General features: G+C 72.3%; 104 protein-coding genes (2 of these 104 only partly in view). 59 read left to right on the top strand and 45 right to left on the bottom strand.

Annotation, left to right across the window (positions count from 1 at the left end; all coding sequences use genetic code 11):
* The 6 genes from CP970_RS38180 to CP970_RS38160 form a co-directional block, all read left to right on the top strand.
* On the top strand, nt 1-1,473 hold the 3' portion of the coding sequence (locus CP970_RS38180; RefSeq protein ID WP_055554827.1) for a bifunctional phosphatase PAP2/diacylglycerol kinase family protein. It extends 75 nt beyond the left edge of the window; the window shows 1,473 of its 1,548 coding nt (coding positions 76-1,548); its start codon lies beyond the left edge, outside the window; its stop codon occupies nt 1,471-1,473.
* A gap of 141 nt (nt 1,474-1,614) precedes the next feature.
* Entirely contained in the window at nt 1,615-2,286 is a 672-nt protein-coding gene (locus CP970_RS38175) for a GntR family transcriptional regulator (RefSeq protein WP_055549114.1), read from the top strand.
* A 93-nt stretch (nt 2,287-2,379) separates the two neighbouring features.
* Nucleotides 2,380-5,124 (top strand): pyruvate dehydrogenase (acetyl-transferring), homodimeric type, encoded by a 2,745-nt coding sequence (aceE, locus tag CP970_RS38170; RefSeq protein ID WP_055549112.1) that lies wholly within the window; start codon nt 2,380-2,382, stop codon nt 5,122-5,124.
* A gap of 48 nt (nt 5,125-5,172) precedes the next feature.
* Nucleotides 5,173-5,841, top strand: a complete 669-nt coding sequence (locus CP970_RS38165) for a PadR family transcriptional regulator (RefSeq protein WP_079043625.1) — start codon at nt 5,173-5,175, stop codon at nt 5,839-5,841.
* Between the two features lie 77 nt (nt 5,842-5,918).
* Complete coding sequence (locus CP970_RS45620) at nt 5,919-6,044, top strand: hypothetical protein (protein ID WP_263406806.1); 126 nt, start codon at nt 5,919-5,921, stop codon at nt 6,042-6,044.
* Between the two features lie 74 nt (nt 6,045-6,118).
* Nucleotides 6,119-6,802 (top strand): glycerophosphodiester phosphodiesterase, encoded by a 684-nt coding sequence (locus tag CP970_RS38160; protein WP_055549110.1) that lies wholly within the window; start codon nt 6,119-6,121, stop codon nt 6,800-6,802.
* Nucleotides 6,803-6,823: 21 nt separating this feature from the next.
* Here CP970_RS38160 and CP970_RS38155 read toward each other — a convergent pair whose 3' ends face one another.
* Nucleotides 6,824-7,375, bottom strand: a complete 552-nt coding sequence (locus tag CP970_RS38155) for a GNAT family N-acetyltransferase (protein ID WP_055549108.1) — start codon at nt 7,373-7,375, stop codon at nt 6,824-6,826.
* A 69-nt stretch (nt 7,376-7,444) separates the two neighbouring features.
* Between CP970_RS38155 and CP970_RS38150 the strand changes: the two genes are divergently transcribed.
* The 3 genes from CP970_RS38150 to CP970_RS38140 all read left to right on the top strand — a co-directional run bounded on the left by CP970_RS38150 (nt 7,445) and on the right by CP970_RS38140 (nt 10,056).
* Nucleotides 7,445-7,837: a VOC family protein gene (locus tag CP970_RS38150; RefSeq protein ID WP_055549106.1), complete on the top strand. Its 393-nt coding sequence runs from the start codon at nt 7,445-7,447 to the stop codon at nt 7,835-7,837.
* 85 nt (nt 7,838-7,922) lie between these two features.
* Nucleotides 7,923-8,573, top strand: a complete 651-nt coding sequence (locus CP970_RS38145; RefSeq protein WP_055549105.1) for a class I SAM-dependent methyltransferase — start codon at nt 7,923-7,925, stop codon at nt 8,571-8,573.
* A gap of 136 nt (nt 8,574-8,709) precedes the next feature.
* Complete coding sequence (locus CP970_RS38140; RefSeq protein WP_055549102.1) at nt 8,710-10,056, top strand: NAD(P)/FAD-dependent oxidoreductase; 1,347 nt, start codon at nt 8,710-8,712, stop codon at nt 10,054-10,056.
* On the opposite strand, the gene CP970_RS38135 is transcribed toward CP970_RS38140, so the two are convergent.
* The 6 genes from CP970_RS38135 to CP970_RS38110 form a co-directional block, all read right to left on the bottom strand.
* Complete coding sequence (locus tag CP970_RS38135; RefSeq protein WP_055549100.1) at nt 10,048-12,456, bottom strand: penicillin acylase family protein; 2,409 nt, start codon at nt 12,454-12,456, stop codon at nt 10,048-10,050. The two genes, CP970_RS38140 and CP970_RS38135, sit on opposite strands and share 9 nt — an antisense overlap.
* 32 nt (nt 12,457-12,488) lie before the next feature.
* The gene (locus CP970_RS38130; RefSeq protein ID WP_224058944.1) at nt 12,489-13,316 is read right to left on the bottom strand and encodes an SDR family NAD(P)-dependent oxidoreductase; all 828 of its coding nucleotides are present in this window, start codon (nt 13,314-13,316) and stop codon (nt 12,489-12,491) included.
* 35 nt (nt 13,317-13,351) lie between these two features.
* Nucleotides 13,352-14,785, bottom strand: a complete 1,434-nt coding sequence (locus CP970_RS38125; RefSeq protein WP_055550691.1) for an aldehyde dehydrogenase family protein — start codon at nt 14,783-14,785, stop codon at nt 13,352-13,354.
* Entirely contained in the window at nt 14,782-16,038 is a 1,257-nt protein-coding gene (locus tag CP970_RS38120; RefSeq protein WP_055550693.1) for a M20 family metallopeptidase, read from the bottom strand. Before CP970_RS38120 ends, CP970_RS38125 begins: the two co-directional genes overlap by 4 nt.
* A gap of 192 nt (nt 16,039-16,230) precedes the next feature.
* On the bottom strand, nt 16,231-16,767 hold the full coding sequence (locus CP970_RS38115) for a MarR family winged helix-turn-helix transcriptional regulator (protein ID WP_055550695.1): 537 nt from the start codon (nt 16,765-16,767) through the stop codon (nt 16,231-16,233).
* Nucleotides 16,764-18,476 carry an FUSC family protein gene (locus CP970_RS38110; RefSeq protein ID WP_055550697.1) on the bottom strand — a complete coding sequence of 571 codons (1,713 nt, stop codon included), beginning with the start codon at nt 18,474-18,476 and terminating at the stop codon, nt 16,764-16,766. Before CP970_RS38110 ends, CP970_RS38115 begins: the two co-directional genes overlap by 4 nt.
* Nucleotides 18,477-18,692: 216 nt before the next feature.
* On the opposite strand from CP970_RS38110, the gene CP970_RS38105 reads away from it, so the two are divergent.
* A complete protein-coding gene (locus CP970_RS38105) occupies nt 18,693-19,253 on the top strand; it encodes a DUF5134 domain-containing protein (RefSeq protein ID WP_150494512.1) in 561 nt (186 codons plus the stop codon).
* 44 nt (nt 19,254-19,297) lie between these two features.
* On the opposite strand, the gene CP970_RS38100 is transcribed toward CP970_RS38105, so the two are convergent.
* Complete coding sequence (locus tag CP970_RS38100; RefSeq protein ID WP_191095004.1) at nt 19,298-19,939, bottom strand: HAD family hydrolase; 642 nt, start codon at nt 19,937-19,939, stop codon at nt 19,298-19,300.
* 1,049 nt (nt 19,940-20,988) lie between these two features.
* Between CP970_RS38100 and CP970_RS38095 the strand changes: the two genes are divergently transcribed.
* The 3 genes from CP970_RS38095 to CP970_RS38085 all read left to right on the top strand — a co-directional run bounded on the left by CP970_RS38095 (nt 20,989) and on the right by CP970_RS38085 (nt 23,446).
* Complete coding sequence (locus CP970_RS38095) at nt 20,989-21,924, top strand: M56 family metallopeptidase (protein ID WP_150494510.1); 936 nt, start codon at nt 20,989-20,991, stop codon at nt 21,922-21,924.
* A gap of 114 nt (nt 21,925-22,038) precedes the next feature.
* A complete protein-coding gene (locus CP970_RS38090; protein ID WP_150494509.1) occupies nt 22,039-22,743 on the top strand; it encodes a phosphatase PAP2 family protein in 705 nt (234 codons plus the stop codon).
* A gap of 10 nt (nt 22,744-22,753) precedes the next feature.
* Entirely contained in the window at nt 22,754-23,446 is a 693-nt protein-coding gene (locus CP970_RS38085; RefSeq protein WP_055549441.1) for an HAD family hydrolase, read from the top strand.
* A gap of 14 nt (nt 23,447-23,460) precedes the next feature.
* Here CP970_RS38085 and CP970_RS38080 read toward each other — a convergent pair whose 3' ends face one another.
* Nucleotides 23,461-23,925 carry a (4Fe-4S)-binding protein gene (locus CP970_RS38080; RefSeq protein ID WP_079043645.1) on the bottom strand — a complete coding sequence of 155 codons (465 nt, stop codon included), beginning with the start codon at nt 23,923-23,925 and terminating at the stop codon, nt 23,461-23,463.
* Nucleotides 23,926-23,952: 27 nt separating this feature from the next.
* Nucleotides 23,953-24,198 carry a DUF2630 family protein gene (locus tag CP970_RS38075; protein WP_055549443.1) on the bottom strand — a complete coding sequence of 82 codons (246 nt, stop codon included), beginning with the start codon at nt 24,196-24,198 and terminating at the stop codon, nt 23,953-23,955.
* A 251-nt stretch (nt 24,199-24,449) separates the two neighbouring features.
* On the opposite strand from CP970_RS38075, the gene CP970_RS38070 reads away from it, so the two are divergent.
* On the top strand, nt 24,450-25,127 hold the full coding sequence (locus CP970_RS38070; protein ID WP_055549444.1) for a TetR/AcrR family transcriptional regulator: 678 nt from the start codon (nt 24,450-24,452) through the stop codon (nt 25,125-25,127).
* Here CP970_RS38070 and CP970_RS38065 read toward each other — a convergent pair.
* Nucleotides 25,115-26,617, bottom strand: coding sequence for an LVIVD repeat-containing protein (locus tag CP970_RS38065; RefSeq protein ID WP_055549446.1), 1,503 nt, complete (start codon nt 26,615-26,617; stop codon nt 25,115-25,117). The two genes, CP970_RS38070 and CP970_RS38065, sit on opposite strands and share 13 nt — an antisense overlap.
* Nucleotides 26,618-26,803: 186 nt before the next feature.
* Between CP970_RS38065 and CP970_RS38060 the strand changes: the two genes are divergently transcribed.
* Nucleotides 26,804-27,463, top strand: a complete 660-nt coding sequence (locus tag CP970_RS38060; RefSeq protein ID WP_055549448.1) for a DUF305 domain-containing protein — start codon at nt 26,804-26,806, stop codon at nt 27,461-27,463.
* Nucleotides 27,464-27,484: 21 nt separating this feature from the next.
* Here CP970_RS38060 and CP970_RS38055 read toward each other — a convergent pair whose 3' ends face one another.
* Nucleotides 27,485-27,901 carry a DUF6214 family protein gene (locus tag CP970_RS38055; protein WP_398656515.1) on the bottom strand — a complete coding sequence of 139 codons (417 nt, stop codon included), beginning with the start codon at nt 27,899-27,901 and terminating at the stop codon, nt 27,485-27,487.
* Between the two features lie 356 nt (nt 27,902-28,257).
* Here CP970_RS38055 and CP970_RS38050 point away from each other — a divergent pair, with 356 nt between their 5' ends.
* Nucleotides 28,258-29,628 carry an FAD-dependent oxidoreductase gene (locus CP970_RS38050; RefSeq protein ID WP_055549452.1) on the top strand — a complete coding sequence of 457 codons (1,371 nt, stop codon included), beginning with the start codon at nt 28,258-28,260 and terminating at the stop codon, nt 29,626-29,628.
* A 19-nt stretch (nt 29,629-29,647) separates the two neighbouring features.
* On the opposite strand, the gene CP970_RS38045 is transcribed toward CP970_RS38050, so the two are convergent.
* Complete coding sequence (locus CP970_RS38045; RefSeq protein WP_055549454.1) at nt 29,648-30,010, bottom strand: ArsR/SmtB family transcription factor; 363 nt, start codon at nt 30,008-30,010, stop codon at nt 29,648-29,650.
* Between the two features lie 252 nt (nt 30,011-30,262).
* Between CP970_RS38045 and CP970_RS38040 the strand changes: the two genes are divergently transcribed.
* Nucleotides 30,263-31,342, top strand: coding sequence for an NADH:flavin oxidoreductase/NADH oxidase (locus CP970_RS38040; protein ID WP_055549467.1), 1,080 nt, complete (start codon nt 30,263-30,265; stop codon nt 31,340-31,342).
* Nucleotides 31,343-31,383: 41 nt separating this feature from the next.
* Here the strand turns inward: CP970_RS38040 and CP970_RS38035 are convergent, their stop codons facing one another.
* The 4 genes from CP970_RS38035 to CP970_RS38020 all read right to left on the bottom strand — a co-directional run bounded on the left by CP970_RS38035 (nt 31,384) and on the right by CP970_RS38020 (nt 35,485).
* Nucleotides 31,384-31,767 carry a VOC family protein gene (locus CP970_RS38035; RefSeq protein ID WP_055549456.1) on the bottom strand — a complete coding sequence of 128 codons (384 nt, stop codon included), beginning with the start codon at nt 31,765-31,767 and terminating at the stop codon, nt 31,384-31,386.
* 52 nt (nt 31,768-31,819) lie between these two features.
* Nucleotides 31,820-32,647, bottom strand: a complete 828-nt coding sequence (locus tag CP970_RS38030; protein WP_055549458.1) for a transporter substrate-binding domain-containing protein — start codon at nt 32,645-32,647, stop codon at nt 31,820-31,822.
* 79 nt (nt 32,648-32,726) lie between these two features.
* Nucleotides 32,727-34,298 carry a M81 family metallopeptidase gene (locus tag CP970_RS38025; RefSeq protein WP_150494507.1) on the bottom strand — a complete coding sequence of 524 codons (1,572 nt, stop codon included), beginning with the start codon at nt 34,296-34,298 and terminating at the stop codon, nt 32,727-32,729.
* Nucleotides 34,295-35,485 (bottom strand): ROK family transcriptional regulator, encoded by a 1,191-nt coding sequence (locus CP970_RS38020; protein WP_150494505.1) that lies wholly within the window; start codon nt 35,483-35,485, stop codon nt 34,295-34,297. Before CP970_RS38020 ends, CP970_RS38025 begins: the two co-directional genes overlap by 4 nt.
* A 216-nt stretch (nt 35,486-35,701) precedes the next feature.
* On the opposite strand from CP970_RS38020, the gene CP970_RS38015 reads away from it, so the two are divergent.
* The 9 genes from CP970_RS38015 to CP970_RS37975 all read left to right on the top strand — a co-directional run bounded on the left by CP970_RS38015 (nt 35,702) and on the right by CP970_RS37975 (nt 46,302).
* Nucleotides 35,702-37,543, top strand: a complete 1,842-nt coding sequence (locus CP970_RS38015) for a peptide ABC transporter substrate-binding protein (RefSeq protein WP_055543942.1) — start codon at nt 35,702-35,704, stop codon at nt 37,541-37,543.
* On the top strand, nt 37,540-38,499 hold the full coding sequence (locus CP970_RS38010) for an ABC transporter permease (protein ID WP_055543943.1): 960 nt from the start codon (nt 37,540-37,542) through the stop codon (nt 38,497-38,499). The genes CP970_RS38015 and CP970_RS38010 overlap by 4 nt, the downstream gene beginning before the upstream one ends.
* Nucleotides 38,496-39,401 carry an ABC transporter permease gene (locus CP970_RS38005; RefSeq protein WP_206188608.1) on the top strand — a complete coding sequence of 302 codons (906 nt, stop codon included), beginning with the start codon at nt 38,496-38,498 and terminating at the stop codon, nt 39,399-39,401. Before CP970_RS38010 ends, CP970_RS38005 begins: the two co-directional genes overlap by 4 nt.
* 16 nt (nt 39,402-39,417) lie before the next feature.
* Nucleotides 39,418-41,472 (top strand): ABC transporter ATP-binding protein, encoded by a 2,055-nt coding sequence (locus CP970_RS38000; protein WP_450262325.1) that lies wholly within the window; start codon nt 39,418-39,420, stop codon nt 41,470-41,472.
* Nucleotides 41,469-42,407: a homocysteine S-methyltransferase gene (gene mmuM / locus CP970_RS37995; RefSeq protein ID WP_191095003.1), complete on the top strand. Its 939-nt coding sequence runs from the start codon at nt 41,469-41,471 to the stop codon at nt 42,405-42,407. The genes CP970_RS38000 and mmuM overlap by 4 nt, the downstream gene beginning before the upstream one ends.
* 63 nt (nt 42,408-42,470) lie before the next feature.
* The gene (locus CP970_RS37990) at nt 42,471-43,556 is read left to right on the top strand and encodes a WD40/YVTN/BNR-like repeat-containing protein (RefSeq protein ID WP_055543981.1); all 1,086 of its coding nucleotides are present in this window, start codon (nt 42,471-42,473) and stop codon (nt 43,554-43,556) included.
* Nucleotides 43,557-43,589: 33 nt separating this feature from the next.
* Complete coding sequence (locus tag CP970_RS37985) at nt 43,590-44,267, top strand: uracil-DNA glycosylase (RefSeq protein ID WP_055543944.1); 678 nt, start codon at nt 43,590-43,592, stop codon at nt 44,265-44,267.
* Nucleotides 44,264-45,262, top strand: coding sequence for an N-acetylglucosamine kinase (locus CP970_RS37980; RefSeq protein WP_055543945.1), 999 nt, complete (start codon nt 44,264-44,266; stop codon nt 45,260-45,262). The genes CP970_RS37985 and CP970_RS37980 overlap by 4 nt, the downstream gene beginning before the upstream one ends.
* Nucleotides 45,263-45,357: 95 nt before the next feature.
* The gene (locus CP970_RS37975) at nt 45,358-46,302 is read left to right on the top strand and encodes a sirohydrochlorin chelatase (protein WP_055543946.1); all 945 of its coding nucleotides are present in this window, start codon (nt 45,358-45,360) and stop codon (nt 46,300-46,302) included.
* A 75-nt stretch (nt 46,303-46,377) separates the two neighbouring features.
* On the opposite strand, the gene CP970_RS37970 is transcribed toward CP970_RS37975, so the two are convergent.
* Entirely contained in the window at nt 46,378-47,424 is a 1,047-nt protein-coding gene (locus CP970_RS37970; RefSeq protein WP_055543947.1) for a lactonase family protein, read from the bottom strand.
* Between the two features lie 134 nt (nt 47,425-47,558).
* Nucleotides 47,559-49,067 carry an FUSC family protein gene (locus CP970_RS37965; RefSeq protein WP_055543948.1) on the bottom strand — a complete coding sequence of 503 codons (1,509 nt, stop codon included), beginning with the start codon at nt 49,065-49,067 and terminating at the stop codon, nt 47,559-47,561.
* A 511-nt stretch (nt 49,068-49,578) separates the two neighbouring features.
* Here CP970_RS37965 and CP970_RS37960 point away from each other — a divergent pair.
* The 8 genes from CP970_RS37960 (at nt 49,579) to CP970_RS37925 (ending at nt 56,916) form a co-directional block, all read left to right on the top strand.
* Nucleotides 49,579-50,076, top strand: coding sequence for a cupin domain-containing protein (locus CP970_RS37960; protein WP_055543949.1), 498 nt, complete (start codon nt 49,579-49,581; stop codon nt 50,074-50,076).
* Nucleotides 50,077-50,327: 251 nt separating this feature from the next.
* A complete protein-coding gene (locus CP970_RS37955; RefSeq protein ID WP_079043151.1) occupies nt 50,328-51,272 on the top strand; it encodes an ACP S-malonyltransferase in 945 nt (314 codons plus the stop codon).
* Nucleotides 51,269-52,012 (top strand): 3-oxoacyl-ACP reductase FabG, encoded by a 744-nt coding sequence (gene fabG / locus CP970_RS37950; protein ID WP_055543951.1) that lies wholly within the window; start codon nt 51,269-51,271, stop codon nt 52,010-52,012. Before CP970_RS37955 ends, fabG begins: the two co-directional genes overlap by 4 nt.
* 64 nt (nt 52,013-52,076) lie before the next feature.
* Nucleotides 52,077-52,343 (top strand): phosphopantetheine-binding protein, encoded by a 267-nt coding sequence (locus CP970_RS37945; RefSeq protein WP_055543952.1) that lies wholly within the window; start codon nt 52,077-52,079, stop codon nt 52,341-52,343.
* Nucleotides 52,343-53,599 carry a beta-ketoacyl-[acyl-carrier-protein] synthase family protein gene (locus tag CP970_RS37940; RefSeq protein WP_055543953.1) on the top strand — a complete coding sequence of 419 codons (1,257 nt, stop codon included), beginning with the start codon at nt 52,343-52,345 and terminating at the stop codon, nt 53,597-53,599. The genes CP970_RS37945 and CP970_RS37940 overlap by 1 nt, the downstream gene beginning before the upstream one ends.
* Nucleotides 53,596-54,867 carry a beta-ketoacyl-[acyl-carrier-protein] synthase family protein gene (locus CP970_RS37935; protein WP_055543954.1) on the top strand — a complete coding sequence of 424 codons (1,272 nt, stop codon included), beginning with the start codon at nt 53,596-53,598 and terminating at the stop codon, nt 54,865-54,867. The genes CP970_RS37940 and CP970_RS37935 overlap by 4 nt, the downstream gene beginning before the upstream one ends.
* Nucleotides 54,868-54,873: 6 nt before the next feature.
* On the top strand, nt 54,874-55,668 hold the full coding sequence (locus CP970_RS37930) for an SDR family oxidoreductase (RefSeq protein WP_055543955.1): 795 nt from the start codon (nt 54,874-54,876) through the stop codon (nt 55,666-55,668).
* 15 nt (nt 55,669-55,683) lie between these two features.
* A complete protein-coding gene (locus tag CP970_RS37925; protein WP_055543956.1) occupies nt 55,684-56,916 on the top strand; it encodes a thioester reductase domain-containing protein in 1,233 nt (410 codons plus the stop codon).
* Nucleotides 56,917-56,923: 7 nt separating this feature from the next.
* Here CP970_RS37925 and CP970_RS37920 read toward each other — a convergent pair whose 3' ends face one another.
* Nucleotides 56,924-57,667 (bottom strand): trypsin-like serine peptidase, encoded by a 744-nt coding sequence (locus tag CP970_RS37920; RefSeq protein WP_055543957.1) that lies wholly within the window; start codon nt 57,665-57,667, stop codon nt 56,924-56,926.
* Between the two features lie 537 nt (nt 57,668-58,204).
* Here CP970_RS37920 and CP970_RS37915 point away from each other — a divergent pair.
* Together CP970_RS37915 and CP970_RS37910 are read left to right on the top strand one after the other, a co-directional pair.
* Nucleotides 58,205-60,484, top strand: a complete 2,280-nt coding sequence (locus CP970_RS37915) for a glycosyl hydrolase family 18 protein (RefSeq protein WP_055543982.1) — start codon at nt 58,205-58,207, stop codon at nt 60,482-60,484.
* 143 nt (nt 60,485-60,627) lie between these two features.
* Complete coding sequence (locus CP970_RS37910) at nt 60,628-61,161, top strand: GNAT family N-acetyltransferase (protein ID WP_055543958.1); 534 nt, start codon at nt 60,628-60,630, stop codon at nt 61,159-61,161.
* Here the strand turns inward: CP970_RS37910 and CP970_RS37905 are convergent.
* Complete coding sequence (locus tag CP970_RS37905; protein ID WP_055543959.1) at nt 61,142-61,705, bottom strand: response regulator; 564 nt, start codon at nt 61,703-61,705, stop codon at nt 61,142-61,144. The genes CP970_RS37910 and CP970_RS37905 overlap by 20 nt on opposite strands.
* Nucleotides 61,706-61,959: 254 nt before the next feature.
* Between CP970_RS37905 and CP970_RS37900 the strand changes: the two genes are divergently transcribed.
* From CP970_RS37900 to dctA, 4 genes are all read left to right on the top strand, one after another.
* Complete coding sequence (locus CP970_RS37900) at nt 61,960-62,946, top strand: pyridoxal-phosphate dependent enzyme (protein WP_055543960.1); 987 nt, start codon at nt 61,960-61,962, stop codon at nt 62,944-62,946.
* Nucleotides 62,947-62,964: 18 nt separating this feature from the next.
* Nucleotides 62,965-63,864, top strand: coding sequence for a LysR family transcriptional regulator (locus CP970_RS37895; protein WP_055543961.1), 900 nt, complete (start codon nt 62,965-62,967; stop codon nt 63,862-63,864).
* A 132-nt stretch (nt 63,865-63,996) separates the two neighbouring features.
* Complete coding sequence (locus tag CP970_RS37890; protein WP_055543962.1) at nt 63,997-65,052, top strand: tartrate dehydrogenase; 1,056 nt, start codon at nt 63,997-63,999, stop codon at nt 65,050-65,052.
* A gap of 254 nt (nt 65,053-65,306) precedes the next feature.
* The gene (dctA, locus tag CP970_RS37885; RefSeq protein ID WP_150494503.1) at nt 65,307-66,674 is read left to right on the top strand and encodes a C4-dicarboxylate transporter DctA; all 1,368 of its coding nucleotides are present in this window, start codon (nt 65,307-65,309) and stop codon (nt 66,672-66,674) included.
* Here the strand turns inward: dctA and CP970_RS37880 are convergent.
* From CP970_RS37880 to CP970_RS37870, 3 genes are all read right to left on the bottom strand, one after another.
* Entirely contained in the window at nt 66,642-67,784 is a 1,143-nt protein-coding gene (locus CP970_RS37880) for a glycosyltransferase (protein WP_055557028.1), read from the bottom strand. The genes dctA and CP970_RS37880 overlap by 33 nt on opposite strands.
* Nucleotides 67,785-67,941: 157 nt before the next feature.
* A complete protein-coding gene (locus CP970_RS37875; protein ID WP_055557030.1) occupies nt 67,942-68,751 on the bottom strand; it encodes a phosphotransferase in 810 nt (269 codons plus the stop codon).
* Between the two features lie 44 nt (nt 68,752-68,795).
* Entirely contained in the window at nt 68,796-69,647 is an 852-nt protein-coding gene (locus tag CP970_RS37870; protein ID WP_055557032.1) for an NAD(P)H-binding protein, read from the bottom strand.
* A gap of 80 nt (nt 69,648-69,727) precedes the next feature.
* Here CP970_RS37870 and CP970_RS37865 point away from each other — a divergent pair, with 80 nt between their 5' ends.
* Together CP970_RS37865 and CP970_RS37860 are read left to right on the top strand one after the other, a co-directional pair.
* Nucleotides 69,728-70,684: an AraC family transcriptional regulator gene (locus CP970_RS37865; RefSeq protein WP_150494501.1), complete on the top strand. Its 957-nt coding sequence runs from the start codon at nt 69,728-69,730 to the stop codon at nt 70,682-70,684.
* Nucleotides 70,685-70,809: 125 nt separating this feature from the next.
* Complete coding sequence (locus CP970_RS37860) at nt 70,810-72,333, top strand: chitinase (RefSeq protein ID WP_150494499.1); 1,524 nt, start codon at nt 70,810-70,812, stop codon at nt 72,331-72,333.
* A 61-nt stretch (nt 72,334-72,394) separates the two neighbouring features.
* On the opposite strand, the gene CP970_RS37855 is transcribed toward CP970_RS37860, so the two are convergent.
* Together CP970_RS37855 and CP970_RS37850 are read right to left on the bottom strand one after the other, a co-directional pair.
* Nucleotides 72,395-73,333 (bottom strand): GNAT family N-acetyltransferase, encoded by a 939-nt coding sequence (locus CP970_RS37855; protein ID WP_150494497.1) that lies wholly within the window; start codon nt 73,331-73,333, stop codon nt 72,395-72,397.
* 73 nt (nt 73,334-73,406) lie between these two features.
* On the bottom strand, nt 73,407-74,210 hold the full coding sequence (locus CP970_RS37850; RefSeq protein WP_150494495.1) for a DeoR/GlpR family DNA-binding transcription regulator: 804 nt from the start codon (nt 74,208-74,210) through the stop codon (nt 73,407-73,409).
* Between the two features lie 199 nt (nt 74,211-74,409).
* On the opposite strand from CP970_RS37850, the gene CP970_RS37845 reads away from it, so the two are divergent.
* Entirely contained in the window at nt 74,410-75,360 is a 951-nt protein-coding gene (locus CP970_RS37845) for an SIS domain-containing protein (RefSeq protein WP_150494494.1), read from the top strand.
* 8 nt (nt 75,361-75,368) lie between these two features.
* The gene (locus CP970_RS37840) at nt 75,369-76,205 is read left to right on the top strand and encodes a class II fructose-bisphosphate aldolase (protein WP_150494491.1); all 837 of its coding nucleotides are present in this window, start codon (nt 75,369-75,371) and stop codon (nt 76,203-76,205) included.
* A 66-nt stretch (nt 76,206-76,271) separates the two neighbouring features.
* Here the strand turns inward: CP970_RS37840 and CP970_RS37835 are convergent, their stop codons facing one another.
* The 3 genes from CP970_RS37835 to CP970_RS37825 all read right to left on the bottom strand — a co-directional run bounded on the left by CP970_RS37835 (nt 76,272) and on the right by CP970_RS37825 (nt 79,569).
* Nucleotides 76,272-77,177 carry a carbohydrate ABC transporter permease gene (locus tag CP970_RS37835; protein ID WP_150494490.1) on the bottom strand — a complete coding sequence of 302 codons (906 nt, stop codon included), beginning with the start codon at nt 77,175-77,177 and terminating at the stop codon, nt 76,272-76,274.
* Nucleotides 77,174-78,136 (bottom strand): carbohydrate ABC transporter permease, encoded by a 963-nt coding sequence (locus CP970_RS37830; RefSeq protein WP_150494488.1) that lies wholly within the window; start codon nt 78,134-78,136, stop codon nt 77,174-77,176. The genes CP970_RS37835 and CP970_RS37830 overlap by 4 nt, the downstream gene beginning before the upstream one ends.
* Before the next feature lie 128 nt (nt 78,137-78,264).
* Nucleotides 78,265-79,569: an ABC transporter substrate-binding protein gene (locus tag CP970_RS37825; RefSeq protein ID WP_224058942.1), complete on the bottom strand. Its 1,305-nt coding sequence runs from the start codon at nt 79,567-79,569 to the stop codon at nt 78,265-78,267.
* Nucleotides 79,570-79,836: 267 nt separating this feature from the next.
* Between CP970_RS37825 and CP970_RS37820 the strand changes: the two genes are divergently transcribed.
* On the top strand, nt 79,837-80,889 hold the full coding sequence (locus tag CP970_RS37820; protein ID WP_055550465.1) for a LacI family DNA-binding transcriptional regulator: 1,053 nt from the start codon (nt 79,837-79,839) through the stop codon (nt 80,887-80,889).
* A 16-nt stretch (nt 80,890-80,905) separates the two neighbouring features.
* On the opposite strand, the gene CP970_RS37815 is transcribed toward CP970_RS37820, so the two are convergent.
* On the bottom strand, nt 80,906-81,262 hold the full coding sequence (locus CP970_RS37815) for an NUDIX hydrolase (RefSeq protein ID WP_224058941.1): 357 nt from the start codon (nt 81,260-81,262) through the stop codon (nt 80,906-80,908).
* Between the two features lie 166 nt (nt 81,263-81,428).
* Here CP970_RS37815 and CP970_RS37810 point away from each other — a divergent pair, with 166 nt between their 5' ends.
* Nucleotides 81,429-82,391, top strand: coding sequence for a hypothetical protein (locus tag CP970_RS37810; RefSeq protein ID WP_206188665.1), 963 nt, complete (start codon nt 81,429-81,431; stop codon nt 82,389-82,391).
* Between the two features lie 28 nt (nt 82,392-82,419).
* Here CP970_RS37810 and CP970_RS37805 read toward each other — a convergent pair whose 3' ends face one another.
* Nucleotides 82,420-83,073, bottom strand: a complete 654-nt coding sequence (locus CP970_RS37805) for a TetR/AcrR family transcriptional regulator (protein WP_055550469.1) — start codon at nt 83,071-83,073, stop codon at nt 82,420-82,422.
* A gap of 65 nt (nt 83,074-83,138) precedes the next feature.
* Here CP970_RS37805 and CP970_RS37800 point away from each other — a divergent pair, with 65 nt between their 5' ends.
* Nucleotides 83,139-84,731: a serine hydrolase domain-containing protein gene (locus CP970_RS37800; protein WP_079043701.1), complete on the top strand. Its 1,593-nt coding sequence runs from the start codon at nt 83,139-83,141 to the stop codon at nt 84,729-84,731.
* A gap of 48 nt (nt 84,732-84,779) precedes the next feature.
* On the opposite strand, the gene CP970_RS37795 is transcribed toward CP970_RS37800, so the two are convergent.
* Nucleotides 84,780-85,199: an ATP-binding protein gene (locus tag CP970_RS37795; protein ID WP_224058940.1), complete on the bottom strand. Its 420-nt coding sequence runs from the start codon at nt 85,197-85,199 to the stop codon at nt 84,780-84,782.
* Between the two features lie 181 nt (nt 85,200-85,380).
* Between CP970_RS37795 and CP970_RS37790 the strand changes: the two genes are divergently transcribed.
* The 5 genes from CP970_RS37790 to CP970_RS37770 all read left to right on the top strand — a co-directional run bounded on the left by CP970_RS37790 (nt 85,381) and on the right by CP970_RS37770 (nt 90,959).
* Nucleotides 85,381-86,556: an alpha-hydroxy-acid oxidizing protein gene (locus tag CP970_RS37790; protein ID WP_055550473.1), complete on the top strand. Its 1,176-nt coding sequence runs from the start codon at nt 85,381-85,383 to the stop codon at nt 86,554-86,556.
* Between the two features lie 107 nt (nt 86,557-86,663).
* On the top strand, nt 86,664-88,184 hold the full coding sequence (locus CP970_RS37785) for an MFS transporter (RefSeq protein WP_055550475.1): 1,521 nt from the start codon (nt 86,664-86,666) through the stop codon (nt 88,182-88,184).
* A 155-nt stretch (nt 88,185-88,339) separates the two neighbouring features.
* A complete protein-coding gene (locus tag CP970_RS37780) occupies nt 88,340-89,659 on the top strand; it encodes a ricin-type beta-trefoil lectin domain protein (RefSeq protein ID WP_224058939.1) in 1,320 nt (439 codons plus the stop codon).
* A 107-nt stretch (nt 89,660-89,766) separates the two neighbouring features.
* Nucleotides 89,767-90,249 carry an Lrp/AsnC family transcriptional regulator gene (locus CP970_RS37775; RefSeq protein WP_055550479.1) on the top strand — a complete coding sequence of 161 codons (483 nt, stop codon included), beginning with the start codon at nt 89,767-89,769 and terminating at the stop codon, nt 90,247-90,249.
* Between the two features lie 26 nt (nt 90,250-90,275).
* Complete coding sequence (locus tag CP970_RS37770; RefSeq protein ID WP_055550552.1) at nt 90,276-90,959, top strand: HAD family hydrolase; 684 nt, start codon at nt 90,276-90,278, stop codon at nt 90,957-90,959.
* 63 nt (nt 90,960-91,022) lie between these two features.
* Here the strand turns inward: CP970_RS37770 and aspA are convergent, their stop codons facing one another.
* Both aspA and CP970_RS37760 read right to left on the bottom strand, forming a co-directional pair.
* A complete protein-coding gene (gene aspA, locus CP970_RS37765) occupies nt 91,023-92,441 on the bottom strand; it encodes an aspartate ammonia-lyase (protein WP_055550481.1) in 1,419 nt (472 codons plus the stop codon).
* Nucleotides 92,442-92,559: 118 nt separating this feature from the next.
* Nucleotides 92,560-93,600 carry an asparaginase gene (locus CP970_RS37760; protein ID WP_224058938.1) on the bottom strand — a complete coding sequence of 347 codons (1,041 nt, stop codon included), beginning with the start codon at nt 93,598-93,600 and terminating at the stop codon, nt 92,560-92,562.
* Nucleotides 93,601-93,758: 158 nt separating this feature from the next.
* On the opposite strand from CP970_RS37760, the gene CP970_RS37755 reads away from it, so the two are divergent.
* The gene (locus CP970_RS37755) at nt 93,759-94,214 is read left to right on the top strand and encodes an Lrp/AsnC family transcriptional regulator (protein WP_055550485.1); all 456 of its coding nucleotides are present in this window, start codon (nt 93,759-93,761) and stop codon (nt 94,212-94,214) included.
* A 140-nt stretch (nt 94,215-94,354) separates the two neighbouring features.
* On the top strand, nt 94,355-95,416 hold the full coding sequence (locus CP970_RS37750) for a chitinase (RefSeq protein ID WP_055550487.1): 1,062 nt from the start codon (nt 94,355-94,357) through the stop codon (nt 95,414-95,416).
* Nucleotides 95,417-95,476: 60 nt separating this feature from the next.
* Here the strand turns inward: CP970_RS37750 and CP970_RS37745 are convergent, their stop codons facing one another.
* Nucleotides 95,477-97,021 carry an SDR family oxidoreductase gene (locus CP970_RS37745; protein ID WP_055550489.1) on the bottom strand — a complete coding sequence of 515 codons (1,545 nt, stop codon included), beginning with the start codon at nt 97,019-97,021 and terminating at the stop codon, nt 95,477-95,479.
* A gap of 275 nt (nt 97,022-97,296) precedes the next feature.
* On the opposite strand from CP970_RS37745, the gene CP970_RS37740 reads away from it, so the two are divergent.
* Entirely contained in the window at nt 97,297-99,360 is a 2,064-nt protein-coding gene (locus tag CP970_RS37740) for a hypothetical protein (protein WP_055550491.1), read from the top strand.
* A 481-nt stretch (nt 99,361-99,841) separates the two neighbouring features.
* Here CP970_RS37740 and CP970_RS37735 read toward each other — a convergent pair whose 3' ends face one another.
* The 3 genes from CP970_RS37735 to CP970_RS37725 form a co-directional block, all read right to left on the bottom strand.
* Nucleotides 99,842-100,786 (bottom strand): lysophospholipid acyltransferase family protein, encoded by a 945-nt coding sequence (locus CP970_RS37735; RefSeq protein ID WP_063806148.1) that lies wholly within the window; start codon nt 100,784-100,786, stop codon nt 99,842-99,844.
* 59 nt (nt 100,787-100,845) lie between these two features.
* Entirely contained in the window at nt 100,846-101,598 is a 753-nt protein-coding gene (locus CP970_RS37730; RefSeq protein WP_055550493.1) for a GNAT family N-acetyltransferase, read from the bottom strand.
* Nucleotides 101,599-101,798: 200 nt separating this feature from the next.
* Nucleotides 101,799-102,683 (bottom strand): hypothetical protein, encoded by an 885-nt coding sequence (locus CP970_RS37725; protein WP_055550553.1) that lies wholly within the window; start codon nt 102,681-102,683, stop codon nt 101,799-101,801.
* Nucleotides 102,684-102,827: 144 nt separating this feature from the next.
* Between CP970_RS37725 and CP970_RS37720 the strand changes: the two genes are divergently transcribed.
* Nucleotides 102,828-104,021, top strand: a complete 1,194-nt coding sequence (locus CP970_RS37720; protein WP_055550495.1) for a CaiB/BaiF CoA transferase family protein — start codon at nt 102,828-102,830, stop codon at nt 104,019-104,021.
* Entirely contained in the window at nt 104,018-105,184 is a 1,167-nt protein-coding gene (locus CP970_RS37715) for an acyl-CoA dehydrogenase family protein (protein WP_055550497.1), read from the top strand. The genes CP970_RS37720 and CP970_RS37715 overlap by 4 nt, the downstream gene beginning before the upstream one ends.
* Nucleotides 105,185-105,274: 90 nt before the next feature.
* On the opposite strand, the gene CP970_RS37710 is transcribed toward CP970_RS37715, so the two are convergent.
* The 3 genes from CP970_RS37710 to CP970_RS37700 form a co-directional block, all read right to left on the bottom strand.
* Nucleotides 105,275-105,832 carry a YbaK/EbsC family protein gene (locus CP970_RS37710; RefSeq protein WP_055550498.1) on the bottom strand — a complete coding sequence of 186 codons (558 nt, stop codon included), beginning with the start codon at nt 105,830-105,832 and terminating at the stop codon, nt 105,275-105,277.
* A 19-nt stretch (nt 105,833-105,851) separates the two neighbouring features.
* The gene (locus tag CP970_RS37705; protein WP_055550500.1) at nt 105,852-106,436 is read right to left on the bottom strand and encodes a helix-turn-helix domain-containing protein; all 585 of its coding nucleotides are present in this window, start codon (nt 106,434-106,436) and stop codon (nt 105,852-105,854) included.
* Between the two features lie 181 nt (nt 106,437-106,617).
* Entirely contained in the window at nt 106,618-107,355 is a 738-nt protein-coding gene (locus CP970_RS37700; protein ID WP_055550502.1) for an acyltransferase, read from the bottom strand.
* A 142-nt stretch (nt 107,356-107,497) separates the two neighbouring features.
* Here CP970_RS37700 and CP970_RS37695 point away from each other — a divergent pair, with 142 nt between their 5' ends.
* Nucleotides 107,498-108,031 carry a gamma carbonic anhydrase family protein gene (locus CP970_RS37695; protein ID WP_055550504.1) on the top strand — a complete coding sequence of 178 codons (534 nt, stop codon included), beginning with the start codon at nt 107,498-107,500 and terminating at the stop codon, nt 108,029-108,031.
* Between the two features lies 1 nt (nt 108,032).
* On the opposite strand, the gene CP970_RS37690 is transcribed toward CP970_RS37695, so the two are convergent.
* From CP970_RS37690 to CP970_RS37675, 4 genes are all read right to left on the bottom strand, one after another.
* Nucleotides 108,033-108,722, bottom strand: a complete 690-nt coding sequence (locus CP970_RS37690) for a DedA family protein (protein WP_055550507.1) — start codon at nt 108,720-108,722, stop codon at nt 108,033-108,035.
* A gap of 70 nt (nt 108,723-108,792) precedes the next feature.
* On the bottom strand, nt 108,793-110,409 hold the full coding sequence (locus CP970_RS37685) for a carboxylesterase/lipase family protein (RefSeq protein WP_055550509.1): 1,617 nt from the start codon (nt 110,407-110,409) through the stop codon (nt 108,793-108,795).
* Nucleotides 110,406-112,895: a beta-glucosidase family protein gene (locus CP970_RS37680; protein WP_055550511.1), complete on the bottom strand. Its 2,490-nt coding sequence runs from the start codon at nt 112,893-112,895 to the stop codon at nt 110,406-110,408. Before CP970_RS37680 ends, CP970_RS37685 begins: the two co-directional genes overlap by 4 nt.
* Nucleotides 112,896-113,125: 230 nt before the next feature.
* A complete protein-coding gene (locus CP970_RS37675; protein ID WP_191095001.1) occupies nt 113,126-113,584 on the bottom strand; it encodes a DUF4442 domain-containing protein in 459 nt (152 codons plus the stop codon).
* Between the two features lie 82 nt (nt 113,585-113,666).
* Here CP970_RS37675 and CP970_RS37670 point away from each other — a divergent pair, with 82 nt between their 5' ends.
* A protein-coding gene (locus CP970_RS37670; protein ID WP_055550515.1) for a hypothetical protein crosses the window boundary here: on the top strand, nt 113,667-113,875 show its 5' end (the start). 769 nt of this gene lie beyond the right edge of the window; 209 of the gene's 978 nt are visible here — the first part of the coding sequence; its start codon is at nt 113,667-113,669; the stop codon falls past the right edge of the window.

Raw genomic sequence — 113,875 nt, 5'->3', positions numbered from 1 at the left:
CAGGTGCTGCCGCCGCTGAGCGCGGCGGCGAACCACGGGCGCCTGTGGTGCGGCGCCGCGGCGGTGCTCGCCGTGGCGGGCGGTCCCGCGGCCCGGCGTGCCGCGCGGCGCGGTGTCGGCGCGCTCGCGCTGGCTTCGCTGACGACGAACGCCGTGGCCAAGTACGCCGTACGTCGCCGTCGCCCCGTCGTGGACGCGGTTCCCGCGATGCGGCGCCTGGCGAGGGCGCCGTGGACGTCGTCGTTCCCCTCGGGCCACGCGGCCTCCGCCGCGGCGTTCGCCACGGGGGTGGCCCTGGAAGCGCCCCGGTACGGCGCGCTGCTGGCGCCGGTCGCCGCGGCCGTGGCCTTCTCCCGCGTGTACGTGGGGGTCCACTACCCCGGCGACGTGCTCGCGGGGTGCGCGCTCGGCGCGGCCGCCGCCGCGGTCAGCTGCTACTGGTGGCCGCCGCGCCCCTCGCCCGCGCAGATCCGGCGGACCCGCGTGACGGCGCCCGCGCTCGATGACGGCGAAGGCCTGGTCGTGGTCGTCAACTCCGGTTCGGGCAAGGGCGTTCCGGGGCGCCTTCCCGCGCGCGAGCACCTGGAGCTGCTGCTGCCCCGGGCCGAGATCCTGGAGCACGGGCCCGGGGACGACCTCGGCGACGTCCTGGACGAGGCGGTGGCGCGGGCCGCCGACGCGGCCGGTGCCCTCGGCGTCTGCGGCGGCGACGGCACGGTGAACGCCGCGGCGCTGCGGGCCGCGGCCGCCGGGCTGCCCCTCGCGGTGTTCCCCGGTGGCACCTTGAACCACTTCGCCCTGGACGCGGGCACGCCGACCTTCGAGGACACCGCGTACGCGGTCCGGCGCGGCGAGGCCGTCCGCGTCGATCTGGCCCGGGTGCGCGACGGCGGCGGCGCCGAGGTCACCGGGTTCGTCAACACCTTCAGCATCGGCCTCTATCCGGAACTGGTGCGCAAGCGCGAGAAGTTGGAGGGCCGCATCGGCAAGTGGCCCGCGGCGGCCGTGTCGTTCGTGGAGGTGCTGCGCACGGCCGAGCCGCTGCGGATCAGGATCGACGGCCACGACCGCGTCCTGTGGCTGCTCTTCGCGGGCAACGGCCAGTACCTCCCCGACGGCCTCTCGCCCACGCACCGGCCCCGCATGGACGACGGGCTGCTCGACATCCGCACGGTCGACGCGCGGGCGCCGCTGGCCCGCACCCGGGTCGCCCTTTCCGCGCTCGGCGGGGCGCTGCGGCGCTCCCACGTCTTCCAGGCGGAGCGGGTCGAACAGCTCAGGCTCAGCGGCCTCGACCAGGTGGCCGCCCTCGCGTACGACGGCGAGACCGCACCGGCACCGGACACCCTGCTCCTGGACAAACGGCAGGCGGCGCTGACGGTCTACAGTCCGGCCGTGCCGCTCGACGAGATCGCCCAGCGGGCGCGCACCGCGACGCTTGCGGCGAACCGCCGATCGCGCCGCCCGGCCTGACGCCCGTCGCCCCTGACGCCCGTCGCCCCTGACGCCCGCTGCCCTTGGACGCCCGCCGCCCCTGCCGTTCGGCGCCGTGGCCGGGTACGGTGGGAGCCAGCGATGATCGATCATCACTCATTACGGCCCCGGAGAGCGCAGATGACCGCCGACGTACCACCCCGCATCCCCTCCGTACCCGCCCCCGTGGCCCGCGTCCCGCTCAGCGACCAGGTCAGGAACTTCGTCCTCGAAGGGCTGCTCGAAGGGCGCTGGCAGCCCGGCGACCGGATCGTGGAGCGGCGCATCGGCCTGGAGCTCGGCGTCAGCCAGACCCCGATCCGCGAGGCGCTGCGCGACCTGCAGGCCATGCAGCTGGTCGAGTCGATCCCCAACAAGGGCATGCGCGTCAAGGAGCTGACGCCGGGCCAGCTCACCGAGGTCTACCCCGTGCGGGCCGCCCTGGAGAGACTCGCGGCCGAGCTCGCGGTGCACCGGATGGGCGGCGACGTGACCGTGCTCGCGCACCATCTGGGCAGGCTGCGGGAGCTGGCCGAGGCGAACGACGTCGACGGGCAGATCCACCACGGCGTGGCGTTCCACCGCGAGATCGTCCGGGCCGCGGGAAACCAGGTGCTGCTGCGCAACTGGGAGTCCCTCGCCATCGAGTTGTGGACCCGTCTCTCACTGAAGTGGCTGCGCACCGAGCCGCACGAGAACGCCTGCGACCACGAGGCGATCGTCGAGGCGTTCCGGCGGCAGGATCCGTACGTGGGGCGGCTCGTGCAGTTGCACGTCCTGAACTACGCGGCCCCGGCGGCCTCGCCCGCGTAGGGCTCGACCACAAATGATCGATCATCACTCATCTACTGGCAAGTAGGTGTTGACTGCACACACATCGACTCCTAGATTCGCCATACGGAACCGATGTTCCACATCACGGAACTCGCGCGGAACTCGCGTGTACGCGAAAGGGGATCACCCGTGTCCCAGCTCGACCAACTGCCCGACCAGGACCCGACCGAGGTCGCCGAATGGCGCGCGTCCCTGGACGGCGCCGTCCGGTTCGGGGGCGCCGACCGCGCGGCCCACCTGCTGCGCCGCCTCGCCGAGCACGCCCTGCAGACCGGGATCGACCTCCCGCCCCTGCTGGAGACGCCCTACGTCAACACCATCCCCACCGCCGCCGAACCGGACTTCCCCGGTGACGAGGCGATGGAGGCCCGCATCGCCGCGTGGAACCGCTGGAACGCGGCCGCGATGGTGACGCGCGGCAACCAACGCGGCGGGCTCGGCGGCCACATGGCCACCTTCGCCTCGGCCGCCTGGCTCTACGAAGTGGGCTTCCAGCACTTCTTCCGCGGCAAGGAGGCCGACCACTCGGGCGACCAGCTCTACGTCCAGGGCCACGCATCCCCCGGCATCTACGCCCGCGCCTTCCTCGAAGGACGCCTGACCGAGGGCCAGTTGGACCGCTTCCGGCAGGAGGCGGGCGGCGCCGGACTGCCCTCCTACCCGCACCCGAGGCGGCTGCCCTGGCTGTGGGAGTTCCCCACCGTGTCGATGGGCCTCGGCCCGCTCTCCGCCATCTACCAGGCGCGGTTCAACCGCTACCTGGAGCACCGCGGCATCAAGGACACCTCCGCCTCGCACGTCTGGGCGTTCCTCGGCGACGGCGAGATGGACGAGCCTGAGGCGACCGCGGCCCTCGCGCTCGCCTCCCGCGAGAAGCTCGACAACCTCACCTTCGTCATCAACTGCAATCTGCAGCGCCTGGACGGCCCGGTGCGCGGCAACTTCAAGATCGTGCAGGAGCTGGAGCGGCAGTTCCGCGCCGCGGGCTGGAACGTGGTCAAGTCCCTGTGGGGCTCGGCCTGGGACGAGCTGCTCGCCCAGGACACCGACGGGGCACTCGTACGACAGTTGGGGCGGATCCCGGACGGGCAGTTCCAGACGTTCGCCGCCCGCGACGGCGCGTACGTCCGCGAGCACCTCCTCGGCGCGGACCCCGCGCTGCGCCCGCTGGCCGACCGGCTCACCGACGCGCGCCTCGCGGAGATCGTCGGCACCTCGCGCGGCGGCCACGAGCCCCGCAAGGTGTACGCCGCCTACCGCGCCGCGGTGGAACACCGGGGCGCGCCCACGGTCGTCCTGATCCAGACGGTCAAGGGCTGGACGCTCGGCCCCGGCTTCGAGTCGCGCAACGCCAACCACCAGATGAAGAAGCTCTCGGGCAAGGAGTTCCGCGCGATGCGCGACCTGCTCGAACTTCCCATCCCCGACAGCGCGTTGACCGACGACCTGGTGCCGTACGCGCATCCCGGCGAGAACTCCCCCGAGCTGGCCTATCTGCTCGAACGGCGCGCGGCGCTCGGCGGCCCCGCCCCGGCCCGCAAGGTCGTCGCCAAGCCGCTGCCCGCCACCGGATCCGCCGTCGCCGACAAGGCGTTCGCGGCGCTGAAGAAGGGCTCGGGGAGCCAGGAGATCGCCACCACCATGGCGTTCGTCCGGCTGGTCAAGGAGCTGATGCGGGACAAGGAGACCGGCGGGCGCTGGGTGCCCATCGTGCCCGACGAGGCGCGCACGTTCGGCATGGAGTCGCTGTTCCCGTCCGCGGGCATCTACTCGCCGCTCGGCCAGACCTACGACCCCGTCGACCGCGACCAGCTCCTCTACTACAAGGAGGCGCGCGACGGCCAGATCCTCAACGAGGGCATCACGGAGGCCGGTTCGCTGGCCTCGCTGACCGCGGCGGCGACGTCGTACGCGACCCACGCCGAGCCGATGATCCCGTTCTACATCTTCTACTCGATGTTCGGCTGGCAGCGGACGGCCGATCAGTTCTGGGCGCTGGGCGACCAGTTGGGCCGCGGCTTCGTCATCGGGGCCACGGCGGGGCGTACGACGATGACGGGCGAGGGTCTCCAGCACGCCGACGGGCACTCGCATCTGATCGCCTCGACCAATCCGGCCGCCATCAGCTACGACCCGGCGTTCGCCTACGAGGTCGCGGTGATCGTCGAGGACGGCCTGCGCAGGATGTTCGGGCCCGACGCCGAGGACGTCTTCTACTACCTCACCGTCTACAACGAGACGAAGGTCCAGCCGCCGATGCCGCCGGGCGACGACGTCGCGGAGGGCATCCGGCGCGGCCTGTACCGCTACCGGGCGGCCGATGCCGCACCCGCCGACGCCCCGCGCCTGCAGCTCCTGGCCTCCGGCACGGCCATCCACTGGGCTCTTGAGGCACAGCGGCTGCTCACCGAGGACTGGGGCGTCGCGGCCGACGTCTGGTCGGCACCGTCCTGGACCGAACTCCGCCGCGACGCACTGGACTGCGACGCCGCGAACCTCGCCGCCGCCTCCCACGACACGGGCGCGAGCGACCGGGTCCCGTACGTCACCCGGGCCCTCGCGGGCGCCCCCGGGCCCGTGGTCGCGGTGAGCGACTGGATGCGTGCCGTGCCCGACCAGATCAGGCCGTGGGTCGAGCAGGACTGGACCTCGATCGGCACGGACGGCTACGGCCTCTCCGACAGCCGCGAGAACGCCCGCCGCCACTTCGGCGTCGACGCGCCCTCGGTCGTGGTCGCCGCCCTGGCGTCCCTCGCCCGCCGCGGCGAGGTCAAGCCGGAGACGGTGCGGGAGGCCGCCGCACGCTACGGCCTGTAGCCCGCGGCCCCTTGCGTACGGAGCGGGCCGTTCACTTCAATGCGGCGTATGACAGCCCGTCGAACCACACCACCGCGGCATGAAGTCCCTCCGGGCGACGGGCTGCCGCCGACCGCCTGGGCCGTACTCGGTCTGCTCTCCTTCCCCGGGGAGCGGACCGGCTACGAGCTCAAAAAGTGGGCGGACGCCTCCCTCCGCTTCTTCTACTGGTCGCCCGCCATCAGCCAGATCTACGCCGAGCTGCGCCGCCTCGAAGCGCTCGGCCACGCCACCTCGCGCCGCTCGGGACCCGAGGAGCCGCGCGCGAAGCGTTCGTACGCGATCACGGAACAGGGCCGCGCCGCCCTCGCCGCCTGGGCGGGCGGCGCGGGGGACGCGGGCCCGCCGGTCCTCAAGCACCCGCTGCTGCTGCGGGTCTGGCTCGGTCACCTCACGGCCCCCGACCACCTGCGGACCCTCGTCGCCGAGCACATCGCGCAGACGCGGGGCGACCTCGAGGAGGCGCGGGACGCGCTGGCCCGCGCGGAGGGCACCGAGGCCTGGTCCCATGCGCACATCGCGCTGCGCTGGAGCGTGCGGCGCCTGGAGTCGGAGGTCGAGCTCGCGGAGGCGATGCTGGCCGATCTCGACGAGGCGGGCCCACCGGATGGAGGGACCGCCGGTCCGGGCACTGCCGGAGCCGGTCAACCCGTGGAGGACTCGCCCACCCCCGGGTGAAGCGGCTCGCCCCGGTGGTGCCCGCGGCGGTAGGACGGACCGGGTCAGCCGTCCCCGCCCTAGGGAGCAACGCGCCCGTGAGCACCCGCGCCGTTCTTGTCGCCGCCCTGATCGCCGGACTCGTCCTCGGCATCGCGGGAACCAGAACGGACGACTCCACCGACCCCCGTCCGGCAGGTTCCCGCACGGAGGCGGGCCGTTAGGCTGCGACAGCCGCGCGGCTCATCCGTCCTCGCCGTACGGCCGCCGAGCCGCCGTCGACGGAAGCGAGTGGACCTTGAACCTCCTCACCATCGGTCATCGCGGGGTCATGGGCGTCGAGCCCGAGAACACCCTCCGTTCCTTCATCGCCGCGCAAGCCGCGGGCCTGGACCTCATCGAGCTCGACCTGCACCTGAGCAAGGACGGCGCCCTCGTCGTCATGCACGACGCCGACGTGAGCAGGACGACCGACGGCAAGGGGCCCATCGCCGAGAAGACCCTCTCCGAACTGCGGGAACTCGATGCGGGGCGCGGCGAGCGCATCCCCGTCTTCGAAGAGGTGCTCGACGCCGTGCAGGCGCCGTTGCAGGCCGAGATCAAGGACGTCGCGGCCGCGCGCGCCCTCGCCGACGTCATGCACAGCCGCGATCTGGTCTCCCGGGTGGAAGTCATCTCCTTCCACGACGAGGCGATCGCCGAGATCGCCCGACTGGTGCCCGGGGTGCGCACCGCGCTCGTCGCCAGCCGCTACGGCACCGACGTCGTGCAGCGCGCCACCGCCGTCGGCGCCACCACGCTGGTCCTGAACATCCGGCGATTGACCCTCGAGATCGTCGAGCACGCGAGGAAGGCCGACCTGCGGATCATCGGCTGGGTCGTGAACACGCAGGACGACCTGCGTCTGGTGCGCGCGCTGCAGTTGGACGGTGCGACCACCGACTACCCGGAGATCAAGCGGACCGGACGCTTCACCGCGTGAACCGCCCGGTGCCGCCCGCGCTCAGTCGAGTTCCTTGACGAGGAGTTCGAACTCCAGGTCGTCCCGCTGCGGAAGGCCGAAGCGCTCGTTGCCGTACGGGAAGGGCGTCGTCTTTCCCGTACGGCGGTAGCCCCGCCGCACGTACCAGGCGATGAGGTCCTCGCGCGCGGTGAGCACGGTCATGTGCATCGCGCGGGCGCCCCAGGTGGTCCGCGCGACGCGCTCCGCCTCGGTGATGATCGTCTTGCCGAGGCCCGCGCCCTGCAGGGCGGGGCTCACCGCGAACATGCCGAAGTAGGCGTGGTCGCCGCGGTCCTGGAGCTGGCAGCAGGCGGCGATGGCGCCCTCGTGCTCGACGATCATCAGGCGGCTCACCGGCGACTCGATGACCTCGGCGACCTCCTGCGGGTCGGTGCGCTGCCCCTCCAGGATGTCCGCCTCCGTGGTCCATCCCGTGCGGCTGGAGTCCCCTCGGTACGCCGACTCGACGAGCGCGACGAGTGCGTCGACATCGGCGAGGGTGGCATCGCGGAAGGTGAGCTCGGCGGGGTGGGGACGCGGGGCGGTGTCCATGGCGCTGTTCTCCGATCTGGCGCAACGTGCGGCTCCGCCGAGCCTAACGCGCCACTAAGGTGCGGCCGCATGGTGCATGTACTGAGCAGCAGGATCCTTCTCCGTCCCACCGACCCGGAGCGCTCGCGCGCCTTCTACGGCGACGCCCTCGGCCTCGCCGTGTACCGCGAGTTCGGCACGGGCCCCGAACGCGGCACGGTCTACTTCCTCGGCGGCGGCTTCCTGGAGGTCTCGGGCCGCTCCGACACCCCGCCGTCCCCCGCCCTCCAGCTCTGGCTCCAGGTCGCGGACGTGCGGGCGGCGCACGAGGAGCTCACGGAGCGCGGCGTCGAGGTGGTGCGGAAACCGGTGCGGGAGCCGTGGGGCCTGATCGAAATGTGGATCACGGACCCGGACGGCTGCCGGATCGTGCTCGTCGAGGTGCCCGAGGACCATCCGATCCGCTACCGCCCGGGGATCTGACCACGCGGGGGCCGAGCCCGCTACCGCCCGGGGCCCCGCGTGGCAGCATGGGCCCGTCGCCGAGCCGTAGTGGGAGGCAGCCGCCATGTCCGACCTCGACAGCCAGACCCCTTACTGGGACGCCGCCGCACCGACGAAGACGTTCACGCACCCCCTCCACGCCCCGTGGCTCGCGGACGTGCCCCGCGACGCGGCGGTCCTGGACTACGGCTGTGGCTACGGCCGGACCATGGCGGCCCTGGCACAGCTGGGCTTCGGGGACCTCTCCGGTGTGGACACCTCACCCGCGATGCTCTCCCGGGCCCGTGACCTGCACCCCTCGATGCGGTTCGCCGTCCTCGACGCGCCCCCGGCCCTTGACCGACCCGACGCGAGCGTCGACGTGGTCGTCCTCTTCGCGGTCCTCACCTGCGTGCCCCGGGACGCCGCCCAGCACGGGCTGATCGCCGAACTGCGCCGGGTCCTGAGGCCCGGCGGCCTGCTCTGCGTCAGCGACCTGCTCCTCCAGGACGACGCGCGCAACCGCGAGCGGTACGACCGCTTCGCCGAGCGCTACGGCGCCTACGGGGTCTTCGAGACGAGCGACGGCGCGGTCTGCCGCCATCACACCGAGCACCGGCTGCGCTCCCTGCTCGACGGGTTCGACGTGGTCGACGACCGCCGGATTACCGTCTCGACGATGAACGGGCACGAGGCGGCGGGCACGCAGTTCCTGGCCCGCAGGCCCGTCGGGTAGCACGGGCCCCCAGGATGTGAACCACGTCACACCACCAATCCATCCGGAATGCGGGGGTACAAGGCCACAGGTACGGTCCACAGAAGGTCTCCCACAGCCCTGAAGTCGATCTCCCACAGCTCAGGAGAGACATCACATGGCAGCCCCCCGGATCCTCATCGTCGGCGGCGGATTCGCCGGCATGGAGTGCGCCCACAAGCTGGAGAGGAAACTCTCGTCCCACGAGGCGGAGCTGCGGCTCATCAGCCCCATGGACCACCAGCTCTACCTCCCGCTGCTCCCCCACGTGGCCGCCGGGGTGCTCACCCCGCAGTCGGTCGCCGTGCCGCTGCGCCGGATGCTGCGCCGCACGGTGATCGTGCCCGGCGGCGCGGTCGGCGTCGACACCAAGGCCAAGGCCGTGGTCGTCCGCAAGATCAACGGTGAGGAGGTCGTCGAGCGCTACGACTACCTGGTCCTGACCCCCGGCAGCGTCACGCGGCAGTTCGACATCCCCGGGGTCGACCGCCACGCGGTGGGCGTCAAGACGCTCGCCGAGGCCGCCTGGATCCGCGACCACGTCATCTCCCAGCTCGACCTGGCCGCCGCGAGCTCGCACCAGGAGGAGCGGGAGCAGCGGCTGCAGTTCGTCGTGGTGGGCGGCGGGTACGCCGGTACGGAGACGGCCGCGTACCTGCAGCGTCTGACGAGCGCCGCCGTGAAGCGCTACCGGGGCCTCGACCCGTCCCTGATCAAGTGGCATCTCGTGGACGTGGCCCCGAAGTTGATGCCCGAGCTCGGCCCGCGGCTCGGCGACAAGGCGATGGCCATCATGCAGCGCCGGGGCGTGCACGTCTCCCTCGGCGTGTCCGTGGCGAAGGTGACCGAGGACACGGTGACCCTCACCGACGACCGCGTCCTGCCCTGCCGCACCCTGATCTGGACCGCCGGGGTCGCGCCCAGCCCGCTCATCGCGACGCTCGGCGCCGAGACGAACCGCGGACGGCTCGTGGTGCGGCCCGATCTGACGGTCCCCGGGCTCGACGGCGTGTTCGCGCTCGGCGACGCGGCGGCCGTGCCGGACGTCGTCAAGGGCGGCGAAGCGATCTGCCCGCCCACCGCGCAGCACGCGATGCGCCAGGGCTGGGCCGCCGCCAAGAACGTCACCGGGGCGCTGCGCGGCTTCCCGCTCGCCGACTACCGGCACAAGGACCTGGGCCTCGTCGTCGACCTGGGCGGCAGCCAGGCCGTGTCGAAGCCGCTGGGCGTGCAGTTGACCGGCCTGCCCGCCCAAGTGGTGGCGCGCGGCTACCACTTGGGGGCGCTGCGCACCCTGACCGCCCGCTTCCGCACGGCCGCCAACTGGGGGCTCAACGCGGTCGCGGGCGACGACTACGTGCGCACCGGCTTCCAGGCCCAACGCCCGGCCACGCTCAAGGGGTTCGAGATGACGGACGCCTATCTGTCGCCGGAGGAGATCAGCGAGCGGGTGGAGTCAGCGTGAGCCTCCGGGCGGCCTGAGGGTGATGGTGGCCGCCGTGTGCTTCGCCACCTGCCCGCGCGAGTAGAGCAGGGGGAAGGCGGCGTCGGCGGCCCACGCGTCGAAGAGGTCGGCGTAGTGCGCGCTGGCCGGATCGCCGGACTGTCCCGGTGAGTTCATCGCCACCGAGTCGTCCCAGGAGCCGACGTCGACGACGAGTCGGAAGGTGGCGCCGGTCGTCTGGCGAAAGCCGCTGCCGTACGCCGCGGCGCCCACCGTGTCGGCGCTGCCGCCGCGCGGCAGGGGCCCGACGGACGCCCAGTCGGGCACGGGGCGCCCGTCGAGCAGGGCGGCGACGGGGTGTCGCGGGTGCGCGTGGAGCAGCGCGCCCCACGACCAGCCCGCGGGGTCGGGGCCGAGCAGCCCGGAGACCTCGCCGAACGCGGTGGCCAGGGTGGCGCGCAGCAGTGCCGGGTCGGGGTCGGCGGCGAGCAGGTCCAGGTCGATGCGTGGATCGGCGGCGACGTCCTCCACGGGCAGGATCCGCGCGAGGGCACGCGCGGATCCCGCGCGGTCGGACCGTTCTTCGGAGTCGGCCCCTTCGCCGGTGAGCCCGTCGATCCCGTCGATTCCGTCAAGCCCGTCGATTCCGTCGAGCGCCCGGCGCAGCAGCGCGGGCCGCAAGTGGCGCCGGTACCAGACCTCGAAGAGCGCGGCCGCCGCCGAGTCCGCCGTCAGGCGCGCGTCCCAGTCGACGAGCAGATCGAGCGCGGCGGCGACGGGGGCGGCGAGCGGTTCGCCGTCCGTGCCGCGCGCCGCCGCGAGGAACTCCCGCACCCGGCGCGCGGGCAGGCTGAGCTGGTCCGTCTGCAGCCGTACGCAGTCCTCGACCGTCCAGCCCGAGCGCGCGGCCAGCTCCTCGCCGATGCGGTCGCGCCGGGTCGGGGCGTACCAGTCGTAGGTGACCGTCGCGCTGTCGTGCGGATGGTCGGGCGGCAGGTTCATCTCGTTGGCCGTGGCGAACCAGCCGCGCTCGGGGTCACGCACCGACGGCAGCTCGTCGATGTCGAGGAAACCGTCCCATTCGTACCGCCCGTCACCCGGCACCGGCAGCGTGCCGTCCCAGCCCCTGCGCACGGGGACCCGGCCCGCCGGGCGCCAGCCGATGGTGCCGTCGGGGGCGGCGTACACCTGGTTCTCGCCGGGTGCGCCCCAGCGGCGCAGCGCGGCGACGAAGGCGTCGGGGTCGCGGGCCCGCATGTAGTCCACGCTGCCGAGGTAGGGGGCCATGCCGGGGCCGAGCCAGGCGGCGCGGACCGCGAACGCCGCGTCGCGTTCGGGGTGTTCGCGGATCACCGGGCCGTGCCGGGTGAACCACAGCTCGACGGTGACGGGGTCGCCGCCGCGCACCGGGATCTCCTCGGTGACCGGCGTCATCGGCTCCCAGCGCCCCTGGTACCAGTACGCGTGCGGCTCTTCCGGGTCGGTGCGGTAGACGTACAGGTCCTCCTGGTCGATCGGGAAGATGGTCAGGCCGAACGCGAGGTGGCCGTTGTGGCCGATGGAGATGCCGGGCAGCGCGGGCTCGCCCGCCCCGATGACGTCGATGCCGGGCGCCGAGAGGTGCGCGAGGTAGCGCAGCGCGGGCAGGGTGATCGCGCGGTGCGGGTCGTTGGCGAGCAGCGGGCGGCCCGTGGCGGTGCGGGAGGGCGCGATGACCCAGTTGTTGGAGCCGTCCAGGCCCTGCCGGGGTGTGCTGTCCGCGGCCCAGGGCGGGGTGGTCGCCAGGGTGTAGACGCGCAGTACGTCGTCGGGGATGACGGTGAGGTCGAGGCCCTCGGGGACGCGCACCCGGTGCGGGGCGGGGTCGCGGCGTCGGCGCAGCTCCTCCACTTCCGTGCCGTGGTCGCGCAGCGTGAGGGCGCGGGCGACCTCGTCGTGGAGGTTGTACCGCAGTCCGTGGCTGCGGATGCGGGCCACGTCGGAGGGCTCCCAGTAGGCGGGCTCGTACTCCAACAGGCCGAACTCCGGAGGGCTTTGGTCCGGTTCTTCGCGGCAGAGCGCGACGTAGGCGTTGACGCCGTTCACGAACGCGGTCGTGATGCGCTCCGTGTCGTCGCCGTACGCGCGCCACTCCTCCCCCATGTCCCCGCGGTAGAGGAAGAGGCGTGCGGCCCGGTCGTGTTCGACGTACGACTCCCCCAACACCTCGGCGAGCAGGCCGAGTCCGCGTCGCCGCCACAGGTCCAGCTGGAAGAGCCGGTCGCGGGCCGCGTTGAAGCCCTGGGCGAGGAACAGGTCGTCCTGGGACGCGGCGTACAGATGCGGGACGCCCCACGCGTCGATCAGGATCTCCACGGGCTCGGCGAGCCCCGGAACGGAGTACTCCGTGGTCGTCGCCTCGCGGTTCTCCGTGCGGGACATGCTGCTCCTTCTCGGGTCGTACCGGTCAGTCGTCACAGGGGCGGGTCGTAGCGTCCGTCGACCGCCGTCCAGCCGCCGTCGACGCTCAGCACGCTGCCGGTGACGAAGGTCGCCGCGTCGGAGACGAGATAGGCGACGGCTCCGGCGATCTCGTCGGGCCGCGCCCACCGTTTGAGCGCGGACGCCTGGGCGTACGCGTCGAACCAGGCGGGGTCGGCGGCGATCTGGTCGGTCAGCGGGGTCCGCACTACGCCGGGCGCGATCGCGTTGAACCGCACCCCGTGCGGCCCCCACTCGGCGGCCGCGGTCCGCAGGAGCTGGATGAGACCCGCCTTGGCCGCCGCGTAGGCACCCTGCCCCGGCTCGACCTGGAACGCCCGCATCGACGCGAATCCGACGACGCTACCGCGCCCGCGCCCGGCCATGCCGGGGGCGACCGCCTGGATGAGGGTGAGGTAGGACCGCAGGTTGAGCGCGACGACGCGGTCGAATTCGTCGAGGCGGTAATCGGCGATGCGCTTGCGGATGTTGACGCCGACGGTGACGACGAGCCCGTCGAGCGGCTCCCACCCGGCGGCCGCCGCCCGCACGGCGTCGGGATCGAGGACGTCGAGCACCTGCGCGACAGCGCCGCCCCGGCGGCCGGGCTCCTGTGCCCCGACCCCGCCCGCCCCCTGCGTCGCCAGGCGCACCGTCTCCGCCGCCCCCGCCTCGTCCCGGTCGGCGACGACCACATCGGCGCCCTGGGCGACCAGTGCCCGCACGGCCTCGCGCCCGATGCCTCCGGCTCCGCCCACGACCGCGACGCGCCGCCCGTCCAGCCGGAACAGATCCCTGTACGTGGCGTACTCCATGTCCATGGTGCTGCCGCCTCCCTCACTCACGGGCCCGCCGCTCACGGCCGGACGACCGCCATCCGTGTCACCGTCAGTTCCTCGATCGCGAAGCGCGGTCCCTCGCGGCCGCTGCCCGAGTCCTTGACCCCGCCGTACGGCGCGATGTCGCTGCGGTAGCCGGGCACTTCGTTGATCACGACGCCGCCCGCCTCCAGCTCTTCCACGGCGCGGAACGCGGTGTCCAGGGCACGCGTGAACACCGCGGCGTGCAGGCCGTAGCGGCCCGCGTTCACCAGGTCGTACGCGGCGGTCAGATCAGGCACCGCGCGCAGGCAGACGACCGGGCCGAAGATCTCCTCGGCCCAGGCGGGTTCGTCGTCGGGCACCCCGGCGAGCAGCGTCGGCACCACGCAGCGGCCCGCGCGGGTGCCGCCGTGCACCAGGCGGGCACCGGCCGCCCTGGCCCGCGCGATCCAGTCGATGACCCGCTCGGTGGCCGCCTCGTCGATGAGCGCGGAGACCCGTGTCGCCGGGTCCCTCGGGTCGCCCACGGTCACCTCGGGCAGCCGCCGCGCGATCCGCTTCTCCAGTTCGTCGGCGACCGCGTCGACGGCGACGACCCGCTGCACGGCGATGCACGCCTGCCCCGACGCGTAGTAGCCGCCGCGCAGTACGGCGTCGGCCGCCGCGTCCAGATCGGCGTCGGCCGCGACCACGAGCGCGGCGTTGGAGCCCAGTTCCAGGACGGTCCTGCGGGGCGCGGCGGCACGCGCGATGCGGTGGCCGACGGCCGCCGAGCCGGTGAAGGAGACCGCGGCGACGCGCGGGTGGGTGACGAGGGCGCTGCCGACTTCCGCGTCCCCGGTGACCAGTTGGACGGTTCCCGCGGGCACGCCCGCGGCGGCGAGCCGCTCACGCACCAGGTGCACGAGCCGCAGCGTGGCGAGCGGGGTCGCGGGCGCCGGTTTGACGATGACGGGGCAGCCCGCGGCGAGGGCGGGCGCGATCTTGTGGGAGGCCAGCAGGACGGGGTAGTTGAATCCGGCGATGCCGACGACGACGCCGATGGGCCGCCGCGTCCAGAACCCGAAGAGGCCCTCCCCGGACGGCTGGATGTCCAACGGCACGGTCTCACCGTGCAGATGGGCCACCTCGTCGGCCGCCGCCTGCCAGGTGGCCACGGCCCGCCGCATCTCGACGTCGCAGTCCACGCGCGGCTTGCCGGTCTCCAGGACGAGCAGGTCGACCAGGTCGGGCAGCGCGTCCGCGAGGCCGTCCGCGACCTCGACGAGCACCCGGCGCCGGGTGTGGGCGGGCAGCGCTCCGACCCGTTTGCGCAGCGCGTCCGCGTGCTCGACGGCGCGCCGCGCGAGCGCCGCGTCGCCGACCGGGGCGCGCCCGATCTCTGCGCCGTCGTAGGGGAAGGTGACCGCGGCCGTGCCGGGCGCGGGGACCCATCCGTCGCCTACGGGGAGCCCTTCGGGGTACGTCATCGGGCGCCTCCGGCTCCGGTACCGGCTCCGGCTCCGGCTCCGGCTCCGGCTCCGGTGAGGAAGGCGCGGGCGGCCGCCGCGTACACGCGCGTGTACTCAGCGATCTCGCGCACCTCGACGTACTCGTCCTTCTGGTGGGCGATCCACTTGCCGCCGGGACCGTAGACGACGGTGGGGAGCCCCGCGTCGCGGGTGAGGATCGTGCCGTCCGTGGTGCCCGGCACGGCGCCGAACGGCGGGTCCTCGCCGTGCACTTGGCGGTGCGCGTCGACCAGCGCGGTCACCACGGGGTGGTCGTCGGCGATCTCGACGGCGGGCCGGTCGTCGACGACGGTCAGGGCGACGTCCACGCCGACGCCCGCGGCCGCCCGCAGCGCCGATTCCCGCACCCGGTCGATGAGTTCGGCGTGGTCGGTGCCGGGGTGGGTGCGCACGTCGACGCCGACGACGCCGTGCGCGGGGATGACGTTGAGCTGGTCGGGGTCGCCGCCGAGCAGCACGGTCGGGGTGACCGTGACGCGGCCCGCGCGCGGATGCGCGCCGTAGCGCGCCTGGGCCCACTCCTGGACGTCGGCGAGCGCGTCGACGACGCGGGCTCCGGCCACGATGGGGCTCCTGGCCTCCTGCGGCATCGCGCCGTGCGCCATGACGCCGTGCAGGTCGATCCTGAGCCTGATCCCGCCGCGCGCCGAGGTGCACACCTCGTACCCCTCGGGCTCGCACACGATGACGCCGTCGACGGTGCGCGCCAGCGGGGACGCGGCGAACGCCTTCGCGCCGAGCATCAGGCCTTCCTCGTCGCAGAGCACGCCGACGACGACGCGGCCGGGGAAGGGCCCGGCGAGCTGCAGGGCGCGTACGGCGTAGATCATGGCGGCGACGCCGGACTTCATGTCGGCGGAGCCCCGCCCCCACAGCCTGCCGTCCCGGATCTCCGCGCCGTACGGGTCGACGCTCCAGTCGGCCGCGTCGCCCTCGGTGACGACGTCGATGTGCCCCTCGAACATGAGGGTGGGCCCGGCGCCCCCGCCGCCCTCGACCACGGCGACGGTGTTGGGGCGCCCCGGCGCGACCTCCACGACGTCGTACGTCCAGCCGAACGCGTCGAAGAGGCGCTGCACGAGGAGGGCCGCGGGCCGCTCGACCTCGGTGGCTCCCGCCGCGTTCACGGTGCGCAGCCGCACCAGGTCCCGGGTGAAGGCGATCGCGGCGTCGGTGTCTACGGCGGGGAGGGCCGGGGGTGCGGTGGCCATGGAGAACCTCCAAGTCGTCCGGCTGACCGCGCCGTCGACCGTCGGATCCGTTCGGGCCCACCGACCGGTCAGCTGGTCAGACCAGTTGAACTCCCTGACTCTGCCGCCACGTTGAGCCCCCGGTCAACCATCAGATCTTGGTCGCCCCGCACCGAACGAGCCACCGTGGAGGGGCGATGACCGCGGACGTACTCAGATCCTGCGCACTCCGAGACGCCCTTCGAGCTGCCCGAGCAACTCGCCGAGCAGCGAGCTCAGTTGGCCCTGTCCAGCCGTGTCAAGCACGGAGAGCACCACCGTCTCGTACGCGAGTTGCTCGGGAAGCAGCGCGTCGACCAGGTCGCGTCCCGCGTCGGTGAGTCCGACGTGCGCGACGCGGCGGTCGCGGGCGTCGGTCCTGCGGTCGACCAGTGCGCGCTCCTGGAGCTGCTTGAGCCGTTTGGTGACCGCGGCACCGGAGGAGAAGGTCTCGCGGGCCAGCTCACCGGGGGTCAGCTCGTGCCCGGTGCGGCGCAGCGCGCCGAGCAGGTCGAACTCGGCGCGGGTCAGCCCCGCGCGGCGCAGCGGGGCGTCCTCGGCCTGTTGCAGGAGGGCCGCACAGCGGTTGATGCGGCCGATCACCTCCATCGGCCCGGTGTCGATGTCGGGGCGCACCGTGTGCCACTGCCGCACCACCGCGGCCACGGTGTCCCCACCGAGGCCCGCCACCGGACCGTTCTCTTCTGTCATGCTCGTGCGCCCTCCCAGGCGTCCGCGACGCCCGCACGGGGTCGCGTCCCCTGACCGTTCTCACCGCTCCGTCGTCGGACCGTCGCCGCGAGCGTACGGTGTCCGGCGCGCTCGGCGTCGACCACCCGCTGTTCGGGCAGGGCCCGCTGCCACCATTCACCGGCCGCCGCGTCGGCCGCGGCGCGCAGCTCGACGAGGGCCGCGGTGAGGCGGCGGCGCGCGGGTTCGAGTGGTTCCGTGCCCGTGAGCGAGGCCTCGGCCCGCTCCCTGGCGCGCGTCGCCGTGTCGATGGCCCGCTCGATCTGGTCGCCCGCGCGCCGGTTGGTGACGGCGACGGCGGCGAGGATGCCGAGCACCGCGCCCACCAGGGTGTCCACCACGCGGTCGACCATCAGTTCGCCGGGCTGCTGGAACCTCGCGAACTCGGTGACGAGCAGCGCCATCGGCGTCACGCACACCGTGCCCAGCCAGTAGTTGCGGCCCATCAGCGCCTCCGCGCAGAAGGCGAGGGCGAGACAGCTGACGATCAGCTCGGCGTGGCCCAGATGCGCGAACGGCGCGACGGCGGCGAAGGCGAGGACGCCCACGAGGCTGCCGACCACCCGCTGCACACCGCGGTTCCAGGTGAGCGTGACGTTCGCCTGATAGAGGGACGCGGCAGTGACGAGGGCCCAGTAGGGACGCCCGATGCCGAGCGCGAGCGAGGCGTATCCGGCGAGCGCGCAGCCGACCGCGGTGCGCAGCGCGATGGGCAGCAGCGGGGAGCCCGGGGCGAGCCGCCGCCACAGCGGCGTGCGCGGCCCGGCGAGTTCGACGTCGACACCGAGCAGCTCGTCGCGCTCCCCTTGCCGTACGTCACGGGGGCGCGGGACGGCGCCGGTGCCGCGCAGCCCGGCGGCCCAGGCGCGCAGCTCGACGGTGTCCGCGGCGGCGGGCACCGCGAGGGTCTCGTCGGCGCGGACGACGAGGCGTGCCAGGGCGCGCCGGGCAGCACCGGGCGATCCCGCGGCGAGCAGCGACTGCCAGGCGGCGTGCACGGCACCTGCCGCGGCGGCGCGGGCCCGCTCGGTGGCGGGTCCGGTGGCGTCATCGGCGCGCGCGGCGTCGGCGTAGGCGGCCGCGGCGCCAAGGGCGCGGGCGGTGGCCCTGCGCTCGGGTCCGTGCGGACGCACCAGGGCGGGCGCCATGCAGACGAGCCAGGCCACGGCGCCCCCGGCGAGGGTCAGCGCGAGATGCCCGGGGACCTGGCCGATGCGCTGCGGCGCGAAGAGGCTCGCCGAGCTGATGAAGGTGAAGATCAGGTGCCCGGGCGGCCCGATGCGGGTGGCGTCGCAGAGCGTCTTCTGTACGGCGGCGAGCACCGCGCCGACCGCGACGAGGACGACGGCGGCCCCGGTCAGCGACGCGGTGACCAGCGCGACGCCGATGCTCGCGGCCATCCCCAGGACGACCCAGACGAGCGCCCTCGCCCGGGCGGCGTAGGGGAGGTTGTGGGCGTACAGCGCGCAGAACGTTCCGGCCATCGTGTACATCACGAGGTCGAGCCGCCCGATGGCGAGCAGCGTCAGGTTCGGTATCGCGGTGGCGACGGCCACGCTGGAGGCGGGCTTGAACCAGATGTCGGACGGCCTGCCCGGGCGCAGCACACCGGCGAGCGGGAGTCGGCGGACGCGTACGGGGCGGATCGGGGAGGGCGGTGCACTGCTCATACCCAGAACCTTAGCAAGTGTTTTACCTGCGAATCATTTTCGGCGCACGACGCCCCACCGCGCACCACGTCCCCCACCTCGCGCCACTCCCCCGCCTCGCACCGCGACGCCCCTGCCCGCTCCCCTTGTGCTCCCGGTGCACCCCCGTGCGCTCGCGTACGGCCCCGCGGACCCGGGCATCGACCCGACGGACACCGTCGACTGGGGAGGTGCGCGGTGCACGGACCGGTGCAGGCCGGCTGGCTGCTCGTCACGCTGTGCGCGGCGACCGGGGCCTACTGTCTGCTGCGGATGCGCAGCCGGATCGAGGAACAGCGCCGCACCGCGGGCGGCGAGGCGCTCATGGGGTTCGCCATGGCCCTGATGGCGGTGCCCGCCGCGGTCGTGTCACCACCCCGCTGGGTCTGGCTCGCCTACGCGGCGGTGTTCGGCGCCGCGGCCCTGCGGGCCCTGTGGTCCGCCCGCACCGGCCGCCATCATCTGCACCATCTGATCGGCGCGTTCGCCATGGTCTACATGTCCGTCGCGATGACCATGACGCCCATGGCGCACGCGGGCCACGGCAGTTCGGGGGCGCCCGTCCTGACCGGTGTGTTCCTCGTCTACTTCGCCGTGTACGTGCTGCGCTCCGGCACCCGCCTGGCCCCGGCCCGCACCGCCGCCGCCCCGGCGGGCCCGCCCCCCGTGCCGCTCGGCTGGGCCGACCGTCCCGAACTGGCCCTCGCCTGCCGGTTGTCCATGGGGATGGGGATGCTGGCGATGCTGCTGACCCTCTAGGGACGGGGCCCCTCGGTATCCCTGCTCTTCGGCGCCCGGGCTCTTCAGCGCGCGATCAGCGAGGCCAGCGAGGTGAGGCTGTCGATCTGCCAGTCCGCGGCCTCCGCCACGGCCTCGTCGTTCGCCCACAAGTGACCCCAGGGGCCCCTGCGGATGTGTGCCGTGCGCAGTCCTGCCTGGCGCGCGGGGAAGATGTCGTCGGCCGGGTGGTCGCCCACGTAGAGCGTTTCGCGCGGACCCGCCTGGGACACCTCGAGCACGCGCGCGAAGAAGGCGGGGTCCGGCTTGGCCACGCCCCAGTCACCCGATGTGACGACGAGGTCGGCGGGCAGGTCGAGGTCGCGGAGGAGTTCGGCGGCGCGCGAGGTCTGGTTGCCCGCGACGACGACGCGGAGGCCGAGCTTCTGCAGACCGCCCAGGGCCGGACGCACGTCCGGGTAGAGGTCGGTCTCGTCGAGGTGCTCGCCGCGGCCCGCCGCCTCGCGTGCGTGATAGGCCGAGGCGATGTCCATGTCCGGGCTGATCAGGCGCAGGGCGTCGGCGCCGTTCCCGCCGCGCGCGACCACGGCTCCGACGAGCGCGGAGACGGTGTGGCGCGGCACCTGGAGCCAGTCGGCCCAGGAGGCCCAGTGGCGGTCGTCTTTGGTGAGGGTCTCGCCCACGTCGAACACGATGGTCTCGATCATCACAGGGACATTACGGCGTCGGAGGGCCCCGGCGTCCCGCACGACTCGGCCGCACGGGTGAGGAGCCACCGAAGGAGCATCCGAGCTCGCGCAGGTGTTTGAAGCGGGCGCGGTGAGGGAGGTGGGGACGCCCCTCGGCGGAGGGTGGCGCGGGCGCGGGGACGCCCCTCGGCGGAGAGTGGCGCGGGCACGGGGACGCCCCTCGGCGGAGAGTGGCGCGGGCGCGGGGACGCCCCTCGGCAGAGCGTGGCGCGGGCGCGAGAACGCCCCCCGGCGGAGGGTGGCACGGGCGCGAGAACGCCCCCCCGGCGGAGCGTGGCACGGGCGGCGGGCACACCCCGACGGAGAGAGGCGCGGGCTCAGGCACGCCCCTCGGCAGAAAGTGGCGCAGGCGCGAGAACACCCCCCCGGCGGAGCGTGGCACGGGCGGCGGGCACACCCCTCGGCAGAGCGTGGCGCGGGCGCGGGGACGCCCCTCGGCAGAGCGTGGCGCGGGCGCGAGAACGCCCCCCGGCGGAGGGTGGCACGGGCGCGAGAACGCCCCCCCCCGGCGGAGAGAGGCGCGGGCTCAGGCACGCCCCTCGGCAGAAAGTGGCGCAGGCGCGAGAACGCCCCCCGGCGGAGCGTGGCACGGGCGGCGAGCACGCCGCTCGGCAGAGCGTGGCACAGGCGCGAGCACGCCGCTCGGCAGAGCGTGGCACGGGCGGCGAGCACGCCGCTCGGCAGAGCGTGGCACGGGCGGCGAGCACGCCGCTCGGCAGAGCGTGGCACAGGCGCGAGAACGCCGCTCGGCAGAGAGTGGCGCAGGCGCGAGAACGCCGCTCGGCAGAGCGTGGCACGGGCGCGGGAACGTTCCGGCGGCCCTCGCCCGGCCAGCCCTTCCCCGCGCCCCAAACCCGCTCCACACCCGCCCGGCCAGCCCTTCCCCGCACCCCAGACCGGTTCCACACCCGCCCCGTGCCCGCTCCACACCCGTTTCGTCCGTGGCGTCCGTCACTTGCGCGGGCAGCCCATACCCTCGGGCTGCCCGGCCCTCATAGGCTGGCGGCATGATGGTCCCCGTCGCGCTGTTGCTGCTGGGCGCGCTGACCGCCCTCCTCGCCCCGCGGATGCTCGCACGGGCCGACTGGCCGGAGCGCGAACCGGTGGTCGCGCTGTGGGCGTGGCAGTGCGTGGTGGCGGGTGTCCTGCTCTGCTGCGCGCTCTCGATGACCTTGAGCGCCGCCGCCGCGTGGCAGGCGGTGCGCGGCCACGTCTTCGCCCCCGCGCCGCACGCCGTCGTCGAGGCGTACGCGTTGCAGGCTCCGGGACCTTGGGCCGCGGCCACCGCCGTGGTGCTGGCCTGCGGCGGCATCTGGACCGCGGCGATGCTGACCCGCGAGATCGTGCTCGCGCGCAACCGGCGCGCCACGCGACGGGCCGAACTCCTGGAGCGCGCACCGCTGTTGCCCGGCGAGGAGCCCGGCGCCGACCGTCTCGTCGTCCTGGAGGGCGAGCGTCCCGACGCCTGGTGGCTGCCCGGTCAGGCGCCCCAACTGGTCATCACCACCGCCGCGTTGCGCCGCCTCAAGGGCCGCCAGCTGGACGCGGTGCTCGCGCACGAGCAGGGCCACGCGCAGGCCAGGCACGACTGGCTCCTGCACTGCTCCGGCGCGCTCGCCGCGGGATTCCCGCAGGTACGGGTGTTCGCGGCGTTCCGCGATCAGATGCACCGCCTGGTCGAACTGGCCGCGGACGACGTGGCGTCGCGCCGTTTCGGCCGCCTGACGATCGCCCTCGCCCTGGTCGAACTCAACGAGGACCGGGGCGTGTTCGGCCCCTGCCCCACCCCTCAGGCGCACGTCCCGCAGCGCGTGCACCGGCTCCTCACGGCCCGCCCGCGACTCACCGCGGGCCGCAGGCTGCGCCTGACGGCGACCGCGGCCCTGGTGCCCGTGATCCCGCTCCTGGTGACCTTCATCCCGGGCCTGCGGGCCCTGGGCTAGGGCCTGTCCGGCGGATCGGGGCGCGGTCGCGGGGCCTGGCACGCGCACCCCGGTTCCCCGCCACACCCCTCCCCGGCATGGCCCAAGGCCCGCCCCGTCGGCGAGGATCACTTCATGTACCCCGCGCCACTCGACTCCCCCACCCGTCCCCCCGGTCACCGGGCCGCCCTCGTCGCCGCGCTGCTCTGCGTCCCGTCCGTCCTGCTGCTGCTCCTCGTCGAGCTCAAGTGGCGTCCGCTGCTCACCCTCGACGGCGACATCGCCCGTACGACGCACCGCTGGGCGGTCTCCGACCCCGACACCACCCAGACCTTCCGGGTCCTCACCGACTGGGTGTGGGACCCCTGGACGATGCGGGCGCTGTGCGCGGTGGCCTGCGGGTGGCTCGCGCTGCGCGGGGCGTGGTGGCTCGCCCTGTGGCTCGCCGGTACCTGCGCGGTGGGCTCGGCCGTGCAGCAGTCCCTCAAGGCGGCGGTCGACCGGCCGCGCCCGGTGTGGCCCGACCCCGTGGACTCCGCGAACTACGCGGCCTTCCCCTCCGGGCACGCGATGACGGCGGCGGTGGTCTGCGGCCTGCTCCTATGGCTGCTGCGCAGGTACGACGTCCGGCCCGCCGTGTGGCGCGCGGCGCTGGTCCTCGCCGTGGTCTCCGTCGTGGGCGTCGGCCTGACCCGCATCTGGCTCGGGGTGCACTGGCCGTCGGACGTACTGGGCGGCTGGCTGCTCGGCGCCGTGACGGTGGCGCTCGCCGTCGCGACGTACGCGTACTGGCCCGGCAGGCGCGGCGCCGACCTCACGGCCTCGGGCGCGCCCCGCTAGGGTCGCCCGGATGAAGGCTGTGCTGTTCGACTTCTCCGGGACGCTCTTCCGCGTCGAATCGACCGAGACCTGGCTCGCCGCGGTGCTCGACCGCGCCGGACTCACGCTGCCCGAGGGCGAGTTGGGGCGGACGGCCCGGGCGCTGGAGCGTGCGGGGGCGCTGCCGGGCGGGGCGCCGCCGGAGGCGGTGCCAGGTCACCTCGCCGACCTGTGGGCCACCCGCGACCGCGACGCCGCCTCGCACCGCGCCGCGTTCACCGGCCTCGCCCGCGAGGTGCCGCTGCCCGACCCCGGCCTGTACGACGCGCTGTACGAGCGCCACATGACGCCCGCGGCCTGGCGGCCGTACGACGACGCGGCGGACGTGCTCGCGGGCCTGCGGGAGCGGGGCGTGCCCGTCGCGGTGGTCAGCAACATCGGGTGGGATCCGCGGCCCGTCTTCCGCGCGCACGGCCTCGACCCGTACGTCGACGCGTACGTCCTCTCGTACGCGCACGGCATCCAGAAGCCGGACCCGCGCCTGTTCGCGCTGGCCTGCGAGGCGCTCGGCGCCGATCCGCGGGAGACCCTGATGGTCGGCGACGACCGGCGGGCCGACGGCGGCGCGGCGGACCTCGGCTGCGCGGTGCACTTCGTCGACCACCTGCCGACGGACCAACGCCCCGACGCCCTGCGCCCGGTTCTCGGCCTCGCGGGCCGCTGAGTCCCTGGACCCCGTCAGGCCCCGCACGGTCCCGCGTGGTCGCAGTACGGCTCGTTGCCGCTGCGGCCGCAGCCGCACAGCGTCACCCGGGTCTCGTGCGTCGGCGGCCCGTCCCCGGTGCGGATCCGCAGGTCGCCCCGCAGCACGATCCGGCCGTCGGCCAGGCGCTCCACCGCCGTCTCGGCGGGCGGCGTCTCCCTGGTCCCGTCGTCCCGTGCGTACCGCAGCGCGCCGGACGGGCAGCGCCTGACGACCTCGGCGACCTCGTCGGCGGGCGCCGCGTCGGGCGTGATCCAGGGGCGGCGACCGGTGTCGAAGACCTGCGGCAGGCCGCGCACGCACTCCGCGGCGTGGATGCAGCGTGCCGCGTCGAAGGTGACGGTGAGGGCGTCGCCCCGGTACGGCTTGCCCCGCCCGGCTGCCACGGCGGGCTTCCCGGTCGCGGCGGGCTGCTCAGTCACGGCGGGCTGCTCGGTCATGGCGCGCTCCTCAGGACGGCCGCGCGCTCATGACTGGTACCCCTCGACCTCCGCGACGGGCCGCACCGCCGCCTCGTCGGGGTCCTCGCCGAACTCGCTCTTCGCGCGCCGCTGACGCAGGAGGTCCCAGCACTGGTCGAGCTCGCGCTCCAGGGCGCCGAGCCGCTCGTGTTCCGTGGGGACGTCGATCTCTCCCGCGGCGAGGGAGTCGCGGAGCTTCTTCTCGTCCTCGACCATCGCCGTGATCCGGCTCAGGATCTGCTCCTGGTCCATGTCGGTAACCCTCCTCGGCCCCCCGACCCACTCTAAGGAGACCGCGCCGGATCGGCGAGGAGAGAGGGCACGGCGGCCACAGCGGCACCGCGCGTAGAACAGCCACAGAACGACCCGTGGGCAGGCAACACTCCCCCGCGGTGCTGCCTGCCCCCGGGCCGGTCCAACCCGCGCGGGAACCCGGTGAAGAGTCTCCGCGGCGGGTCGTCTGAGTATATTGGCTCAGGGCCAGTCAACGTAGGAGTTACAGAATGTCCCCCCGTAGCCCATCGGTCAATGAAGAGTTGCGCAGGCGTTCCAGGGAGCGGCTGCTGCAGGCCACGGTGGAGCTCGTGAGCGAGCGGGGTTACGAGGCCACGAAGCTCGGCGACATCGCCGACCGGGCCGGTGCGGCCAGGGGCCTGGTGTCGTACTACTTCCCCGGCAAGCGCCAGCTCCTGCAGTCGGCCGTGCACCGTCTGATGCACCTCACCCTGGCGGCGGCCCTGGAGCGGGAGCCGCACACGGACGACGGGCGGGAACGGCTGGCCCGGGCCGTCGACGCGATCCTGGGACTCGCCGTGGACCGGCCGCGCCTCATGCGCACCCACATGGCCGGGATCCTCCAGGCCGAGGGCTTCGTGCAGTGCCCGGAACAGCAGCGCCTGGCCGAACTGCTGCGCGACACCGTCGAGCGCTACGGCTCCGACGACGTCGACCAGGAGTACCCGCTGCTGCGTGCGCTCCTGATGGGCGCGGTGTTCGCCCTGCTCATGCCCGGCGCGCCGATGCCCCTCCAGGCGCTGCGCGCCGAGCTCTTCCAGCGCTACGGCCTCGACTGGGAGCTGGGCGTCCCGCCGGGCGTGGCACCGCCCGGCGGGACGCATCCACGGCAGCCGCCCCGGTTCGTGGCCGGGGCGCCCCGCGCGAGCGGGACTCAGTCGAAGTAGTCCGGCTGCGTCTGGACGTTGAGCTCGTCGAGCCTGACCCGCTGGCCGGGGTCGGTCCGCTTGTCGTTGATCTTCAGGACATCGAGGCCCTTGGCGATGTCATTGGAGTAGATGCGGCCGTTGTAGTAGTACGCCGACCACGAACCCGCGGTCGTGATCTTGTCGGTGGTGAGCGGACCGCGCTCGAAGTAGCCGATCTCCTTGGGCTTGTTCGAGTTGGTGAAGTCCCAGACGGAGACGCCGCCCTGGTACCACGCCTGGACCATCAGGTCCTTGCCCTTGACCGGGATCAGCGAGCCGTTGTGGGCCACGCAGTTCTCGGTGTCGGCCTGGTGACGCGGGATCTTGAAGTAGCTCTTGAAGACCAGCTTGCGCTTGTCCCCCTTGCCCTTGATGTCATAGATGCCGTTGGCACCGCGCTCGGGGCCCGTGGCCTCGTTGCAGGTGGCGCCCGAGCCGCCGCCCAGCTCGTCGGTGAAGACGACCTTGTCGGCCTTCTGGTTGAAGGTCGCCGAGTGCCAGAACGCGAAGTTCTCGTTGTCCTGGACCTGGTCGATCACCCTCGGGTTCTCCGGGTCCTTGATGGAGAAGAGGATCCCGTCGCCCATGCACGCGCCCGCCGCCAGGTCCTCCGACGGCAGCACCGTGATGTCGTGGCAGCCGGTGGTCTTGGAGACGCCCGGGTTGGTGGGCCCGCCCGGGTTGCCGCCGCCGTCGGGTCCCTCACCGGGGAAGAGCACGGGGAAGTTCACCACCGCGGCCTTCTGCGGGGCCTTGCGCGGCACCTTGATGACGGAGATCCCGTCGTGCGGCGGCTGGCAGTCGGGGAACGTCGCGTTCGGGGAGTACGAGGAGACGTAGATGTAGACGTTCCGCTTCTTGGGCACCAGCGTGTGCGTGTGGGAGCCGCAGGCGGTCTCGACGGCGGAGACGTACTTGGGGTTCGCCTTGTCGCTGATGTCGAAGACCTTCATGCCCTCCCAGGAGGACTTCTCCGTCGCGGGCTGCGTGGTGCTGTTGCAGGAGTTGTCGCTGCGCGAGGAGTCGGTGGACAGGAACAGCAGGTTCCCCGAGACCGAGACGTCGTTCTGCGATCCCGGGCACAGGACCTGTGAAACGGTTCTCGGTGCCTTCGGGTTGCTGATGTCGTAGATGCGGAAGCCGTCGTAGTTGCCCGCGAAGGCGTACTTCCCTTGGAAGGCGATGTCGGTGTTGAGACCGGGCAGCGCGTCCTTGGGGATGTTGGCCAGATGCTCGATGTTGGCCGAGTGGACGACCTCGTCGGGCGCGGGTATCTCACCGCGCTCGATGGCCTTCCTGGCCTCCGCGGCCTCGCTCTTGGACACGCTCTTCGGAGCGGCGGGCGAGTCGCCGGGGTCGGGCGTCGCCCCCGCGGGCGCCGCGGTGAGCAGCGCGGCGAGCAGTCCGGCCGCCGCCGCGCCGATGCCCAGGCGTCTGCGCCGGGTTCGGGATGTGTTCAACAGGGTCACTGCGTCCTCCCTTGTCGCCGTTCGCACTCGAACGGTTCACGGACACCCGCAGTATCGTGCTCATCATGCACAGATCAACAGATGGCAACGTACTCGTCACGAGACTTTCCGATCACCAACGCTCACCAACGTGCTAATACGGACTCCAACTCGCCTCAACTCCCCCGCGTGCCACAGGAGGTTGCCGTGCCCTACCGTCGCTCGCCCGCCGTCACCGCGCTCGTGACGATCGCCGTTCTCGCCCTCGGGGCCTGTGACTCCGAGGGGAGCGGCGGGTCGGGACCGAAGTCCGGGAGCGCGGCGGCACCCGGCCCCTCGGTGATCGCGCCGGGCAAGCCGGGTGAGAAGGCGGCCACCATGTCGGCGGAGGAGGCGGCCAAGCGGCGGACCGACGACGACGCCCCCAACTCGGCCGACTTCACCTATACGCAGATGATGATCGTGCACCACGGCCAGGCGCTCACCATGACCGAACTCGCCCCGAAGCGGGCCGAATCGGCGAAGGTGAAGCGGCTCGCGTCCCGCATCAGCGCGGCGCAGAAGCCGGAGATCGGCGCGATGGAGCGCTGGCTCAAGAGCCACGGCGGGCCGCGCGAGCATGCCGCTCACGACCACGGCACGATGCCGGGCATGGCCACCGACGCCCAGTTGAAGCAGTTGCGCGCCGCCAAGGGCAAGGCGTTCGACGAACTCTTCCTGAAGCTGATGATCACGCATCACAACGGCGCGATCACGATGGCCACGGATCTCCTCGCGGACGGCAACAACATCCAGGTCGAGGAGATGGCGAACGACGTGGTGGCGCAGCAGACGAGCGAGATCGGCAGGATGCAGGACATGGAGTGAGGGCCCCCGACGGGGGCGCCCTCAGCGGCGGTTGTGGCGCGGCGGCAGGAAGCCCGCGTCCCTGGAGGCGGCGATGAGCTTGAGCGACTTGCGGCGGCTGCGGCCCGTCGCGCACATCACCGCGAGCACCGGGTCGCGCCCCTCGCGCTGTGCCGCGCGGTACTCCTCGGCGACGGTGCGCCGCCCCTCGGCGCCGCGGGGCCAGGACGGGCGGGCACGGCGGCTCGGCGCGGGCGGTTCCTGCGGGTGGTTCGCGATGTCCTCGACCAAGGGGTCGATCACCTCGACAGGCGCGGCGGGTGCGGCCGGTGCGGCGGCTTCGGCAGGCGCCGCGAAGTCGTCGAGGGAGATCGGCGGCCTCGCGTACGGGTCCGGGGCGGGCATCCGGCCGTCCGCCACCACCGCGAGCACATCGACGGAAGCCCCGTCACCGAACATCAACCGCACCTGGAACCAGGGTGGCGGGAAGCCGTCGCCGTATCCACCGCCGCCCCACCCGGCCGTGCCGTCCGGTCGATAGTGTTCAGAAACGTCAATAGATGAGCTATTCAGCACAGAAGCATGCTATCTACGCGATCGCATTTGATCAGGAACGGCACGCACGCGGCACGCGCACGGACGCAGGGCGGGGCATACGGACGTAGGGCGGGGCATACAGACGTAGGGCGGGGCACCCCCTCTGACAGCTCTGACAGCGGACCCCCGAGGCCCCGCCCGTCGCGCCTCTCCCCCTGGCGGGACCGGGGTGCGATCCTGAGACCGTCCCGAGGTCACCTCGCGGAGGGAGCACCACCGTGCTGCAGGTCGCCGTCGTCGGTTCGGGCCCCAGCGGGGTGTACGCCGCGCAGACCCTCGTCCAGCGGGACGGGGCGCCCGAGGTGCGGGTCGATGTGCTCGACCGGCTGCCCTGCCCCTACGGCCTGGTCAGATACGGCGTCGCACCGGACCACGAGAAGATCAAGTCCCTGCAGAACAACCTGCGCACGGTCCTCGAACACGAACGCGTGCGCTTCGTCGGCGGCGTCGAGGTCGGCCCCGGCGCCCTGCCGCCTGACCGGCTGCTCGACCTCTACCACGCGGTGGTCTACTGCGTGGGCGCCGCCGCCGACCGCAGGCTCGGGGTGCCGGGCGAGGACCTGCCCGGCAGCCACTCCGCCACCGAGTTCGTCTCCTGGTACAGCGCGCATCCCGACGTACTGACGGACGGCTTCCAGCAGGACGGTTTCGTACGGGGGGTTGAGTCCGCCGTCGTCATCGGGGTGGGCAACGTGGCGGTGGACGTCGCCCGGATACTGGCGCGCGGTGCCGCCGAGCTGCTCCCCACCGACATGCCGGACGCGGCGCTCGGCGTGCTCGCGGACAGCCGGGTCCGCGAGGTCCACATGGTGGGCAGGCGCGGCCCCTCCCAGGCCCGGTTCACCACCAAGGAGCTGCGGGAGCTCGGCTCGCTTCCGGACACCGAAATCGTGGTGGATCCGGCCGAGTTGGCGCTCGACCCGGCGTACGCCGACCCCTCGGGCCTGCCTGCGGCGGCCCGGCGCAACGTCGAGGTGATGCGCGGCTGGGCCCTGAACCCGACGCCGGGGCGCGCCCGGCGGATCCGGCTGCGCTTCTTCCTGCGCCCGGTGGCGCTCCGCGCGGGAGCCGACGGGCGGGTGGCCTCGGTGCGCTGCGAACGCACGCTGCCCGACGGCAAGGGCGGAGTGACGGGGACCGGGCGGTTCGAGGACGTCGACGCCCAGTTGGTGCTGCGTTCGGTCGGCTACCGCGGGGTGCCGCTCGACGGGCTGCCGTTCGATCCGGCCCTCGGCACCGTGCCGCACGCGGCGGGCCGTGTGCTGCGCGACGGCGTCCCCTCACCCGGTGAGTACGTGGCGGGGTGGATCAAACGCGGCCCGACCGGCGTCATCGGCACCAACCGGCCGTGCGCCAAGGAGACGGTCCTCTCCCTGCTCGCCGATGCCCCCGAGCTCGCGCGCAGGACGGTGCCCGACGACCCGCTGGCGGCGCTCAGGGCCGCAGGGCTGCGCCCCGTCGAGTGGGCGGGATGGCTGGCCATCGAACGCGCGGAGGCGGAGCTGGGCCGCTCGCTCGGGCGCGGCGTGGTGAAGATCCCGGACTGGGCCGGGCTGCGCGCGGCGGCGGCACGGGAAGCGTCCGGATAGCGGTCCGTCCCGGCAGGGCTCAGCCTCCGGCGCCGTGCCGGTCCGCGTCCCTGGCGGCCGCGGCGAGAACGCTGTCGAGAAGTCCGGGAAAGAGCGAGTCCAGGGTGTCGCGGCGCAGCACGCTCAGCTTGGCCGTGCCGCGGTATATCTGCCGGATCACACCGCTCTCGCGCAGCACCCGGAAGTGGTGGGTGCTGGTCGACTTGGTGACGGGCAGGTCGAAATAGGAACAGGAGAGCTCCGCGCCCTCCTCCTTGGCCAGATCTCGCACCACCCGCATGCGCATGGGGTCGGCGAGCGCGTGCAGCACCCCCTCGAGGCGGATGTCCTTGGCTGCGGGATGGATGAGCGTTCTGCTGCTGGTGGTGGCGGCGATGGTCATGGCGGCTCCTCGTCGTGCGCCCGATGTTCCCGAGCGCTCCCGTCCGTACATCCGTGCTGATGCAGTCCCGTGCTGGCGTACATCGAACAGCACTGGACGGCGTCAGCCACCAGGTTTCCGACACGCGGCGCGTTCGACATGTCCGGCAGGCCCCTTCCAGCCATTGTACGAGATCCATCGTAGTTTGACATGCGCCGTACTACGATGGTTATCGTACGAGCAGCACATCAGCCGTGACGAATGGAGTCCGCCGTGAGCGCGCTGTTCGAGCCGTACACCCTGCGATCGCTGACCATCCCCAACCGGGTCTGGATGCCCCCGATGTGCCAGTACTCGGCGCTGCCCGAGGGGCCGGAGGCCGGCGCCCCGCGGGACTGGCACCTCGCGCACTACGGGGCCCGCGCCACCGGCGGCACGGGCCTGATCATCGTCGAGGCCACCGCGGTCAGCCCCGAGGGCCGCATCAGCCCGTACGACCTGGGGATCTGGAACGACACGCAGGTCGAGGCGTTCCGCCGGATCACGGACCTCCTCAAGAGCCAGGGCACGGTTGCGGGCGTGCAGATCGCCCACGCGGGTCGCAAGGCGTCGACCGAGCGGCCCTGGAAGGGCGGTGCCCCGATAGGCCCCGAGGCGCACGGCTGGGAGACCCTCGCCCCGAGCCCGGTCGCCTTCGACGAGCGCCACCCGGTGCCGACGGAGCTGACCGTCGCGCGGATCCGGGAGATCGTGGCGCAGTTCGCGGACGCCGCGCGGCGCTCGCTGGCCGCCGGGTTCGAGGTCGCCGAGATCCACGGCGCGCACGGCTATCTGATCGGCGAGTTCCTCTCCCCGCACAGCAACAGGCGCACCGACGACTACGGCGGCTCGTACGAGAACCGCACCCGCTTCGCCCTCGAAGTGGTCGACGCCGTGCGGGCGGTGTGGCCCGAGGACAAGCCGCTGTTCTTCCGCGTCTCCGCCACCGACTGGCTGACGGAGGGCGGCTGGACGCCGGACGACACCGTCCGCTTCGCCACCGACCTCAAGGAGCACGGCGTCGACCTGCTCGACGTCTCCACCGGGGGCAACGCGGCGGGCGTGCGCATCCCCGTCGGTCCTGGCTACCAAGTCCCCTTCGCCGCGCGGGTGAAGGCCGAGACGGAGCTGCCGGTCGCGGCCGTCGGGCTGATCACCGAGGTGGAACAGGCCGAGAAGATCCTCGCCAACGGCGAGGCCGACGCGGTGCTCCTGGGCCGTGAACTGCTGCGCGACCCTTCGTGGGCACGGCGCGCGGCGCGCGAACTCGGCGCCGAGGTACGGGTGCCCGAGCAGTATCTGCGCTCCGTCTGAGCCTCGCGACGACCGATCGCCCGCTCACGTTCGCGGCATGGTCACTCCGGGATCGCCGCGAGCGTGAAGGAGTGGCCCGCCGGGTCGGAGTAGGTCCGGGTGTCGCGGGGGCCGTTGTTGTCCTTCGTGTCGACGGGGCGCGCGCCGAGGCCCACCACCTCGCGCTCCGCCTCGTCCATGTCGTCACGGGCCACCATGATGCGCAGATGGGCCTGCTGCGAGTCCTCGGGCCGGGGCCAGCTGGGCGGGATGTAGTCGCGCTCCCTGTGCACGGCCAGGCAGACGCCGTCCGGGTGGGTGACCTCCACGTAGTCGGGGTCCTTGCTCAGCCGGACCTCCGCGCCGAGCACCCCGGCGTAGAACTCGGCGAGCCGCTCGGGCTCCGAACAGTCGAGGACGAGCAGGGTGCGCTTGTGGACCGTCATGCCGCGCCGGGTCCCCGCGAACCGCCGCCCCAAACGGCCTCCGCGGCCCGGCTCACTTCATCCACTCGTCCTCGTACCGCGCGTACGTCCCGTCGTGCGTGGCGAGGTGCACGAACTGATCGACGTACTCCTTGAACTCGTCGTCCCCGCGCGGCGTCGCGTACGCCTTCTCCGAGAAGGTGAAGGGCTTCTCCGGGTGGAGCGAGCACAGTTCGGGGTGGATCTTCGACTGGTAGAGCGTCTCGCTGGCGTCCGTCATCATCACGTCGGCGCGGCCTTCGATGATCTCCTTGAAGATCGTGGTGTTCTCCGGGTGGAGCTTGATGGTCGCCTGCTTGATGTTCGCCCGGGCGAACTGCTCGTTCGTACCACCGGGGTTGACGACGACGGTCGTGCCGACCTTGTCGATGTCCGTGAGCGCGCCCTCCCCGAACTTCTCCTTGTCGGCGCAGCGCACGATCGGCGTCTTGCCGTCCTCGCGCGTGGGCTCGCTGAAGTACACCTGGCGGGCGCGCGGCAGCGTGATCGAGACGCCGCCGACACCGATGTCGCAGCGGCCCGCCGCGACGTCCTTGGTGAGGTTCGCCCAGGTGGTGGCCACGAACTTCGGCTTGGCTTCGAGGCTCTTGGCGAGGTCGTGCGCCATGGTGATGTCGACGCCGCTGTAGGTGCCCTTGTCGGGGTCGAGCTTGGTGAACGGCGCGTAGTCGCCGGTCGTGCAGACCTTCAGGACGCCCCTCTTCGGGACCGCGTCGAGGAGCGTCCCGTGGTGCCGGTCAGGACGGCTGTCCGGCCGCCGGGCCGCGTCGGGCGACGCGGGCGCGGCGGCGGTGAAGGACAGGAGACAGACCAGGGCGGACAGGGTGGCGGCACGCTTCACGGGGGGGGGGCTCCTCTGCGCGGTGGGCGGCTCGAAGGGATCACCCTTCCAGACCCGTTCGCGCCGGTGAACCCCCTTCTCACCTGGCGAGCGGCGGCAGTTGGACGGGCGTCAGGTCCGGCGCCGAGTCCGCGTACGCGTCCTCGTCGAACGGGTACAGCGGCCGCTCGACGCGGTGGTGTCCCAGGCGCGGCAAGTCCTGGTCGACGCCGCCGGGCGTGAGGGCGAGCAGCCAGTCGGCGGCCATGTCGTAGAGTTCCGGCTCCAGGTAGCCGATCTTCACGACCACCAGGTCGTACGTACGGGGATCGATGCCGAGGCCGCCGTCCTTGGGGCCCATGAAGTCGGCGAGGGTGTGGAACGGCTTGCGGCGCTCGACGAGGACGACCGTGAGGCCGCCGCTGCGCACGGCCGCCATGTCGACACCACGGTCGTACGCGCCGCCCTCCGCACGGTCCTTCTGCTCGGTGGCGCGCTGCAACGCCACGACGGTGCCGGTCAGTTCGTAAGGGCCGCCGTGGTTCGCGTCGACCTTGCCGCCGACGCTCAGGGTGACCTCGGCGCCCACGCCCGCCTCGAAGCAGCGGGCGACGGCGACCGGATCGGTGATGCCGGGGTGGACGGCGGTGACCCGGCCCGTGCGGACGGCGTCGTTCTCCAGGAGCGTACCGAGCATGTACGCCAGGTCGCCCGCGCCGCCCGCGGTCGGGTTGTCGCCCGAGTCGCTGATCAGGAAGGGGCGCTTGTCGGACGCGACGGCCTGCTCGACGCACTCCCGCGCGCCGCCCGTGGGACCGACGAAGACGAAGTCGCGGCGCGCCTCCCAGTAGCGCAGGGCGAGCTTCTCGGCCTCGGCCGCGGCGAGTTCGGCGTTCTCGCCGGTGACGACGATCGCGGCCTTGCAGCGCGGCTCGTCGGCCCAGGCGTAGCCGACCCACATCGCGGCGTCGAGGATCCCGGGCAGCCGTTCGACGTCGGCGAGCGAGGCGTAGAGGGACTTGGCGGGCTCCAGGCGGGTGCTGGTCTTCTCGCCGGGGAGCAGGACGGGGACCTGTACCCAGGCGCGGTGCGGCCTGGTGCCGTCCAGGAGGCAGCGCACGAGGTTGCGGGCGGCGCGCTCGCGGGTCTCCCAGGCGTCCTCGTGCGGGGCGAGGCGGTGGGCGGTGAGCAGGTCGACGGGTTCGGCGAAGCGGCGCGAGACGTTGCCGTGCAGGTCCATCGCGGCGGAGATCATGGGGCGGCCCGTGCCGTCCGGCGTGCCCACGAAGTCGAGGGCGGCGCGCACCGCTTCGGTGAGGTCGGCCTCGGCGTCGGTCAGGCCGATGACGCTCATCGCGCCGTGGATGTCGTAGACGAGGCCGTCGAGAGGTCCCGCTTCCCGTATGCGCGTGACGAGTTCGTTCTTGAGGGTGAGGTACGACCGCGCTTCCACCGGACCGCCGGGCAGCGAGGTCGCGTGCAGCAGGGGCACCCACTCCACGGTCCGCGCGAGGTCGGCATCGGCCCGTGTCCATGTGTAGCGGTCGAGGAGGTCCTGACCGCGGGTCTGCCGGAAGTCGTCGGTGGTGGAGCGGTGCGGACAGAACGTGGACGACTCGATGCCGATGCCGCCGATGCCGATGCGCAGGCGGCGGTTCGCGGAGGGGGTCATGCGGGGGCGCTCTCTTCCTGGGGTGCGGGGGCTGCCGGGGAGGTGGGGAGGTGGTGGCTCAGCGCGGTGAGGCCCGCGCCGAGCAGGCCCGCGTCGACACCGGTCACGGTGGTGGTGATCTCCAGGTCGGCGGTGGCGAGCGGCAGGCAGCGCTCGTAGAGGACGCCGCGCACGGCGGCGACCAGCGGCTCGGCGGTGGCGAGGACCCCGCCGAGGGCCACGGCCTGCGGGTTGAAGAAGTTGACGACCACGGAAAGGACGGTGCCGATGTGCCGTCCCGCCGTGCGCACCAGGGTGGTGGCCTGCGGGTCGCCGTCCGCGACGAGGCGCAGCAGATCCGTGGTGTCGGCCACCTCGACGCCCTGTCCGGCCAGTTCACGGATCAGCGCGGCGCCGCTGGCGACGGTCTCCAGGCAGCCGATGTTGCCGCAGCTGCACGGCCGGTCACCGGCGGCGTCCACGCGTACGTGGCTGATGTCGCCCGCGCTGCCGTTGGCGCCGTCGTGCGGACGGCCCGCGGAGATGACGCCGCTGCCGATGCCGCGGCCCGCCTTGACGACGACGAGGTGGTCGAGTTCGGGGCGTGCGACACGGTGTTCGCCGACGGCCATCATCGTGGCGTCGTTGTCGACGGTGACGGGGATGCCGAGCCGCTCGGCGAGGACGTCGCGGAGCGGGTAGCGGTGCCAGCCCGGCATGCGGGACGGGCTCAGGACGCGCCCTGTGCCCGGCTGGACGGGGCCGGGGAAGGCGACGCCGAACGCGCGTACCGTGCGCCCCTCGGCGCGCTGGCGGGCCACGAGCGCGTCGGCCTGGCCGCAGAGCCAGTCGACGGCGGACTCGGGTCCCGCGGTGATGTCGTGCGGCAGGTCGACGGCGTCCGTGACGGTGCCACCGGGGTCGACCACGCCGAGCCGCGCGTGATGGCTGCCGAGGTCGGCGGCGAGGGCGACGCCGCCGTGCGCGGCCACCCGAAGCAGGCGTGGCCTGCGGCCGCCGCGCGAGGCGCCCTCGCCGGACTCGGTGAGCAGCCCGGCGTCGACCAGCTCCTGGACCCGCAGGGAGACCGTCGAGGGGGCGAGGCCCAGCTCGCGCACGAGATCGGCCCGGGAGGTGGCCGCCCCCGAGGAGACCAGGTGCACGATGTGCTGCGCCGAACCTGGCTCGCCGAGTGGTGTTCCGGCCATACCGCCCCCATTTACTTCGAAGCTTCCGTTGCTTTAGTTCGAGAACGATACGAACTCTAGGTTCGGTCGAAGCAAGTTGGCTACCCCCATCGGATTTCCCGTCTCTTCTCGAACGAAGCTATTGACTTGTTTTTCACCTGCGGCCTAGCGTTCGGGCGCCGCCCCGTCGTTCTCCGGCACGGGGCCGCCCACGCAATCCCTTGGAGGCCCATCGCCATGCGCTCATTCAGGTCCACGGCGGCAGCCCTGCTCGTCCTCGCGACGGCGCTGACGGGCTGCACCCGCGAGGGCGGCCGCGTCGACATGGGCCCCACCGGCGGCACCCCGGTCGAGGGCGGCACCGCGACGATGGCGCTGCCACCGGCCTCGACGCCCAACTGGATCTTCCCGATCGGCGCGCCCGGCTACGGCGGCTCGTACAACTACGGGATCCAGTCGCTGCTCTTCCTGCCCGTCTACAGCCCCGTGCAGGACAGGTCGAAGGGCGGGCTGACCACGCACGACACCAGCACGCTCGGTCTCGAACCGAAGTACAGCGACGGCAACAAGACGGTGACCGTGCCGCTGCGCGAGGGCGTGAAGTGGTCCGACGGGAAACCCGTCACCGCCCGCGACCTGGAGTTCTGGTTCCACCTGGTCAAGGCCAACAAGGCGGACTGGGGCAACTACTCGGTCGGCACGATGCCCGACAACGTCAAGCGGTTCGAGACGGTCGACGACCACACCGTGCGGCTGCACCTGACCCGCGCGTACAACCCCGACTGGTTCACCGCCAACCAGCTGACCCTGCTGCGGGCGCTGCCCCAGCACGCCTGGGGCGCGAAGACCGACGGGGGCGAGATCGGCGACTGGGACCGCACCCCGGCGGGCGCCAAGGCCGTCTTCGCGCGGCTCACCCAGCATGCGAAGAGCCTTGGTTCGTACGGCAGCGACCCGCTCTGGAAGACCGTCAACGGGCCCTGGAAGCTGGCCGGATGGCGCGACAGCGGCCAGGTCACCCTGGTGCCGAACGAGAAGTTCACCGGCCCGAAGGCGGAGCGCCCGCACCTCGACAAGGTCGTCTTCAAGCCGTTCACGACGGCCGACTCCGAGTACAACGTGCTGCGTTCGGGCGGTGTCGACTACGGCTACATCCCGCCGTCGGTGATGGCGCAGAAGGAGAAGTTCGAGGAGAAGGGGTACCGCGTCGATCCGTGGGAGGGCTGGGCGGCGACGTACATCGTCTACAACTTCAACTCCACCCACGCGGGCCCCCTGATGCGCCAGCTCTACATCCGCAGGGCCATGCAGCACCTCGTCGACCAGAAGGCGATGAGCGACGTCATCTGGCAGGGCAGCGCGACGCCGACGCTCGGTCCGGTGCCGATCACGCCGAAGAGCCAGTACCTCTCCAAGGCGATGGAGCGGAACCGGTACCCCTTCGACGTGGCGAAGGCCAAGCGGCTGCTCGCCGGGCACGGCTGGCGCACCGACGACGGCACGGCACGCTGCGTACGGCCGGGCACGGGCGACGACCAGTGCGGCGCGGGCATCGAGCGGGACGATCCGCTCGAACTCACCCTGCTCTCCCAGTCGGGTTCGACCGAGACGACGAACATGATGCAGGAGCTGAAGTCGTCGCTCTCCAAGGCCGGGATCCAACTGACCGTCCGCCAGCAGCCGTTGAACTCCGTACTCGGCAACTCCGTGCCGTGCAAGGCCAAGGAGCCCGGCTGCGACTGGGACATGTCCTTCTTCGGCACCGCGGGCAGCTGGTACTACCCGCTCAACCCCAGCGGCGAGCAGCTCTTCTCCACCGGGGCGTCGGCCAACTTCGGCAACTACAGCGACAAGAAGGCCGACCGCATCATCCGGGGCGTGCAGTACTCCCCCGACATGAAGTCGGTGCACGAGTACGGCGAGTACCTCGCCGATCAGCTGCCCGTGATGTGGATGCCCAACCCGGCGTACCAGGTCTCCGTGATCCGCAACGACCTGCGCGGCATCGGTCAGAACCCGACGATCACCTTCGCGCCCCAGTACTGGTACTACGTCAAGAAGAAGGGAGCCGAGAAGTGACCGGCTTCACCGGCTTTCTGGTCAAGCGTTTCCTCCAGGCGATCGTCGTCCTCTTCCTGGTGTCGGTCATCGTCTTCGTGCTCCTGCACCTGCTGCCGGGCGGCCCCGCGCGCGCCATCCTCGGCCCCAAGGGCACACCGCAGCAGATCGAGCACTTCAACCACCAACAGGGGTACGACCGTTCGCTGCCCATGCAGTACGCGATGTATCTGAAGCGGCTGCTCACGGGCGACCTCGGCGAGTCCTTCAAACTCAACTCGCCGGTCTTCGAACTGCTCAAGCAGCGCCTGCCCAAGACGCTGCTCCTGACCGTCCTTTCCACCGCGCTCGCCGTGCTCATCGCCGTCCCGCTGGGCCTGGTGCAGGCCGTGCGGCGCGGCAAGGCGTCGGACTACGCCCTCACCGGGCTCGCCTTCCTGCTGTACGCGACGCCTGTGTTCTTCCTCGGCCTCATCATGATCATCCTGTTCGCGCAGGTGCTGCCCGTCTTCCCGGCGGAGGCCCCGCAGGGCGAGACGATCGGTGAACTCCTGCGCGACGCGAGCGGGTTGGTGCTCCCCGTGGTCACCATGGCGTTCGGCATCATCGCGATGTTCAGCCGCTACATGCGCTCCGCCGTGCTCGACAACCTCACCGAGGAATACGTCCGCACGGCGATGGCGAAGGGCCAGTCGAGCCGCCGGATCATGGTCAGGCACGTCCTGCGCAACGCGCTGATCCCGCTCGCCACCCTGCTCGGCCTCTATCTGCCGACCCTGTTCAGCGGCGCCCTCGTCGTCGAGTCGATGTTCAACTACCCCGGCATGGGGCTGCTGTTCTGGAACGCGGCACAGGGGTCCGACTTCCCCGTACTGCTCGGCGTGACGCTCGTCGTCGGTGTCGCCACCGTCGTCGGCTCGCTGCTCACCGACATCCTGTACGCCGTCCTCGACCCCCGGATACGGAGCGTGGCATGAGTACCACGGTCGCCCCCGACATCGCTCCCGGCCAGGAAGAAGCGGCGCAGGCCACCCCTTCCCTCGCCCGCCGCACGCTCCAGGTCTTCACCGGCAACAAGCTCGCCCTGACGGGCGTGATCGTGCTGGCCCTGCTGCTGGCGTTCAGCTACCTCGGGCCGCTCCTGTACGACACCGAGCAGATCCACACCGACCTCTCGCAGGCGAACCTGCCGCCGGGCAGCTCGGGCCATCTCCTGGGCACCACCGACCTCGGCTACGACATGATCGGCCGCCTGATGGTCGCCGGGCAGACCTCGCTCGAAATCGGTCTTGCCGCAGGCCTGTTGGCCACCCTCTTCGGCACCGTGTACGGCGCGGTCGCCGGATACTTCGGCGGCTGGGTCGATGCCACGATGATGCGGGTCACCGACGCGGCACTCGCCATTCCCGCGATGTTCCTGCTCGTCGTGGTCGCCGCGATCATCACGCCGAGCAAGGGCGTCCTGATCGTCATTATCGCCTCGGTGGCCTGGCTCTCCCCCGCCCGTCTGGTGCGCGGCGAGGCCCTCTCGCTGCGCAACCGCGAGTACGTCCAGGCCATGCGGATGATGGGCGGCGGCGGCGCGCGGGCCGTCTTCAAGCACATCGTGCCGAACGCGATCGGCACGGTCATCGTCAACTGCACGTTCCAGATCGCCGACGCGATCCTCTACGTCAGCTACCTCGCCTTCCTCGGGCTCAGCATCCCGCCGCCGTCCGCCGACTGGGGCTCGATGCTGTCGGCCGGGATCACCTACACCCAGAACGGCTACTGGTGGCTGATCTTCCCGCCGGGCATCGCGATCGTCCTGGTCGTCGCCGCGTTCAACTTCATCGGTGACGGGCTGCGGGACGCCTTCGAAGTACGGCTGCGGAAGTAAAGGGAGCCCCAGAGAAATGACCGTGATGACCGAGCCCCTGCTCACGATCGACGACCTGCGCGTCGACATCGCCTCGCGCGAACGCACCGTCCACGCCCTCGACGGCGTCAGCCTTCAACTGGCCCCCGGCGAGGCCCTCGGCATCGTCGGGGAGTCCGGCTGCGGCAAGACCATGACGGCGCTCAGCGTCCTCGGCCTGCTGCCGCCGGGCGGCGAAGTCACCGGCGGCCGGGTCCTCTTCGACGGTCAGGACCTGGCCGTCGCCCCGGCGCCCGTCCTCCAGGACGTCCGCGGCAACACCATCGGCATGGTCTTCCAGGACCCGCTGACCTCGCTCAACCCGACGATGACGATCGGCGCGCAGGTGGCGGAGCCGCTGCTCCTGCACCGCGCGGGCATCACGAAGAAGGAGGCCTGGGCGCGCGCCCAGGAGATGCTGCGCCTGGTCGGCATGCCGCAGCCCGCCGAGCGCATGAAGGCCTATCCGCACCAGTTGTCCGGCGGCATGCGCCAGCGCGTGGCCATCGCCATGGCCCTGGTCTGCGAGCCGAAGCTGCTGATAGCGGACGAGCCGACCACGGCGCTCGACGTGACGACGCAGCACCAGATCCTGGAGCTCGTGGACGATCTGCGCGAGCGCCTCGGCATGGCGATGATCCTGGTCACGCACGACCTCGGGGTGATCGCCAACCGGGTGGACCGGGTCGCGGTGATGTACGCGGGCAAGGTCGCCGAACAGTCCGACGTGCACGACCTGTTCGCGCGCCCCCGACACCGCTACACCGAGGCGCTGTTCGCGGCGCTGCCCGAGCGTGCGGCAGGGCGCGGCACGGAACTGCACACCATTCCCGGCCTGCCGCCGAACCTCTCGGTGCGCCCCACCGGATGCCGCTTCGCGCCGCGCTGCACCTTCGCCACGGACACCTGCCGCACCGAGGAGCCGCCGCTCGCGGACGACGAAGTGCGGGGCGCGGGGCACCGGTTCGCCTGCTTCCACCCGGTGCCGGACGAGGTCACGTCGGAGGACGAGGTGGTGGCCCCCGCACAGGTGCCCGCACCCGCCTCCCCCGGTGACGTACTCCTCGAACTCGACGCACTGGTCAAGGAGTTCCCGCTCAAGGGCAGCGCTTTCTCGCGCAGCCGGGGCACGGTCAGCGCGGTCGGCGGGGTGTCCCTGGAGATCCGCAGGGGCGAGACGTTCGGCATGGTCGGCGAGTCCGGCTGCGGCAAGACCACGCTGGGGCGCGTCGTCGCGGGCCTGGAGGAGCCGACCGGCGGCGCCGTGCGCTTCGAGGGGCGCGACCCCGCGGACCTGTCGCGCTCCGAGCGCCGCGCGCACCGGCGCCGCGTCCAGCTGATGTTCCAGGACTCCACGGCCGCGATGGATCCGCGCATGCGGGTCGGCGAGATCCTGCGCGAACCGCTCGTCATCCAGGGCGTCGGCAACCGCGCCGAGCAGGAGAAGCTGGTCGGTGAACTCCTCGACGCCGTCGGCCTGCCGCGCGGCGCCGTGCACCGCTACCCGCACGAGTTCTCCGGCGGCCAGCGCCAACGCCTCGGCCTGGCACGGGCGTTGACGCTGTCCCCCGATCTGGTGGTGGCCGACGAGCCGGTCTCGGCACTCGACGTGTCCGTGCAGGCGCAGATCCTCAACCTGATGCGCGACCTGCAGCGCGAGCGCGGCCTGACCTATCTGTTCATCTCGCACGACCTGGCGGTGGTGCGCCATCTGGCGGACACCGTCGGCGTGATGTACCTGGGCAAGCTGGTCGAGTCGGGTCCCGCCGAGCAGGTGTACGCCCGGCCGCTGCATCCCTACACGCGGGGGCTGCTCGACACGGTGAACCTGCCCGACCCCGAGGCCGCGTCCGGCACGGAACGCACTCCCCTGGAGGGCGAGACGCCGTCCGCCGCCAGGCCCCCTTCGGGCTGCCGTTTCCGCACCCGCTGCCCCGTCGCCCAGGACGTGTGCGCCACGGCCGAGCCGCCGGTCAGCACCCCGCACGGCGCGGGACACCAGGTCGCCTGCCACTTCCCGCTGGCCGCGCCTCGGCTAGCGTCGGCGGTGTGAAAGTCGGCAAGGTGACACTCGCGGACGCCCTCGCGCGCCGCCCCGTCGTGCTCGACGGCGGCCTCTCCAACCAGCTGGAGGCCGCCGGGCACGACCTGAGCGACGCCCTGTGGTCCGCGCGGCTGCTCGCCGACGCGCCGGACGCCGTCGAGGCGGCGCACCGCGCGTACTACGCGGCGGGCGCCGATGTCGCGATCACCGCGAGCTATCAGGCGACGTACGAGGGGTTCGCGCGCCGCGGCATCGACGCGGCGCGCACCACGGAACTGCTGCGCCTGAGCGTGGAGTTGGCGCGCCGTGCCGGTGCCGGTGCCGGGCGGGACGTCTGGGTGGCCGCGTCGGCGGGGCCCTACGGCGCGATGCTCGCGGACGGCTCCGAGTACCGGGGGCGGTACGGCCTCGGGGTGGACGCGCTCGAACGCTTCCACCGGCCACGTCTGGAGACCCTCGCCGGGGCGGCGCCCGACGTCCTCGCCCTGGAGACGGTCCCCGACACCGACGAGGCGCGGGCGCTGCTGCGGGCGGTGCGGGGGCTCGGGGTGCCCGCCTGGCTGTCGTACAGCATCGCGGGCGGGTTCACGCGCGCGGGCCAGCCGCTCACGGAGGCCTTCGCGCTCGCCGCCGACGCCGACGAGGTCATCGCCGTCGGGGTGAACTGCTGCGATCCGCGGGACGCGGACACGGCGGTGGCGCTCGCCGCGCGGATCACCGGCAAGCCCGTGGTCGTCTACCCCAACAGCGGGGAGCGCTGGGACGCGGCGGCCCGCGCCTGGCGGGGTCCCGCGAGCTTCACGGCGGGCCGGGCCGCGGGGTGGCGGGCGGCGGGCGCGCGGCTGATCGGCGGCTGCTGCCGGGTGGGGCCCGCGACGATCTCGCAGCTGGCAGTGGAGCTGGGACACGGCTCTGACCTGCGCGGACACCGCCTCCACGGGTGACTGTCAGTGCCGGGGTGCAGACTGGCCGGTACCTGAGACAACGACGTCCCGGAGGTGGTCGGCATGTCCGACGTCATCCTGACCGTAGGTACCCGCAAAGGCCTCTTCATCGGCCGCAGGCGCGGTGGCGCCTGGGAGTTCGACGACAGCCCCTACTTCAACGCGCAAGCGGTCTACTCCGTGGCGATCGACACCCGCGGCCCCACCCCGCGCCTGCTCGTCGGCGGCGACAGCGCGCACTGGGGCCCGTCGGTCTTCCACTCCGACGACCTCGGCGCGACCTGGACCGAGCCGTCCAAGCCCGCGGTGAAGTTCCCCAAGGACACCGGGGCCTCGCTGGAGCGTGTCTGGCAGCTGCACCCCGCGGCCGCCGAGCCGGACGTGGTGTACGCGGGCACGGAACCGGCCGCGCTGTACCGCTCGGAGGACCGTGGTGAGAGTTTTACCCTCGTACGACCGCTCTGGGAGCATCCCACCCGCTCCAAATGGGTGCCAGGAGGCGGCGGAGAGGGGCTGCACACGGTGCTCACGGACGCCCGCGACGCCCGCGCGGTGACGGTCGCGGTGTCCACCGCGGGGGTGTTCCGCACCGCGGACGGCGGCGAGAGCTGGACCCCCGCGAACCACGGCGTCTCCGCGGTGTTCCTGCCGGAGACCGACCCCGAGTTCGGCCAGTGCGTGCACAAGGTCGCACGGGACGCGGCCGACCCCGACCGGCTGTACCTGCAGAACCACTGGGGCGTGTACCGGAGCGACGACGCGGGCGCCAACTGGACCGACATCGGGAAGGGACTGCCCTCCGACTTCGGCTTCGCGGCGGTCGCCCACCCGCACCGCGGCGGCACGGCGTACGTCTTCCCGATCACCGCGGACAGCGACCGGGTGCCCGCCGACCACCGGTGCCGGGTCTACCGCACGGCCGACGCGGGCACGACCTGGGAGCCGCTGAGCGCGGGCCTGCCCCAGGAGGACCACTACGGCACCGTGCTGCGCGACGCCATGTGCAGCGACGACAGCGATCCCGCGGGCATCTACTTCGGCAATCGCAACGGCGAGGTGTACGCGTCGGCGGACGACGGCGACAGCTGGCGGCAACTGGCCTCGCACCTGCCGGACGTACTGTGCGTGCGGGCGGCGGCCATCGGTTGATCGGCGGGGCCGTTACGGCAGTAGGGTGACGCCGTGGCACCACGACCCTTGCATGAAATCGTCGAACCCGGCTGGGCCAAGGCCCTGGAACCGGTGGCCGAACGGATCGCCGCGATGGGCGACTTCCTGCGCGCGGAGATCGCGGCGGGACGCACCTATCTCCCGGCGGGACCGAACGTCCTGCGCGCCTTCCAGCAACCCTTCGACGACGTCCGCGTCCTGATCGTCGGCCAGGACCCCTATCCCACGCCCGGTCACGCGGTGGGGCTGTCGTTCTCGGTCGCACCCGAAGTGCGGCCGCTGCCCGGCAGCCTCATCAACATCTACCGCGAGATGAACACCGACCTGGGCCTGCCCCAGCCGTCGAACGGCGACCTCACGCCCTGGACCCAGCAGGGCGTGCTGCTGCTCAACAGGGCGCTGACCACGGCCCCGCGCAAGCCCGCCGCGCACCGCGGCAAGGGCTGGGAGGAGGTCACCGAGCAGGCGATCCGGGCGCTCGCCGCGCGCGGCAAGCCGCTGGTGTCCATCCTGTGGGGCCGCGACGCGCGCAATCTGCGGCCGCTGCTGGGACCGTTGCCGTCCGTCGAGTCCTCGCACCCCTCGCCGATGTCGGCGGACCGCGGCTTCTTCGGCTCGCGCCCCTTCAGCCGGGCCAACGATCTGCTGGTCCAGCAGGGCGCGCAGCCGGTGGACTGGCGCGTGCCGTGAGGCCGTCCGGAGAGGTGGCGGCCGACGCCCTGGTCCTGGGTGTCGACTCGGGTGGCTCCGGGCTGCGGTCCGCGCTCGGCATGCCGGACGGGGCGCACGGCCCCGCCCCGGTGCGCTCGGCGGAGCCAGTGCGCACGGGCGAGCGGGGCATCGACGCCGGACACTTCATGGCGCAACTCCTGCCGATGGCACGGGAGTTGCTCGCGCAGGCGGGCGGCGGCCGGATCGCGGCCGTCGCGATCGGCGCGACAGGGCTCGCGAGCCTGGGCGACGACCTGCGCGCCCGGCTGCCGTCCGCGCTCGAACAGGCTCTGGGCGTACGCCGCGTGGCGCTCGCCGCGGACGCCGTGACCGCGTACGCGGGAGCGCTCGGCGACCGCCCCGGCGCGGTCGTCGCCGCGGGCACGGGCCTGATCGCGATCGGCACGGATCTGACCGCCTGGCACCGCGCCGACGGCTGGGGACATCTGCTCGGGGACTGCGGCGGCGGCGCCTGGATCGGCCGCGCGGGCCTGGAGGCGGTGCTGCGGGCGCACGACGGCAGGGACGGCGGCTCGAAGGCGCTGCTCGTGCGCGCCGAGGACCTGTTCGGTCCGGTGGCCGGGCTGCCCGGACAGCTCTATCCCCGCTCCGACCGGCCCGCCGTCCTCGCCTCTTTCGCGCCGCACGTGGCCGCCTGCGCGGCCGACGACCCGGTGGCCGAGGGAATCCTGCGGGACGCCGCGCGGCACATCGCGCAGTCCGCGGCCGCCGTCTGCCCACCGGGCGACGCCTGCGAAGTGGCCCTGACGGGCGGCCTGTTCCAGCTGGGCGAGCCGCTCACCGGGCCGCTGCGCGAGGAGTTGACGGAGCGGCTGCCGCGAGCCGTCCAGGTCCGGGCGGCGGGCGACCCGCTGGACGGCGCGTTGCGCATAGCCGCCGATATCGGCGCGGACCGGCTGCGGTTTCCGCGCGATCCGCGCATGCTCACCGTCCACGGTGACGACGACAGTTGACCTCTACGTAATTCATCAGACAAAAACGGACTTATACCGCCCACCTGCACCCTCCCCGAACAGCGAGGACCCGCAAACCAGTAGCATGCGGCCGCATGAGCTCCCCCACTGGGCCCGCATCAGGCCTGCCCGTACGAATGCCGCGCCCCCGTCAGCCGGGCCGGCACCGCCGTCCGGAGCCCGTCGCGGCTCCTGAGGGCGCGCCCGCACTCGTCCTCGCCGTGCCGGGCGCCCCCAGCACCACCACGCGCAGCCTCGCCGAGGAAGTCGTGAGCATCGCCCGCTCCGAGCTGCCCGGCCTCGACGCCCGCATCGGTTACGTCGACGGTGAGGAGGACGCCACCGTCACGTCCTTCCCCGAGTTCCCCTCGCTCACGTCCGTGCTCGCGCACGCGGCCGCCGAGCGCGCCGCCCGCGTCGAGCAGGCACGCGCCGCGGGCGCCGAGGTGGCCGAGCCCGAAGGACCCGTCGCCGTCGTCGTGCCGCTGCTCGCGGGCCCCGACAGCGCGTTGATGCGCCGCATCCGGCAGGCCGTCATGGACAGCCGTGTCGCCGCCGAGCTGACCGACGTCCTCGGCCCGCACCCGCTGCTCGCCGAGGCGCTGCACGTGCGCCTCTCGGAGGCCGGTCTGGCCCGCGCCGACCGCGCCCGCCTGTTCACGGTGGCGACCGCCGCCGACGGCATCGTGCTCGCCACCGTGGGCGGCGACGAGGCCGTGCAGGCCGCCGGGATCACCGGCATGCTGCTCGCCGCCCGCCTCGCGGTGCCGGTGATGGCCGCCGCGCTCGACGAGGAGGGTGCCATCGCGGCGACCGCCGAGCAGCTGCGCGGCTCAGGATCGGCCCAGCTGGCGCTCGCCCCGTACCTGATCGGCCCCGAGCTGGACTCCGCTCTGCTCGACGCCGCGGCGAAGGAGGCGGGCTGCTCCGTCGCCGACCCGCTCGGCCCCTATCCGGCGATCGGCAAGCTGGCGCTCGCCAAGTACACGACGACGCTCGGCATCACCCCGCAGCAGCCTTCGGGCGCGCCGGTGCACTGAGCTGCCGCGCGTAGCGGGTACGAGGACGGGCCCGCCCCGATGTGGGGGCGGGCCCGTCGTCGTACCCGCTACGGCTCAGCCGAAGACCACGCAGGAGGCGGCGGGCGCCGCGACGGAGCCGGTCCTGACCGGCAGGCCGGTCGCCTGGTCGACCGCGAACCAGGTGACGTCGCCGGAGCGCTCGTTGGCCGCGTAGAGGAACCGGCCCGAGGGGTCGACGGCCAGGTCACGCGGCCAGTGGCCGCCGCACGCCACGGTCGCCGTGAGCCGCGGCGCACCGCCCGGACCGTCGAGCGCGAACACGGAGATGACGTCCGCGCCGCGCGTGGCGGTCCACAGGAAGCGCCCGTCGGGGGCGACGACGATCGCCGAGGGGAAGGCGTCGCCGTCCGGGACCTCCGTGAGGACGGCGGCCTCGCCGAGCGGCTCGACCGTGCCTGCGTCGGCGTTCCAGGCGCAGACGGTGACGGTCGGCGTGAGTTCGTTCAGGACGTACGCGCGGTCGCCGTCCGGGTGGAAGGCGAGGTGCCGCGGTCCCGACCCGGGGCGCAGCGCGACCTCGCGGTGCAGGGTGAGTTCCCCCTTCTCCGCGTCGAGCGCGCAGACCCGCACCGAGTCGGTGCCGAGGTCGACGCTGAGCGCCCAGCGGCCGCTCGGGTCCACGCGCACCTGGTGGGCGTGCGGCGCCCGCTGGCGCTGGGGGTGCGGTCCCGAGCCGGTGTGCACCAGGACGCTGGACGGGGCGGCGCCGAGGGTTCCGTCGGCGCGCAGGGGGACGGCGGCGACGCTGCCCGAGCCGTAGTTGGCGGCGAGCAGGTGGCCCGCGTACAGCGTGAGGTGGGTGGGCGCCGAGCCGACGGGGACGGGCGCTCCGGTGAGTCGCGGCTCCGACCCGTCGAGCCGGTAGGCGGCGACCGCGCCGTCGGCGGTCTCACTGACCGCGTACAAGGTGTCCCCCGCCGCCGAGAGCACGAGGTACGACGGGTCGGCGACCTCGTCCGTGCTGCTCAGGACGGTCAGCGCGCCGGTGTCCGCGTCGCGGGCCGCGGTGGTGACGCCGCGCCCTCCGGCCGCGGTGAAGGATCCGATGTACGCGTGTGCGGCGTGCCTGCCGACGGCCACTGCTGTCCCCTCTCGCCCTGAGCGGCACGTCCGTGGCGCCACTCGTGCGGCCGACGCTAGCAGCCGGTCTAGACCAAGTCGGCGCCGGTGGCGGGGCCCTGTGCGTGGCGGGCGGGGTCAGCCGGACGGCAAAGCTACCGGGCACCGCCCAGATACGCCGCTTCCTCCGGTTTCGTGTGCCCGGCCATCGCTTCCAGCGCCCGCTCCAGGCCGTTCAGGTGCGCGAGGGCCGGGTGGCCCACGGCATGCGGGACCGCTGCCTGGGGCTCGCGTGCCTGCCGGGCGCCACGCGGAGTCGTCAGCGCTTCCACCGCCGCCTCCACCCGCCAGCAGGCGGCCGCGAGCCTGGCGTCGTGCGAGGCGTCCGGGTCCGCCGCGATCTCGGCGAGGGAACGCACTTCCCGCGCGCAGTCGTCGAGAAGCGCGAGCACCCCGTGGGCCCGCGCCTTGCGCTCCCGGCCCCGGTGCAGCGGATGCACCAGCGGTGAGACCGCGAGGCGCACCCGGGCGAGCAGCGACTCCAGTTCGGCGACGTGGGGCTCGGGGTCCGCACCCGGAGTCCCGGCGAGGCGGGCGGCGGCCTCGGTCGTGCAGGCGTGCACGCACCGCAGCGCACGGCGGATCCACTCGTCGGTGACCGCATGTGTGGTGACCGGCAGGACGAGCAGGACCGCGAGCCCCGCGCCGAGCGCGCCGACCGCGGTCTCCGCGACGCGCAGCCCAAGGAGCGACGCGTCCAGGACGCCGAGCAGCCCGTACAGCATGGAGGCCATCGCGGTCACGAAGAACATCATCCAGCTGTACGAGACGGCCGCGGTGTAGAAGATCCCGAAGACGCTCACCGCCACGACCAGGGCGGTCGGCACCGCCGCTCCCTGCACGGGAAGCGCGACGGCGAACCCCACCACGATGCCGAGGACCGTGCCGAGGACCCGGCGGAAGCCCCGCACCAGCGTCTCGCCGCGCGACACGGTGTTCACGAACACCCACCACGTGGCGCCCACCGCCCAGTACCACCGCTGGTCGGAGAGCACCTGCCCCACCCCGAGCGCGAACGCCGCCCCCGCCGCGGCCTGCACGGCCTGCCGCGTGGTCACCCGGCCGAGACCGCGTCCCTGCGGCAGTGCGGGCGCGGCGGCCACGGGGCGGCCGCGCTCGTAGCACCACAGGCCGAACCGCACGGTCGACGAGACGCAGAGCGAGAGCAGTACGGCCACGGCCAGCTCGGGCAGCTGGTCGGGCACGGTGTGCAGGAACTGGGCGGCGAAGTACGTCATGAAGGCGAACACACCGAGGGAATGACCACGGGGACCCCAGCGCCGCGCGTAGACCCCGGCGCCGACCACGGCGAGGAACGTCAGGTCCCTGGCCAAGGGGTAGTCGTGCAGCGCCGCGGCCACGGCGAGGACGGGAAGACCGACCACCGGCAGCAGCGCGGTCGTCACCGCCTGGCCGCGCACGGTCGGGTCGAGCACGGTGAAGAGGGCGAGCAGCGCCGCGAGTCCTCCGACGATGGCCGCGCTGAGGGAGTGCCCCACCAGGCCGCACACAGCCACGGCCGACGAAATGCCGACGACTGCCCGGGCACCGCTGCGCAGCCGCAGCCGCCCCGGATCCGGAGCCACGAACACCCTCTTCAGCACTGCTTCCCGCCCCTCTCGGCAACCCGGACACAAAGAAGGCGCCACGGAGTCCGGGGCGCCATCGACAGACCCATCAGACCATCAAGAAGCCACGCGGCTCAAGCCAGGCACTCATGGGTGGGCCAATGGCACAGCGAAACCGCCCCGCACGACGCCAGAGGCGGACCAACTGATCACGCGTCCGGTGCGAACTGTGGCCCCGTCCCCTCCCCCCTTAAAGCAGGGGACGGAGCCACCACGCCCAAATGGTCTGGACCATTGGCGTGGACGTCGGTGACGCTATCGCCCCACCGGATCCACGTCAAGAGCAAGTAAAGGCGAATGGGCTCGATGGCCTTCGATTCATTTACGCGACAGCAGTTCATCCGTGGATTCAAGAAGGGTGCGGCGCAGAATTGACCCATGATTCGTACCCGAAAATGCACCCCGTGTGAGGTCTATCGGCGCCATAGAGTTGTTCTCACAAGGCGCCGGGAAAACCCGAAGCCGCAGCTCAGAGGCAGGAAACAACATGAACGCGCAGACCGCACCGCAGGCCGTCCTCACCCGCGCCGCCACCGCCGAGACCACTGCGGACCCCAGCAGCGTGATGACCCTGCTGGCCGACTACGGCACCGACGGCAGCGCGCTCACCAGCTACCGCTCGACCTTCGCCAAGGGCGCGGTCGGCGCCCCGGCCCACTTCCACACCAAGGCGTCCGAGCTGTTCTTCGTGGTGGACGGCGCGCTCCAGGTGCTGGTCGGCGAGGAGGTGAAGGTCCTGGAGAAGGGCGACTTCCTGCTGGTGCCGCCGCACACCCCGCACGCCTTCGCCGCGGCCCCCGACCGGGAGGCCGACGTGCTGTTCGTCTTCAGCCCGGGCATGCCCCGCTTCGACTACCTGCGTCTGCTGGGCCGCGTCATGCGCGGCGAGGCGAGCTTCGAGGAGATCAAGAACTCCTCCGAGCAGTACGACAACCACTACGTGAACAGCCCCGCCTGGCAGGCCGCGCTCGACGCAGCCAAGTAACCCCCGCGGCGGCGCTCGCCACGCGTGACTCCCCTGCGCCCCCGCGCACTACGTAGATCGTCACCTGCCTCACGCCCCGGCGGTTCACGCCTCCCGGAGACCACGGGCCGGTCAGAGCATGTGAAGGGGCAGGAGCCTTCCGCCCCGAACCGATCGAGCCACCCGGTCCACGGGCCCGCCATCGCCGCCCCGCCATCGCCGCGCCGCCGCCCGCCCCTTGACCGTCGAGGCCACGTGAGGACTGCATTGATATGCCCATGACATCGTGGAAATCTCCAGCGGTGGTGTTCCCCGGCCAGGGTTCCCAGGGCCCCGCCATGGGAGAAGCCTGGCGGGGCCGTCCGGGCTGGTCGATCGTCGGGGAGGCCGAAGAGATCCTGCGTCGCGCGCTGGAGCCGATGCTCCTCGACCCCGACGCGGCTCCGGCATCGACCACGGACGCCCAGCTGTCCGTCGTGCTCTGCTCGGTGCTTTCCTGGGAGGCGCTGTCCACCACTCTCTGCGGCGAAGGGGGCCCTCGGCCCCTGCTCGCGGGCCACTCACTGGGATTCGTCTCCGCCCTGCACGCGGCCGGTGTGCTCACCGTCCGCGAGACGATCGAGGTCGTGGCGCTGCGCGCCCGCGTCACCGAGGCCGCCTGCGACGGCACGGGCGGCATGACCGCGCTGCTGCTCGGCGCGGAGGGCGCGCACAAGGCGTGTGCGGACATCTCCGGTTGCTGGGTCGCCAACGACAACGCACCGTCGCAGACGGTCATCGCGGGGACGTACGCGGGGCTGCGTGCCGCCGAGAGCGCGGCCGGTGAGCTGGGGGCGGGCGACATCATTCCGCTCGACGTCGCCGGGCCCTTCCACACTCCGCTGATGTGTCAGGCCTCCAGGGAGTTCCTGGCGGGGCTGCGCGACATCCCCTTCACCCGGTCCCGAGCGGCCGTCGTGCACAACGGCCGCACCCACCGGGCCGGTGACACCGGCCCCAACACCTGGCGCGAGCTCGTCGCCGCCGACCTCATCACCCCGGTGCGCTGGTGCGACACCCAGCACGCGCTGGCCCGGGCCGGGGCCGACGCGATCATCGAGGCGGGGCACGGGCGCACGCTCACCGGCCTGGCCAAACGCACCCTGGGGCGGATGCCGCTGTTCAACGCCGCCTCGTTCGAGGCGTGTGAGGCCATCGCGGCACTTCTCCCCTCATGACGAGCCGACGCTCCCCCGGCAGGGTCGCGCTGGTCACCGGCGGCTCGCGGGGCATCGGCGCCGACGTCGCCACCGCGCTGGCCGGTGCGGGCCACCAGGTGGCCATCGCCTACGTCAGGAACCAGGCCGCCGCCGACCAGGTGGCCGCCGCGACCGGCTGCCTGGCGCTGCGCGCCGACATCACCGAACCCACCGGCGTCGAGGCCCTGTTCGGCGACGTCCGCGCCCACTTCGGATCGGACGTGCAGATCCTGGTGAACTGCGCGGGCCTGCTCGCCGACGCGCTGGTCGGCGAGATGACGGCGGACCAGTGGCGGGACGTGCTCGACGTGAACCTCACCGCTCCCTTCCTGTGCGGTTCACGCGCCGCCGCGGGCATGGCCGCCGCCCGGTGGGGCCGGATCGTCAACATCGGATCCGCCGCGGGCGTCCTCGGGTCGATGGGGCAGGCCAACTACGCGGCGGCCAAAGCGGGGTTGATCGGTCTGACCCGGTCACTGGCCCGGGAGCTGGCCCCGACCACGACGTGCAACCTGGTCATGCCGGGCCCGGTCGACACCGGGATGATCGCCCACCTGAGCGGCAAACGCCGTCGCCAACTGGCCGACATGATCCCGTGCAAGAGGTTCGGGACGGTCGCCGAAGTGGCCGCCGCGGTCGCCTTCCTCTGTTCGGAGGAGGCCGCCTTCATCACCGGCGCCGTGCTGCCCGTGGACGGAGGCATGTCGATGGGCCATTGATACGGGCCCATATCTGACGACCTATCACATCAGCAAGGAGCACGAGCGGAAAAGGAGTACGAGCATGAGCAGTGCGGTGCCCAACCCCAACACCCCGATCGCCATCGCCGTCACCGAAGTGCTGTCACGGGTCCTCTCGGTTCCCGAGGACGAAGTGACGCCGGACGCACGGCTCGTCGACGAGCTGGACGCGGATTCCCTCGATCTGTCCGAGATCGCGGCCGGACTCGCCGGACGCGGATTCCTCGTGGACAAGGCCGATCTGAAGTCCCGGGCCGTCACGGTGGCGGACCTCATCGGCCTCGTGAACTCGCCGCCCGGGCCCGCCTGATGGACAGGTATCCGTACCGGAGGTCGGTGGCGGTGACGGGCATGGCCGCGACCACCCCGGCCGGTGCGGGGACCGACCAGCTGTGGGATGCCCTGATCGCCGCCCAGGGGACCCTGGCCAGCACCCTCGGGCCCACCGATACCGACGGGGCGGTCACCGAATTCGCCTGTCGGCTGCCCGGCGACGGCGACCGGTCCTGGCGACGCCTCGGCAAACTGGGACGGCGGCTCGACCCCGTGACCCGGCTCGGATTGCGGACGGCCCTCGACGCGTTGGCCGACGCCGCCCTGGACGACGTCCCCGCCAGGACCGCCGCCCCCGGCGATTCCCACAGGTACGCGGTCGTCGCGGGCACCGCGTTCGGCGCCTCCACCACGCTGGAGTCGCCCGAGAGGGGCACCTTCTTCGTACCGATGGCCATGCACAACGCCCTGCCCGCCGCCATCAGCCTGGCCGCGGGCCTCACCGGCCCCTCGACGGCGGTCAGCGCCGCGTGCGCCACCGGCGCCGTCGCCATCGGTGAAGGGACACGCCTCATCCATGACGGTCTCGCGGACGTCGTCGTCGCGGGCGGCGCCGAGCTGCTCACCGAGAGGTCTCTGACCGGAATCCGGGCCAGCGGGGCCCTGTCGGAGCGCCACCGCCAATTCCGCTCCGCCTCCCGGCCGTTCGACGTCGACCGGGACGGGACCGTCGCGTCGGAGGGCGCGGCGTTCGTGGTCCTGGAGCATCCTGCCCACGCGGCTCGCCGCGGCGCCCGGGAGTACGGCCGCATCAGCGGATACGGCGTCACCTGCGACGCCCACCACCTGACCAGTCCCCGCCCCGGCGGTGAGGGAGCGGCGCGCTGCATGCGGTCCGCTCTGGCCGACGCGGGGATCGACGCGACGGACGTGGCGCACGTCAACGCCCACGCCACCTCGACGCGCGTCGGCGACGCGGCGGAGGCCCGGGCGATCGCGGCGGTCTTCGGCCCCCGCACCGTCCCGGTCACCGCCAACAAAGGGGTGACCGGCCACATGATCGCCGCCTCGGGCGCGGCCGAGGCGATCGTCACCCTGCTCACCCTCGCCCATGCGGTGGCCCCTCCCACCGCGAACACCGCCGAGGTCGAAAGCGATCTCGAAATCGACCTGGTGACAGGACCGCCCCGGCCGCTCGGGGCCGGGGCGCTGCTGTCCAACTCCTTCGGATTCGGCGGGCACAACGCCGCGTTGGTCTTCGTCCCCTCGCCCGGCGCGGCGGAGCGGCCATGACGCGCGCCCGGCAGCTCCTCGACTCCCGCGGCCGTCGAAGGGTCGCCATCACCGGGATCGGTGTCACCACCCCGGCGGGCTGTGACCTGGCCGAGTTCACCGCCACCGTCCTGGCGGGCAGGGCGACGGCCGGGCCCATCACGCGGTTCGACCCGGCGGGTCTGCCCACCCGGTTCGCCTGTGAGGTCAGCGGCTTCCGCCCGGACCGGTATCTGTCCGGCAAGGAGCGTCGCCGCGCCGACCGGTTCGCCCAGTACGCCCTGTGCGCCGCCCTGGACGCCCTGGCCGATGCCGGGACACCGGCCCGCGATCCCGTACGGAGCGGCATCGCCTGCGGTTCCTCCTTCGGCGGAGCGGACTCCTACACCCGGCAGGCGCTCGCCTGCCGCGACCGGGGCCCCGGTGAGGTGAGCCCGCTGACCACCACGCTGCTGATCCCCAACTCCGCCGCCGCGTTCATCGGCATGAAGCTGGGCTGGCACGGGCCATCGGCCACCGTGTCCACCGCGTGCGCCTCCGGGATCGACGCGATCAGTACCGGCGTCGGCCTCGTCCGCGACGGCCGGTGCGATCTCGTGCTCGCCGGGGCCACCGACTCCGCGGGACTCACCCGGCTGATGATGGCCGCCTTCTGCCAGTCCGACGCGCTCTCGACCCGCAACGACGACGTCGCCACCGCATCGCGCCCCTTCTCCGTCGGCCGCGACGGCTACGTCATGGGCGAGGGTTCGGCGTTCCTGGCCCTGGAGCCCTTCGACCACGCGCTGGCCAGAGGCGCCCGCGTCTACGCCGAGATCGCCGGGAGCGCGCAGAGCACGGACAGTTACCACCTCACCGCGCCGAACCCCACCGGCAAGTGGGTCACCGCCTGCATGAACAACGCGCTGGACGATGCGGCGCTCACCCCCGCCGACATCGGATCGGTCAACGCCCACGGCCCGTCCACCCCGCTCGGTGACGCGATGGAGACCCGCGCGCTGCTCGCCGCCTTCGACGGTGCTCCCCCGCCCGTGACCAGTTCCAAGGGGGTGTTCGGACACCTGATGGGGGCCTCCGGTGCCGCCGAGGTGGCCGTGGCCGCGCTCACCACCCACCTCGGCCTCGTCCCGCCGACCGCGGGGCACGCCGAACTCGCCGCCGACTGCCAGGGGCTTGACGTGGTCAGCGGTGAGCCGCGGGAGACCGGCGCCCGGCCGGTGCTGTCCAACTCCTTCGGCCTCGGCGGCCAGAACTCCTGCATCATCCTCAGCCCACCCGAAGGGACGTGACGCGCCATGACCGGACGCTTCGTGGACAAGGTCGTGCTGGTCACCGGCGGCGGCCGGGGCATCGGCAGGCACATCACCCAGGCGTTCGCCCGCGAGGGCGCGTACGTCGTCGTCAACTGCTTCCGCGACCCCGACACGGCGCGGCAGACCGTGCAGGACGTGCTCGACAGCGGCGGCCTGGCACGGCTCCTGCCCGGCAACGTCGCCGATCGGGGCGCCGTCACCGCGCTGTTCGACGACGTGGCCGAGCGGCACGGCCGTCTGCACGTCCTGGTCAACAACGCCGCCGCGGGCCGGTTCAACGCCCCGGACGCCGTCCGCGAACGCGACTGGCTCCGCGCGCTGTCCACCAACGCGGCCGGGGCGCTGTGGTGTGCGCAGGCGGCCCGGCCCCTGCTGGAGCGCGCACCGCACGCGGCGATCGTGAACGTGTCCTCCTCCGGCGCGGGCTGCGCCCTGCCCGGATACACCGGGACCGGCGCCTCCAAAGCCGCCCTCGAAGCGCTCACCCGCTATCTGGCCGTCGAGTACGGGCCTGCCGGGATCCGGGTCAACACCGCCTCCGGCGGGCTGATCGAGGGGGACGCCAGGGCCGGAATGCCGGGCAACGACCGCCTTGAGACCGCGGCCAGGGCGGGCACGCCGCTGCGCAGGCTCGGTACTCCCGAGGAGTTCGCGCAGGTGGTGCTGTTCCTCGCGTCGCCCGCCGCGAGCTGGATCACCGGCCAGCTCATCCACGCCGACGGCGGCCTGTCCATCACCCACCCCGCGTACGCCTCGATGCTGAACGAGCGAGCATGAGGGGAATCACCCGCCATGACCAGGAGCGCCAGCACCCCCACCACCCCCACCACCTCCACCACTCTTGCCGTCCCGGAGTCCGACCTCCGGCTGCCCGCCGACATCAGCCCGAGCCCCACGGCGGCGTCTTCGCCACCGGCGGACGTCCTGCTGACCGGCGCGACCGGCTACCTGGGCGGCTACCTGCTGCGCGCACTGCGGGCCGCCACGACAGGGACCATCCGGTGCCTGGTCCGCGCCGATGACGACCGGGCCGCCGCCGTACGGCTCGCCGCCCGACGCGCGGAGGTGGGGGCCGGGACGGGAGCCGAGGTGGGCGCCGACCCCGGCCGCGTCGCCGCGATCGCGGGTGACTTCACCCAGCCGCGCTTCGGACTCGCCCCCGACCGCTACCAGGAACTCGCCCAGTCCATCGGCGCCGTCTACCACTGCGGTGCGTCCGTGAACATGAACGATCCCTATGAACTGGCGCGGATCCCCAACGTGCGAGGAACCGTCGAAGTCCTGCGGTTCGCGGCGTACGGTCAGCTCAAGGCCGTGCACCACGTCTCGACCATGGCGGTCTTCATCTCCGCACGCGCCTGCGCGGTCGACGCGGTCCACGACGACAGCGAGCCGTCGCTGGGCTTCTCGGGCACGTTCGGATATCCGGCCTCCAAGTACGTGGCCGAACAGCTGGTGCGCCAGGCCGCCGCCCGCGGACTCCCGGCCGCCGTCTACCGCCCGCCGTTCGTCCTCGGCGACAGCGCCACCGGCAGGTCCGGCGACGGCGAACCGCTCAGCACCCTCATGAAGGTGTGCGTCCAGCTCCGCGCCGCCCCCGCGACGCTTCCCTCGGTGCCGGTCTGCGCCGTCGACCACGCCGGTCGCGTGATCACGGCGCTGGCCCCCGACGCGCCCCGGCGCGACCGGCCGCGGGTGTTCAACCTCCACGACCCCACCCCGTTCCCGCTCAACGACGCGGTGCGTGCCCTGCGCCGGGGCGGACACGACATCGCCGTCCTGCCGGTCGACGAATGGCTCGCGCTCCTCAGGGCCAACCGGCGTACGCGGCCCGCCCGCTCCCTCTACGCGATGTTCGAGATGCTTCCCTACCTGGTGGTGGCCACGCCCGCGCACCGGCTTCCGGACCTCGCTCCGTCCCGTGTCACCGCGATGCTGGCCGAGCGGGGCATCACGGCACCGCCGGTGGACGAGTCCTTCCTGGACAGGCTCACCGGGCGGCTGTTCGCCGCCGAGGGGAGCTGAGCGCGGGTCAGCCGTGCGCCGCCTTGGCGTAGAGGGCGGCCGCCTCCATGTCGAGGATCACGCTGTACGACACGTCGGGGGTGTCGCCGCCGTCGTGGTAGCCACCGAGGACACCGATCAGATGGCCGTCGGCGGTGACCCACGGGCTGCCGCTGGTGCCGCTGCTGAAGCCGGGGCAGCCGATGCGCTGCTGGCCCGCTCGGAAGCGGTTCGCGGTGCTGGTGCAGCTGCGCGGGGCGTCCTCGTCGGCGGGGTAGCCGGTGACCGTGACGCGGTGCTCGGTGCCCGCCGTGGTGTCCAGGGTGTTGGCCCCGGTCACGTCCTCGACGTGCCGTCCCTTCCGGGTTTCGAGGACGGCGAAGGCGAGGTCGTGGTCCTCGTCCCCGCCGTGGGTCCAGTGGTCCTCGGCGTAGACGCGCTCGATCGTCCACAGGCCGTAGGGGGCCTTGCCGTCGTGGTAGCCGGGGGCGAAGGTGATGCCCTTGCCGTCGCTGAGGCAGTGGCCCGCGGTGACGATGAGGTCGCGGCCCTTGCTGTGCACCACGGACGCGGTGCAGAAGTGGTGCCCTGCCAGGCCGCCCTCGAAGAGGGCGCCGACCCGCGCCGCCTCCGCGGGCGGCCCGGACCGCACGGTCGGCGTGACGGCATGGGGCAGCTCGTTCCTGTCCGCGAGCGCGAGACACGAGAACAGGGCGCCCATGGCAAGCAGTGCCCGCAGGTGCCTGCGGCCCAGCCGTACGCGCATCGCCATCCTTCGCTCCCCTCGCTCGGTTGCCGGGAAGCATGCCCGAGTAATCTGAGGATTCTCTGTGACGCCGCACACAAATGATCCCGACGGGCGATGAATACCCGCAGGCCAGCGCGTGAACGGCCGAAGATCGCCGCCCCGGACCCACGGGCGACCCCTCCGCGCCGCCTCATCGGACACCACCGGAACACGGGCCGCGGCGCGCCCATCTCACGGTCACCGCAGGCGAGTTGGGGCCGCCATCGCCCTGACGCCGAGTCAAAGCGAAGCAAAATCTTCTCGAATTGGTCCAGTCCTTTACGAGGACGGAAGCCCGGCCGGGGGTTCGGCGCCGCGAATTGGTACGGTCCAGCGCTCTCCCGCCCTCGTTGACATGCCCACGGTGGGTGGTTCTCTAAGAGGTCTGTACCGCAGGAAGCGCGTCCGATCCCTGTCTCATCGGACCGTTCCCCGGCTTCGGGGGGCCCGGCACGGACGGACGCCTCACCTCCCCCAAGGAGAGCCGTGTCCCCACTCAGATCCACCGCCAGACCCCGCGCGGTGTTAGCCGCGCCCCGACGCATCGTCGCCGTTCTCGCCGTGCTCGCCCTGGCGCTTGCCGGACTCACCTCACTCGCGGCCCCCGCCATCGCGGCCGCCAAACTCACCGCCACCTTCAGCAGCGAGGGCAGCGGCTCGTCCTGGACCGGCAAGTTCGTCGTGAAGAACAGCGGCGACACCGCCGTCGACACCTGGTCCCTGGAGTTCGACCTGCCCGAAGGCGTCACCATCAGCGACCACACCCACGGCACCGCCGAGGTCAAGGGCAGGCACGTGGTCGTGACGCCCGCGTACTACAACGCCCGCGTCCCCGCGGGCCGTGACACCGAGCCCTACAGCTACACCTTCCGCGGCAGCGGCCAGCTCAAGCCCCCCACCGGCTGCCTCATCAACGGCGACAAGTGCGACGGCACCGCGGCCGTGCCCCCGAAGGCCCCCACCGGGCTCAGCGTCGCCGACGCCACCGCCCGCACGGTCAGCCTGAAGTGGGCGGCGGCCGCGCAGGGCGACTTCCCCGTCGCCTCGTACGAGGTGCTGCGCGGCACCACCGTCGTGGCGGCCAGCGCCACCACCCAGGCCACGGTGCGCGGCCTGGAACCGGCGACCGCCTACCAGTTCAGCGTCCGGGCCAAGGACTCGCGCGGCAACACCGGGGAGGCCAGTGCCCCCGTCAGCGCGACCACCGTGGACCCGGCGACGGACACCGTGCCGCCCACCGCGCCCCGCAACCTCCGCTCCAGCGACGTCACTTCGAGCACCGTGAAGCTCGCCTGGGACGCGGCCACCGACAACCAGCGCGTCGCCGCGTACGACGTCTACCGCGGCACGACCCTCGTGGAGAGCCTGCCGGCCGACACCCTCACCAGCACCGTGACCGGACTCGCCCCCGCGACGGACTACTCCTTCACCGTCAAGGCGCGGGACGCCGCCGACAACGCGTCGCCCGCGAGCAACGCCCTCTCCGTCACCACCAAGGACCCCGTCGGCCAGGACGGCTACGCCAAGGTCGGCTACTTCGTGCAGTGGGGCATCTACGGCCGCCAGTACTTCGTGCGGGACCTGGAGACGTCCGGCGCCGCGGCCAAGCTCGACGTCATCAACTACGCCTTCGCCAACATCGACCCCAAGAACCTCACCTGCCTCAACGGCGTCACCAAGGGCACCACGCAGAACCCCCAGGACCCCAACCAGGGCGACGGGGCCGGGGACGCCGAGGCCGACTACGGCCGGGCCTTCCCCGCCGGGCAGTCCGTGGACGGCGTCGCCGACGACGGCTGGGGCAAGCTGCGCGGCAACTTCAACCAGCTGAAGAAGCTCAAGGCCAAGCACCCGAACCTCAAGGTCGTCGTCTCGCTCGGTGGCTGGACGTACTCCAAGTACTTCTCCGACGTCGCCAAGACGGACGACTCGCGGAAGAAGTTCGTCAAGTCCTGCATCGACATGTACATCAAGGGCAATCTGCCCGCGTACAACGGAGCGGGCGGTGACGGCGTCGCCGCCGGGATCTTCGACGGCTTCGACCTGGACTGGGAGTGGCCCGGATCACCGGACGGCCACCCCGGCAACCACTGGAGCACGGACGACAAGGCCAACAACACCGCGCTGATCGCCGAGTTCCGCAAGCAGCTCGACGCGCTCGGCGGCAGCCACCGGCTGCTCACCGCCTTCACCCCGGCCGACGCCAAGAAGATCAACGACGGCTGGGACATCAAGGAGGTCTTCAAGCACCTGGACTTCGGCAACGTCCAGGGCTACGACTTCCACGGCGCGGGCAGCGACAACTCCTGGGAACCGAACCGCACCGGCCACCAGGCCAACCTGTACAAGGACGCACAGAGCCCGTACCCCACCGACTTCAGCATCGACGACGCGGTGAAGGTGTACACGGATCAGGGCATCAAGCCGCGCAAGCTGACCATCGGCTTCCCGTTCTACGGGCGCGGCTGGCAGCAGGTCGCCGAGGGCGGCGCGCACGGCGAGTGGCAGAGCGCCAACGGCGCCGCGCCCGGCCAGTTCCAGGAGGAGGCGGGCACCCGCGGCTACGACAACCTCGTCGCCGCCTTCCCGAACCTGACCGTCTACCACGACGAGCAGTCCATCTCGACGTACGGCTACACCGGGGCGAACGGCCAGTGGTGGTCCTTCGACGACGCCTGGTCCATCGAGAAGAAGACCCAGTACATCAAGTCCAAGGGTCTGCTCGGCGGCATGATCTGGGAGATGTCGGGAGACACCTCGAACAACGTCCTGTTCAACGCCCTGGATCGCGGTCTGAGGTAACCACCGCGGCGCTCGCCGCCCGCCCGGCGCGGACGGCACACGGGTCGGGGCCGCCTCGAGGTCCTCCTCCGAGGCGGCCCCTCCGCGGGCGCGGCGGCCTGCCGATTACCACCACCGCGCCCGGCCCCGGCAGGATGAGGGCCATGACCGAGATCCGCACCCCCCGCCTCCTCCTGCGCCGCTGGCGCGACGACGACCTCGCGCCCATGACGGACATCAACGCGGACCCCCAGGTCATGCGCTGGAGCGAAGAGGGCCCCAGCCACGACCCGGACACCACGGCCGAGGCCATCGAGCGCTGGGAGGAGGAGTGGGACGACGAGGGCTTCGGCCTCTTCGCCGTCGAGCTCCTCGCCTCCGGCGAGCTCGCCGGTTTCACCGGCCTCTCCATTCCGGAGTTCCTCCCCGAAGCGCTGCCCGACGCGGCGATCAGCTGGCGGCTCGGCGCCCAGTTCTGGGGCCAGGGCTACGCCTCCGAGGCCGCGCAGGCCACCCTTGAATTCGCCCTCCAGGACCGCGGCCTCGACCGCGTCATCAGCATCGACCGCCCCGGGAACCACGCCTCCGCCAACGTCATCCGCAAACTCGGCATGACCCTGGAACGCGAGACGGCCCACCCGGTCTCCGGCCACCCCCTGCACGTGTACGCCATCGACCTCACCGAGTACGAGGCGTAGCCCCACGGTGCTCGGCGGGGCGATGCGTCGCGGAAGGCTGCTCGGGAACGCGCGGAGGCGGCGGGTCCGGCTCCGCGCGGTCCGAGGAGCCGTGGTCGCGGGGCGGTATGACGGAGCCGTTGGCGCGTAAGGCGTCCAGTTCCCGCTGGAGGGCGCACGTCCGGACGTACGACTCGTAGAGGTAGCGCACCTTCGTGCGCAGCGTCCACGGGTCGACGGGTTTCAGGATCACGTCGGCCACCCCGAACATGAAGGCCGCGGCGGCCAGCTCGCGGCTCATGCCGAAGCCGGTGAGCAGCAGGATCGGAATGTGCTGGGTCTGCTCCAGGCGGCGCATGTAGCGCACCACGTCGAGACCGCCGGAGCCGGGCATGCGCACATCGAGCAGGACCAGGCCGATGTCGCCCCGGAGTATCTGTTTGAGCGCGTCGTCGCCGTTGGTGACACAGATCAGTTCGTAGTGCAGAGGTTCCAGCGCACTTTCGAGCGCGAACAGGGTGTCCGCGTGATCATCGACGATGAGGATCTTCGCATCCGGCGCCATGAGTTGAGCCCCCTCACTCCACCAACCAGACTATGCCAAAGGCGAGTTGACGAGTGTTCCCGTGCGTCATGCGCCGTGCCGAAACCGAACGCTCCGTTCCGGGGCCGCGCCGCAACCGCTCACTACACCGACCTCGCCCGAGGCAGTTCTGAACCGACTACCGTGATCAAGCACGATCAAACGCGCAACAATCACATCACGTCGGCATCCCCACCGCACCCCCGTCGCAGCCCCGCCGCACCCCGTGAGGACTCATCATGGCCGCAGCGCTCCCCGTCACCTTCGACGACGTACGGCAGGCCGCCGCGCGCCTCGACGGCATCGCCCATCGCACCCCCGTGCTCACGTCGCGGACCCTGAACGCCCTGGTCGGCGCCGAAGTTTTCATCAAGTGCGAGAACTTCCAGCGCGTCGGAGCCTTCAAGTTCCGCGGCGCCTACAACGCCGCCGCCCAGCTGCCCGCCGAGCGCCTCGCCAAGGGCGTCGCCGCGTACTCCTCGGGCAACCACGCCCAGGCCACCGCCCTGGCCGCCCGCGAACTCGGCACCACCGCGGTCATCCTCATGCCCGAGGACGCCCCGCTGTCCAAGCGGGAGGCCACCGCGGGCTACGGCGCGGAGATCGTCACCTACGACCGCTACACCGAGGAGCGCACCGCCCTCGGCGAGGCGCTCGCCGCCGACCGCGGCCTCGCGCTCATCCCGCCCTACGACCACCCGCACGTCATCGCGGGTCAGGGCACCGCGGCGCTCGAACTCGTCGAGGAGACGGGACCGCTCGACGCCCTCGTCGTGCCCGTCGGAGGCGGCGGTCTCATCGCCGGATCCGCCACCGCCGTCAAGGAACTCCACCCCGCCACCGCGGTCATCGGCGTCGAACCCGAGGCGGGCGACGACACCAAGCGCTCCCTGGCGAGCGGTGAACGCGTCACCATCCCCGTGCCCCGGACCATCGCCGACGGCCAGGCGCTGCCCACGCCCGGCGAGATCACCTTCGCCGTCAACCGGCGTCTGGTCGACGGGGTTTCGCTCGTCGGCGACGCGGAGATCATCGCCGCCATGCGGTTCGCCTTCGAACGCCTGAAGATCGTTCTGGAGCCCAGCGGGGCCACCGCCCTCGCCGCGCTGATGGCCGGGCGCGTCGAAGCGCCGTCGCGCGGGGCCGCGCCCCGCAGGATCGGCGTGATCGCCTCCGGCGGGAACATCAACACGCAGCGGTTCACGGAACTCCTCGCCGGCTGACGCGAGGGGCACGTACGGATGGACATCAGGCACCTGGAGTACTTCCTCGCGATCGTGGATCACGGAGGGTTCAACCGCGCCGCCACGGCCCTGTACGTCTCCCAGCCGTCCCTGTCACAGGCCGTCCGGGCGCTGGAGAGGGACCTGGGCACGGACCTCTTCCACCGCATCGGGCGGCGCGCGATCCTCACCGAGGCCGGGCACGCGCTGATCGGCCCGGCCCGCGAGGCCGTGCGGAGCCTGCGGACCGCCCGCTCCAGCGTCGAGGCCGTGCACGAGCTGCGCACGGGGCGGCTCGACGTGGCCTGCATGCCGTCCCAGGCGGTCGAGCCGCTCACCACCCTGATCCGGGCCTTCAGCGAGCGGCATCCGGGCGTGTCCGTGGCCATCAGGGCGGCCTTCACCTCCCGTGAGGTGATCGACATGGTGCGCACCGGCGCCGCCGAGCTGGGACTCCTCGCGTCGGCGGGTCCGGTCTCCGAGAAGGAGGTCGCGCGCTACGACCTCGGCCGTCAGCGGTTCGTCCTACTGGTCCCGCCCGACAGCCCGCTGTCCGGCCGCACGACGGTGAACAGCGAGGAACTCGCGGGCCGGCGGCTGATCGTCGGGCAGCTCGGCACCGGCATGCGCGCCTACGTCGACGCGCTGCGCGAGCAGGGCGTCGCCTTCACGGTCGCCGCCGAGACCGAGCACCGGGTCGCCCTGCTGCCGCTGGTGCTCGGCGGGGTCGGCGTCGCCGTCGTCACCGAATCCTGGCGGGACATCGCCCGGCAGGCGGGCGCGCACGTCCTGGACATCGAACCGGCGACCACGCTGGACATCGCGCTGGTGAGCAGGCACGGCAGCGTGTCGCCCGCGGCCACGGCGTTCGTGCGGATCGCCGCGGGCACGGGCGCGGACGGCAGCGCGACGGACTGAACGAACGCAAGCGCGACGGACTGAACGGACGGCCGCGCGACGGACTGATCGGAGAGCTAATAACCCCTGCCTATAAGGCAAATCCGGTTTCCGTCTTGGACGCCCCACCAGGCGCGTTGTTGCAATCGACGCATGACGAACCACCGCATTGCCCTGATCCCCGGCGACGGCATCGGCGCCGAGGTGCTGCCGCCCGCCCGGCGGGTCCTCGACGTCCTCGGCCGACGCCACGGCTTCGGCCTCACCTACACGTCGTACGACTGGTCGTGCGAGCGCTATCTGCGGGACGGCGCGATGATGCCGGACGACGGACTCGACCTGCTCCGCGACAAGGACGCCATCCTGCTCGGCGCGGTCGGCTACCCCGGGGTTCCCGACCACGTCTCGCTGTGGGGGCTCCTGATCCCGATCCGGCGCGCCTTTCGCCAGTACGTGAACCTGCGCCCCATCCGCGTCTTCGACGGCGTCGAGAGCCCGGTGCGCGGCGCCCGCCCCGAAGTGGTCGACTTCGTGGTGGTCCGGGAGAACGTCGAGGGCGAGTACAGCGAGGTCGGCGGCCGGATGAACAGGGGCTTCGCGGACGAAATGGCCGTGCAGGAGGCCGTGTTCACGCGCGCGGGCGTCACCCGCGTCCTCGACCACGCCTTCGAGCTCGCCACCCGCCGCGGCGGCCGTCTCACCTCGGCCACGAAGTCGAACGGCATCGTGCACACCATGCCGTTCTGGGACGAGCTGGTCGCCGAACGCGCCGCTCGCTTCCCGCGGGTCAGCTGGGAACAGGAGCACATCGACGCGCTCGCCGCGAAGTTCGTCCTGGCGCCGGGGAGCTTCGACGTGGTCGTCGCCTCCAACCTCTTCGGCGACATCCTCAGCGACCTGGCCGCGGCCGTCGCCGGGTCCATCGGCATCGCCCCTGCCGCCAACCTCAACCCGGAGCGCGACTTCCCCTCCATGTTCGAGCCGGTACACGGCTCCGCCCCCGACATCGCGGGCAAGGGCATCGCCAATCCGCTGGGGGCGATCTGGTCGGCGGCCATGATGCTCGACCACCTGGGCCACCCCGACGCCGCCGAGGACATCACCGACGCGATCGCCGCGCTGCTGGCCGGGACGGCGGTGCGCACCCGGGATCTCGGCGGCACCGCCACCACCGCGGAGTTCACCGAGAAGCTCATCGAACTGCTTTAGGGCCTGTCCGGCGGATCAGGGCGCGCTCGGGTGGCATCTGCATGCCGGTGGGCACGAGCGGGGTCTGGTGCGTGCAGCTGCAAGGCGGAGGAGGGCGGCAACGCAGTGGGGCCTCCCCTGCTCGAGCGGAGCCGAGAGCTTGGGGGAGCGCGTGCCAGACCCCGCGACAGCGCCCTGATCCGCCGGACAGGCCCTAAGCCGCTCGCTCCCCTCCAGGCCACCTGCTCCCGCCCGCTTCGACGAGGAGATACGCCATGGCCCCACCCGATGTCCCAACCTCCACCCCCTCCCCACCCGATACCGGCAAGCGGCCCTGGTACCGGCAGCTGTACTTCTGGGTTCTGACCGCCATCGTCACCGGCGTCCTGACCGGCTGGCTGTGGCCCTCGGTCGGCACCGGCCTCGAACCCGTCGGCACCACCTTCGTCGCCGCCATCAAGATGCTGATCACCCCGATCGTCTTCCTGACCGTCGTGGGCGGCATCGGCAGTGTCGACAGCCTCGGTCGCGTGGGCCGAGTGGGGCTCAAGTCCCTGCTCTACTTCCAGGCGGGCACGCTGGCCGCGCTGCTCGTCGGTCTCGTCGCCGTCAACGTCTTCCAGCCGGGCGCGGGCGTCCACGCCCACCCCGGCGACCTCCAACTCCAGGGCGACGCGCGCGAATACGTCAAGAGCGGCGAGGACCAGGGCTGGTGGCACTTCCTGACCGACCTGGTGCCCGACAGCGCGGTCGGCGCCTTCGCCGAGGGCAACATCCTCCAGGTCATCTTCTTCTCGGTGCTCTTCGGCGTCGCGCTCAAAGCCGTCGGTCCGGTGGGCGAGCCGATCGTCGACGGCGTCCACCGCCTCAGCGCCGTCGTCTTCAAGATCCTGCACTACGTCATGCTGGCCGCGCCCGTGGGCGCCTTCGGGGCCATGGCGTTCACCATCGGCAACTACGGCATCTCGACCCTCACCAGCCTCGGCCGACTCATCGGCCTCTTCTACGGCACGTCCGCCTTCTTCGTCATCGTCGTGCTCGGCGCCGTCACCGCCGCCCTGCGGATCAACATCTTCCGGCTGCTGCGCTATCTGCGCGAGGAGTTCGTCCTGGTCCTGGGCACCTCCTCGTCCGAGAGCGCCCTGCCGCGCCTGATGACGAAGCTCGAAGGACTCGGCATACGGCGTGACATCGTCGGCCTCACCGTCCCGACCGGCTACTCCTTCAACCTCGACGGCAGCTCCATCTACCTCTCCCTGGCCGCGGTCTACATCGCCCAGGCCACGGACACGCCGCTCGGCATCGGGCAGCAGCTCGGACTGCTCGCCGTCATGATCCTCACGTCCAAGGGCTCAGGCGGGATCACCGGCGCGGGCTTCATCGCCCTGGCCGCGACCCTCTCCACCGTCGGCACGGTGCCCGCGGCGGGCATCATGCTCATCTTCGGCATCGACAAGTTCATGTCCGAGTGCCGCGCGCTGACCAACCTCGCGGGCAACAGCGTGGCCACGCTCGTCGTCGCCCGCTGGGAGAAGGCCCTGGACATCGCGTACGTCAACGGGGTCCTGCACACCGGAAAGCCGCGGCCGCGGGCGGAACAGAAGCGGGAGTCACCACCCGTTCCGGAGCTCCGCGACGTCTAGCGGCGGCAGCCGGGACAGCTCGGCCGCCGCCGCGCGCACCGCGGCGGAGCGGGCGGAGTCGTCGAGGACGGCCGTGACGGCCCCGGCGATCTCCTCGCGCGTGGCCGTGCGGTGCAGCGCACGGCCGAGACCGAGACGCGCGAACGCGGCGGTGTTGGCGGGCTGGTCGGCGAGGAGGCCAAGGCCGAGGACGGGCGTCGCGCCCTGCACCGCGTCGAGCAGGGACGCCCGGCCGCCGTGCGTCACGAACACGTCGGCATGGCGCAGGAGCGCGTGCTGCGGGACGTGGCGTACGACACGGATGCGGAGGTCCGGGCTCCGCAGCTCGTCGGCGAGGCCGCCCGCGGAGACGATCGCGTCGCAGCCGACCGCGGCGAGCGCGGCCATGATCTCCCGGTACAGGTCCCCCACGACGGTGCGGAGCCCCGGCATCGCGGTGGTCAGCGTGCCGAGACTGGCGTAGACGAGGGGCCGGGCGGAGGACGGAGGGAGCCACGGGTCAGGACGCTCGGGCGCGACGGTGCGCCGGACCGCCCGCGCGGCGGGCGGCGGGTCCGCGTAGAACCACGGGAGCGGTGCGGGCGTGAGCAGCGCGGGCAGTACGGGAGCGTCGTCCTGCCCGTACCGCTTGTGGAGGAGGGTCAGCGCGGGCGCGACGTCGGTGTCCCAGAGGTCGAGGAGCACCGGGCCTAGCCCGTTGTCCGCCGCGACCACGGGCAGGCCGAGGACCTTCGCCGCGAGGTGCGCGCCGAGATCGCTGCATTCGGCGATCACCAGATCGGGGCGCGCCCGCGTCCACGCGGTGATCAAATCACGGGCCTTCGCCTCGGCCCGCTCCGGCCAGAGGCGACCGAAGACGTACCGGTTGAACGACGCGTTCCCCGCCAACGTCCAGATCTCACTCGCTCTTCGCTGTACGGCCGGATCGCAGGTCCAGTCCGTCCCCGCCCGGTGGAACTCCACGCCCCGCCGCCGGGCTTCGCGGCGGAACATCAGCGGGGCGTGCAGCGCGACGTCGTGGCCCTGTTCGAGGGCGGGGCCGATGACGAAGTCGAGTGCGGAGACGTGCGAGGGGATCGGCTCAGCGGTGATCGCTATCCGTAAGGTCACGGGGGCTCCCAGAGGTTCGTGGACACCTCGACCGTGCGGGCTGATCCGGCACGGGTGCCACGAAATCCGGGCAATTCGGCATGCGGGAACGCGGAAACGGGCTCTGGCCAGGAGAGATCCACGTCGCCTGGGACGCGGGAACGGGACGCGCCCCGCGCTAGTCGGACCTACCCCCGGCAGCCGGATGCCAGAACGAGGCGGGCAGCAGCGCGACCTCTCGTGCGGCCTGTTCCAGTTCGGCGGCGACCGGCTCCAGTGCCGTGTAGACGGGGTCGCCGTCGGCGGCCATGCGGCGGATGACCTCCGCGTTGGTCCTGGCCCGCGCGGCGACCACCGTCCCGAACGCGGTGCGGTCCCCTGCGTACCCGTACCCGTACCCGTACGCGTCGAGCAGCAGACGCAGCCGCCGGGAGCGCTCGTCGAAGGCGGTGAAGCCGGTCCGTTCGGCGAACGAGCGCGCGTGCAGGGGCACCCAGGTCAGCGCCATGAACGCCAGGTCGAACTCGCGGGAAGAGGGACCCGCGGTGTCCCAGTCGAAGAAGCCCGCGAGCCGCCCGTCGCGCCAGACCGCGTTCCACGGGGCGGCGTCGTGGTGACCGATGATCAGGCCGGGCCGCCACGTCTGCCCGGCGAGCCACCGCGCGTCCGGCGGCGGCACGAAGTCGAGGGTCGCGTCGTGCAGCCGCCGGGCCCACCGGCCCACGGCGACGAGCGCGGCGTCCGAGTAGACCCAGGCGGGCCAGGGCAGTTCCTCGCCGGCCGTCTCGCCGTCGAGGTACGTGAGCAGCTCACGCCCCTGGTCGTCCACGCCGATGACCCGCGGCGCGCCCTCGACCCCGGCCGCCTCCAGGTGCCGCAGCACCGCGTGCACCGTGGGCGTCCACGGCTGTACGGGCCGGTGCACCGCGCCTCCGCGGCGCACCGCCCCCACCGTCCTGCCGCCGGGCAACCGCTGCTCGTCCTCCATGGCACGGTTCTAGCGCAGCGGGGCCGCTCGCGCAGCCGCATTTCCTACGGCAGGTCGCGCCACGCCCCGGCGGCCGCCGCCTCCTCGACGAACCGGGCGAAGGGGCGGGCCGGGCGGCCGAGGGCGGCCCGCACTCCGTCGGACAAGTGGCTGTCCATGCCACGGCGGATGGGGCCGACCGCGTCGGCGTACTCCTCGGCATCCGCCTCGGGCCAGCCTTCGGCGATCAGTTCGGCCACGAAGTCCCCGTGGGCGAGCGGGACATAGCGCACCGTGCGGCCTGTGGCCTCGGTGATGAGGGCGGCCGCCTCACCGATGGTCAGCGCGCCGGGCCCGGACAACTCGTAGGTCTCACCGACGTGTTGGTCCTCGGTGAGCGCCGCGACCGCGACCGCCGCGATGTCCTCGGCGTCCACGAAGGCGGCCGCGCCGTCACCCGCGGGGAGTCTCAGTTCGCCCGCGAGCACGGCGTCGCGGAAGAAGCCCTCGCTGAAGTTCTGCGCGAACCACGCGGGCCGCAGGATCGTCCACTCCAGGCCACAGGTGCGCACGGCGTCCTCGCCGTCGATGTGCGTCCGGCCCGCGGCGCTGTCCTCGCTCGCGTATCCGGGCACGTCGGCGCCGCGGCCGGAGAGCAGCACGACCCGCTCGACGCCGAGCTCCTTCGCGTACTGGAGGAACGGCCGGGTCAGGAGTTCGCCGTCGTACGGCACGAGGAGGACCTTGCGCACGCCGTCCAGGGCGGCGCGCCAGGTGGTCCGGTCCTGCCAGTCGAACCGGGGCTCACCGGAGCGCGAAGCGACGCGTACCGGGACGCCCATGAGGCCGAGTCGGGCCGCGGCGCGGCCGCCGACCTTGCCCGTACCGCCGGTGATGAGAATCGGGTGTTCAGTCATGCCTCGACCCAAGCCCGCCGCACGGGACGAAGCGATGGCTCAGGCGCCCAAGCCGATGTCCGTACGTCTACCGTGGCGGGGTGGACACGTTGGCGCAGCTCCTCGACGGGGTCCGGGCGCGCGGGGCCGTCTTCACCCGGACCGTCATCAGCCCGGGCTGGTCCCTGCGCTTCGCGAGCGGCGCCCACCTCACTCTGGTCGTCGCGCCGCACGACCGGATCTGGATCTCGGCCACCGGCCGCGAGCCGATTGAGGTCGGCCCCGGCGACATCGCGGTACTGCGCGGCCCCGCCCCGTACACCGTCGCCGAAGATCCCGCGTCGCCGCCGCGGCGCGTCATCACGGGCGCGGACTACTGTGCCCGCACGGCGAGGGCCGCCGCGGCGGGCGGGCCCGCCCCGGAGCCCCGTACGTGCGGTGTCGCGGAGACGGGCTCGGCGCTCCTGATCAGCGGCGCCTACGAGGGCCCGAGCGGGATCAGTGATCGTCTTCTCGACGCGCTGCCGGATGTGGTCGTGGTGCCGCGCGGCGAGAGCGACCGGACGCTCCTCACGCTGGTCGAGGAGGAGGTGCGGCACGACAAGCCGGGCCAACAGGCCGTCCTGGACCGGCTGTTGGACCTGCTGCTCGTCGCCACGCTGCGCGCGTGGTTCGACCGGCCCCGAAGTCATGCCCCCGCCTGGTATCGCGCGACAGACGATTCCGTGGTCGCCGGAGCGCTCCGGCTCCTGCACGACGACCCGGCCCACCCGTGGACCGTCGCGGCGCTCGCCACCAAGGTGGGCGTGTCCAGGTCGGGCCTGGCGCGCCGGTTCGCCCGCGACGTCGGCGAACCTCCCATGACGTACCTGGCCACATGGCGTGTCGCACTGGCCGCCGACCTCCTCCGCGACACGGACGCCACGGTGGGCGCCATCGCCCGCGAGGTCGGCTACTCCACCACCTTCGCCCTCAGCGTCGCCTTCAAGCGCCGCCGGGGCATCACCCCCACCCAGCACCGCGCCGCCCTGGCGCACACCCCCGCGACACGGCCCTGACCGCCGAATTGGTCTAGTCCTTGTTTGGTTCATACCATTGACATGCCTATGACCACAGGGCTACTCCATAGGGCAACGCCAGTGCGTCACACCACAGTTGACGCCTCCTCACCTCTTGGATGGCCATGAGACGTATGCGTTCCCTCCGTGCCGCTCTCACCGCGGCGGCCACCGCAGTGGCCGCTCTGGGCCTGACCGCGATCTCGGGCACCCCCGCCCAGGCCGCGACCCCGCTCCCCGCCCGTGTCTTCGCCCCCTACTTCGAGTCCTGGACGGGCGAGAGCCCCGCCACGCTCAGCGCCCAGTCGGGCGCCAAGCACCTGACGATGGCGTTCCTCCAGACGGCGACCAAGGGCTCCTGCACCGCGTACTGGAACGGCGACACCTCCCTGCCCGTCGCCCAGCAGTCCTTCGGGGCCGACATCAAGACGATCCAGGGGCGCGGCGGCGACGTCATCCCCTCCTTCGGCGGCTACACGGCGGACACCACAGGAACCGAGATCGCCGACAGCTGCAGCGACGTCGACCAGATCGCCGCCGTCTACGAGAAGGTCATCACGACCTACGACATCCCGCGGCTCGACATGGACATCGAGGTCGACGCGCTGGACAACAGCGCGGGCGTCGACCGGCGCAACAAGGCGATCAAGAAGGTCCAGGACTGGGCCGCGGCGAACGGCCGCAAGCTGGAGATCTCCTACACCCTGCCGACGACGACCACGGGCCTGGCGCCCAGCGGTCTCGCCGTGCTCAAGAACGCCGTCACCAACGGCGCGCGCGTCGACGTCGTCAACCTCATGACGTTCGACTACTACGACAACGCCGCCCATGACATGGCGCAGGACACCAAGACCGCCGCCCAGGGCCTTTACGACCAGCTCGCCAAGCTCTACCCGGGCAAGAGCCCGGCGCAGCTCTGGGGCATGATCGGCGTCACCGAGATGCCCGGCGTCGACGACTTCGGCCCGGCCGAGACCTTCACGCTCGCCAACGCCAGGCAGGTGTACGACTGGGCGGTCGCCAAGGGGATCAACATGATCTCCATGTGGGCGCTCCAGCGTGACAACGGAGGCTGCCCCGGCGGCGGCGCCAGGGACAACTGCTCCGGCATCGAGCAGAACACCTGGGACTTCACCCACGTCTTCGCGCCCTTCACCAGCGGCGGCACCGTGCCCAGCGACGACTTCTCGCTCGCGGCGACCCCGGCCTCCGCGACCGTCAAGGCCGGCGCTTCCGCCACCAGCACGGTGAAGACCTCGGTGACCGCGGGCAGCGCCCAGACCGTGAAGCTGACGGCGAGCGGCGCGCCTTCCGGCGTCACCGCCTCGCTCAGCCCCGCATCGGTGACCGCGGGCGGGAGCTCGACGCTCACGCTCGCCACGACGGCGGCGGCCGTCAACGGCACGTACGAGATCACCGTCAGCGGCGCGAGCCCGTCGGCCGCGCACTCGGCGACGTTCTCCCTGACCATCACCGGCGGCAGCGGCAACCAGTGCACGGCCGCGCCCTGGTCCACCGGCACGGTCTACACCGGCGGCCAGCAGGTCTCCCACAAGGGCCACACATGGAAGGCCAAGTGGTGGACGACCGGCGAGGAGCCGGGCACCACCGGCGAGTGGGGTGTGTGGCAGGACCTCGGGGCCTGCTGACCCCCGCACCGCACCATGCCGCACCACTCCGTGCCGGGACCGTCGACGGTCCCGGCACGGTTCACGCCCGGCGGATCAACTCCCAGGTGTCCACCGCGTAGTCCACGCCCATTCCGTGCCGCTCGTACAGCCCGAGCGCGCCGCTGCTGTTGTCCGTGTCGACGCCGAGGCCGATCCGGTCGCGGCCGCGCGCCGCGTAGTGCCCGAAGGCGTGGCGCAGCAGATGGCCGCCGAGTCCCCTGCGGCGGGCCTTGCCCAGGACGGCGATGTTGCTGATCCACGCCATCGAGGGCCGGTCGTCGTGGGTGCGCAGGACCGCGGCGTCGCCGATGCCCTCGACGTGCGCGACCCAGCTGAGGGACCAGTCGGTCCCGCCGCCGTCGATGTCGTCGAGCCACTGCTCGTACGTACGCGGCTGGAAGTCGAAGTGGCCGGTCATGGACTCCTGGAGCAGCGCGTGGGCGATGCGGCGGTCCTCTTCGGCCAGGCAGGGGCGCAGGGTGACGCCGGGCGGCGCGTCCGGCAGCGGGTCAGCATCGGTGGTGAGCGCGCGGTCCAGCACGTGATAGCGGCGCACGGTGCGCCAGCCGCGCTCGCGCAGCGCGTCCAGGTCGATGGTGGGGGTGGTGTTCAGGTGCAGGTGCACCACGGCACGCCGGGCCCCGTTGGCCGCCGCGCGCCGCGCCGCCTGGGCCTCCATGAGGTCGAACAGGTGCAGGGCGCCCGGGAGTTCGCCGGGCAGCACGTAGTGGTCGACGTCGATGCGCTCGCCGCCCGACTCGTCCCACAGCAAGGCGTATCCGACGAGGCGCTCGCCGTCGAAGAGCAGCCAGGAGTTCCGCTCCAGGTCCGCTTCGGGGTGCTTCAAGTCCGAGCGCACCTCGGACAGTTCGGTGTCGGCGCGGCCTATCTCCAGGAGGTCGACCTCGTTGAGCAGGGCGCAGATCGCCGCCGCGTCGTCGAGCGTCGCCGGGCGCACGGTTCGGTCGGGCGGAGTCATGGGCCCACTCTCCGCCGCCGCGCACTCGGCGCGCAACGGACTTTTCTCGCACCCCGGGAGCGGCCGGGGCCGCTCAGACCGCGATCACCTTGACCCCCGCGTCGGCCAGCGCCGCCGAGGTCTCGGCGGGGACGTTGACGTCGGTCACCAGGATGTCGACCCGCTCCAGGCCGCAGATCCTGGCGAAGGCGCGCCTGCCGAGCTTGCTGGAGTCGGTCGCCACGATGACGCGGTTCGCCCGCTCGGCCAGGCGCCTGCTCACCCCGGCCTCGTCCTCGTGGTGGGCCATGACGCCGAGCTGCGCGTCCACGCCGTCCACCCCGAGGACGGCGGCGTCGAGCACGACTTCGTTGAGTACGCCGCTGGTCAGCGGCCCGACCAGCTCGTACGTCGTGGGGCGTGCCACACCGCCGGTGGACACGGTCTTGATCTGCGGGCGGACGGCGAGCTCCGCCGCGATGTTCAGGGCGTTGGTCACGACGGTGAGCGCGGGTGCCGCCGCGGCCGCCTCGCCGTCCTCGCGGGGGCCGCCGCCGAACCGCAGCGCGAGGACCCGGGCGACCTCGGTGGTCGTCGTGCCACCGTTCAGGCCCACCACCTCGCGGTCCCCGACCAGATCGGCGACGGCGGCTGCGATGCGCTGCTTCTCGGGGGCGCGCCGGGACGACTTGTAGCGCAGGGGCAGTTCGTAGGAGACGCCGTGGGCGATCGCGCCGCCGCGCGTGCGGACCAGCATCTGCTGTTCGGCCAGCTCGTCCAGGTCCCTGCGGATGGTGGCGCTGGAGACCTCCAGCGTGCCCGCGGCCTCCTCCACGTCGAGGCGGCCCTCGGCGGCCAGCAGTTCGAGGAGCGCGTTCCAGCGCTCGCGTTTGGACATCGTCGGGTTTCTCCTTGCCTCCGGCCGCGCCCCTTCGGGCACTCACTGATCGTAATCGGCCAGCACCACGTGCACGCTGGATGCTCGATTCTGCACTTTTGATCTCTGTTACAAGCACATCTTGACATCTTGAGTGTTCGTACGACAGCGTTCTCGGCGCATGAAAGGCCCCATCCGACCCGTATCGAGGAGCTCAGCCATGTCCGCCCCTGACGCCTGCCGCACCACGCTGGAGATCGACTCCCAACCGGAGACCTGGCGCCGGGCCGCCGAATCGGTCGGCGGGTTCGCCGCCGCGCTGCCCCGGCGCGGCGAGCGCGTGGCCGTCGTCGGCTGCGGCACCTCCTGGTTCATGGCCCTCGCCTACGCCCAGCTGCGCGAGAGCGGCGGGCACGGCGAGACGGACGCCTTCGCCGCCTCCGAGTTCTCCACCGGGCGTACGTACGACCGCATCCTCGCGATCACCAGGTCGGGGACCACCACGGAGGTGCTCGACCTGCTCGCCGCGGTGAAGGGCACCGTGCCCACGGCGGCGATCACCGCGGACCCCAAGACCGCGGTCATGGAACTCGCGGACGCGGTGGCCGTCCTGGACTTCGCCGACGAGGAGTCTGTGGTCCAGACGCGCTTCGCCACCACCGTCCTCGCGCTGCTCCGCGCCCACCTGGAGGCGGAGGGCGCGCTGCCTGACGGCGTGCTTCCGATGGACCGGGCGATCGCGGACGCCGAGCGAGCCGTCGCCGCGCCGCTGGCCCCCGAGGTGTGCGCCGCCGAGCAGTTCACCTTCCTCGGCACCGGCTGGACCTACGGGCTCGCCCTGGAGGCCGGGCTCAAGATGCGCGAGGCCGCGGGCGCCTGGACCGAGTCGTACCCGGCGATGGAGTACCGGCACGGCCCGATCAGCATCACCGGACCCGGCCGGGTGGCCTGGCTGTTCGGCGCGGCGCCGCAGGGCCTCGCCGACGACGTCGAACGGGTCGGCGGCACCTTCGTCACGGCGTCCGGTGCCGCCGCCGACGCCCTGGACCCGCTGGCCGACCTGATCCTCGCCCAGCGCCTCGCCGTGGTGATCGCACAGGGCCGCGGCTACGACCCGGACCGCCCCCGCAACCTCACCCGGTCCGTGATCCTCGACCACGGCCAGGGCTGAGGGCAGCGATGACCCTGACCCCCACCGGCGACATCACCGGCGCCGCCCACGCGCGGCGGTCCGGCGTCGGCGCCTTCAACGTCGTACAGCTCGAACACGCCGAGGCGATCGTGGCGGGCGCGGAGCGCGCCGAGCTGCCCGTCGTCCTCCAGATCAGCGAGAACACCGCCCGCTACCACGGCGGGCTCGCGCCCGTCGGGCTCGCCTCGCTCGCGCTCGCCCGTGCCGCGCGCGTGCCCGTGGCCGTCCACCTCGATCACGCCGAGTCGGCCGAACTGGTCCGCGAGGCGGTCGAACTCGGCTTCACCTCGGTGATGTTCGACGCCTCCAAGCTGCCGTACGAGGAGAACGTGGCGGCCACCCGGGCGATCACCGAGTACTGCCACCGCTCCGGCGTCTGGGTGGAGGCCGAGCTCGGTGAGGTCGGCGGCAAGGACGGGGCGCACGCCCCCGGGGTGCGCACGGACCCCGCCGAGGCCCGCGCGTTCACCGGGGCCACCGGCGTGGACGCGCTCGCCGTCGCCGTGGGCAGCTCGCACGCCATGCTCACCCGGGACGCCGTGCTCGACTTCGTGCTCATCGAGCGGCTGCGGGCCGCGGTCGGCGTGCCGCTGGTGCTGCACGGCTCGTCGGGCGTCGGCGACACCGACCTGGCGAAGGCGGTCGCGGCCGGGATGACGAAGGTGAACATATCCACGCACCTCAACAAGCTCTTCACCCGGACGGTGCGCGAGCGCCTTGCCGCTGCTCCTGAGGTGGCGGACCCGCGCAAGTACCTGGGCCCGGCGCGGGCCGCCGTGGAGTCCGAGGTGGCGCGGCTCATCGGCGTACTGCACCGGGACTGAGCCCTACCGCACAGGAGTTGGCGCCGACCGTCGTGACGGTCGGCGCCAACTTCTTTATCGCAGTACCTACTTGACCGCTCCCGCGGTCATCCCCGCCCGCCAGAAACGCTGCAGCGCGACGAAGGCGATGATCAGCGGGATCACGGAGATCAGCGAACCGATGACCACGAGCGGCGCGGGGACGGCGACGCCGTGGCTGGCGTTCCAGCCGACCAGGCCGACGGTGACCGGCTGGAGCTCGTCGTCGCCGAGCACCATGGCGGGCAGCAGGTAGTTGTTCCAGATGTCGACGAACTGGAAGAGGAAGATCGTCACCAGCGCGGGCAGCATCATCGGCACGCCGATGGTCCGGAAGATCCTGAACTCCCCCGCCCCGTCGAGCCTGCCCGCCTCGATCACCTCGTCCGGCACCGACTGGGCAGCGAAGATGCGCGCCAGATAGACGCCGAAGGGGCTGACGACGCTGGGGAGCAGCACGGCGAGCGGATTGTTGATCAGGCCGACCCCGGAGAACATCAGGTACAGCGGGAGCGTGAAGAGGATCTTCGGTACGAGGACGGCGGCGAGCACCGTGCCGAACAGCAGTCCCTTGCCCCGGAATTCGTACTTCGCCAGGAGGTAGCCCGCCATCGCGGAGAGCAGGGTGCCCACCAGCGCGCCGACACCGCAGTACAGCACGCTGTTGAGCATCCAGCGCCAGAAGATGCCGTCGTTCTGCGCGGTCAGCCTGCTGAGGTTGTCGAAGAGCCCGAACCCGTCGAACCAGAGGCCGCTCCCGCTGAACTGCCGACCGAAGGGCTTGGTGACCGAGACCAGGAGCCACCACAGCGGGAAGAGGAAGTAGGCGGTGGAGATCAGCAGGACGGCCAGGACGACGCCGCGGCTCGTGGCGGTCGTGTCGCGCTTGGCCCCCGCCTTCGTCCCGCCCTTCGCCCCTGCCGTGGAGCTCGCTCGCGTCACGGCGGCACTCATGCGTTCTCACTCCGGTTGGTCAGCTTGAAGAAGACGAAGGACAGCACGCCGACGGCGACGGCGAGGATCACCGACTGGGCCGCGGCGTAGTGGTAGTTGCCCGCCGCGACCGCGGCCTGCGCGGACATGATCGGCGTGAACGTCGAGGAGATGGAGCCGCTGGAGATGGGCTGGAGCACCGTCGGCTCGTTGAACAGCTGCGCGGAGCCGATGATGGAGAACACCGCGGTGAGCACCAGTGAGCTGCGGACGGCGGGGATCTTGATGTGCCAGGCGATCCGCAGGGCGGAGGCGCCGTCCATCCGCGCGGCCTCCAGGACCTCGCCGGGGATCGTCTGCAGCGCGCTGTAGATGATGATCATGTTGTAGCCGGTCCAGCTCCACGTGACGATGTTCGCCACGGACCACAGGACCGAGCCGCTGGAGAAGAACGGGATCTGGATGCCGAGCGGTTCGAGCAGGTGGTTGATGGGGCTGGAGTCGGCGGAGTACATGAACGACCACACGAGCGCCGCGCTGACGCCGGGGATCGCGTAGGGCAGGAAGGCGCCGAGGCGGAACAGGCCCTTGCCGCGCGCGGACTTGGCGTCGATGAGCAGCGCGAGCCCGAGGGCGACGCCCAGCATCAGGGGCACCTGGACGACGGCGAAGAGCCCGACCCTGCCCAGCCCGGCGAGGAAGTCGTGGTCCCCGAAGGCTTGCGCGAAGTTGTGCAGCGGGTCGAACTCCTTGGTGGGCGCGGTGAGTCCGAGTCCGGAGCGCTTGACGACGTAGAAGCTGCTCACCGTCGCGTACACGATGGGCGCGATGTACATCGCCAGGAAGAGGACCACGAAGGGGCCGCCGAAGAGCAGCAGCGTGCGCCTGCTGAGCGCCGTCTGCCGCCGTCCGCGCCGCGCGGGCCCGGGGTTCTGACGCGGTGGCGCGGCGGGCTCCGCCGCGCTGAGTGTTGTCGTCACGAGCTCACTTCCGGTTCGACGCCTGACAGAGGGGCGGCCGGTCCTCAGGACCGGCCGCCTCGGGTGGCCGCGGGGTGCGGCCGCCGCGGGGTGCGCGGGCGGCCGCCGGGGCGTGTGGCGGACAGGCCCTAGTCGGCCACCGTCAGGCCCTGGTTCTTGAGTTCACTCACCGTCTTGTCCTGGGTGCCGCGCAGGGCGTCCGCGATGGTTCCCTTGCCTGCCCATGCCTTGCTCAGCGCGTCGTCCAGGTCGGCGGACGTCTTGGTCATGACGGGGCCCCAGGTCCAGTCGGAGCTGACCTTCGGCGCCGCGGCCGCGAAGACGTCGTAGATCTTCTGGCCGCCGAAGTAGGGGTCTCCTGCCTTGAGTTGGGGCAGGTCGAGCAGGGCGGGGGCGGCCGGGTAGAGCGACGCCTTGTCGACCAGGCCGCCGTAGGCCTCGCGGTCGGTGCTCAGCCAGTGGGCGAAGGTCCAGGCGGCCTCGGTGGACTCGCAGCCCTTGAGTACGGCGGTGGCAGAACCGCCCGCGTTGCCGACGGGGGTGTCGCCCGCGGCCCACTGCGGCATGGGCGCCACGGCCCAGTCGCCCGAGCCGTCCTTCGCCCCGCCCTTGATGACTCCGGCCTGCCAGACGGCGCCGACGACGGTGGCGATGTTACCGCTGCCAAGACCGCTGTACCACGCCTGGTCGTACATGGGCGCCTTGCTGATCAGGCCGTCGTCGGCGAGGCCCTGCCAGTAGTCGGCGACCTTCTTGCCCGCGGCCGACGCGAGGTCGACCTGCCAGGCGTCGCCCTTGATCCCGAACCAGCTGGCGCCCGCCTGCCAGGACAGGCCCGCGTAGTCGTAGTTCAGATAGGGCGAGGAGATGTAGCGCTTGGGGTCGGACGCGTGGATCTTCTTGGCCTGCTTCGCGTACTCGGCCCAGGTCTTCGGGGGCTTCAGGTCAAGATCGTCGTAGACCTTCTTGTTGTAGAAGAGGGCCATCGGGCCTGTGTCGACGGGGGCTCCGTAGACGGCGCCGCCCAGCGAGACCGAGTTCCAGGCCGCCTTCTGGAAGTCGCCCTTGTCCCCTTCGGCGTACTTGGCGACGTCCTGGAGGGCGCCTTGCGCGGCGAAGCTCGGCAGCGTCTCGTAGCCGACCTGGGCCAGGCAGGGCGCGTTGTCGGCCTGCACCGCGTTGAGCATCTTCTGGTAGCCGCCCTTGGCGCCGGGCTGCACTTCCTGGTACTCGACCTTGATGTCGGGGTGCGACTTGTTGAACGCCTTGACCGCGTCCGCGTACCCCGGCGACCAGCCCCAGAACTTCATGGTGGCGGATCCGCCACCGCCACCGCCCGCCGAGTCCGAGTCGGACGACGAACATCCGCTGAGCACCAACGTCAGTGCGAGCGCTCCGACGACTCCCGCCGTACGCAGACGCGTCTTCTGCACGGCCCCTCCTTGTGTACATGGGCAGGGATCAGACCCGGACACCAAGGGCGGGGCCTGCTGTGAGATCGGTGCGCCGCGAGCCGCACGAGGCCTCATTCTCAGCACCGATGGCCGGAACTATGGCAGAGAATGTTATCGATGCCAATACCTTCCTCAGATGCCTCTCTCGACCCACTGAGACGGGCATGGGGCCGGTATCATCCGCCGCACGGACCGGTGGAACGGACCGGTCGAGCGGGCCGGAGAGAAAGGACCGAGAGAGGGCGCATGCGGACAGCGAACGGTGAAGAGGACAACGGACGGCCGCCCGGCATGGCCGATGTGGCCCGGGTCGCGGGCGTCTCCGCGCAGACGGTCTCGCGCGCCCTCTCCGACCATCCCAACGTCCGCGAGGAGACCCGCGCCAAGGTGCTCGCCGCCGTGGAACGGCTCGGCTACCGCAAGAACAGCGCGGCCCGGATCCTGTCGTCGGGCCGCAGCAGGACGATCGGCGTGGTCACCCTGCAGACGACGTTCTACTCCCGGCTGACCTTCACCTTCGGCGTGGAGAGCGCCGCGTACGAGGCGGGCTACTCGGTCTCCACCGCGTCCACGGCCTCACTCGACACCTCCGCCGTCGAGGCGGCCCTGTCCCGGCTCGCCGATCAGCGCGTCGAGGGCATCATCCTCGCCATCCCGCTCATCCATGTGAGCCCCCGCATCGAGCAGTTGACGGACTCCCTGCCCACGGTGACCGTCGACGGTTCGCGCACGGCGGCCTCCGAGGTCGTCGCGGTGGACCAGGTGCGGGCCGCCGAGCTGGCGACCCGCCACCTCCTCGACCTCGGGCACGAGACCGTCTGGCACGTCTCGGGCCCCGGCGAGTGGCTCGACGCGGCGAGCAGGATGCGGGGCTGGCGGCAGACCCTGGAGGCCGAGGGCCGGATGGTCCCGCCCGTGCTCGAAGGCGACTGGTCCCCCTCGTCCGGTTACCGCAACGGCCTGCTGCTGGGCCGGATCCCCGAGGTGACCGCGGTGTTCGCCGCGAGCGACGAGATGGCGTTCGGCGTGATCCGCGCCCTGCACGAACTGGGCCGCCGCGTGCCCCAGGACATCTCCGTGGTGGGCGTCGACGACATCGAACTCGCCGAGTACTGCTCCCCGTCGCTGACGACCGTGGCACAGCCCTTCACCGAGATGGGCGCGCTGGCCTTCGGCCATCTGCTGCGGCTCATCGACAACCCGCGGGCCGAGCCCGAACCCGCCTCCGTCCAGCCGGAGTTGATCGTACGCACGAGCACGGCGGCGGTCACGGGGGTGGCGGATCCGGGCCCGGGCTAGCCGCCTGTCCGCCCCGCTACCGCCCGCCGATCATCCCCAACGCGTCGGCCGCGGCGGGCGAGAGCATCGGCTCCGCCAGCTCCGCGAGCGGCAGCCAGGCCACCTCGGCGGTCGAGTCATCGGTTCTGGTGACCTCGACCGGTCCCGGCGCCAGCTCGACGAGGTAGAAGAGAGCCACCAAGTGCCAGCGCACGCCGAGCCGGTGGGCGGTGTACGTGCGGGCGTCCACGAGGCGGGCGTCGAGGACCTCGGCACCGGTCTCCTCGTACAGCTCCCGCGCCAGCGTCTCCCGCGGCTGCTCCCCCGCGTCGACGCCACCGCCCGGCAGGTGCCACAGCCCGGGCTCACTCCTTCGAGCCGTACCGACGCACACGAATGTTATGGGTACATGACAGCTAGGCGTGGGGCGCGGGAGGTCATACGTTGCTTGGCGGGCGACGGACGACGCGGCTCACCTGCCCCTTGACGGGCGAGCGAACGCGCAGCTCCCGCCCGTCGCTCACCGCACCGCCACGCGATCGCTTCGAGAAGGGGTTCTCGTGAGCCGTAGACTCTCCGCCCGCCTGCTGACCGCATGCCTCGTCCTGGCCCTCGGGGCGGGCACCGCGGTCGCCGCGGGACCCGCACAAGGCGCCCCCTCCGGGGTCACCGGACAGAGCCGCATCCCCGATCCCTACTGCTACGACGAGCCGTCCCGCCCGGACGCCGATCTGAGCGACCTCAAGGCGGGCTTCACCTCCTCGAACTGGATGCGGACCCTCCAGGCCATGTACAAGCGGCGCTGGCCCAGCGGGGAGGCGCTGGCGATCGCCCAGGCCAACGACAGGTACTGGGACCAGTTCGTGGACAAGCGGAGCTTCGACGGGTTCGCCGAGTCGATGATGGTGGCGATCCACGAGGAGACCCACATGTGGGACCTCGACCCGTCCCGCACGGACTGGGACGTCCACATCGCCGCCTGGATCAACGGCGGCCAGCAGGCGCTCGCGGTGCCGCTGCACGGCGGCTTCCCCCGCAAGGAGATCCTGCCGCTGATCAAGGACGGGCTCAGCTCCTCCATGGACGACATCTATCTGCGGGACAGCCAACAGGGGTCGTACCGCCTCCAGGGAGTGCTGGCCGAGCAGAACGCCGGGCTGACCGGACTGCCCTCGGTCACCGTCCTCCAGGAGTACATCAAGGGAGTCGGCGCCAGTAACGCCCGCGACATCGCCGCCACCAACCTGCGGTACCTGCTGCTCTATCTGCGCGTCGCCAAGGACAAGCACCCCGCCTACTGGTCCCAGATCAAGGCCGAGCCCAAGCTGCGCGACCTGGTGCTCACCCAATTCCTGCGTACGGCCTACTGGTTGGAGAAGTCCGCGCCCTACACCGGCAAGCTGGGCAGCAAGGACGCCGACAAGATCACCGCGACCAACTACGCCCCGGAGAACATCGCCGTCCTGGAGGAGTTCACCGGCCGGAAGGTCCGCCTGGACACGCAGAAGCACTGCACCGCCTGAGCACCTCAGCCCGGGGCCGTTCCCCTCGCTACCCTGCGGGCCGCTCCCCCGGCTCCCGGTGGCGCAGCTCGCACTGCCCGGTGAAGACGCCCGCCAGGTGATCGCCGAGCGCGGCGAGCGCCGCGTCCGGCGTCAGCCCTTCGGGGTCGGCGTGGAGATGGGCCGCGAGCCCCTCCACGTACGCGGCGATGCGGGCCGCCGCGACGTGCTCGTCGACCTCGGGGGCGACCTCGCCGCACTCCTTGGCGTTGATGAGCGCCTGGGCGATCAGGGCACGGGTGCGGCGGAGCGCGGCGACCTTCAGTTCGCCCAGGCGCGGGTCGTCGGCCGCGCGGCCCGTGAAGGCGAGCGCGATGCGCCATTCCCTGCGGCGCTCCGCGTCCAGCGGCATGCTCTCGGCGAGCGCGTCGACGACGATGTGCTCGATCCGCGTCCCCACCTCCTCGGCCCGGCCGACGAGCGCGGTCACCCGCTGTTCGAAGCGCTGCAGCGCGTGGCCGTACGCGAACAGCAGCATCTCGTCCTTGCTGCGGAAGTAGTGCTGGACGAGACCGACCGAAATCCCGGCCTCCGCCGCGGTCTTGGCCACCGTCACGGCGTTGAGGCCGTCGGTGGTGATGATCCGTTCCACCGCGGCGGCGACTTGCTGGCGGCGCTCCTGGTGATCGGATGTGCGAGGCATGACTCAACCATACAGACGTACGGTAACGTCAAAACCGTACGAGAATATGGTTATGAGGAGACGTCATGGGAAGCAGACGGCACACCTGGGTCCGGCGCCTGGGCGCGGCGTGGTTAGCGGCGGCGGCCGTGGTGGGGACGGCCGCGTCATCAGCCGCCGCATCCGCCCCCACGCCGACCAAAAGCACAGCGGGACCAACTCCGGCCGAACTCAAGCGCGTTGACGCCCACGCCGAGAAGCAGCGCGAGCGGCTGCGCCTTCCCGGCATGGCGCTCGCGGTCGTCAAGGACGACGAGGTCGTGCACCGACGAACCTGGGGCAAGGACGGCGACGGGAAGCCGATCACCCGTCAGACCCCGTTCCTGGTGGGCTCGTTGTCCAAGCCGATCACGTCGACCGCGGTCATGCGCCTGGCCGAGGCCGGGTCCCTGCGCCTGGACGCGCCGGTGCGCCGCTATCTGCCGTGGTTCCGTCCTTCGGGCCCCTCGGCCGACCGCATCACGCTCCGCAACCTGCTCAACCAGACCAGCGGTCTCTCGGAGCGGGACGGCATCGCGCATGCCGACCGGTTCGACAACGCCCCCGGCGGAGTCGAGCGGACGGCCCGCGGCCTCGCCGGCGCCCGCACGGGCGCGCCGCCCGGCGAGCGCCACGAGTACAGCAACGCCAACTACATGCTCCTCGGCGCCGTCGTGGAGAAGGTCACCGGGCAGCCCTTCGGCGACTACCTCAGGAAGTCGGTGCTCAGGCCCTTCGGCATGGACGGCACCCTCGTCGACGAGCGCGACGCCGAACGGCGTGAACTCGCCCCGGGCCACCGTTACTTCTTCGGCCACCCGAAGCGCTTCGACCCGCCGTACGACGCCTCGGGGGTGCCGTACGGCTATGTCGGCGCCGACATCGACGACCTGAGCCGGTTCGCCGTCGCGCATCTCGGCCACGGGGACGCGGCCGCGCGCGCCGTGGTCTCACCGGCCGGTCTGCGGGAGCTGCACAAGGGCACCGTTCCCGCGGGCACCTCCCACCGCTACGGCCTCGGCTGGCGCGACGACTCCTTCGAGGGCGAGCGCGTCGTGTGGCACGGCGGTGCGACGCCCGGGTACCACGGCACCGTCGTCCTCGCCCCCGAGCGCGGGCTCGCGGTGGTCGTCCAGGACAACGCCTACAGCCCGCAGCGCGACGAGCTCCTCAACGCCACCGCGCTGGGCGCGATGCGCATCCTGCTCGGCGGCCGTCCCGCCGCCGCCTCCACCGACCCGATGCTCGACGCCATGCTGACCACGGTGACCGTCACGGCCGCCGTGCTCGCGTTGGCGCTGCTCTGGTCGCTGTTCAGGATCTTCCGTCCGTCGCGCGGGCGGCCGCGCGGCAGGCGCCGGATCGTCGTCGGCGCGGCCGTCTCGGTCACGGGGCTGCTCGTCCTGGCCGTCACGGCCGTCTACGTACTGCCGCGGCAGGTGACGGTGGACCTCTCCGAGATCCTGCTGTTCGTCCCCGACACGGGGTGGCTGCTCGTCGCGATCGGCGTGCTGGCCACGGCGCTCGCGGTGACACGCGGCGGCCTCGCCGTGCGGGCCTGCCTGGCCGCGCCGCCGCTCGCGCGCACGGATCCCGATGCCGTACGGGACCGTCGGCAAGAAGCCCGCGCGGGCGTCTGACGGCCCCGGACCGGCGCCCGCCCCCTCGCCCGGGGACGGGCGCCGGCCTCACCCCGCCAGAATCGCTCGAACCGTCTTGCCGCCGCGGGGCGCGCCCACCACTTCGAGGCGCTGGGCGAGCTGGCGCACCATGGCGAGGCCGCGGCCGCTCTCCCTGACGAAGTTGGGGCGACGGACCTTGGGGTGGACGGGGCTCGCGTCGTACACCTCGACGGTCACCCGGTCACCGGCCACCTCGACGCGCAGGCGGCAGCCGCCGCGGGCGTGCTGGACGGCGTTGGCGACGAGCTCGGACACGATGAGCGTGACGTCGTCCATCCGCTCGGCGGTCACCTCGCACCTGCGCCGATGGGACCTGGCGAGGAACGCCGAGGTCAACTTACGTGCCCGCCTTGCCGATGCGGCTTCTTGCGGCAGCGCGTACTCCACACATGCGGTAAGCCGATGGGCGCGCCCGTGCGCACGCATGACAGCTCACATCCCCTCCCTGGAAAACCGGCGAACATGCGGGCTCGTGCTCCGCCGCCGGGGCCGCGGCATGTCTTGCGCGGCCGTTCCTGCCCCACGGTGATTCCCCCGTCGGGTGATCGCCAACCGGACGGATCGCGTACGTGTACGGGCTCACCGTTCCCTGGCAGCATGCGGGTCCATGACACCGACACCGCGTCCGTACAAGGACTACCAGGACGAGATCTACCTCGACGGACTGCGCGGGGTCGTCCCCCCGTACCCCATGACGTACGCAGAACTGGAGGCCCGCGCCCAGGCCGCGCTGCCGCCCTCGGTGGTGTCGTACGTGGCGGGCGGCGCCGGGGACGAGCGGACGCAGGACGCCAACGTCACCGCGTTCGAGCGCTGGGGCCTGATGCCGCGCATGTTCGTGGGCGCGGACCGGCGCGACCTCTCCGTCGACCTGTTCGGTCTGACGCTGCCCTCTCCCCTGTTCATGGCGCCCATCGGTGTCCTCGGCATCTGCGCGCAGGACGGGCACGGCGATCTCGCGACCGCGCGCGCCGCCGCGCGGACCGGGGTGCCGATGATCGCCTCGACGCTGTCCGCCGATCCCCTGGAGGAGGTCGCGGCCGAGTTCGGCGAGACGCCCGGCTTCTTCCAGCTGTACACGCCGACCGACCGGGAGCTCGCCGAGAGCCTGGTGCGGCGCGCGGAGAAGTCCGGGTTCAAGGCGATCGTCGTCACCATGGACACCTGGATCACCGGGTGGCGGCCGCGCGACCTGAGCACCGCCAACTTCCCCCAGCTGCGCGGACACTGCCTGGCCAACTACTTCAGCGACCCGGTCTTCCGCGCCCAGCTCCCGGCCGGCCCCGAGCAGGATCCGCAGTCCGCGATCCTGAAGTGGGTCCAGCTCTTCGGCAACCCGCTCACCTGGGACGACCTGCCGTGGCTGCGCTCACTCACCTCGCTGCCGCTGGTCGTGAAGGGCCTGTGCCACCCCGAGGACGTGCGCCGCGCCAGGGACGGCGGGGTGGACGGCGTCTACTGCCCCAACCACGGAGGGCGCCAGGCCAACGGCGGTCTTCCCGCACTCGACGTACTGCCCGACGTCGTGGCGGCCGCCGAAGGGCTGCCCGTCCTGTTCGACTCGGGTGTGCGCAGCGGCGCGGACGTCGTCAAGGCCGTCGCGCTCGGCGCCACCGCCGTCGGCGTGGGCCGCCCGTACGCGTACGGACTCGGCATCGGCGGGGCCGACGGCGTCACCCACGTCCTGCGCTCGCTGCTCGCCGAGGCCGACCTGCTCATGGCCGTCGACGGGTACCCGTCCCTCGCGGACCTCACGCCGGACGCGCTGCGGCGGGTGCTCTGACGCGATCCCCTCCCCCGCTTCCCCGCGTTGAGGCGGTCTACCCGAGTAGACACTTACGAGTTTCATGTGAGACATTAGCGTCTCATTCGAACTTGGAGTGTTACACCATGACCCCGCAGCGTGATCCACGGCGCTGGGCCGTCCTCGCGATCCTGTCCGGCAGCCTGCTGCTGATCGCCATGGACACCACGATCCTGAACGTCGCCTTCCCCTCCCTCGTCGCCGATCTGCGACCCAGCTCCGTGCAGCAGCTGTGGATCATCGACATCTACGCCCTCGTGCTCTCCGGACTGCTCGTCACCGCGGGCGCCCTCGGTGACCGGTGGGGCCGCAAGCGGCTGCTCCTGATCGGCTTCGGGGTCTTCGCCTTCGCCTCCCTGCTCGCCGTCTTCGCGACGGCCGCCTGGCAGGTCATCGCCGCCCGCGCGCTGCTCGGCGCCGGTGGCGCGGCGATCATGCCCGCCACCCTGTCGATCCTGCGGAAGGTCTTCACCGACGCCCGCGAGCGCGCCTTCGCGTACGCCGTGTGGTCGGCGGTCTTCGGTGGCGGCATGGCGCTCGGCCCGGTCGTCGGCGGCATCCTGGTCCAGCACAACGGCTGGCACTCCGCGTTCCTGATCAACATCCCGGTCGCGCTTGTGATCATCGGGCTCGGTCTGTGGATCCTGCCCGAGTCCCACCAGCCCCGCGAGGGCCGCTGGGACTGGTGGGGCGTCGGTCAGTCCGTGGTCGGCATGCTCGCCCTCGCGGGCGGCATCAAGCAGCTCGGCAAGGGCGGCCCCGCCGACCCGATGGCCTGGGCGCTGCTCGTCGTGGCCGCGGTGACGCTCACCGTCTTCGTCCGCCGTCAGCTGCGCCTGGCGCACCCGCTGCTCCAGGTCCGTCTGTTCGCCTCGCGGCCGTTCGCCATCGCCGCCGCCTCGATCTTCCTCGGCATGATCGCGCTGGGGTCCGCGCTGTTCCTGATCACTCAGTGGTTCCAGTACGGACAGGGCTACACCCCGCTGGAGGCGGGCATCAGGCTGCTGCCCGCGCCCCTCGGCCTGGTCATCACCTCGCTGATCACGCCCGCGCTGATGCACCGCCTGCCGATCCGCCACGTGATGGCCGGCGGTCTGCTCCTGATGACGGCGGGGCTCGCCCTGCCGTGGCTGCTCCAGCTGTCGGGTCCGCTCGGCTACGGCGAGGTGGCCGTCGCGCTCGCCGTGCTCGGCTTCGGTGTCGGCATCGCGACGACCGCCGCATCGGTGACGCTGATGGCGGCCACCCCGGCACAGGACGTCAGCGGCGCGGCGGCCGTCGAGGAGACCTGCTACGAACTCGGCGCCGCCATGGGCGTGGCCATCCTCGGCTCCGTCGCCACCGCGCTGTACCGCGTGAACCTGCCCGACATGGGCCTCGCGGCCGACACCGCGGCGGCCGTGAGCGACTCGGTCGGCGAGGCCGCGCGGGTGGCGGGCGAGCTCACAGGCCCTGCGGGCACCGCCCTGCTCGCCCGGGCCGGGGACGCGTTCACCTCCGGGATGACGCCGACGTTCCTGATGGCGGCCGCGCTGCCGCTGGCGGCCGCGGCGCTGACCTGGGCGAGGATTCCGAAGAACCTCCGCCCGACGGAGAACGCCCACTGACGGTCGGAGGAGAACGCCCACTGACGGCGTTCGACAACGGCACCGCCAACTGGCAACATCCGCCCCGCACTTCACGCCTATCATCTGTTCGACCCCGGGTCCCCAGTGGCGGCCCGGGGTCGGCACGTGTTCCACAGCGAGAGGACAACGGGGAATTGAGCTCCACACGTAAGCGCGGCACCCGCAAACGCCGGATAGCCATGGCCGCGATGGGTGCCGCGGCGGCCGTCGTGGCGGGCCTGCAGCTGTCGCCCAGCGCGTTCGGCACCAATGACAAGGAGCCGCAGGACACGCGCCCCGCCGCCGGGCCCGCCAACCCCGCGGCACGCCACATGGAGACCGCGGACTTCGGCGTCTCCAGTGCGGACGGGACGGCCTTCGAGGACGGCGTGCTGTCCCTGAAGTCGGCCCCGGCCCGGCGTTCGGCCGCCGCGGCGGCGGAGGCCCCGCACGGCGAGGGCTGGAAGTCGGGCGGCGGGTCCAAGTACCTCGCCTCCGGCTACACGATCAAGTTCTACGACAAGAAGGCCGTGGACTGGCTCGCGCCCTACGTGAAGAGGTCGGCGGCCGAACTCCAGCGCGTCACGAACCTGCCGGTCACCGTCGACACGAATCCGGTCGGCTGGGACTACGTGCGGCCCAAGGGCGAGATCGTCATCGGTGTCCTGCACCACCCGTGCGTGCCGCCCGCCGACGGGGGCTCCACCGGCTGGAAGGTCGTCCGCGACGGCTCCGGCACCAAGAACCTGAGCTGCGGCTTCTACTCCTCGTCCGTCGCCGACACCGTGACCAGCGGGCACGCCTACATCGACGACGAGTTCTTCACCGCGGACGGCAAGGCGAAGCCCTCCTGGGGCGAGCCCTACCTGCGCAACCACGTCAGCCACGAGCTCGGGCACACGATGGGCCTCGCGCACGCCAACCGCAGTGCGGCGCGCGGGGACTGCGTCAAGGGCACCGACTCCGGCCAGAACCCGGTGATGTGCACGCCCACCACCGCCTACCAGGACAAGCGCGCGGGCACCTACGTCCAGCAGTACGACGTCCAGGGCCTGCGCCACCTGGCCCGTGGCGGCGGCGCCGAACTGTCCCCGCAGGGCAAGGTGACCGGCATCGGCGCCAAGTGCCTCGACATCAAGGGCGGCAAGGCCGCCAACGGCACACAGGTCCAGCTGTACACGTGCAACAAGGGCCCCGGGCAGTCGTGGATCCTGGGCAAGGACGGCACGTTCCGGGCGCTCGGCAAGTGCCTGGACAACTACCGCAACGCCGCCACCAACGGCAACAAGATCAGCCTCTACGACTGCAACGGCGGGGCGTCGCAGCGCTGGTCGGTGAACACGAAGGGCCAGATCGTGCACGTCGCGTCCGGCAAGGTCCTCGACGTGGCGGGCGGCTCCACCGCCAACAGCACGAAGGTCCAGCTGTACACGGCGAACGCGAACAAGCGGCAGGTCTGGGTGACCCCGAAGTAGTCACCTGACACACCCAGGGGGCGGGGCCGCTCGCCAGCGCGGGCCATCGGCTCCAGCGGCTACAGTCACCTGCGATCAGCCCCGCCCACCTGGGAGAACCACCGACCATGGCCGTCGACGAACTGGACACCCGCATCCTGCGGCTGCTCCTCGAACAGCCCCGCACCAGCCTGCGCGAGTACGCGCGGCTGCTCGGCATCGCCCGCGGCACCCTCCAGGCCAGGCTCGACCGGCTGGAGCGGGACGGCGTGATCACCGGCACGGGCCCGTCCCTCTCCCCCGCGGCGCTCGGACACCCGGTCATCGCCTTCGTACACATCGAGGTCACCCAGGGGCACCTGGACGAGGTGGGCGACGCGCTCGCCGCCGTGCCCGAGATCATCGAGGCGTACTCGATCACGGGCGACGGCGATCTGCTGACCCGGGTCGCCGCGCGGGACAACGGCCACCTGGAGGACGTAATCCAGCAGCTGATCCAGCTGCCCGGCGTGGTGCGCACCCGGACCGAGATGGCGCTGCGCGAGCGCGTGCCGCACCGGCTCCTCCCGCTCGTCGAGTCGATCGGCAGGTCCGCCGCGGCACGCCCGTGATCTGCGCCTTTGGCATGCTTGACACCATGAGCACTTCCAGCGGCACCTCGGTCATCTTCGATCTCGACGGCACCCTCGTGGACAGCGAGCCCAACTACTACGAAGCGTCACGGGACCTGCTCGCCCAGTACACCGGACGCGCGTTCACCTGGGCCGACAACGAGCAGTACGTCGGCATCAGCTCGCACGAGACGCTCGCGCTCTGGAAGAAGGAGTACGGCATCGAGGTGCCGGTGACCGAACTGCTCGCCGACCTCGACCGCCGCTACCTCGCCCTGGCCCGCGCCGGTACCCACGTCTACCCGGAGATGCGCAAGCTCGTGGAACAGCTGCACGACGCGGGCGTGCCGATGGCCGTGGCGTCGGGTTCCTCGCGCGCGGCCATCGAGGCCATCCTGTCCGGCACGGGCCTGGACGCCCAGCTGACGACGCTCGTCTCCGCCGAGGAGGTCCCGCGCGGCAAGCCCGCGCCCGACGTGTTCCTCGCCGCGGCCGAACTGCTCGGCGCGTCCCCGGCCGACTGCGTGGTCTTCGAGGACGCGGCGCCGGGCGCGGCGGCGGCGCACGCGGCGGGCATGCGGTGCGTGGCGATCCCTTACGTCGCCGCCCACGCGGACGACCCGGCGTTCACGGAGTCGGAACTCCTGTTCCGGGGCGGGCATCAGGAGTTCACGGCCCGGGCGGCGCTGGAGACACTGGCACTCGGCTGAGCAGGGGGGCGCCCCTTCAGGGGCGCGGGGAACTGCGCGCTCAACCCCACACAGCCCGCGGCCTCAGAACCGACCCGTGCCTGCCACCCGCTCAGGAGTGAGCAACTCCGCCAGCCGCTCGGGAGGCAACAACCCCTTCTCCAGAACCAGTTCCGCGACGCCCCTACCCGTGGCAAGAGCCTCCCGAGCGATCTCCGTGGCAGCCGTGTACCCGATGTGCGGATTGAGCGCGGTCACCAGACCGATGGAGGTCTCCACGGACGCCCGCAGCACCTCCGTGTTGGCGGTGATGCCCGAGACGCACCGCTCCGCGAGCGTCAGGCACGCGGCCCGCAGCGAGGTGATGCTCTTGGCGAGCGAGTGCAGGATGACCGGCTCAAAGGCGTTCAGCTGGAGCTGTCCGGCCTCCGCGGCCATGGTGATGGTCACGTCGTTGCCGATCACCTCGAAGGCGACCTGGTTGACGACCTCGGGAATGACCGGGTTGACCTTGCCGGGCATGATGCTCGAACCCGCCTGCACCGGCGGCAGGTTGATCTCGTTGAGCCCGGCGCGCGGCCCCGAGGAGAGCAGCCGCAGGTCGTTGCAGCTCTTGGAGAGCTTGACGGCGATGCGCTTGAGGACGCCGGAGAGCTGCACGAACGCGCCGCAGTCCTGGGTGGCCTCCACCAGGTTCGGGGCGGTCACCAGCGGCAGCCCGGTGATGGCGGCGAGGTGCCTGCGGGCGGTCTCGGCGTATCCGGCGGGGGCGTTGAGGCCGGTGCCGATGGCGGTGGCGCCGAGGTTGATCTCGTGGATCAGCTCCACCGCCTCCGCCAGGCGGCTGCGGTCCTCGTCCAGCATCACGGCGTACGCGGAGAACTCCTGGCCCAGCGTCATGGGCACCGCGTCCTGGAGCTGCGTACGGCCCATCTTCAGGACGTCGCGGAACTCCAGGGCCTTGGCGGCGAACGCGTCCTGCGCGACGGCCATGGCGCGGAGCAGTCCGTGCGCCGCGGCGATCGTCGCGATCTTCACGGCCGTCGGGTAGACGTCGTTGGTGGACTGGCTGAGGTTGACGTCCTCGTTGGGGTGCAGGTGCTGGTGGTCGCCCTTGGCGTGGCCGAGCAGTTCGAGGGCGCGGTTGGCCACGACCTCGTTGGCGTTCATGTTCGTGGAGGTGCCCGCGCCGCCCTGGATGACGTCGACCACGAACTGGTCGTGCAGCCGCCCCTGCCGGATCTCCCCGCAGGCGGCGGCGATCGCGTCGGCCTTGGCCTTGGGGAGCAGGCCGAGCTCCTCGTTGGCACGGGCCGCGGCCTCCTTGACGGCGGCGAGCGCCTCGATCAGGTGCGGGTACACGGAGATCGGGATGCCCGTGATGGGGAAGTTCTCCGTGGCGCGCAGGGAGTGGATGCCCCAGTAGGCGTCGGCGGGGACGTCACGGTCCCCGAGGAGGTCGTGTTCGCGGCGGTGGGCGCTGGTCGGCGCGGCGGCAGTCATGGGGGTCTTCGAGGTCTTTCTCTTGCTGCGTGCGAATGCTGCGTACGAGCTCTTGCTGCATGCGAGCTCTCGCTGCGTGCGAAGAAACGTTTGTGCGCGGTGGTCCCGGCGGCGTGGCCTAGGCCGCCCGCCCCTCCGCGGTGACGCCGCCCGCGGCGGTGCCGAGGACACGGCGCAGCTCCTTGGCGCGCGCCTCCTGTCCGCTTTCGCCGAGCAGGACGGCGAGGAGCGCGGAGCGGGCCTGGCCCGCGCGCAGGGTTCCGGTGAGGATCGCTCCGGCGGCCGAGAGGTCGACCGCCCCGCCGTGCGTGTAGATCTCGGTGACGGGGCCCGCGGCGACGCGGGTGGTGAGGGCGACGAGAACGCCCCGGTCGATGGCGGCGGCGACCGCCGCGACGAACTCGGGCGTCGCGTTGCCCGCGCCCGTGGCGACCAGGACGATGCCCTGGGCCCCCGCCTCGACTGCGGCCTCCAGGAACAGCGGGTCGGCGTCGACGTGGTGCATGACCATGTCGATGCGCGGCAGGGATCCGCTGTTGACCACGGCGGGCAGCGGCATCGGCTCGGGGCGCACCGGGCGGTGCAGTACGGAGACCTTGCCGAAGCCGACGTTGGCGACGCGCGGCCCGGACGGGTCGGCGAAGGCGTCGGCCGCCACGGTCTGCGTCTTCACGGTGCCGCGGGCGGCGTGCACCTTGCCGTCGAAGACGACAAGGACGCCGAGGCCGCGCACGGTGGCGGCGGTGAGCAGCGCGTCGTACAGATTGCCGGGCCCGTCGCCGTTCTCGGCGCCGAGCGGCTTCTGGGCCCCGGTGAAGACCACCGGGCGGGGGTCGTGGTGGTGCAGGTCGAGCAGGAAGGCGGACTCTTCCAGGGTGTCCGTGCCGTGGGTGACGACGATGCCGTCGACGCCGGGGTCGGCGAGCACCTCGTGCACCGTGTGCAGCAGGGTGAGCTGCTGCGCGGAGGTGAGGCGCGGGCTGTTCACGTTGAAGAGGTCGATGACCTCGGAGGTGATGCCGCCGGGTATCGAGGCCGTGGCGAGCACCTCGCGGCCCGGGGCGTCGGCCGCGAAGCCGGTGCCCTGCCACCTGCTGGCTATCGTCCCGCCGGTGCTGATGACGACGATCCGGCGTGCCTGCGCGTCCACTGCTGCCACGGCTTCCACCTCTGCGTACCTCCCATAAGTGTATGAATCCCGAGAATCACCGGCCCCCGTGGTAGCGGTCGGGCCCCGCGCAAGGATAGTTCGAACACTGCGCAATGTGCTTGCCAACATCGGCCGCTCGCGCAACACAATAGGTGGATAATTGCGCTGTGGACGATATCGATCGCAGTATCTTGCGCGAGCTTCAGAACGACGGCCGACTGACCAATCAGGAACTCGCCCAACGAGTGGGGCTGAGCGCTTCGCCCTGTATGCGCAGAGTGCGACAGCTGGAGCAGGACGGCGTGATCCAGGGGTATCGCGCGGTCCTCGACCCGGACGCGGTGGGCCGCGGCTTCGAGGTGCTGGTCTCCATCGAGGTGCGCAGGGACCGCGAGACGGTCGAGGCGTTCGAGGCGGCGCTGCAGGACGTGCCGGACGTCATCGAGGCGTACCGCCTGTTCGGCAGCCCCGGCTGTCTGATCCGCATCGCGGTCGCCGACCTCACCGCGTACGAACGCCTCTGGATCGAGCGGCTCACCGCGCTGCCCGGGGTCACGGAGGTCAACTCGCAGATCATCATGAAGCGCATCAAGCACTCCCGCGGCCTGCCCGTCGACGACTGAGCCCCGGGCCCGCCCCCCGGAATCAGGCGCTCCTTCTTTGGTACAGACCTATTGACGCTTGGTCTGTACCTGCCTACCGTGACGCATCGCACCACGCACGTCTCCAGGTCTCCCCCCTCTCCGCACCCGAGGAGCACAGCGTGATCGGTCGGACGTTACGCCTGCTGGGATCCGCCCTGGCACTGGCCTGTGCCGCACAACTCCCGGCCGCCGCGGCGGCCCCCGAGGCCCCCCGGGCCGACACCTGCGAGGTGAAGTCGAAGCCCGCGGGCAAGGTGCTCCAGGGGTACTGGGAGAACTGGGACGGCGCGTCGAACGGCGTGCACCCGCCGTTCGGCTGGACCCCCATCAACGACAGCCGCATCAAGCAGCACGGCTACAACGTCATCAACGCCGCCTTCCCCGTCATCCGCTCCGACGGCACCGTCCTGTGGGAGGACGGCATGGACGCGACGGTGAAGGTCTCGACGCCCGCCGAGATGTGCCAGGCCAAGGCGGACGGCGCCACCATCCTGATGTCCATCGGCGGCGCGGCGGCCGGGATCGACCTCAACTCCCCCGCCGTCGCCGACCGGTTCGTCGAGACGATCGTGCCGATCCTGAAGAAGTACAACTTCGACGGCATCGACATCGACATCGAGACCGGCCTCGTGGGCAGCGGCAACATCAACCAGCTCTCGTCGTCCCAGTCCAACCTCATCCGCATCATCGACGGCGTGCTGGCGAAGATGCCCCCGAACTTCGGCCTGACCATGGCCCCGGAGACGGCCTACGTCACCGGCGGCAGCGTCGTGTACGGCTCGATCTGGGGCGCGTACCTGCCCATCGTCAAGAAGTACGCCGACAACGGCCGCCTGTGGTGGCTCAACATGCAGTACTACAACGGCAGCATGTACGGCTGCTCCGGCGACTCCTACTCCGCGGGCACCGTCCAGGGCTTCACCAAGCAGACCGACTGCCTCAACAAGGGCCTGGTCATCCAGGGCACCACGATCAAGGTGCCGTACGACAAGCAGGTCCCGGGACTGCCCGCCCAACCGGGCGCGGGCGGCGGCTACATGGCGCCGAACCTGGTCTCCCAGGCGTGGAACACCTACGGCGGCGCCCTCAAGGGCCTGATGACCTGGTCCATCAACTGGGACGGGTCCAAGGGCTGGACGTTCGGGGACAACGCCTCGCGGCTCTTCCGGCCGACCGCCTAGCCGTCCCGGTAACTGGAGGCTCGACCGCCTAGCCGCCCGGACACCCGAAAGCTCCACCGCCTAGCCGTCCGCGGGACGGCCCGTCGCCTCGGCCGCACGGCCGATGTTGCGGGCCATCCCGCCGAACACGACGGCGTGGAAGGGCGATACGCCCCACCAGTAGGCCTGCCCGAGCAGGCCGTGCGGATGGAAGAGCGCCCGCTGCCGGTACCGGGCCCCGCCCTTCCCGTCCTCCTCCACCCGGAGTTCGAGCCACGCGAGGCCGGGCAGCCGCATCTCCGCGCGCAGCCGCAGGAGCCGTCCCCGCTCGATCTCCTCCACCCGCCAGAAGTCCAACGAGTCGCCCACGCGCAGCCGTTGGGCGTCACGGCGGCCGCGGCGCAGCCCGACGCCGCCCACCAGCCGGTCCAGCCAGCCGCGCACGGCCCAGGCCAGCGGGAAGGAGTACCAGCCGTGTTCGCCGCCGATGCTCTCGACCACCCGCCACAGTTGCTCGGGCGAGGCGTCGACGCGCTGCTCGCGGCAGTCGGTGTAGAGGCTGCCGCCCGCCCAGTCCGGGTCGGTGGGCAGCGGATCGCTGGGCGCGCCGGGCACCGCCGCCGATGACCAGCGCGTGACGACCTCGGCCTGCTGGATCCGCCGCAGCGCGAGCGACACCGCCTGGTCGAAGCCGATCGGCGTGCCCGGCGGATCGGGCACGTGACGGGCGATGTCGTGCTCCTCGCAGACCACCTCGTGGCTCAGCGACTGTGCCAGCGGTCTGGCGATGGACCGCGGCACGGGAGTGATCAGACCGATCCAGTGGCTGGAGAGTCCTGGCGTCAGGATCGGCACCGGCACGATCAGGCGGCGCGGAAGACCGGCGACGGCGGCGTACCCGCGCATCATGTCGCGGTACGTGAGGACGTCGGGCCCGCCGATGTCGAACGCGCGGTTCACGTCGTCGGGCATCCGCGCGCTGCCCACCAGATAGCGCAGCACGTCCCGCACGGCGATGGGCTGGATCCGGGTCCGCACCCAGCTCGGGGTGACCATCACGGGCAGCCGTTCGGTGAGGTAGCGCAGGATCTCGAACGACGCGGAGCCGGAGCCGATGATGACGGCGGCCCGCAGCACCGTGGCGGGCACCGGGGAGTCCAGGAAGATCTCGCCGACCTCGGCGCGCGAGCGCAGGTGCGGCGACAGGTCGCGGGCCGGGACGCCTGCCGGTGTCAGACCGCCCAGATAGACGATGCGCCGCACGCCCGCGGCGCGGGCCCGCGCCGCGAAGATCCTGGCGGCCTCGCGGTCCGTGCGCTCGAAGCCGCGTCCGGTGCCGAGGGCGTGTACGAGGTAGTAGGCCACGTCGATGTCCCGCAGGGCCGCGCCGACGGACTCGGCGTCGGTGACATCGCCCCGCACCGTCTCCACCCGGCTCGACCAGGGCTGGTCGCGCAGCTTGTCGGGGGAGCGCGCGAGGCAGCGCACCTGGTGTCCCGCGGCGAGCAGCTCGGGCACCAGGCGGCCGCCGATGTAGCCGGTCGCGCCCGTCACCAGACAGCGCAGGGGCGGTGCGGAACCGCCGTCGCCGCCGCCGTCCGCGGTGTCTTGGCCGTCGTCGCTCATCGGTGGTGCCTCCAGCCGTCGTGATCCGGCGACCCGCCGTGCCGCGGGGTTTCGCCCCGCGACAGGTGCCGCGCCATCGGTCCTGCGAACACCGTCTCCCCGCGACGGCCTTTCCGCTCAGCGGGGCGGTGTCGCCCGACGGTCGTGAACCCCTTGCCCACCAGCGCGCGGGCGCCACCGGAACGAATGGCTGTGACCATCCCAAGATTCACTCGTTTGACCGACCAAGTGCATGACAGAGACACGGCGTCACCCACTTGGAAGGCCACCGTCCCATGCCCACCCGCTCCGGTAATGATGCGGCCGAAACCGGCCGCATAGCACTCGACCGAGCCGAGACCGCTCTGCTCGAGCATTACACCGATCTGGTACGTCTCGCGTACCTCACCCTGTCGCCCTCGCTCTCCCGGCACCGCCGGGTCCTCGCCGCACACTCCGCGGTCCAGCGGGCGATGCCGGGGATACGGCCTCCTCGCCGGGACGCCCACGTGCCGGGACAGCGCCGCGGCGACCGCACGGACCGCTCCGAGCGGGACTGGGCCCGCGCCCAGGTGCTGCGTACGGCGCTCCGGTACGACCGGTGCCCGACCGGCTGGCCCGGCGTCCTGCCGCCGCCGCGCGCACTGCTCCCCGCACTGCCCTTCGTCTGGGGACTCCAGCTGTTTCCCCGGTCCGGCGGCGCCGACGAACTGGCCCTGGCACAGGCCCTGTCCGGGGCACCCGCACCGGCCCGCGCCGCGTTCGTGCTGTGCCGGGTGGACCACCTCTCCGAGGAGAGCACCGCGGAGCTCCTCGCCGCGGCGGGGGTCGAGAAGCCCGCGGTCGCGCTGCGCGGCGCCCGGCAGCTGGAGACCTCCGCGGGCGCGCTCGCCGAGGCGCTCCTCAGGTCCAGGGAGTTCGACGCCTGCTCGGTGCAGACCCGGCCGACCGATCTGCTGCGGCGCAGGCGGCGCAGGCTCCTCGCGTGCACCGCCGCGGGGGCCGCCGCCATCACGCTCGCCACCGTGGCCGTCGTCGGGCCCAGGGCCGTCGGCCCTTCGTCGGCGCCGACCGGCAGCTCGTCCCGGGCGCTCGCCACGGGCGCCCTCGACCCCGCGAGGCTCGTCCGGACGCCCCGCGACGAATGGGCCGACACCGCCCGGGTCGACTTCACGGCCTGGCCCGCGCGCGGCGACCGGACCGACGACCGCGACCTGCTGGCCCGGGCCCTCGGCAGCTGGGCGGGCCCCGCGCCGGGCACCCGCACGGCGGCCACATCCACGACACCGACGCAGCCGCCGTCGAGCCCGCCGCAACTGCTGTACGCGGGAGACGTCGATGACCGCACCGTGGTCCTCTTCGGCGACGGGGACCGCATCGCCCGCTACACGGAGCCCTCGCCGGCGTCGTCGGACGACGTGTCGGACCAGGCTTTCGTGGTCCACGCCTCGACCAGGGACACCTCGGGATCCACCCCGACCTGGGACGTGGCGCGCACGGACGACGCCGATGTGACGACGGCCGCCGCCGTCGCCGTCACCCGTGGCGGCGGCAAGGTCCGCTACCTCACGGCGCCGTGGATCGCCGAGGCCGAGACGCGTGACCTGCTGCGCCCCGACACCCCCGCCAAGACCCTGCCGGTCCGCCCCGACGGGGTCACGGCGCCGGTCGCCGGCGCGGACGTGAAGAGCTGTGCCAGCAGGCCGGTCCTGCAGCTGAGGTCGTCCTCGCGCATCGTCGAGAAGCACAGTTTCCTGCTGACCGACCTCGGCGGCCTCTCGCCCGTCCACCTCACGCACACCCCGCTGCCCGGCGGCGGCACGCCACCGGCGCGCCAGCCCCGTGAGGCCACGAGCTCCACCGCCCTGCTCGCCTGGGCCCACTCGGCATGCGCCCTGGACGGGCTGCGCGGCGCCGGGGTGCGCTCGGTGAACGCGTGGGACTTCGCCCAGCAGGAGTTGCCGGAGAACGGCGGCCGCGCGGTGTGGACCTGCGCGCGGGCCACCACGTGGCGCGGCCCCGGTTCCGTGCAGGTCCAGCTCCGCACCCCCGGCGGACCGCCGTCCGCGCCCGCCCGGGTGGTGGCGCACCAGGGGTCCACCGCCGCCTGCGGCCGCTTCGGGCAGCACGTGGTCGCCGCGGCCCACTGGAAGTCGGGGGCGGGACACTGGTACACGCTGGCGGCGGGCAGCCGCGCCGTCACCGACGTCACCCTGTCCGGCACGGTCAAGGACAAGCACGCCGGACGAACCCTCGCGGTGCGCGCCCCACATGACGCACGCCTGCGGGTCGGCGCGCGCCTGGACAACGGAGAGACCCTCGTCGGCCTCGGCGAGCAGGGCGGCACCCGTGACGACTGAGCTCCGTACGCCCAAGGCGGCCACTCCCCGCGTGAGCGCGGATGTTCGGGACCTTGGCCCCTGGTCCATCGGCCCTCCCCCTGCCTACGTTGGGGGCAATTCCGCCACGTTCGGCGCCGAGCCGAACCGGCGCGGGGACAGAGCGGGACCAGAGCCGAGGAAGAAGGGAGGCGGGAAATCATGGACCACAGTCCGAGTCCGAGTCCGATGGCGTTTCCGATGTCGAGTCCGATCCCGGTTCCCGGTGGGAGCCGCACCGCGCGCTCGTGCGCGGATCTGCGCCGCCCCGCTCTCCGCCCTTCTCCTCGCGGTACGCACTGACACCCCTGGCCCCCGTGCCACAACCGGTGCCGCCGCCCCGCCCGTTGGGAGGCCGCCATGGCTCTCGTGCCCGCCGGACCGACGATCCGGCTCACCGTCGACGGAACGTCCGCCGTCTCTCTGCCCGCGCCGCGCCCCCTCACGGACCGCGCGCTCGGCATCACCTACTGACCACTGCCCCACTCCCCTTCCCGGAGGTGACCCCATGACGTACCTCGTCTTCGCCCACCGGCCCGCCGTCCGCTTCGCCCGTCAACTGGCCTTCGTATGGCGGCGGTTGGCCGACGCGCCACTGGGCAACACGGTCTGCGCCACGCGCGCGCCCGCCCCGCTCCCGTGCGTCCGCCCGGTGCACCGCCACCGGCCGCGGTGCAGGAACCGCCGCTGACCTGGTGGCCCGCTGGGCCGCGGCGGCGAGGGCCCGCCGGTCGGTGCCGCCGAGCAGGGCGTGCGCCGTGATCCGCACCGTCAGATCGCGGGCGCCCGCCACCCGGCGCAGCGACGCGGTGAAGTCCTCGTCGCCGAGGAAGGCCGCCGCGGTGCTCGGCACGCCGCCCTGGCGGTACTCGACGGTCACCGGACGCACCGGCGCACCCGCGTCGGCCGCCGCCTGGAACGCCGCGCGCCGGAACCGGCCGCCCGCCGCGGAGCACCACGTCGTCGCCTGCGGGAAGACGAGGACGGAGGTGCCATCCCGCAGCAGTTCCGCCAACGCGGCCACGGTGTACGGGAGTTCGCGCGGCCTTCCGTCCCGGTCGATGAACCGCGTGCCCGCACGCCGGGCCAGGGTGCCGATGAGCGGCCACTGGCCCACCTCGCGCTTGGCGAGCACGGTAGCCGGTTCCACGGCGAGCAGCGCGACGACGTCGAGCCAGGAAATGTGGTTCGCCGCGATCAGCGTGCCGGTCCCCTTGCCCCTGCCCGCGCCGTCCGGAGCGGACAGCGGTTCCCGGCCCGCGAGGAGCCGCACCCCGAGCGCGTCGAGCACGGCACGCGCTTCGGAGCGCAGCACGCGCGGCTCCGCGAGCCGGTCGCCGCGCGCCGCCGCCCGGGTCAGGGCGTAGGTCAACGCGGCGTACCTGCGCAGCAGTTCAGGCGGTGACACCCGAGGTTCCGGCGGCCCGGCACAGCTCGCCGGGCAGCCGGGCTCGACCGTCCACGGGTTCACAGGACCGTCTCCCCGAGGAAGAAGCGGCGGTGGCGGTCGCTGAGCCGTTCCATGTCGAGCAGGACGAAGAAGTCCGCGACGTCGAAGTCGGGGTCGTGGGCGGGCGCGCCGCACATCCACGCGCCGAGGCGGAGGTAGCCGCGCAGGAGCGGCGGCAGATCGGCGTAGGAGGGGCGGTCGGGCGCGGCGGCGGCCGGGGTCCAGGGCCGTCGCGGGTGGACCCGGAGTTCCGGCGGCGAGGCGTGCTTGGTGGTGCCGATGAGCCAGGCGGCGGACGCCGAGCGGCCGCCGTCCGCGAGCGGCACGGAGGCACAGCCCGCCAGGTGGCGGTAGCCGGACAGCAGGACGTAGCGGGCCAGCGCCGACCACATGAGGTTGATGACGGCGCCCGAGCGGTGGTCCGGGTGGACGCAGGACCGGCCCGCCTCGACGGTGGAGGAACGCAGGGCGTTCAGCGCCCGCATGTCGAACTCGCTCTCGGAGTAGGAGCGTTCGGACCGGCCCGGGGGAAAGAGCCGGTAGGTGCCGACGACCTCGCCGGTCGAGGTGTCGGTGACGATCAGATGGTCGGCGAGGTCGTCCCAGGCGTCGATCTCGTGACCGGACAGGGGGGTGTCGAAGGTCGCGCCCATCTCCTCGCCGAAGACCCGGTGGCGCAGCCGCTGGGCCGCCCGGATCTGTTCGGTGGTGTCCGCGAGGGAGGTGACGTACGAGCTGGTGGCCGTCGAAACGAGCGATGTCGAGGACATGACAGTTCCGTTCTCGGTTCGTGGGGAGTCTCCGGGTGCGGACGCGGGGTCCGGCGCCGCGGCGGCGCAGCACTCTCCGCACGGTGGCGGCACCGGCTGAACTGCGCGCTTCCGGCGCGCGTCGGCCGTACGTCCGGTGCACGTCGGGTCCCCGACGGACGCGCTGCCGCGCCACCGGCCCCGGCCTAGGCCTCAAGGCCTCAAGCAAATGTCACCCGTGCGCTCGCGTGCCGCTCCTCGCGGCGGCTCGCGACCCGCAGCTCCGCGCCGCCGGGGCCCTCCTCGCCCACCGCCACCAGTTGCTCCCCCACGAACAGCGGTGCGCGCAGACGGTACGACAGCGCCCGCACCGTCCGCCCCGGAGCGTTCTCACGAACCATTTCGAGCATGAGCAGGACGAGCAGCGGGCCGTGCGCCACGAGTCCGGGATAGCCCTCGACGTCCTTGCAGTACGGAGTGTCGTAGTGAATGCGGTGCGCGTTGGCGGTCAGGGCGCTGAACCGGAAGAGCAGCGAAGGGGTGGGCCGCAGGCGCAGCTCCCAGGACTCCTTCGCGGGCGGGGCGTCCGCCGTGTCGAGCGCGAAGCGGGTGCGGCGGCGCGCGTCCTCGCCGCTGCGGTAGACGACGTCCTGCTCCTCGACGACGCGGACCACGCCCTCCTGGCTGATCTCGTGCCGGACGGTCACGAACAGCATCTCGCCGGTGCGGCCGTGCTTGACCTCGGTCCCGACGACGCCGCTCGTGCGGTGGGCCGCGGCGCCGAGCAGGAGCGGCGCGGTGAACTCGGCCCTGCCGCCCGCGATCATCCGCCGCCGGTCGGGGACGGGCGGCAGGAAGGGGCCTTCGGCCGGATGCCCGTCCGCGCCGAGCCGCCGCTGCTCCGGCCAGTCGAGGAAGTACGGCCAGTGCCACAGGGGCGGCAGCGGTTCACCGGGGCCCGGGGCCGTGTCCTGCCGGTCGAGGACGGCGCCGAGGGCGGCGGCGGGCGCGGCGGGCAGCGGGTCCGTGGCGGTGACCGGGGCCGGGTTCCACTCGGCCACGTACGACGCGAGTCCCTTGGGACACCCGGGCGGCGTGTGCTCCATCGTCACCATCGTCACCTCTTGTGCCGGACAAATCCGGCTCCAGCGTCTGCCGCGGCGCGGAGCCCGTCAACCCCGGGCACCGAACGGCCCGGCGGGCAAGGGAGGCATTGACGCTCCCCGATTTGGCCGTACAAACTCGGCGGCATGCCCCACCCACTCCCCCTCGCAGGCATCACCGTCGTCAGCCTGGAGCAGGCCGTCGCGGCCCCCTTCGCCACCCGGCAGCTCGCCGACCTCGGCGCCCGCGTCATCAAGGTGGAGCGTCCCGGGGGCGACTTCGCGCGGCGGTACGACACCACGGTGCACGGCCAGGCCAGCTATTTCGTCTGGCTCAACCGCTCCAAGGAATCGCTCACCCTCGACCTCAAGTCGGAGCGCGGCAGGGAGGTCCTCGAGGAACTCCTCACGGGCGCGGACGTGTTCGTGCAGAACCTCGCGCCCGGCGCCGCCGACCGGCTCGGCCTGGGCCACGAGGCGCTGCGGGCCCGCCATCCGTCCCTGATCCCCTGCACCGTCAGCGGCTACGGCACGGACGGACCGTGGGCCGACCGCAAGGCGTACGACCTGCTCGTGCAGTGCCAGACGGGTCTCCTCCAGCTCACCGGAACCCCCGAGGAAGCGGTGCGCGCGGGGATCTCGGTGGCCGACATCGCGGGCGGGATGTACGCGTACACCGGCATCCTGTCGGCCCTGTTCACCCGGGCGACGACCGGGCGCGCGACGACCGTCGAGGTCTCGCTCTTCGACGCGCTCGCCGAGTGGGTGAGCCAGCCCGCCTACTACACGCGGTACGGCGGCACCCAGCCACCGCGCGTGGGGGCCCGGCACGCGACGGTCGCTCCGTACGGCCCGTTCACCGCGGCGGACGGCAACGACGTGCTGCTCTCCGTGCAGAACGAACGCGAATGGGCCTCCCTGTGCGCGGAGTTCATCGGAAGGCCCGAGCTGACGGACGACCCGAGGTTCGCCACGGGCGCCGACCGGGTGGCGCACCGCGACGAGCTCGACGCGATCATCTCCGCACGCTGCGCCGGACTCGGCAGCGACGAGATGATGCAGCTGCTCGACCGCGCCAACATCGCCAACGCGAGCGTCAATTCGGTCCACGAGTTCCTCGACCACCCCGTCCTGACCGAGCGCGGACGCTGGCAGGACATCCAGGTGCCCGGCACGGACGCGCCGGTGCAGGCGCTGCTGCCGCCCGCCGTACTCGGCGGAGTGACCCCGCGCATGGACCCGGTGCCCGCCGCGGGCGAGCACACCGAGGCGATCCTGCGCGAGCTGGGCCGTGACCCGGACGACATCGCACGGCTGCGCGCGGAAGGAGTCTGCCGGTGAGCGCCCTGGACACGCTGTCCGCCGACGAGCGCCTGGTCGTGACGACCGTACGTGACTTCGTGGACGAGCAAGTCAGGCCGGTCGTCAGGGAGTTGGAGCACGCCGACACCTACCCCGAAGCGCTCATCGAGGGCATGAAGGAGCTCGGCGTCTTCGGGCTCGCCGTCCCCGAGGAGTTCGGCGGCACCCCCGTCTCCACCTCCTGCTACGTCCTGGTCACCGAGGAGCTGGCGCGCGGCTGGATGAGCCTGGCGGGCGCGATGGGCGGCCACACGGTCGTCGCGAAGCTCCTCGTGCACTACGGAACCGAGGCCCAGCGGAGCCACTGGCTGCCCCGCATGGCCACCGGCCAGGTGCGCGCGACCATGGCGCTGACCGAGCCGGAGGGCGGCTCCGACCTCCAGGCGCTGCGCACGGTGGCGCGCCGCGACGGGGACGCGTACGTCGTCGACGGGTCGAAGACGTGGATCACCAACTCCCGACGCTCACAGCTGATCGCGCTGCTCTGCAAGACCGATCAGGACGCCGAGCCCCGGCACCGCGGCATCTCCGTGCTGCTCGCCGAGCACGGCCCTGGCCTCACCGTCTCGCGCGATCTGCCGAAGCTCGGCTACAAGGGCGTGGAGAGCTGCGAGCTGTCCTTCGACGGCCTGCGCGTACCGGCCGACGCGCTCCTCGGCGGCGTCGAGGGCCGGGGGTTCGGGCAGATGATGAAGGGCCTCGAGACGGGTCGCCTCCAGGTCGCCGCACGCGCGCTCGGGGTGGGCCGCGCCGCGTTCGAGGACGCGCTGCGCTACGCCCAGGAGCGCGAGTCGTTCGGCGTGCCGATCTGGCAGCACCAGTCCATCGGCAACTACCTCGCCGACATGGCGACTTCGCTCTCCGCGGCCCGCCAGCTCACCCTGCACGCGGCCCGCGAGGCCGACGCGGGGCGGCGCGTGGACATGGAGGCGGGCATGGCCAAGCTCTTCGCGTCCGAGACGGCGATGCGGATCGCCCTGGACGCGGTGCGCATCCACGGCGGGCACGGCTACTCCACGGAGTTCGACGTCGAACGCTACTTCCGCGACGCTCCGTTGATGCTCGTCGGCGAGGGCACCAACGAGATCCAGCGCAATGTGATCGCGCGTCAGCTCGTCGCGCGCGGCGGCCTGGACGCCTGAGCATCGACACGACTGCTACGTACGACAGTTCGGCTCGGTCGAGGCTCCTCGTACCGGGTGCGACTGCGGCGCCACCCCGGCCAGACGGCCTCAGGCGACGCCGAGCCCTTCGACGACGACCGCGTTCGGCAGCCCGGCGAACACCTTGCCCGGCACGATCAGCTTGCCGCGTCGGCTGCCGCTGCCCACCAGGACGTACGGCAGATCGGCGACGGCCGGATCGACGAGCACGGGCCACGCGGCGGGCAGTCCGATCGGCGTGATGCCGCCGTACTCCATGCCGGTCTCGCCCGTGGCCGTCTCCATCGGCGCGAACGACGCCTTGCGGGCGCCGAGTTGGCGGCGCACGGCGCCGTTCACGTCCACGCGCGTGCCGGACAGGACGAGGCACGCGGCGAGCGTGGTCTCGCCGCCCCGCTTGCCCGCGACGACGACGCAGTTGGCGGACTGGCCGAGCAGTTCGGGGCCGTAGTGCTCCAGGAAGGTGGCGGTGTCGGCCCACCGCGGGTCGGTGTCGACGTGCACCAGCTCCTCGGCCCGCACCGGACCCGCCCAGGCCCGGACCGCCGCGGCGACGGGTGCGACAAGCAGGTCGAGCACGTCGGGGGCGGGGTGGACGACGTCGAAGTCACCGAGGGGAGCGCGCATGGCGGCACGCTAACAGCCGTCAGTACGAAGCGGCGCGGGCGGGCGGCACCGAGACCGACATCGTCATCGTGACCGGCTCGGCGCCCTTGTTGTGGTAGCCGTGCGGCACGTCGGCCGCGAACGTGGCGGCGCTCCCCGCGGGGACCGGGTGCTCGATGCCGTCGACGAGCAGCGTCAGTTCGCCCGCCGAGACGTGCAACAGCTCGACGGTGCCCGGCGGATGGGCGTCGGAGTCGCTGCCCTCGCCCGGCATCAGCCGCCAGGACCACAGCTCGAAGGGGCCGCGCGCGTCGGTGCCGACCAGGAGCGTGGTACTGCTGCCCGCGTCCGTGGACCACATGCGCACCGCCTGCTCCGGGGGCACCAGGCGGACGTGCGAGCCCTGTTCGTAGTCGAGGAGCGTGGTGATGCTGACGCCGAGCGCGTCCGCGAGTTTGACCGTGATGCCGACGCTGGGGTTGGTCCTGGCCTGCTCGATCTGGATGATCATGCCGCGGCTGACGCCCGCGCGGGCCGCGAGGGCGTCGAGGGTGAAGGCCCTTTCGGTGCGCCAGCGCTTGAGGTTGCGTGCGAGCGACCGGGTCAGCTGGTCGAGGTCCGACACATTCCGTCCAATGTCCTGGATGACAGGGTTCACTTCACTGAAGTACAACGCGGTGCACCTGATGGCTCCCGAAGGTTCAACACACTGTACTGCGAGGACCCTCGCCGACCGCGCCCACCGGGCCGAGCACGCCTACCGTCCAGACCGCGCCCACCGGGCCGACCACGCCGTCCGCCACGGCCTACGCCTCCCCCGACTCCCCCAGCGCCACCAGCTGTTCCGGCGTGACCCCGTCGGGTATCGGCACCGGCGCGGGCGTGCGCAGCGGCGGCTCCCACCCCCGCTCGGCGTCCCACGTCCGCACGACCTTGGCCGGGGCTCCCGCCACGACCGCGTGGTCGGGCACCGCGCCCCGGACGACCGCCCCCGCGGCGACGACGACATTGCGCCCGATCCGCGCCCCCGGCAGGATCACCGCACCCGTGCCGATCCAGCAGCCGGACCCGATCTCCACCGGCTCCATCCGCGGCCACTGCTTCCCGATCGGCGTGTGCGGATCGTCGTACGAGTGGTTGGTGGACGTCACGTACACATAGGGCCCGAAGTAGCAGTCGTCGCCGATCGAGACCGTGGTGTCGGCGATGACGTGGCTGCCGCGGCCGAGCACGACGCCGTTGCCGATGCGCAGGATGGGGTCGGGGCCGAGGTCGAGGTCCGGCATCATCCCCGCGGTGAGCGTGACGTGCTCCCCGACGATGCAGTGGTCGCCGAGCCTGATCCACGGCTCCCCGAAGACCGTGCCCTGCGGGAACGCGAGCTTGGTGCCCTCGCCGATCGCGCCGAACCGCAGCCGCCCGGGGTGCGCCGCCGTCACCGCGCCCGTGCGCTGCACCCACGACCAGCCCGCGTGGACGGCGCGCTGCGCGATGCGGCGCCGCGCGGCGGCAAGGGATGAGAACGTGTTCCTGTTCTTCGGCACGCGCTCACGTTACTCAGTGCCCCGGGGCCGCGCAGGCCCCCGTCCTGTGATCTTCACCCCATGCGGCGGCAGGCGGCCCGGCGTCCCGTACGGTGCCGTCAGGCGCGGCGCGACACAGACGCACGGCAGAGGGAGCGAGTCGATGGGCCACGAGGCACTCATCACCGGCATCGGCGGCAAGGATCCGAAGATCGACCAGGACGCCTTCACCGCGCCCACGTCCGTCGTGCTCGGCGAGGTGACGCTGCACGCGGGGGCGAGCACCTGGTACGGCGCGGTGCTGCGCGCCGACTGCGGGCCCATCGTCGTCGGCGCCGAGAGCAACATCCAGGACAACTGCACGCTGCACGTCGACCCCGGCTTCCCCATCACGGTCGGCGAGCGCGTCTCGGTCGGTCACAACGCCGTCCTGCACGGCTGCACCGTCGAGGACGACTGCCTGATCGGCATGGGCGCCACCGTCCTCAACGGCGCGGTGATCGGGGCTGGTTCGCTGGTCGCGGCGCAGGCGCTCGTGCCCCAGGGCATGGAAGTGCCCCCGGGCTCGCTCGTCGCGGGCGTGCCCGCGAAGGTACGCAGGCAGCTCACGGACGAGGAGCGCGAGGGCATCTCCCTGAACGGCACGATGTACGTCGAGCTGGCCAGGGCCCACCGCGACGCGCACGCCGCGGGGTGACTCAGTCGGCGGCCGGGACGGGCTGCCGCTCGGCCACCGCGGCTTCGGTGTCGGTACTGGTACCGGCACCGGCACTGTCCGCCTCGGCCGCCGCCTTCTTCGCCCTGCGCTTGACGAGCAGCATCGAGGCCAGGCCGATCAGCACGGCGGCCGCGAGCCCCAGGTACGAGAAGCGCTTGAGCCAGTCCTCGGCGACCACGCCGATGTAGTAGATGACGGCGGTGGTGCCGCCCGCCCAGACGATGCCGCCGAGGACGTTGGCGATCAGGAACTTCCAATAGGGCATGCGCAGGACGCCCGCGAGCGGTCCCGCGAAGATCCGCAGGAGGGCGACGAAGCGGCCGAAGAAGACCGCCCACATGCCCCACTTCTGGAAGGACCGCTCGGCGCTCGCGACGTTCGCCGCACTGAAGTGCTTGGGGAACTTTCGTTCGAGGCGGGCCAGGAGCGGCCGTCCGCCCTTGCGCCCGATGGCGTACCCGATGGAGTCACCGATGATGGCGCCCGCGCTCGCGCACGCCCCGAGGACGACGGGGTTGATGTCGCCGTGCTGGGACGACAGGAGCGCCGCGGAGATCAGGACGATCTCACCGGGCAGCGGAATGCCCAGGCTCTCCAGGCCGATGACGAGGGCCACCAGCGCGTAGATGCTGACGGCTGGGACGTGCTCCAGCCACTCCTGGACGTGCAACGCCGGTTCCTCCGTAATGCTGTGTGCATGAGAGCTGTGCGGATGAGACGGGCAGCCTACCCGGAGGTGTTCACTCCGAAGGAACGGCGTCCCAGAGACCGCACCGGTGCTCGCCGTGCACGGTCGCGCTGATCGCGGTCCCGCCTGCCGACGCGGTGCGCAGGGACAACACCCGCCCCGGCCGGGTGCGCTGGTCGGGCGCCGCGGGCGCGCCGTGCGCGAGAGGCACACCGTCGCGGACGAACGAGCCCCAGTACCGCACCATCTGCCGTGAGAGCGCCCGCTGTTCGGCGTTGAGCGGCGATACGAGACCGAAGTGCTTGAACAGGTACTGCACCTCGTTGACGTGCGTCGCGCCGAAGTCGAAGTCCGTGTCGAGGTCGCGCAGCGAGGCGAAGGGCGGCGAGGTGCGGTCGGCGAACTCGTAGGCGTAGACGGGCCCGCGTCCCGCGAGCGCCTTGTTCATGCGCAGGGCGGTGCAGGCGAACATGCGGTCACCCATCGCCGCCGCGTAGGCGGTCGTCGGCGAGGGGTGCGCGGCGAGCGGGTACTCCTTCAGGACGCGGCCACCGAGCTCGGGACCGTACGCCTCGGTGAGCGCGGGCGCGTACCCCTCCGCGGTGAGCGGCGTGCCCTGCCCGTCGAACTGGGAGAAGGCGAAGAGGCGCCCCTCGTCGCTGTTGGCGCCGTTCAGGACCGGCACCCGGGCCGCGCTCCCGTTCTCGTACGCCGTCTTCGGCTGCTCGGGAAGGAAGGCGCCGCCGACGACCGGACCCCAGTCGAAGCCCGCCTGCGCGGCGAGGATCTCCTTGGCGGGCCTGGCCCGCAGACAGGCGAGGGCGGTCGCCGGGTCGGGGCAGCCCGCCTTCTTCGCGAACGCCGCTCCGTCACCGACGGCCCGCCGGTGCTCGCGGCCCGCGCAGTCGCCGTACGCGCCGCTCTCCACGATGCCCGCGCGGTACAGGCCGCGCGCGGTGGGCGAGGCGAGCAGGGTGCAGACGGAGCGGCCGCCCGCGGACTCGCCCGCGATGGTGACGCGGCCCGGATCGCCGCCGAAACGGCCGATGTTGGCGCGCACCCAGCGCAGCGCGGCCTGCTGGTCGAGCAGTCCGTAGTTGCCCGAGACGCGGTCGGACGCCTCGCCGTCGAGCCCTTCGGCGGCGAGGAACCCCATGGCTCCGAGGCGGTAGTTGACGGTGACGACCACGGTGCCGGTCTCCCGGGCGAAGGTGTCGGGCACGATGTCCTCGCCCGCGCCCGCGGTGAGCCCGCCGCCGTGCAGCCAGACCATCACGGGGCGGTGGCGCGCACCGATGGGGGTGTACACGTTGAGGTCGAGGCAGTCCTCGGTGTGGCTGGGTTTCTCGTAGCCGGGGTCCCAACTCGCCGCCTGTACGCAGTGGTTGCCGAACCGATCGGCCCGGCGCACGCCCGCCCAGGGTTCGGCGGTCCTCGGCTCCTTCCAGCGCAGGGCGCCGACGGGCCGCTCCGCGTACGGAACGCCGAGGAACTGCCGCCCCTGCGCGGTCGACAGGCCGCGCACCCATCCGGCGTCGGTGCGCACGAGCGTACGGTCCGCGGCCGTGTCGTCCCTGGCCTGCGCCGACTGCGGCACCAGGGTGGCCGCGGCGGCCGCCGCAAGGACGGCGACGACCGACGCGGCGCGTCGTATCCGGCTTCTCCTCATGATCTGGCTCCCTTGACGACGACGGTTCCCGAGAGGATCAAGTCACGTGCGCTGGTGCCCACTTGGACGGTTCTGCGGCCCGTGCCGAGCGCCCAGTCGTGCCGCTTGGCGTCCCATGTGGAGAGGGTCCGCCCGGCCACCCGCACGGTCAGGCGCCGCCGCTCCCCCGCGCGCAGCGGGACCCGCCGGTAGCCGCCGAGCACCCGCTCGGCCCGCGCCCGCTTCACGTCGGGCGACGGGCCGACGTACACCTGCGCGACGGTGACGCCGTCGCGGGTCCCGGTGTTGCGCACCGTGAACTCCGCCTCGACGCCGTCGCGCCCCGCCCGACGGACCGTCAGGTCCGAGTACGCGAAGGTGGTGTACGACAGGCCGTGCCCGAAGGGGAAGAGCGGCCGCACCCCTTCGGCGTCGTACCAGCGGTAGCCGATGCGGCTGCCCTCCGTGTACTCCTCGACCCCGTCGACGCCCGGATAGCGGCGCGGGTCACCGGCCGTCGGGTGGTGGTCGTCGTCCACGGGGAACGTCTGGGTGAGCCGCCCGCCGGGGTCGCAGTCCCCGAACAGGACGGCGGCGGTGGCGGCCGCGCCCTCCTGGCCGGGGTAGTACATCTGCAGCACCGCGGCGGTCCGCTCCAGCCACGGCATGGCGGTCGCCGACGAGGTGTTCAGGACCACGGTGGTCCGCGGGTTGGCGGCCGTCACCGCCCTGATCAGCGCCTCCTGGTGCCCCGGCAGGGCGAGCGCGGTGCGGTCCTGGCCCTCCGTCGCGTCCTCGTACGCGAAGAGGATCACCGCGTGCGCGCCGCGCGCCGCCCGGACGGCCTCGGCGACATCGGCCGAGCGCGTGGCCCGCGTGACGCGCCGCAGCCGGAAGGTCTGCCCCTTCTCGCCGCCCTTCGCGCTGATCTTCAGCCGGTGCCCGCCGCGCGAGAGGGCCTGTGTCGAGCGGCGCACCCGCAGCCCGTCGGGCGCCGCCGACGTCAGGCCGCCCGTGAAGAACTCACCGACGCCCGGCAACGGCGGATACAGCTCCACCCCGTCCAGCTCCATCCGGGGCCGGTCTCCCGAGTAGTGCACGACGAGCGTCCACTCGTCGTCCTCCTCGACGGTGAGGGTCCCCTCGTACGACCACTCCTTGCCCGCTGCCACCTCCTGCCCCTCCGGATCGAAGCCTGGCGTGAGCGCGGACTCGGGCAGCCGCTCGCCGTAGAGGTCCTCGCCGAGCGCGTAGCTCACGCGGGCGCCGTGCCCCGCGCGGGACTTGATGGCGTCCAGCGGCGCCTCCGCGTGGTCGGGCACCACGTGGGCGCTGCCGCCGCCGCTGACGAACGGGTGTCTGCCGGTGGGTCCGATGACGGCGATGTCCCGGGCCGCACGGCCGGTCAGCGGCAGCGCGCCGTGCGCGTTGCGCAGCAGCGTCGCGCCGGCCTTGGCCACCTCCAGGGCGACGGCGGCGCCCGCCTCCGGATCGCGGTCGGGGCGCCGCGGGGCGCTCCCGTCGAGCAGCCCGAACCGGTCCATCACACCGAGGATCCTGCGCACGGAACGGTCCACCTGCGCCTCGGGGACGCTGCCGTCCTCGACCGCCCTCTTCAGGGCGGCCCCGAAGTAGCCGTCGTCCGGCATCTCCATGTCGAGGCCCGCGGCGATCGCGGCGACGGTGCTGTGCTGCGCGAACCAGTCGGTCATCACCCAGCCCTCGAAGCCCCAGAGCTCGCGCAGGACGTCACTGAGGAGCGTCTTGTTCTCGCAGGCGAAGGTGCCGTTAACCTTGTTGTACGCGCCCATGACCGATCCGGCACCGGCGGCGACGGCCGCCTCGAAGCCGCGCAGCTCCGTCTTGTGCAGGGTCCGCTCGTCCACCCGCACGTCGACGGACATGCGGTCCTTCTCCTGGTTGTTCAGGGCGAAGTGCTTGACGGTGGCGATGAGGCCCTCGCCCTGGATGCCCTTGATCTCCTCGGCGACCAGTTCGGCGGCGAGCAGCGGTTCCTCGGCGAAGGTCTCGAAGTTGCGGCCCGCGTACGGCGTACGGATGAGGTTGACCATCGGCGAGAGCAGCACGTCCTGCCCCAGGGCGCGCCCCTCACGGCCGATCACCCGGCCGTAGCGGCGCGCGAGTGCGGGGTCGAAGGCCGAGGCGAGCAGGACGGGCGCGGGCAGCGCGGTGGCGCGGGCGGCGACGCGGACACCGGCGGGGCCGTCGGCGAGCCGCAGCGGCGGGATGCCGAGGCGCGGCACGCCCGGGACGTAGCCCGCCTGGCCGAGCCCCTCGGGGTCGTCGGCGCCGTGCAGCAGGGAGATCTTCTCGTCGAGCGTGAGCCTGCCGATGAGGGACTCGACGCGGGGGCCCGCGCCGGTCTCCCGTCTCGCGCGGACCGCGGCGTACGACGGGAACGCCGCATCGGCGGTGACCGCGGCGGCCACGGTGATCGCACCGCCGAGCAGCCCGAGGGCTGACCGCCGGGACACGGAGTCGGACATGAGCCGTCACTTCCTTCTGTGCCTTCGAGCATTCGACGTTTGAACGCACTATGCGACAAAACAGACTTGACGCACCGTTAGACACCGCGAGGGACGGCGGGAAAACTATGACTGGCCTTGACTCGTGTCAATGAGTTGAACAAATAAAGGGAGACGCCCGGGACGCGTACTGGCGCGTCCCGGGCGTCGGGGTTCGGAGGCGGGGGTCGGCGACGGCGCCCCGCGAGGGGTCAGCTGGGGTCGTTCGGCCGCAGGGTCCAGACGACGGTCATCTCGCCGGTGACGGCGCCGTCCGCGCGCTGGATCGCGATGGCCACGGGGAACTCGGGGCGCTTGCCCTCGTCGAGCTCGGCGATCACGTCGGCGGCCGGACGGCCGAGGGTCGCCGTGGCCGTCACGGGCCCCATGGCCAGCTTCTTGTACGAGATCTCGGCACTGACGGCGAGCGGCACGGCCCGCGAGAGCTGCGCGCCGAACGCGGCGAGCACGATGGCCCCGCTCGCGGACTCGCCCAGCGTGAACATGGCACCGGCGTGCGGCCCGCCGACGTGATTGTGGTACTCGCTCTGGTCGGGCAGGGCCACCACGGCCTTGTCCGGCGCGGTCTCACGGAACTCGAGGTTCAGCGTCCTGGCCATCGGCACCGTGGCGGCGAGCATCTCGCCGATCGACATCTGGTCTGCGCTCATGCCCGGTGATGTTACCCATGGGTAGCGTTCCTGACCAGGACCCCGGCTCCGGGGAGATCACCGTCACCTATGGTTGCTCCCCATGTGGCAAGGACAGCAGCCGCCCGGGGGCGAGCAGAACCAGCGGGACCAGAGCCAGAACCCCTACCAACAGTCGGGGTACCAGCAGCCCAACCCGTACGGGCAGCAGGCTCCATGGAACGCGCCGACGGTGCCCGGAGGCCCTGGGGCCGCGCCGCCCGAACCGCCGCGCGGCGGAGGCGACGGCAGGAAGGCCCGGCTGATAGCCAT

The sequence above is a fragment of the Streptomyces kanamyceticus genome (assembly GCF_008704495.1).
Taxonomy (GTDB): Bacteria; Actinomycetota; Actinomycetes; order Streptomycetales; family Streptomycetaceae; genus Streptomyces; species Streptomyces kanamyceticus.
Note: the sequence above shows the minus strand (reverse complement) of the source record. Positions and strands in the feature narration are given on the sequence as shown.

Coding starts and splice junctions, on each gene's coding strand:
- CP970_RS37720 (WP_055550495.1), top strand. CDS start 102,828: ATGCCCCACCCACTCCCCCTCGCAGGCATCACCGTCGTCAGCCTGGAG.
- CP970_RS37955 (WP_079043151.1), top strand. CDS start 50,328: ATGCCCATGACATCGTGGAAATCTCCAGCGGTGGTGTTCCCCGGCCAG.
- CP970_RS37960 (WP_055543949.1), top strand. CDS start 49,579: ATGAACGCGCAGACCGCACCGCAGGCCGTCCTCACCCGCGCCGCCACC.
- CP970_RS38110 (WP_055550697.1), bottom strand. CDS start 18,476: ATGAGCAGTGCACCGCCCTCCCCGATCCGCCCCGTACGCGTCCGCCGA.
- CP970_RS38175 (WP_055549114.1), top strand. CDS start 1,615: ATGACCGCCGACGTACCACCCCGCATCCCCTCCGTACCCGCCCCCGTG.
- CP970_RS37795 (WP_224058940.1), bottom strand. CDS start 85,199: ATGCGTGCGCACGGGCGCGCCCATCGGCTTACCGCATGTGTGGAGTAC.
- CP970_RS37850 (WP_150494495.1), bottom strand. CDS start 74,210: ATGTCCAAACGCGAGCGCTGGAACGCGCTCCTCGAACTGCTGGCCGCC.
- CP970_RS38130 (WP_224058944.1), bottom strand. CDS start 13,316: ATGGACATGGAGTACGCCACGTACAGGGATCTGTTCCGGCTGGACGGG.
- CP970_RS38055 (WP_398656515.1), bottom strand. CDS start 27,901: ATGTTCGGTGACGGGGCTTCCGTCGATGTGCTCGCGGTGGTGGCGGAC.
- CP970_RS38140 (WP_055549102.1), top strand. CDS start 8,710: ATGGCAGCCCCCCGGATCCTCATCGTCGGCGGCGGATTCGCCGGCATG.
- CP970_RS38125 (WP_055550691.1), bottom strand. CDS start 14,785: ATGACGTACCCCGAAGGGCTCCCCGTAGGCGACGGATGGGTCCCCGCG.
- CP970_RS37730 (WP_055550493.1), bottom strand. CDS start 101,598: ATGTCCTCGACATCGCTCGTTTCGACGGCCACCAGCTCGTACGTCACC.
- CP970_RS37890 (WP_055543962.1), top strand. CDS start 63,997: ATGACGAACCACCGCATTGCCCTGATCCCCGGCGACGGCATCGGCGCC.
- CP970_RS37910 (WP_055543958.1), top strand. CDS start 60,628: ATGACCGAGATCCGCACCCCCCGCCTCCTCCTGCGCCGCTGGCGCGAC.
- CP970_RS37740 (WP_055550491.1), top strand. CDS start 97,297: ATGCCCACCCGCTCCGGTAATGATGCGGCCGAAACCGGCCGCATAGCA.
- aspA (WP_055550481.1), bottom strand. CDS start 92,441: ATGACTGCCGCCGCGCCGACCAGCGCCCACCGCCGCGAACACGACCTC.
- CP970_RS38145 (WP_055549105.1), top strand. CDS start 7,923: ATGTCCGACCTCGACAGCCAGACCCCTTACTGGGACGCCGCCGCACCG.
- CP970_RS38155 (WP_055549108.1), bottom strand. CDS start 7,375: ATGGACACCGCCCCGCGTCCCCACCCCGCCGAGCTCACCTTCCGCGAT.
- CP970_RS37975 (WP_055543946.1), top strand. CDS start 45,358: ATGAGCTCCCCCACTGGGCCCGCATCAGGCCTGCCCGTACGAATGCCG.
- CP970_RS38085 (WP_055549441.1), top strand. CDS start 22,754: ATGAAGGCTGTGCTGTTCGACTTCTCCGGGACGCTCTTCCGCGTCGAA.
- CP970_RS38000 (WP_450262325.1), top strand. CDS start 39,418: ATGACCGTGATGACCGAGCCCCTGCTCACGATCGACGACCTGCGCGTC.
- CP970_RS38120 (WP_055550693.1), bottom strand. CDS start 16,038: ATGGCCACCGCACCCCCGGCCCTCCCCGCCGTAGACACCGACGCCGCG.
- CP970_RS37785 (WP_055550475.1), top strand. CDS start 86,664: ATGACCCCGCAGCGTGATCCACGGCGCTGGGCCGTCCTCGCGATCCTG.
- CP970_RS38075 (WP_055549443.1), bottom strand. CDS start 24,198: ATGGACCAGGAGCAGATCCTGAGCCGGATCACGGCGATGGTCGAGGAC.
- CP970_RS38020 (WP_150494505.1), bottom strand. CDS start 35,485: ATGGCCGGAACACCACTCGGCGAGCCAGGTTCGGCGCAGCACATCGTG.
- CP970_RS37930 (WP_055543955.1), top strand. CDS start 54,874: ATGACCGGACGCTTCGTGGACAAGGTCGTGCTGGTCACCGGCGGCGGC.
- CP970_RS38095 (WP_150494510.1), top strand. CDS start 20,989: ATGATGGTCCCCGTCGCGCTGTTGCTGCTGGGCGCGCTGACCGCCCTC.
- CP970_RS38070 (WP_055549444.1), top strand. CDS start 24,450: ATGTCCCCCCGTAGCCCATCGGTCAATGAAGAGTTGCGCAGGCGTTCC.
- CP970_RS37745 (WP_055550489.1), bottom strand. CDS start 97,021: ATGAGCGACGACGGCCAAGACACCGCGGACGGCGGCGGCGACGGCGGT.
- CP970_RS37770 (WP_055550552.1), top strand. CDS start 90,276: ATGAGCACTTCCAGCGGCACCTCGGTCATCTTCGATCTCGACGGCACC.
- CP970_RS37725 (WP_055550553.1), bottom strand. CDS start 102,683: ATGGAGCACACGCCGCCCGGGTGTCCCAAGGGACTCGCGTCGTACGTG.
- CP970_RS37710 (WP_055550498.1), bottom strand. CDS start 105,832: ATGCGCGCTCCCCTCGGTGACTTCGACGTCGTCCACCCCGCCCCCGAC.
- fabG (WP_055543951.1), top strand. CDS start 51,269: ATGACGAGCCGACGCTCCCCCGGCAGGGTCGCGCTGGTCACCGGCGGC.
- CP970_RS37675 (WP_191095001.1), bottom strand. CDS start 113,584: ATGAGCGCAGACCAGATGTCGATCGGCGAGATGCTCGCCGCCACGGTG.
- CP970_RS37940 (WP_055543953.1), top strand. CDS start 52,343: ATGGACAGGTATCCGTACCGGAGGTCGGTGGCGGTGACGGGCATGGCC.
- CP970_RS37790 (WP_055550473.1), top strand. CDS start 85,381: ATGACACCGACACCGCGTCCGTACAAGGACTACCAGGACGAGATCTAC.
- CP970_RS38025 (WP_150494507.1), bottom strand. CDS start 34,298: ATGACCCCCTCCGCGAACCGCCGCCTGCGCATCGGCATCGGCGGCATC.
- CP970_RS37875 (WP_055557030.1), bottom strand. CDS start 68,751: ATGGAGGACGAGCAGCGGTTGCCCGGCGGCAGGACGGTGGGGGCGGTG.
- CP970_RS37855 (WP_150494497.1), bottom strand. CDS start 73,333: ATGACTCCGCCCGACCGAACCGTGCGCCCGGCGACGCTCGACGACGCG.
- CP970_RS37990 (WP_055543981.1), top strand. CDS start 42,471: ATGTCCGACGTCATCCTGACCGTAGGTACCCGCAAAGGCCTCTTCATC.
- CP970_RS37935 (WP_055543954.1), top strand. CDS start 53,596: ATGACGCGCGCCCGGCAGCTCCTCGACTCCCGCGGCCGTCGAAGGGTC.
- aceE (WP_055549112.1), top strand. CDS start 2,380: ATGTTCCACATCACGGAACTCGCGCGGAACTCGCGTGTACGCGAAAGG.
- CP970_RS38035 (WP_055549456.1), bottom strand. CDS start 31,767: ATGACGGTCCACAAGCGCACCCTGCTCGTCCTCGACTGTTCGGAGCCC.
- CP970_RS37925 (WP_055543956.1), top strand. CDS start 55,684: ATGACCAGGAGCGCCAGCACCCCCACCACCCCCACCACCTCCACCACT.
- CP970_RS37695 (WP_055550504.1), top strand. CDS start 107,498: ATGGGCCACGAGGCACTCATCACCGGCATCGGCGGCAAGGATCCGAAG.
- CP970_RS38100 (WP_191095004.1), bottom strand. CDS start 19,939: ATGATCGAGACCATCGTGTTCGACGTGGGCGAGACCCTCACCAAAGAC.
- CP970_RS38005 (WP_206188608.1), top strand. CDS start 38,496: ATGAGTACCACGGTCGCCCCCGACATCGCTCCCGGCCAGGAAGAAGCG.
- CP970_RS38165 (WP_079043625.1), top strand. CDS start 5,173: ATGACAGCCCGTCGAACCACACCACCGCGGCATGAAGTCCCTCCGGGC.
- CP970_RS37680 (WP_055550511.1), bottom strand. CDS start 112,895: ATGTCCGACTCCGTGTCCCGGCGGTCAGCCCTCGGGCTGCTCGGCGGT.
- CP970_RS37905 (WP_055543959.1), bottom strand. CDS start 61,705: ATGGCGCCGGATGCGAAGATCCTCATCGTCGATGATCACGCGGACACC.
- CP970_RS37835 (WP_150494490.1), bottom strand. CDS start 77,177: ATGAGTGCCGCCGTGACGCGAGCGAGCTCCACGGCAGGGGCGAAGGGC.
- CP970_RS37945 (WP_055543952.1), top strand. CDS start 52,077: ATGAGCAGTGCGGTGCCCAACCCCAACACCCCGATCGCCATCGCCGTC.
- CP970_RS38015 (WP_055543942.1), top strand. CDS start 35,702: ATGCGCTCATTCAGGTCCACGGCGGCAGCCCTGCTCGTCCTCGCGACG.
- CP970_RS37870 (WP_055557032.1), bottom strand. CDS start 69,647: ATGACTGAACACCCGATTCTCATCACCGGCGGTACGGGCAAGGTCGGC.
- CP970_RS38115 (WP_055550695.1), bottom strand. CDS start 16,767: ATGACAGAAGAGAACGGTCCGGTGGCGGGCCTCGGTGGGGACACCGTG.
- CP970_RS38135 (WP_055549100.1), bottom strand. CDS start 12,456: ATGTCCCGCACGGAGAACCGCGAGGCGACGACCACGGAGTACTCCGTT.
- CP970_RS37685 (WP_055550509.1), bottom strand. CDS start 110,409: ATGAGGAGAAGCCGGATACGACGCGCCGCGTCGGTCGTCGCCGTCCTT.
- CP970_RS38080 (WP_079043645.1), bottom strand. CDS start 23,925: ATGACCGAGCAGCCCGCCGTGACTGAGCAGCCCGCCGCGACCGGGAAG.
- CP970_RS38090 (WP_150494509.1), top strand. CDS start 22,039: ATGTACCCCGCGCCACTCGACTCCCCCACCCGTCCCCCCGGTCACCGG.
- CP970_RS37820 (WP_055550465.1), top strand. CDS start 79,837: ATGCGGACAGCGAACGGTGAAGAGGACAACGGACGGCCGCCCGGCATG.
- CP970_RS37895 (WP_055543961.1), top strand. CDS start 62,965: ATGGACATCAGGCACCTGGAGTACTTCCTCGCGATCGTGGATCACGGA.
- dctA (WP_150494503.1), top strand. CDS start 65,307: ATGGCCCCACCCGATGTCCCAACCTCCACCCCCTCCCCACCCGATACC.
- CP970_RS37845 (WP_150494494.1), top strand. CDS start 74,410: ATGTCCGCCCCTGACGCCTGCCGCACCACGCTGGAGATCGACTCCCAA.
- CP970_RS37805 (WP_055550469.1), bottom strand. CDS start 83,073: ATGCCTCGCACATCCGATCACCAGGAGCGCCGCCAGCAAGTCGCCGCC.
- CP970_RS38045 (WP_055549454.1), bottom strand. CDS start 30,010: ATGACCATCGCCGCCACCACCAGCAGCAGAACGCTCATCCATCCCGCA.
- CP970_RS38150 (WP_055549106.1), top strand. CDS start 7,445: ATGGTGCATGTACTGAGCAGCAGGATCCTTCTCCGTCCCACCGACCCG.
- CP970_RS37860 (WP_150494499.1), top strand. CDS start 70,810: ATGAGACGTATGCGTTCCCTCCGTGCCGCTCTCACCGCGGCGGCCACC.
- CP970_RS37775 (WP_055550479.1), top strand. CDS start 89,767: ATGGCCGTCGACGAACTGGACACCCGCATCCTGCGGCTGCTCCTCGAA.
- CP970_RS37920 (WP_055543957.1), bottom strand. CDS start 57,667: ATGGCGATGCGCGTACGGCTGGGCCGCAGGCACCTGCGGGCACTGCTT.
- CP970_RS37840 (WP_150494491.1), top strand. CDS start 75,369: ATGACCCTGACCCCCACCGGCGACATCACCGGCGCCGCCCACGCGCGG.
- CP970_RS37800 (WP_079043701.1), top strand. CDS start 83,139: ATGGGAAGCAGACGGCACACCTGGGTCCGGCGCCTGGGCGCGGCGTGG.